Genomic DNA, 114944 nt, shown 5'->3' with positions numbered 1-114944 from the left:
CAGGACATGCCCCACCCCGTGGTCGGCACCACGCCCGTGTTCGCGCCGCCCTACCGCCTGGACGGCCAGCGCCTGCCCATCCGCCATGCACCGCCCACGCTGGGCGAGGGCACGCGCGAGGTGCTGCACCGGCTGCTGAGCATGAGCGACGAGCAGCTGCAGCAGCTGCAGTCCAAGGGCGTGCTGACCCTGCCCGAGACGCCTGCGCAACAGGGATAAGAGGACCGATCACGCGACTGATTCCACGGGGGCCATTGATGCCCGGCTCCCGACCCGCCAGGTTTGCATGCCGCACCAAGACGGCACCCATAGACAGCAATACCCAGGAGACAAAACCATGAGCAACCAAGTCACACGCCGCGACATTCTTCAAGGGCTGGCCGCCATCGGCGGCACCAGCCTGCTGGCCACGGGTGCCACCAGCGCCCTCGCACAGGCCGGCAAGCCGGCAGCGTGGCCCACCAAGCCCATCCGCGTGGTCGTGCCCTTCAACGCGGGCGGCGCCACCGACATCATTGCGCGCACCATCGGCGAGGCCCTGGCCAAGCGCGTGGGCCAGCCCGTGGTCATCGACAACCGCGCGGGTGCGGCCGGCATCCTGGGCACGGACGCCGTGGTCAAGGCGCCCGCCGATGGCCACACCCTGCTGGTCTCGCTCAGCACCTCCATGCTGATCAACCAGTTCCTCTACACCAAGCTGCCCTACAACCCGCAAAAGGACATCGCCCTGGTCACCCAGATCGCGGCGGCACCCGTCACCCTGGTGGTCCATCCCTCGGTGCCGGCCAACAACATGAAGGAGCTGCTGGCCTACGTGAAGGCCAACAAGGGCAAGCTCTCGTACGGCTCCTGGGGCGTGGGCTCGTATGCCCACCTGGCCGGTGCCTACATGAGCAAGACCATGGACGCCGACATGACCCACGCCGCCTACAAGGGCGAGGCGCCCATGATCCAGGAGCTGATCGGCGGCCAGCTGCAGATGTGCTTTTCCAGCGCGCTCAACACCAAGCCCTTCATCGACTCGGGCAAGCTCAAGGCCATCGGCGTCACCGGCAAGGAGCGCATGGAAATCCTGCCTAAGCTGCCCACCATCCATGAACAGGGCGTCACCGACGACGCCTACGCCATCTACGGCTGGGTGGCCATGGGCGCGCCGGCCGGCGTGCCCAAGGAGATCGTGGACCAGCTCTACGGCCACCTGCGCGAAATCGCCAAGGACCCCAAGGTGCTGGAGCGCACCGTGGGAGCAGGCTTCATGCCGCTGATGAACAGCCCGCAGGCCTTCCGCGAGAACTACCAGCGCGACATGCCGATCTGGAAGGCGCTGGTGGAAGAAGCCGGCGCGAAGCTTGATTGATTTTTCCGGCCCGCGGTAGCGGGCCGCCACCGACGACTGCTGAGACAGCTTTGAGAGGAGACTTCATGTACACGCGCAATCCCGCATCCCCGGCACGCCCCACGCGGCGCAGCGTTCTGGCCCTGGCCGCAGCCCCGCTGCTGGCCGGCATGGCCGGCGGCGCCCTGGCCGAGACCGGCTGGCCCAGCAAGATGCTGCGGCTGGTCGTGCCCTTCCCGGCGGGCGGCCCCACCGACACGGCATCGCGCATCGTGGGCCAGAAGCTGGGCGAGCGTCTCAAGCAGACCGTGGTGGTGGAAAACCGCCCTGGTGCCTCCGGCTCCATCGCGGCCGTGCAGGTCGCCAAGAGCCCGGCCGACGGCTACACGCTGATGATGCTGGCCACGCCCACGCTGCTGGCGCCGCACCTGTACAAGAAGGCCGGCTACGACACCGTCAAGGACTTCACGCCCGTGGCCACGGTCTATGACCTGCCCATCGTCATCGTGGTCAATCCCACGCTGCTGCCCGATGTCACCGACCTCAAGAGCCTGATCGCCCACGCCAAGGCGCAGAAGGTCGCGCTCAACTACACCAGCTCGGGCGCCGGCAGCTTCGGCCACCTGAGCATGGAGCTGCTCAAGCAGATGGCCGGCTTCGACATGCAGCACGTGCCCTACAAGGGCGGCGTGCCCGCCATCACCGACACCATCGGCGGCCAGGTGCCCATCATGTATGCCGACCTCGTGGCCGCGCTGCCCCACATCCAGGCCGGCAAGCTGCGCGCCATCGCCGTGGGATCGCCCCAGCGCGTGGCCATGCTGCCCGACACCAAGACCATTGCCGAGCAGGGCATCAAGGGCTACGACGCCGTCTCCTGGGGCGGCCTGCTGGCGCCCAAGGGTAGCCCCAAGGCCGTGGTCGACCGCATCGCCAGCGAAGTGCAGCAGATCCTGGCCGACAAGGACATCCAGGAAAAGCTGCTCAACGCAGGCGCCATCGCCGCCTACCAGAATCCCGCCCAGCTGGGCCAGCGCATCCAGCAGGACTACACGCGCTGGGGCCAGCTGATCCGCGACAAGGGCATTGCAGTGGAGTGACATCGACATGAAGACACGCATCACCGAACTCTTTGGCATCGAGCATCCCATCATCCAGGGCGGCATGCACCATGTGGGCCTGGCCGAGCTGGCCGCCGCCGTCTCCAACGCGGGCGGCCTGGGGCTGATCACGGGCCTGACCCAGCGCACGCCCGAGCTGCTGGCGCGCGAGATCGCGCGCTGCCGCGAGATGACGGACAAGCCCTTCGGCGTCAACCTGACCTTCCTGCCCTCGGTCAATCCGCCCGACTACCCGGGCTACGTCAAGGCCATCATCGAAGGCGGCGTCAAGGTCGTGGAGACGGCGGGCAACAACCCGCAGAAATGGCTGCCCGCGCTCAAGGAAGCCGGCATCAAGGTCATCCACAAGTGCACCTCGGTGCGCCATGCGCTCAAGGCCGAGGCCATCGGCTGCGATGCCATCAGCGTGGACGGCTTCGAATGCGGCGGCCATCCGGGCGAGGACGACATCCCCAACTTCATCCTGCTGCCGCGCGCGGCCGAAGAACTGAAGATTCCCTTCGTCGCCTCGGGCGGCATGGCCGACGGCCGCTCGCTGGTGGCTGCGCTGGCGCTGGGCGCCGAGGGCATCAACATGGGCACGCGCTTCATTGTCACGCAGGAAGCGCCCGTGCACGACAACGTCAAGCAGGCCATCGTCGCGGCCAGCGAGCTGGACACGCGTCTGGTCATGCGCCCGCTGCGCAACACCGAGCGCGTGCTGACCAACCCGGCCACCGAGCGCCTGCTGCAAAAGGAGCGCGAGCTGGGCGCGGCCATCACCTTTGCCGACATCGCGCCCGAGGTGGCCGGCGTCTATCCGCGCATCATGCATGACGGCGACATGGACGCAGGCGTCTGGTCCTGTGGCATGGTGGCCGGCCTGATCCACGACGTGCCCACGGTGCAGCAGCTGATCTCCGGCATCATGGACCAGGCCCATGCACTGATCAACGAGCGGTTGGCCGGCCTGGCCCGCTGACCGCCCATCTTCACAGGGCTTACGCAAACAGGATGCGACAACGTGCTGCGCCCCATGGCAAGCCGCTTGCCTTGTTCCTTCTCGCGTAGGTCGTACTTCAAAAACCAGGAAAGAGCTTTCTCATGAAAATCCTTGTACCCGTCAAACGTGTCGTGGACTACAACGTGAAGGTCCGCGTGAAGTCGGACGGCACGGGCGTGGACATCGCCAACGTCAAGATGAGCATGAACCCCTTTGACGAAATCGCCGTCGAAGAAGCCGTTCGCCTCAAGGAAAAGGGCGTGGCCACCGAAGTCATCGCCGTCTCCTGCGGCGTGGCCCAGTGCCAGGAAACCCTGCGCACGGCCATGGCGATCGGTGCCGACCGCGGCATCCTGGTGGAGACCACCGAGGAGCTGCAGCCCCTGGCCGTCGCCAAGCTGCTCAAGGCGCTGGTCGACAAGGAGCAGCCCGGCCTGATCATCCTGGGCAAGCAGGCCATCGACGACGATGCCAACCAGACCGGCCAGATGCTGGCAGCCCTGGCCGACCTGCCGCAAGCCACCTTCGCCTCCAAGGTCGAAGTCGCTGGCGACAAGGTCAACGTGACCCGCGAAGTGGACGGCGGCCTGGAAACCCTGGCCCTGAGCCTGCCGGCCGTCATCACCACCGACCTGCGCCTGAACGAGCCGCGCTACGTCACGCTGCCCAACATCATGAAGGCCAAGAAAAAGCAGCTGGACACGGTCAAGCCTGAAGAGCTGGGCGTGGATGTGGCCCCGCGCCTGAAGACGCTCAAGGTGGCCGAGCCCGCCAAGCGCGGTGCTGGCGTGAAGGTGCCCGATGTGGCGACCCTGGTCAGCAAGCTCAAGAACGAAGCCAAGGTCATCTAAAGGAATTCGCAGACATGACATCCCTCGTTATTGCAGAACACGACAACGCTTCCATCAAGAGCGCCACGCTCAACACCGTCACTGCGGCCCTGGCCTGCGGCGGCGACGTGCATGTGCTGGTGGCGGGCGAGAATGCCGGCGCCGCCGCGCAGGCCGCGGCCCAGATCGCTGGCGTGTCCAAGGTCATCCACGCCGATGGCGCCAGCCTGAAGGATGGCCTGGCCGAGAACATTGCGGCGCAAGTGCTGGCGATTGCCTCGAACTACAGCCACATCCTGTTCCCCGCCACCGCCAGCGGCAAGAACGCCGCGCCGCGCGTGGCCGCCAAGCTGGACGTGGCCCAGATCAGCGACATCACCAAGGTGGACAGCGCCGACACCTTCGAGCGCCCCATCTACGCCGGCAACGCCATTGCCACGGTGCAAAGCAGCGACAAGATCAAGGTCATCACCGTGCGCGGCACGGGCTTTGACGCAGCGGCCACCACGGGCGGCAGCGCCCAGGTGGAGCAGCTGGCCGCCGCTGGCGACAACGGCAAGAGCAGCTTCGTGGGCCGTGAGGTCACCAAGAACGACCGCCCGGAACTGACGGCCGCCAAGATCATCGTCTCCGGCGGCCGCGCGCTGGGCAGCAGCGAGAAGTTCAACGAAGTCATGACCCCGCTGGCCGACAAGCTGGGCGCCGCCATCGGCGCCAGCCGCGCAGCGGTGGACGCAGGCTATGCGCCCAATGACCTGCAGGTCGGCCAGACTGGCAAGATCGTGGCGCCCCAGCTGTACATTGCGGCCGGTATTTCCGGCGCCATCCAGCACTTGGCCGGCATGAAGGACTCCAAGGTGATCGTGGCGATCAACAAGGACCCCGAGGCACCGATCTTCTCGGTGGCCGACTACGGCCTGGAGGCCGACCTGTTCCAGGCCGTGCCCGAGCTGGTGCAGTCGCTGTAAGAACGCAAGGCACCGCACCGGGAGGCGGTGCCAACGGGCCCGGGTGAAGTATCCGGGCCCTGGCCAGAGCGGCACACAAGGCATGTGCCCCGGCCCCACCTGGTTCAGAGATGCAGGAGACAGATATGCAGATTTCCATTGGCCGCCGCAGCCTTGCGCTTGCGGCTGTTGTCTTTGTGGCCACCACGGGCGCCAGCGCACCGGCATGGGCCCAGGCCAGCGACTTTCCCACGCGCCCGATCACGCTGATCGTGCCCTTCCCCGCAGGCGGCTCCACCGACCGCCACATGCGCACCCTGGCCGACATCGCGGGCAAGCAGCTGGGCCAGACCATCATCGTGGAGAACAAGCCCGGCGCGGGCGGCACGCTGGGCCCGGGCAACATGTCCCGCACGGCCAAGCCCGATGGCTACACCATCACCCAGTTCCCCATGTCCATGCTGCGCATGGCGCACATGCAGAAGACGGCCTGGAACCCGGTCACGGACTTCACCTACATCATCGGCGTCTCGGGCTACACCTTCGGCTTCACGGTGCGCTCGGACTCGCCCTACAAGAGCTTCAACGAATACATTGCCGCCGCGCGCAAGAGCCCCGGCAAGATCGAGTACGGCTCCACCGGCATAGGCTCCTCGCCCCACCTGCTGATGGAGGAGCTGGCCGAGAACGCCAAGGTCACGCTCAACCACGTGCCCTTCAAGGGCAACGCCGACCTGCAGCAGGCCCTGCTGGGCGGCCACGTGGCCGCGCAAAGCGATGCCTCGGGCTGGGACACCTATGTGGATGGCGGCCAGATGCGCCTGCTCATGACCTTCGGCGAAAAGCGCACCCAGCGCTGGCCCGACGTGCCCACGGCCAAGGAGCTGGGCTATGGCGTGGTCTCCACCTCGCCCTACGGACTGGCCGGCCCCAAGGGCATGGACCCGGCCGTGGTGCGCAAGCTGCACGACGCCTTCAAGAAAGCCATGGATGACCCGCGCCACATCGAGGTGCTCAAGCAGCTGAACCAGGACGCCTGGTACCGCTCCGGCGCCGACTATGCGCAGTGGGTGCGCGAGGCCTATGCCAAGGACAAGGTCCTGATCGACCGCCTGGGCCTGGCCGCCAAGTAGGCCTGTCCTCCAATGCGCCCGCAGGGCCAGGAGGCTGGCGGGCGCAGTCCGCTTGAGATTCGTGAATTCGTGAAACGGAGTCCCTCATGACTGTCTCCCTGCCTTCGCCCGATGCGCCCTTCACCACGCTGGCCGAGCTGATCCGCAGCCACGCGCGCCAGCAGCCCGCCCATGCCGCGCTGCGCGACGACCAGCAGACGCTGAGCTACGCGCAGCTTGACTCCCTCATGGACCGCGTGGCCACCGCGCTGCAGCGCGACGGCGTGCAGCCCGGCCAGGCGATTGCCATCTGCGCGTTGAACTCGGTGCGCTATGCCGCGCTGTTCCTGGGCGCCTTGCGCGCGGGCGTGGTGGTTGCGCCGCTGGCGCCGTCCTCCACGGCCGACAGCCTGGCCTCCATGCTGCGCGATGCCCAGGCGCGCCACCTGTTCCTCGACAAGACGGCCCAGGACCTGGTGCCTGCCGACGGCGCCCTGCAATGCATCTCGCTGGACGGTGCCGCGCCCGGCCGGGCCTTTGACGACTGGCTGGCGCCCGAAGGCGCGCAGCCCGCGCCCGTGAGCGTGGAGCCGGCCGCGCCATTCAACATCATCTATTCCTCGGGCACCACGGGCACTCCCAAGGGCATCGTGCAGTCGCACGGCATGCGCTGGGCCCACATCAACCGGGGCAGCGTCTACGGCTACGGCCCCGAGGGCACGACGCTGCTGGCCACGCCGCTGTATTCCAACACCACGCTGGTGGTGTTCTTCCCCACGCTGGGCAGCGGCGGCTGCGTGGTGCTGATGCCCAAATTTGACGCGGCCCGCTACCTGCAGCTGGCCCAGCAGCACCGCGTCACCCACACCATGCTGGTGCCCGTGCAGTACCAGCGCATCATGGCGCTGCCGCAGTTCGGCGAGCATGACCTGTCCAGCTTCCGCGCCAAGTTCTGCACCAGCGCGCCGTTCCGGGCCGAGCTCAAGGCCGACGTGGTGGCGCGCTGGCCCGGCAGCCTGACCGAGTTCTACGGCATGACCGAAGGCGGCGGCACCTGCATCCTCGAAGCCCATCTGCACCAGGACAAGCTGCACACCGTGGGCAAGCCCGCCGAGGGCCATGACATCCGCCTCATCGACGAGGACGGCCGCGAGGTCGCCCCCGGCGAGGATGGCGAGGTCGTGGGCCATTCGGCCAGCATGATGACCGGCTACCACGGCCAGCCCGCCAAGACGCGCGAGGCCGAATGGTTCGACCCCACGGGCAAGCGCTTCATCCGCACGGGCGACGTGGGCCGCTTCGATGCCGATGGATTCCTCACCCTGTTCGACCGCCGCAAGGACATGATCATCAGCGGCGGCTTCAACATCTACCCCAGCGACCTGGAGACCCAGCTGCGCGCCCACCCGGCCGTGGACGACGTGGCCGTGGTCGGCGTGCCCTCCGAGCAATGGGGCGAGACGCCCGTGGCCTACGTGGTGTCGCGCGCGGGGCAGCCGGCCCTGCCCGAGGACATCATGGGCTGGTACAACCAGCGGGCCGGCAAGACCCAGCGCCTGGCGGACCTGCGCTTCATTGCCGAGCTGCCGCGCAGCGCCATCGGGAAGGTGCTCAAGCGCGAGCTGCGCGACCAGTACGCGACGGGGCGCTGAACCGGCGGATGCTTTCTCCAAACGATGTCCACCACGATGTCCACCAAGAGGTACACCCCATGAGCAACGACACCATGATGTCCGAGGTCCGCCGCCAGGTGACGGCCGAGGAATGGCAGACCCGCATCGAGCTGGCCGCCGCCTACCGGCTGGTCGCCCACTTCGGCTGGGACGACCTGATCTTCACCCACATCTCGGCGCGCGTGCCGGGCCAGCCCGACCAGTTCCTGATCAACCCCTACGGCATGCTGTTCGACGAGATCACCGCGTCCAGCCTGGTCAAGGTGGACCACGAGGGCCGGCCGCTGATGGAGACCGAGTACGACGTCAACCCGGCCGGCTTCGTCATCCACAGCGCCATCCACGACGGCCGCCCCGAGGTGCAGTGCGTGCTGCACACGCACACGCGCTATGGCGTGGCCGTCTCGGCGCAGAAGGAGGGGCTGCTGCCCATCTCGCAGCAGTCCATTTTCCCGCTGGCGCGCCTGGCCTACCACGACTACGAAGGCGTGGCCCTGCGTGACGACGAGAAGCCGCGCCTGGTCGATGACCTGGGCGCCAGCAACTTCCTCATCCTGCGCAACCACGGCCTGCTGACCTGCGGCCGCAACGTGGCCGAGGCCGTGCTGGCCATGTACACGCTGGAGTCGGCCTGCCGCATCCAGATCCTGGCGCAGTCGGGCGGCGGCGAGCTCACGCGCATCCCGCAGGACATCATTGCCGATGCGGTCAACCAGTCGCGCCAGGTCACCAAGGGCAAGGGCGCAGGCCTGGCCTGGCCCGGCCTGCTGCGCCGCCTGGACCGCATAGACCCTTCTTACAAGGACTGAAGGAAACCATGGGAATTCTGGTCAATATCCACCCGAGCATGGGCGCGCCCATCGTCGACTCGCTGCGCGCGCTGGCGCCCGGCGTGCAGGTCTGGGGCCACCGCGAGGAGGCGCCGGCCGACGCGGTCGAGGCCATGCTCGCCTGGAGCCTCAAGCCGGGCGTGCTGCCGGCCTATCCGGGCCTGAAGCTGCTGTGCGCACCCAGCGCGGGCGTGGACAAGCTGCTGGCCGTGCCCGACCTGCCGGCCGGCCTGCCCGTGGCGCGCACCGTCGATCCGCAGCAGCATGTGGAGATCGCCCAGTACGTGGTCGGCAACGCGCTGCGCCACACGCGGGAGCTGGACCTGTTCGCGCGCCAGCAGCAGGCCGGCGACTGGCTGCGCCGCCCCGTGCGCGCCAGCGCAGACTGCCGCGTGGGCATCCTGGGCCTGGGCGAGGTCGGCCGCTTCGTGGCCGGCGCCATGCAGGCCGTCGGCTACCCCGTCGCAGGCTGGAGCCGCAGCGCCAAGAGCATTGCAGGCCTGGCCACGCACAGCGGTGCCGAAGGTCTGAAGCAGCTGCTGTCCACCAGCGATATCCTGGTCTGCGCCTTGCCGCTCACGCCCGAGACGCGCGACCTGCTGGACCGCCGAACCCTGTCCCTGCTGCCGCGTGGCGCCTACTTCATCAACGTGGGGCGCGGCGAACAGGTGGTGGAAGACGACCTGCTGGCCCTGCTCGACGAAGACCACCTGGCAGGCGCCGCGCTGGACGTGCTGCGCGACGAGCCGCCCCAGCCCGGCAACAAGGTCTGGGGCCATCCCAAGGCCTTTGTCACGCCGCACATCGCGGCCCAGGCCTCGGCCGACACCGTGGCCCGCCAGTGCCTGGAGAATCTGCGCCGCCTGCGCGCGGGCGAGCCGCTGCTCAACCTTGTGGATGTGGCGCGGGGGTATTGAGCCTTGTTTTCCATCCGACGCTGCGCTGTTGCGTGGCGTTTTTTCATCGCCGGGCCGGCCCAAGATGAAAAGCGGCCCCCTTGGGGGCAGCGGACCTTGCGCAGCAAGGGTAGCGTGGGGGCCATTTTTCAACTGAGAAGAATCTAGAGACACCATGCCTTCGACTTCCCGCCGCGGCTTTTTGCAATCGACCGCTGCCGCCGCTGCAGCAGCCACCACCGTGCTGGCCCCCTCGGCCTGGGCCCAGAGCCCCTGGCCCTCCAAGCCCATCCGCATCATCGTTCCGTACACGGCAGGCGGCTTCACCGACCAGATGGCGCGCCTGCTGCAGGTCGGCCTGCAGAAGGCCCTGGGCCAGCCCGTCATCGTGGAGAACAAGCCCGGCGCCAACAGCATCATCGGAGTGGACCAGATCGCCAAGGCCGCGCCGGACGGGCACACCTTCGGCGTGGTCATCGCGGCCTATGCGGCCAACACCACGCTCTATCCCAAGCTGCCCTACAACCCGAAGAAGGACCTGGTCGGCGTCTCGCTCATGGGCGTCTCGCCCCTGGTCGCTGCCGTGGCCATGAACGCGCCCTTCAAGACCACGCCCGAGCTGATCGCCTATGCCAAGGCCAATCCCGGCAAGGTGGGCTTCGGCTCCTCGGGCAGCGGCTCCAGCGCCCACCTGACCACCGAGCTGATGAAGCTGCTCACCAGGACGGACATGGTCCACGTGCCCTACAAGGGCGCCGCGCCTGCGCTGGCCGACCTCATGGGCGGCCAGATCCCGCTGTTCCTGGACCCGCCGCCCAACCTCATCCAGCCCGCCAAGGCCGGCCGCATCCGCCTCATCGGCGTGGCCAGCGACAAGCGCCTGGCCGCGCTGCCCGACGTGCCCACCTTCGTGGAGCAGGGCTACGACGGCCTGCTGGGCAGCACCTGGGCGGCCATGATCGCGCCGGCCGGCGTGCCGCGCGAGATCGTGCAGCGCATGTCCGCCGAGGTGTCGCGCATCATCCGCAGTGCCGAGGTGTCGCAGCGGCTGGAGCAGGTGATGGGGACGTTTGCGGAGGGGTCCACGCCTGAGGAGTGCGATCGGTTCATTGCTGCCGAGACGGAGAAGTGGGGGAGGGTGATTCGGGAGGCGAAGGTGACGGTGGACTGAGTCTTTCTTGTTCTCGGGTCTGTTTTTTGACCCTGCCGGGTGGTTGTTTTTCGAGGCCGGGTTTCGGCCCGGCAGCCGACCCGCTTTCTTGTCGCGCGACAAGAAAGCGGGGCAAAGAAGCGCGCCCCGAACTGCCCACGACCCTTCGCTTCGCTGCGGGCGACCTGCGTTGGGCGGGATGCGGGGTGCGCCGTGAAACTCGTTGCGCGCTGCGCGCTTCACTCAAACATCACGGCGAGCTAGACAACGAAGCAAGCCTGTCCTTCGGCAGGCTTGCCACCCCGCATCCCGCCCAACGCAGGCGTGGGCAGAAGGGGGGAGGCTGGGGAACAGCCAACAGCCGGCGCCATCGCTCCGCTCGGCTTCAAACCAGGGGCCGAGCGAAGCGAAGGCCCGTACCAACTCCCCGGATGTCAGCGCCTGCGGCGTGGTGGTTGCGGGGTTGCAGTCCTGCCGAAGGACAGGACTGCTTCGTGATCTGACTCGCTGCGGTTGTCTGAGCGGCGCGCGAAGCGCAAAGCGAGTTCCGCAGCGAACCCCGCAACCGCCACGACGCAGGTTGCCCCGCAGCGAAGCGAAGGGGTCGCGGACATCCGGGTCGCCTTCTTTGATCTGACCTTTCTTGGCGAATCAAGAAAGGGCAGTCGGCCGCCGGGCCGAGACCCGGCCTCGAAAAACAACCCCCCGGCAGGGGCAAAAACAATCAAGCAGCCCCCACCCTCCACCGCCTCCTGGGCGCCCTCAACGCATGCCTTTCCCGATAGGCCGCAGGCGCCATTCCCACATACCGCAAGAACACCCGCCGAAACGCCGAGGCATCCCCATACCCGCAGGCCAGCGCCACGGACGGTACGCTCTCCAGCGTGATCTCCAGCAGCACCCGGGCCCGCGCGCAGCGCAGGCGGTGCAGGTGGTCCAGCGGGCTGTGGCCCAGTTCCTGCTGGAAGTGGCGCAGCAGGGTGCGCGGGCTGGTGGATGCCGCGTCCGCGAGGGCCTGCAGGTCATAGGGCTGCTCCACGCGCGCCTCCAGCCAGGCGATGGCATGGGCCAGCACGCTGTTGCGCGTGGCGGGAATGCGGCGGTCCTGCAGGGCGGCGCGGGTGGCGCGTTCGCGCTGGGCATCGGGCTGCAGCACGGCGGCCAGCGCTGCGGCCAGGTCGTCGCCGAAGGCATGGCGGGTGAGTGCGACGGCCATGGGCGCCAAGGCCTCGGGATGGGAGGCGCTGAGCCAGGGCCTGTCGTCCACGAAGGGCTGGCCCTCGGCCAGTTCGATGCCCGGGAAGTCCAGGCCGAAGCCGCCCATGAAATACCAGGGCAGGGCCACAAGCCGGCCCTGGCAGCGGCCGCCCGCTGCCGCAAACCAGGCGGCGCTGCCCAGCGTGCAGACGGCCAGGCCCTGGTCGAAGGCCGTGGTGATGCGCCGGGTGAGGGCAGGGTGTGCGGCGACGATGTCGCGGATGGAGGGGATGTCGGGGCAATGCAGCGCGCTCACGAAGACGGCCTGCACCGGCCCTTCGGCTGTTGCGCCTTCGGCCGCATGCGGCATGGCGGGCAGGGGCCGGCCCTGGCCGTCGACCCAGCGCCAGCCAAAGCGTGGTGCGCGCCGGCCCAGGCGCAGGCTGGCGACCAGGTTGGCGCTGCGCAGCATCTCCACCAGGTGCGCGGCATGGCCGATGGCGCTGTGCTCCAGGCAGGGCAGCTCGATGATGAAGGCTCGGGGCATGGCGGTTCTGGCTCCTCGAATGGCGATTTTGACGTGCCCGTCATACGTGCTTCACTTTTAGCATGGCTGCTTGTGCCACTTTCCAGGACCACGAAGATGCTCCACACCAGCGCCGAGACAAAGCCTTCCTCCTTCCCGCGCACAGGCCTGCGCTCCATCGCCCTGGCCGGGCTGCTGGCCTGCGGCCTGCCACTGGCGGCCAGCGCCCAGGGGCTCGATGCACAGGGCCTGGCGGCCCTGGATACCGCCATCCAGCCGCTGGCGCCCAAGATGGTGGAGTGGCGCCGAGACATCCACCAGCACCCTGAACTGTCGGGCCAGGAAGAACGCACGGCCAAACTGGTGGCCGATCACCTGCGCCGCCTGGGCATGGAGGTGCAGACCGGCGTGGGCGGTACGGGCGTGGTGGGCGTGCTGCGTGGCGGCCAGCCCGGCAAGACCGTGGCGCTGCGTGCCGACATGGATGCGCTGCCCGTGGCCGAGAAGACCGGCCTGCCCTTTGCCTCCAAGGCCAAGGCCCAGTACATGGGCAAGGAGGTTTCGGTCATGCATGCCTGCGGGCACGATGCCCACGTGGCCATGCTCATGGGCGCGGCCGAGGCGCTGGCCGGCATGCGCGCGAAGCTGCCCGGCACGGTGAAGTTCATTTTCCAGCCCGCCGAGGAAGGCGCCCCGGTGGAGGCCGATGCCCACGGCCATGTGCCCAGCTTTGGTGCCAAAGCCATGGTGGAGGCCGGCGTGCTCAAGGACGTGCAGGCCATCTACGGCCTGCACATCACGGCCAACCTGCCCTCGGGCATGGTGGGCTATCGCAGCGGGCCGCTGATGGCGGGCTCGGACAGCCTCAGCATCCAGGTCGAGGGCCGGGGCGGCCATGGCTCGTCGCCGTGGAATGCGGTCGATCCCATCGTCGCGGCCAGCCAGGTGGTGCTGGGCCTGCAGACCGTGGTCAGCCGCCAGCTCAACATCAGCCTGGAGCCGGCCGTGCTGACGATCGGCTCCATCCAGGGCGGCACGCGCTACAACATCATCCCGGACAACGTGGAGATGCAGGGCACGCTGCGCACCTTCGACGAGGACATGCGCCAGGAGGCGCACAAGCGCATCACCGCCACGGCCGAGCAGATCGCGGCCTCCAGCGGCGCCAAGGCCAAGGTGCGCTTCGGCCCGGTGGCCTATCCGGTGACCACCAACCCGGTCGCACTGACCGAGGCCTCGCTGCCCGCGCTCAAGCTGGCCATGGGCGGCAAGGCCATGGTGATTCCCAAGGTCAGCGGCTCCGAGGATTTCTCGGAATTCCAGAAGGTGGTCCCGGGCTTCTTCTACTTCCTGGGGGCGCCGCCGGCCGGCCAGGACTTTGCCAAGGCGCCGTCCAACCACTCGCCGCTGTTCGACATCGACGAGAAGCAACTGCCCACGGGCGCGCGCTCACTGGCCGCGCTGGCCGTGGACTACCTGCAGCGCAACCCATAGTTGTTGGACTCCCCCTGAGCGGCGGACGCCGCTTCCCGTTGCACGGCACTCCCTCTCTCGCTACGCGGGAGGGGGACGGCACCCTCGCTGCGGGGCGGCGCGGCCGGCGTAGGCCCTTGCTCGGTGCCCCTGGCTTGAGATCGAGTCCGTGCGAGCCGCGTCGGCTTTATTTGGCGCTAGCGATTGCCGATGGGCCTTTCCACCACCGGGCGATGGCGAGCCGGAAGGGCAGCAGCAGCGCCACGCCCAGCACCAGCTTGACGCCCAGGTCGCCCAGGGCCCAGGTCACCCAGGGCTCGGCCGCGCCTGCGAAAGCGATGCTCCAGAACAGGAAAGTGTCCAGGCAGGCGGCCAGCAGCGTGGCCACCAGGGGGGCACGCCACCAGCGGCCTGCACGCAGGCGGTGGAACACGCCGATGTCCAGCCACTGCGAGGCAATGAAGGCCGCGCCCGAGGCCAGCGCGATGCGCGGCGGCGCCAGCACCAGCGAGGCGGCAACGGCCACGGCAAAGCCCACCCAGGCCACGCGCCGGGCCTGCTGCGGGCCGAAGCTGCGGTTGACCAGCTCGCTCACCAGGAAGGCGAACGGATAGGTGATGGCACCCCAGGTCAGCCAGTCGTTGATGGCGTACTGCACCAGGATGTTGGACGACAGCACCACCACGCCCATGGCCGCGATGGCGGCCAGCAGCTGGGTGCGCGAGGGGGCGGCGAAACGGGGCGGGCGCGGTGTCATGCTGCGCCACCGGAGCCGCGTGCGCCCGACGAGGGCAGGGGCAGCCCGAGGATGGCGCAGGCCACGGCCTCGCCCACCTTGACGCCATCCACGCCGGCCGACAGGATGCCGCCCGCGTAGCTGGCGCCTTCGCCGGCCGGGTACAGGCCGCGCGTGTTCAGGCTGTGGAAGTCCGCGCCGCGCTCGATCTTCACGGGCGAGGAGGTGCGCGTTTCCACGCCGGTGAGCACGGCGTCGTGCATGTCGTAGCCGCGGATCTTCTTGCCGAAGGCGGGCAGCGCCTCGCGCATGGCCTCGATGGCGTAGGCCGGCAGCACGTGGTGCAGGTTGGTCAGCGTGATGCCGGGCTGGTAGGAGGGCTCGACCTCGCCCAGCGCGGCCGATTCCTTGCCCGCGATGAAGTCGCCCACCAGCTGGCCCGGCGCGTTGTAGTTGCGCCCGCCCAGCAGGTAGGCCTTGGTCTCCAGCTGGCGCTGCAGCACGATGCCCGACAGCGGGTGCAGCTCGCCGTCCTTGAGGTCTTCCACGCCATGGGTCTTGCCGTCGAAGGCCCAGGCAAAGCTCTTGGCATCGCGCGGATAGTCGGAGGGGTCGATGGCGCAGACCATGCCGGCGTTGGCATTGCGCTCGGCGCGCGAGTACTGGCTCATGCCGTTGGTGACCACGCGCTCGGGCTCGCTGGTGGCCGCCACCACGGTGCCGCCCGGGCACATGCAAAAGCTGTAGACCGCACGCCCGTTGCTGGCGTGGTGCACCAGCTTGTAGTCGGCCGCGCCCAGCAGCGGGTGGCCGGCATGCCTGCCCCAGCGCGCCCGGTCGATCAGGCCCTGCGGATGCTCGATGCGAAAGCCCACCGAGAACGGCTTGGCCTCCATGTGCACGCCGCGTTCGTAGAACATGGCGAAGGTGTCGCGCGAGCTGTGGCCCAGGGCCATCACGGCATGGTCGGTCTCCAGCCACTGGCGCTCGCCGCTGTCCTGGTCCAGCACTTCCAGGGCGGTGAGATGGCGGTCCTCGCCCTCGCCCTCGATGCGCATGTCACACACGCGCTGGCCGAAGCGGATCTCGCCGCCCAGGCGGATGATTTCCTCGCGGATGCCCTCGACCACCTTCACCAGCTTGAAGGTGCCGATGTGCGGGTGCGCGGCATAGAGGATCTCGGGCGGTGCGCCGTGGGTGACGAACTCCTGCATCACCTTGCGGCCCAGGTGGCGCGGGTCCTTGATCTGGCTGTAGAGCTTGCCGTCGGAGAAGGTGCCTGCGCCGCCTTCGCCGAACTGCACATTGGACTCGGGCACCAGCTCGCGCTTGCGCCACAGGCCCCAGGTGTCCTGGGTGCGCTCGCGCACCGAGCGGCCGCGCTCGATCACGATGGGCCTGAAGCCCATCTGTGCCAGCACCAGGGCCGCAAAGATGCCGCAGGGCCCGAAGCCCACCACCACGGGCCGGCGCTGCAGGTCGGCAGGCGCCTGGCCCACGGCATGCCAGCGCATGTCGGGCGTGGGGTTCACATGGGCATGGCTGGCGAACTGCTCCAGCAGTGCGGCTTCCTGGCTCTCGTCGGCCAGCGTCAGGTCCACGATGTAGACCGCCAGCAGCTCGGCCTTGCGCGCATCGAAGCTGCGCTTGTGCACGTGCACGGAGGCAATGGCCTCCTCGGCAATGCCCAGCTGGCGCGCAGCCAGGGTGCGCAGCGGCTCCAGGGGCAGATATTCGGTGTGGCTGTCGGGGTGGTATTGCACCGCCGACAGGGGCAGTTTCAGTTCAGAGACGCGGATCATGGCTTGTACCTATCAAGCAGAGGGCCGGCGATGGTAAGCCAAAGTGGGCGACCGCACAGGCTGCGGGCCGCACAGCCTTGGGGTGTGCTCGGGTTCGGATTTTCCGCCAGATATTCCTGGTCCTGGTGTCGTCCCGATCCGGGCACGGACCTTGCATGCAGGGCCGGCCATCCGCGAGCGGGGTCCTTCAGTCCCGCTCTGATGGGGTGGCTGCATCTGCGCGAAGTGGTGGTGGAACGGATGTAAGCTCGCGGCAAGCCTGCGGGCGGGTGCTGCCCCAGGTGAACAAGATCAACGCATTCCACGCACCACAAGGAGACATTTCATGAAGCAACCCCCTTCCAGGCAACGCCTGCCTGCATGGCAGTGGATCGGCCTTGCGGCCGCCACGCCGCTGTTCCTCGCATCGTGCGGAGGCGGTGGCAATGGCGGATCGGGCCAGGACGACCTGGCCGCCTGTGCCATCACCTCGGGCGATGGCAGCGTGGTCGTGGGCTCGGGCCTGCCCGGTGATCCGGCCGCACCCGAACCCTCGTCGGGCTACCGCCTCGGCAAGAAGGCCCTGCACACCTCCAAGTACATGGTGGTCACGGCCAACCCGCTGGCGTCCAAGGCCGGTTGCGAGGTGCTCAAGTCCGGCGGCTCGGCCGTGGATGCGGCCGTGGCCGTGCAGATGGTGCTGGGCCTGGTGGAGCCGCAGTCCAGCGGAATCGGCGGTGGCGCCTTCATGCTCTACCGCGATGCAGCCACGGGCAAGGTCGTGGCCTATGACGGCCGCGAGACCGCGCCGGCCGCCGCCACCGAAAACTACCTGCGCTACGTGGACGACACCGCCGACCAGACCGCGCCCAAGCCCTCGGCGCGCGCCAGCGGCCGCTCCATCGGCACGCCGGGCGTGGTGCGCATGCTGGAACTCGCGCACAAGGACTACGGCAAGACCGCGTGGCCCCAGCTGTTCAATTCGGGCATCGACCTGGCCAGCAAGGGCTTTCCCATCAGCGGCCGCATGGCTGCGGCGCTGGACGGCTCCAAGGTGGAACTGGCGCGCGATGCCGATGCCGCCAAGCTCTACTTCGATGCCCAGGGCAAGCCGCTGGCGCTGGGCGCCAAGTTCGTCAACCAGCCCTATGCCGACACGCTGCGCAGCATCGCCAATGGCGGCGCCGATGCCTTCTACCGTGGCGACCTGGCCCAGGCCATCGTCAGCAAGGTGGGCGTGACGCAGACCGTCTCGGACGGCGCACCCATCACCCCCGGCAAGACCACGCTGCAGGATCTGGCCAGCTACGAGGCCAAGCGCCGAGAGGCCGTCTGCACCACCTACCGCGCGCGCTACATGGTCTGCAGCATGCCGCCGCCGTCGTCGGGCGGCATCGCCGTGGCACAGGCCATGGGCATTCTGGAAAACTTCGACCTCAAGGCCTATGCGCCCACGGCCATCGATGGCGAGGGCGGCAAGCCTTCGGTGATGGGCGTGCACCTGGTCAGCGAAGCCCTGCGCCTGGCCTATGCCGACCGTGACAAGTACGTGGCCGACACCGACTTCGTGCCCCTGCCCGGCGGCTCGCCGGCGCTGATGCTGGACAAGAGCTACCTGCGCCAGCGCGCCGCCCTCATCTCCACCACCAAGAGCATGGGCACGGCCCAGGCAGGCAACTTCGGCACGCCTTCGCAGGGCGTGGTCGATGTCAAGGAGGCCGGCACCACGCACATGAGCATCGTCGATGCCAAGGGCAACGCACTGAGCATGACGACCACGGTGGAGTCCAGCATGGGCTCCTTCCACGTCACGCGCGGCTTCGTGCTCAACAACCAGCTGACCGACTTCGCTGCCATCCCCAGCACCACCGAAGGCCCGGTCGCCAACCGCGTGCAGCCGGGCAAGCGCCCGCGCAGCTCCATGGCGCCCACGCTGGTGTTCGACCTGAAGACCGACGGCACCGCCGGCGACTTCAAGATGGCCACGGGCTCGCCAGGCGGCAGCACCATCATCCAGTACGTGACCAAGACCCTGGTCGGTGCGCTGGACTGGGGTCTGGATGCTCAGCAGGCCACATCGATGGCGGACTTCGGCGCGGCCAACAGCCCGACCACCAACGTGGGTGGTGAGCACCCCAATATCAACACGGCCAATGGCGGCAACGACGATCCGCTGGTCAGCGGCCTGCGTGCCCTGGGCCATGTGGTGTCCATCAGTGCGCAGTCCAGCGGTATTGGCACCATCTTGCGGGTGCAGCGCAATGGGCAGGCGCAGCTGGAAGGTGGGGCTGATCCGCGCCGTGAAGGGCTTGTTCTGGGCGATACCGTTCGCTGATTTCGGTCTGATGATTGGCTGAGGAAGGCGCTGCTGGCAGGGATGCTGGCGGCGCTTTTCTTTTATGGGGTCCATAGCCTGCCCCCCGGCAGGGACAAAAAAGCATCCCGGAATGGCAGCCACTCTGAGGGCACACGCCCCATGACTGTCGCCTCAAAGACATGCCCCACCCCCCACAATGCGCAAAAAAACACCCCACCACCCCCCGCAAACCAAGCAACCACGCCACCCCCTGCTATAGAGCCATCAGTCCCGCACCCACGCTGCGCGTTTTCCCCACAAGCCCCAACGCTACGGGCTTGCCCGAATCCATGGTTGGCATGCATCCATCTAAATTGAACAGCAGCAAGTTCGATGGTCGTGAGCCTCTGAGGAAGATGGAAATGCAAAGACGAGTGTTTGGCGCATGGATGTGCGCATCGGTCCTGATGACGGGCGCAGCATGGGCGCAGGACAGCTATCCCAGCCGCCCCATCAGCCTGGTCGTGCCCTACGGCGCGGGCGGCGTGACCGACGTGGTGGCGCGTGCGCTGGCCCAGGGCATGGGCAAGCAGCTGGGGCAGACCGTGGTGATCGAGAACAAGCCCGGCGCAGGCGCGTCCATGGGCGTGATGGAGATGCGCACGGCCAAGCCCGATGGCTACCGCCTGACGCTGGCGCCCGTGAGCATCTTCCGCCAGCCCCACATCCAGAAGGTGCAGTATGACCCGGTGCGCGATCTCAGCTACATCGCCACCTACATGACCTATGACTTCGTGCTGGCCGTGCCCCAGGACTCGCCGTTCAAGACGGTGCAGGATCTGGTCGAGTTCGCCAAGAAGAATCCGGGCGCCGTGGATTACGGCACACCGGGCAAGTTCACGGCCAACCACGTGGTGATGGCGCTGCTGGAGCAGGCCACGGGCGCACGCTTCACGCATGCGCCCTTCAAGGGCGATGCCGAGGCGCTGAACTCGCTGATGGCCGGCCACATCAAGTCCGGCGTGTACGCCAACACGGTGCTGCCGTACCTGAGCTCGGGCAAGCTGCGCGCCCTGGCCTCGGCCTCCGAGGTGCGGCCCGAGGCCTTTGCCAACGTGCCCACGTTCCGCGAAGCCGGTTATGCCTTCGATGTGCCCTCGCCCCTGGGCATTGCCGGGCCGCGCGGCCTGCCGCCCGAGATCGTGCGCAAGCTCGAAGCCGCCATCAAGGCCGCCATGGACGACCCGGCCTTCCGCCAGGTCGTCGGCAACTACGGCGTGCGCACGCAGTTCCGCGGCAGCCAGGAGTACACGGCGTTCGCCAGGAAGGCGTTCGAGGACGAGAAGAAGATCGTGCAGAACATAGGCCTGGAGGATTGAGGCCGCTACGCGGGCGGCAGCCCGGCCATGGCCCGCAGGTCCACCAGCCGGTCGTACTCGGCCGCCGTGATCAGCCCCAGCGCCACGGCCGCCTCGCGCGGCGCAATGCCGCGCGCCATGGCCTCGCGCGTGATGCGTGCCACGGCGTCATAGCCCAGCACCGGGTTGAGCGCGGTGGCCTGAAGCAGCGAGTGGCTGACCTGCTGCTCCAGCCGCTCGGTGTGTGCCTGCAGGCCGGCCACCAGCTTCTCGGCAAACACGCGGCTGGCGTCGCCCAGCGCGCGCATGGCGCGCAGCAGGTGGTGGATCAGCACGGGCTTGGCCACGTTGAGCTCGAAGTGCCCGGCCGAGCCCGCCAGCGTGACGGTGAGGTGGTGGCCCATGGCCTGGTAGGCGGCCTGGACCACGACCTCGGCCACGGTCGGGTTGCGCTTGCCCGGCATGATGGAGGAGCTCAGCCCATCGTCGGGAAACACCAGCTCCCCCAGGCCGCAGCGCGGGCCTGAGCCCAGCAGGCGGATGTCATTGGCCATCTTGGCCAGCGAACCGGCCACCACGTTGAGCGCGCCCGAGACCTCGATGAGCGCATCGTGCGCGGCCATGCCTTCGAACTTGCAGGGGTTGGGCGTGACCGCCAGGCCCGTGAGCGCCTGTATCTCCTCGCAGAAGACCCGGTCGAATCCGGCCGGCGCGTTGAGCCCCGTGCCGGCCGCCGTGCCGCCCTGGGCCAGGCTCCACAGCCGGGGCTGGGTGGCCTGCAGCCGGTGGATGCCATGGCCCACCTGGTGGGCGAAGGTCTCGAAGCTCTGGCCCAGCGTCATGGGCACGGCGTCCATCAGGTGCGTGCGCGCCACCTTGAGCACGCCGGCAAAGGCCTGGGCGCGTTCCTGCAGGCGCTGCTGCAGCTGTTCCAGGGCGGGCAGCAGGTGGTCGCGCAGCTCCAGCGCCGTGGCCAGGTGCATCACCGTGGGAAAACTGTCGTTGGACGACTGCGAGGCATTGGCATGGTCGTTGGGATGGACCGGGCTGCGCGTGCCCGGGGGCTGGCCCAGCATCTGGTTGGCGCGGTTGGCGATGACCTCGTTGGCATTCATGTTGGTCTGCGTGCCCGAGCCCGTCTGCCAGATGGTCAGCGGGAAATGCGCGTCCAGCAGGCCGTCGCGCAGTTCGGTCGCCGCGGCCTCGATGGCCGCGCCGCGCTCGTCGTCCAGCACGCCCAGGCGCCGGTTGGCACGCGCTGCCGCCAGCTTCTGCAGCCCGAAGGCGCGGTACAGGCCCTGCGGAAAACGCTCCTCGCCAATGGTGAACAGCTCCAGCGCGCGCTGGGTCTGCGCGCCCCAGAGGCGGCCGGCAGGGATGTGGACGGGGCCGAAGGCATCGTGCTCGATGCGGGTATGAGCTTGGGTCTGTGCCTGGGCCTGGGTGCGTGTCTGGTCCATGGGCTCAGTCCAGCGAGATCTTCGCGTCGGCCGCCACCTTGCGCCAGCGCTCCACCTCGGCTGCCGTGTGGCGTGCCAGGGCTTCGGGGGCGTATTGATCTGCGGGCAGCAGGCGTATGCCCTGGGCGGCCATCCTGTCGGTCCAGGACTTGTCGGCCAGGGCCTTGGTATAGGCCTGGTAGACCTTTTGCACCACGTCGCGCGGCGTGCCCTTGGGCGCGTAGATGCCGTACCAGGTGGCGGTCTCGAAGCCCGGCAGCAGCTTCTGGCCCAGCGCTGCCGCGCCCGGGAACTGGGGCATGGGCTTGTCCGAGGTGAGGGCGATGGCGCGGATGCGCTCGCCCGCCAGCTGGGGCAGGGCGGTGTTGGTCTGGTCGAACATGGCATCGACCTGGCCCGAGATCACATCGGTCATGGCCGGCGCCGCGCCCTTGTAGGCCACCTGGGTGATCTCCATCTGCGCGCGGCTGGCGAACAGCGCCGCCACCAGGTGCGAGGTCGATCCCACGCCCGCGTTGCCGAAGTTCAGCCGGCCCGGGTTCTGCTTGCCGAAGGCCACCAGCTCCTCGGCCGTCTTGTACGGGGAGTTCTTGCCCACCAGCAGCACCAGCGGCGTGTCGGGGAAGCGGAACACCGCCTCGAAGTCCTTGACCGGGTCATAGGCCAGCTTCTTGTACAGCGACGGCGCCGCGCCCATGTAGCCCATGTGGCCGACCAGGAAGCTGTAGCCGTCGGGCGCCGAGCGCGCCGCCTTGGCCGCGCCGATGGTGCCGCCCGCGCCCGGAACGTTCTCGATGATGATCTGCTGGCCCAGTTGCGTGCTGGTGCGCTGGGCGATGTCGCGCGCCATGGCGTCCGTGGGGCCGCCGGCCGCGAAGGGCACGATCCAGGTCAGCGGCTTGGCGGGGTAGCCGCCCTGGGCGTGCGCGGCCAGGGCGAAGGTGGCGGCGGCCAGGGCAAGGGCCAGGCGTGGCAGGCGGGGAAGATGGAAAGGCATGGTGTTGTCTCCTGTAGTGCTGTGTTCTGTCCTGGGCCGGGGTGTCAGCGGCCGCTGGCTGTATGGGCGCGCGACAGCGCAAGGGCGCGGTCCACCATCTGCGGGGCCTCGCCCAGGTAGTTGCGCGGGTCGGTGAGGCGCTGCAGCGCCGCGCGGTCGAAATGGGCCGTGACTTCGGGCAGGCGGGCCAGCGCATCGGCCAGCGTGCCGCCCTCGGCGTTGACGCTGCGGCAGGCGGCATAGACGATGTCGTGCGCCTGCTGGCGGCCCGTGTGCGGGGCCAGGCCCATCATCACGGCCTCGGCCACGATCAGGCCGTCGGTCATGTCCAGGTTGCGGGCCATGCGTTCGGGATCGACGATGAGGCCGCCCAGCATGAAGCGCGCCTGGTGCAGGGCGCCAGCCGAGAGCACGAAGCTCTCGGGCAGGGCCACCCATTCGGCGTGCCAGGGGCCGGTGGCGCGCTCCAGGTCCTGGACCATGGCGTCCAGCATCAGGCCCGCATGCTGGCGCACGGCCTTGGAGGCGGCCAGCATCAGCTCGCTGGAGATGGCGTTGCGCTTTTGCGGCATGGTGCTGCTGGCGCCGCGCCCCGTGACGAAGGGCTCGAACACCTCGCCGAACTCGGTGGAGGACAGCAGCATCACGTCGTAGGCGATCTTGCCCAGCGAGCCGGTGACCAGGGCCAGGAAATTCACCGCTTCGGCCAGGCCGTCGCGCGCCACATGCCAGGTGGTGGCGGGCACGCCCAGGCCCAGTTCTTCCATCAGCAATTGCTGCACTTCCAGGCCCCGGCCGCTCAGTGAGGCCAGCGTGCCTGCCGCCCCCGCGAACTGGCCCACCAGCACGCGCGGGCGCAGTTCCTTCAGGCGCTGGGCATGGCGGTCGAACATGGCCAGCCAGATGGCTGCCTTGTAGCCGAAGGTGATGGGCAGGGCGTGCTGCAGGTGCGTGCGGCCGGCCATGGGCGTGTCGCGGTGGCGTTCTGCCAGGTCGGCCAGGATGGTGCGCAGCGCGGCGATGTCGGCATCGACCAGGTCCAGCGCATCGCGCACCTGCAGCACGGTGGCCGTGTCCATGATGTCCTGGGTGGTGGCGCCCCAGTGGATGTAGCGGCCTGCGTCGCCGCACTGTTTCACCAGCTGGTGCACCAGCGGCAGGATGGGGTAGCCGACAATGTCGGTTTCCTTGCGCAGCAGCTCGAAGTCCAGCGCTTCGAGGCTGCAGCGCTGCGCGATCTCGTGTGCGGCCTCGGCCGGAATCACGCCGCAGCGGCCCTGGGCGCGCGCCAGCGCGACCTCGACCTCGATGTAGCGCGACACCAGCGCGCTGTCGGCGAAGATGGCGCGCATGGCCGGGGTGCCGAAGGCGTCGCGGAACAGCAGCGAATCGATGGCGGTGCTGGAGGTGAAGGACGGAAGGGTCATGGTGCGCAATTGCGATTAAGTTCGGACATATCGATATTTTTATTTATGTACGTACATTACGAACATTCGGGTTTGCCTGGGGTTAGGGCCTGCGCCCATGGCTGAGACACGCTATGCCCAGGTGGCGCGCGACCTGTCCGAGCGCATTGCCTCGGGTGAATACGCCGTGGGCGCCCTGCTGCCCACCGAGCTGGAGCTGTGCGACCGCTATGGCGTGAGCCGCCACACCGTGCGCGCGGCGATTGCCGAGCTGCAGCAGTCGGGGCTGGTATCGCGGCGCAAGAAGGTGGGCACGCGCGTGGAGGCGGCGCAGCCCCATGCGCACTACCGCCAGGCGCTGACCTCGCTGGAGGACCTGGTGCAGTTCGGCGCCACCCATGTGCGCGAAGTGCGGCGCATCGAGGAGGTGGTGCTGGACCAGGACCTGGCCGCCGAGCTGGACTGCCCGGCTGGCAGCCGCTGGCTGACCATCTGCAGCCTGCGCCGCGACGGCGCCGCGCCGCACCTGCCCATTGCCTGGACCGTGGTCTATGTGGATGCGCAGCGCTTTGACACGCAGGAACTGGCCCAGCGCGTGCGCGCCGCGCCCGAGTTGCTGGTCAGCAGCCTGCTGGAGCAGCAATACGGCCTGCGCATCGCGCGGGTGCGGCAGGCCGTGGTGGGGGCGCTCATTCCCGAGGCGCTGTCGGAGGAATTGCAGTCCCCGGCAGGGTCAGCGGCGCTGAAGATCGTGCGCCGCTACCTGGATACCGATGGAGAGTTGATGGACCTCAGCGTGACCTTGCACCCGGCCAGCCGCTACACCTTGCATACGCAGCTGGACCGGGATCTGGCGAGCGTCTAGCCGTTGGCGTTGGCAGCTTCCGAGCCCTGCTCTGCGAGGAAGCCGCCGCTCTGGTGCGACCACAGCTTGGCGTAGATGCCGCCCAGCTCCAGCAGTTGCTGGTGCGTGCCCTGCTCGACGATGTGGCCCTGGTCCATGACGATGAGCCGGTCCATGGCCGCGATGGTCGACAGGCGGTGGGCGATGGCGATCACGGTCTTGCCGTACATGAGGCTGTCCAGGCTTTGCTGGATGGCCGCCTCGACCTCGCTGTCCAGCGCGCTGGTGGCCTCGTCCAGCAGCAGGATGGGCGCGTCCTTGAGCATGACGCGCGCAATCGCCACGCGCTGGCGCTGGCCGCCCGACAGCTTGACGCCGCGCTCGCCCACCTGGGCGTCGTAGCCGCCACGGCCCTTGAGGTCGGTCAGCGTGGCGATGAAGTCCGAGGCCTCGGCCTTCTGCGCGGCGGCCAGCATCTCCTGCTCGGTCGCGTCGGGGCGGCCGTAGAGGATGTTGTCGCGCATGGAGCGGTGCAGCAGCGAGGTGTCCTGCGTGACCATGCCCACGGCGCCGCGCAGGCTGTCCTGCGTGACGGTGCGGATGTCCTGGCCGTCGATGGTGATGCGCCCGCCCTGGGCTTCATGGAAGCGCAGCAGCAGGTTCACCAGCGTGGACTTGCCCGCGCCCGAGCGGCCGATCAGGCCGATGCGCTCGCCGGCGCGGATGTGCAGGTTCAGGTGGTCGATCACCTGCTTGCCGCCGTCCTTGTAGGCAAAGCTCAGGTCCTCGAAGGCGATGGCGCCGTGCGTGACCTGCAGCGGCCTGGCGTCGGGCGCGTCCACGATGGTGCGCGGCTTGGTCAGCGTGAGGATGCCGTCCTGGATGGTGCCCACGTTCTCGAACAGGCCCGTCATCTGCCACATCACCCAGTGCGAATAGCCCATCAGGCGCAGCGCCATGGCGATGATGGCCGCCACCACGCCTGCGCTGGCCTGTCCGGCCGACCACAGGTACAGCGCCGTGCCCGCCGAGCCCACCAGTAGCATCGTGATCATCAGATGGTTGACGATCTCGAACTGGCTGACCAGCCGCATCTGCGCATAGCCCGTGGACTTGAAGGCCTCCATGGCGTTGCGCGCGTACTCGGCCTCGCGGCGCGTGTGGGCGAACAGCTTGACGGTGGCGATGTTGGTGTAGGCATCGGTCACGCGGCCCGTCATCATGGAGCGTGCATCGGCCTGCTCCTTGCCGATCTTGCCCAGGCGCGGAACGAAGTAGCAGCAGGCACCGATATAGGCGGCCAGCCACAGCGCAAACGGAATCATCAGCCGCCACTCGAAGCTGGCCGCCAGGATCAGGATGCCGATCATGTAGACGCTCACGCCCACCAGCACATCGACCACCATGAACACCACTTCGCGCACCGACAGCGCGGTCTGCATGATCTTGGTGGTGATGCGGCCCGCGAACTCGTCGGCATAGAACGACATGCTCTGGCCCAGCATCAGCCGGTGGAACACCCAGCGCAGCCGCATCGGGAAGTTGATGGCCAGCACCTGGTGCATCACCGCCGTGTGAAAGGCCAGCAGCAGCACGCTGGACAGCAGGACGGCGGCAATACCCCACACCGTGCCGCGCTGCTCTGCCCAGAAACCGGCCGGCGACACCGTGGACAACCAGTCCACCACATGGCCCATGAGGGCGAACAGCGCCGCCTCGTAGACGGCCAGCAGCGCCGAGGTGCAGGTCAGCAGCGCGATCCAGCCGCGCATGCCTTGCGTGCAGGCCCAGATGAAGGCGAAAAAGCCCTTGGGAGGGACCGTGGGCTCGACGCTGGGATAGGGCGGAACGCGTTTTTCAAAGAAACCGAACAAGATTTTTTTACTCCTTGGTCAGACCATCGTAGGCCAGAGTCGGGTTTGCCCGATGCGCGTTCAGCATGACCTTGGGCCGCAACATGTTTTGTAAGAAATCTCCACACAACTGTCCTACGCGTGGGTTCGCGCCCGGATTTCAGTGCAGGGGAACACGGCGCCGTGGGGAAGATTGTCCGCGTCCGGGGCCGCTTCGTTGTGCGCGAATGGGGAATGCAGCATGCCGCTGGCGGCAACAAAAAAGGCCTCTTGCGAGGCCTTGTGTTTCATGCCGCAGTGCAGTGCACTGCAGCGGACGGGGCTTGCCGCCGTCAGGCCGGCAGAAAGCCTTCCACCGACAGGTAGCGCTCGCCCGTGTCGTAGTTGAAGCCCAGCACCTTGGCGCCTGCGGGCAGCTCGGGCAGCTTTTGCGCGATGGCGGCCAGGGTGGCGCCCGAGGAGATGCCGACCAGGATGCCTTCCTCGCGGGCCGAGCGGCGTGCGTACTCGCGCGCGGGTTCGGCCTCGACCTGGATCACGCCGTCCAGCAGGCTGGTGTCCAGGTTCTTGGGCACGAAGCCTGCGCCAATGCCCTGGATGGGGTGGGGCGAGGGCTGGCCGCCCGAGATCACGGGCGAGGCGGCAGGCTCCACGGCAAAGACCTTGAGCTGGGGGAACCTGGCCTTGAGCACCTTGGCCACGCCGGTCAGGTGGCCGCCCGTGCCCACGCCAGTGATCAGCACATCCAGGCCTTCGGGGAAGTCGGCCAGGATTTCCTGGGCCGTGGTGCGCACATGCACGTCGATGTTGGCGGGGTTCTCGAACTGCTGGGGAATCCAGGCGCCGGGCGTCTGGCTGGCCAGTTCCTGGGCGCGGGCGATGGCGCCCTTCATGCCCTTTTCCTTGGGCGTGAGGTCGAAGCTGGCGCCGTAGGCCAGCATCAGGCGGCGGCGCTCGATGCTCATGCTCTCGGGCATGACCAGCACCAGCTTGTAGCCCTTGACGGCGGCCACCAGGGCCAGGCCCACGCCGGTGTTGCCGCTGGTGGGCTCGATGATGGTGCCGCCGGGCTGCAGGGCGCCGGACTTCTCGGCGTCCTCGACCATGGCCAGGGCGATGCGGTCCTTGATGGAGCCGCCGGGGTTGCCGCGCTCGGACTTGATCCACACATTGGCACCGGCGCCGAACAGGCGGTTGATGCGCACATGGGGCGTGTTGCCAATCGTTTGCAGGATGTTGTCAGCTCTCATCGGACCTCCGCGATTTTGGGGTGGTGGTTGGACAGTCGGGGGTGGCGCGCAGACGCTGCGCGAAAACCAGGCATTCATTGTGCACGCAGCTGTTCTATGCATGGGCTATATCGATATGGCCTGGACGGCTAACATCGCCGCATGAATCTACGGTTCCTGGAAACCTTTGTCTTGCTGGCCGAGCTGCGCAATTTCCGCATGACGGCCGAGCGGCTGTACACCACGCAGGCCGCCGTCTCCAGCCGCATCGCCACGCTGGAGCAGGAGTTCGGCGTGCGCCTGTTCGACCGTGGCGTGCGCGAAGTCACGCTGACGGCCGACGGCGCCAAGGCCCTGGTCCATGCCGAGCGCATGCTGCGCCTCATGCGCGAGATGCGCGAGGACATGCTGGACAAGCAGGCCTATGCGGGCGTGATCCGCATCGGCGCCATCGAGTCCATCGTGCACAGCTGGTTTCCCGATTTCCTGGCGCTGCTGCAGCAGCGCTATCCGCGCCTGCAGGTGGAGATCGCCTGCGACACCACGCTGCACATGTCCGATCAATTGGTGAAAGGGCAGCTGGACCTGTCGCTGCAGGCCAAGCCCGTGACGGCGGCCGGCGTGGGCCATCTGTCGCTGGGTGAATTTCCCATGGCCTGGGTGGGCAGCCCCAAGCTGGGCATCGGCGATGAGACCCTGAGCCTGGCCGAGCTGGCGGCCTTTCCCATCATGTGCTTTGCGCGCGGCTCCGAGCCGTATGCGGTGATCGAGCAGTTGTTCTCCACCGAAAGCAGCGCCTCGGTGCACCTGAACTGCATCGCCTCGGTGGCGACCATGATCCGCGTGGTCTGCGACGGCCTGGGCGTGGCCGCCGTGCCGCCGGCCATCATCCAGCGCGAGCTGGCCGAACAGCGCCTGCGCCTGCTGCGCGTGGACCGTGAGTTCCCCTCGCTGCCGCTGGTGGCCTGCTTTCGCAACGATCACCAGAACCCGCTGACCGAAGTGGTGGCGCGCGCGGCCGAGGAGACCGCCGCCGCCTTTGCGCTGAACCACGGCCAGGCCGTGGCGCGGCTGCCGGGTAGCGGCCTGGGCGGCTAGGCCCGAGGCCGCCTGGTCGATCAGCCCTGCGCCGAAGCCAGCAGCTGTTCCACGGCCAGGGCCACGGACAGCAGTCGCCGGTCCTGCCCGCCGAGGCCGGCCAGGCTCAGGCCCACGGGCGCCTCGCCTGCGCGGTGGCAGGGCAGGGAGATGGCGCAGCCGTCGAGGAAGTTGATCAGCGTGGGGTTGCGCAGGATCAGGCCGTTGGCGCCGAAGTAGGCCTCGTCGCTCTGCGTGAGGTCGGCGATCTTCGGGGCGACCACGGGCACGGTGGGCATGACGATCAGGTCATGGTCGGCCATCTGGGCGCTCACGGCGGCAATCCACTGCCTGCGGCGTGCCAGCAGGTCGATGTAGTCGGCCGCGCTGATGTCCTTGCCGCGCAGGATGCGCGTGCCCACGCGCGGGTCGTACTCGGACAGGCGCGTGGCGATGTGGTGGCGGTGCCAGGCCCAGGCCTCGGCGGCCGTGAAGCCGCCCTTGGAATTGATGTCGGCCAGCTCGCCGAAGGGCGCGACCACGGCATGGGTGATATGGGCGCCCGCCTGCGACAGCAGGGACAGGGCGCGCTCCCAGGCGGCGGCCACGGTGGCGTCCATGCCGTCCAGCACCACGTTGGTGGGTGCCAGCAGGCGCAGGCCCTGCAGCGGCGCGGCATGCAGCTCGCCCAGCGGCTCGCCGCTGAGGATGGCGTCCAGCGTGGCGCAGCAGCGCACGCTGAGGGCCAGCGGGCCGATGGAGTCCAGGTTGGCCGACAGCGGCAGCACGCCTTCCATGCTCACGCGGCGCGCCGTGGGCTTGAAGCCCGTGAGCCCGCACAGCGCCGAAGGAATGCGCACCGAGCCGCCCGTGTCCGAGCCGATGGCCGCCATGGCCATGCCGTCGGTGACCGAGATGGCCGCGCCCGAGGACGAGCCGCCCGGGATGCGGCCGCCGTCCTCGTCACGCTGCCAGGGATTGCGCGGCGTGCCGTAGTGCGGGTTGATGCCCAGTCCCGAGTAGGCGAACTCGGTCATGTTGGTCGTGCCCACGATGACGGCGCCGGCCTGGCGCAGGCGCTGCACCACTTCGGCCGTGCGCTGCGCGGGCGGTGCGTCGGCCAGCAGGCGCGAGCCGCCCAGCGTGGGAAAGCCGGCGATGTCGAACAGGTCCTTGACCGAGACCGGCAGGCCCTCGATGGGCGAGCGCGCCAGGCCGGCCGCACGCAGCACATCGCTGGCGCGGGCCTCGGCCAGGGCCGCGCCCTGGAACACGCGCGTGAACACCTTGGGGCCTTCCCCCGACATGGTGCGGGCCAGGGCCTGCTCGGTCAGCTGCACCGAGGTGGTTTCGCCGCCATGCAGGCGCTGTGATGCCAGTTCCAGGCTGGGCAGGGGGAGGGCTTGGGTCATGTGGGAAGTCCTGTGGGTGAAGGCGGGCGTGGGCGGATCGGAGTCGGGGCTCAGGCCACGACGTCCAGCAGTTCGCTGCGGTAGCTGTGGCGGATGGAACGCTGGCTGCGGGGATCGTACAGCTCCATGGAGAACTGCGTCGAGGGGCGGATGCCGCCGATGGCGCCCACCGTGCCGCAGGTCATGCCGCAGCCTGCGGGCAGCAGATCCTTGCCGCCCGTGAAGCCTGCGATCAGGTCCTGGGGCGTGCGCAGGCTGGCCAGCGTGCCTTCCTGGTAGAGCACCTCGCGGCCGTCTTCCACGATCCACGAGCGCACGACCAGCTCATCCCAGTGGCCGGCCACGTCGGCAAAGCGCCAGGCCTGGGTGGCCACGGGCTTGACGCAGGCCTGCTTGGAAAAGGCCACGCTGTAGGCCTCGAGCTTGCGGTCCGTGTGGTCGGAGGCCAGGCTCACGAACATCTCGCCTTCGTGCGTGAACACGAAGACCTCGACCTCGCCCGAGGAGTCCGCGCCCAGCACCTGCAGCGCGCTGCGCTGGCTCAGCTGGTTGCTGGAGATGCGGTAGTACAGCGGCACGGCGCTGGGGCGCGGGATGCCGATGGCGGCCAGCTCCTCGATGTGGTGCTCGATGGCCTCGCGGTCGCGGCCGGCCCAGCCGGCGACGATCAGGGTGTCGAATTCAGGGGCGAAGGTCTGGCCCTCGGGGGTGGTGAACTGCAGTTGCATGGCAGGCGATCCAGGAAAAAGGCGGGGCCGCAGGCCCCGGTGGGAAAGAGGAGGGGGCAGTGGCGCGCGCGGTGCGGCGCGCAGGCATCACTGCTTCTTGACGAAGAGCACGACCAGGAAGGCGGCCATGAATTCCAGCGCGGCCACGAAGTACAGGCCCGAGGACAGCGACCCCGTGCTGGTCTTGAGCGCGCCGATCATGTAGGGCGCCACGAAGCCGGCCAGGTTGCCGATGGAGTTGATCAGCGCAATGCCGCCGGCCGCCGCCGTGCCGGCCAGGAAGGCGGCAGGAATCGACCAGAACACGGGAAAGGCCGCGAGGATGCCGATGGAGGCCAGCGTCAGCGCGCACAGGGCGAGCACGGCGTTGTGCAGGAACAGGCCCGTGAGGATCAGGCCCGCCGCCGCGATCAGCGCGGACAGGGCGCAGTGCATGCGGCGCTCGCCGGTCTTGTCCGAATGCATGCCGTTCCAGACCATGGCCAGGGTGCCGGCCAGGAAGGGAATGGCCGAGATCAGGCCGATCTGCAGCGTGTTCTGGATGCCGATCTCCTTGATGATGGACGGCGACCAGAAGGCAATGGTGGCGTTGCCGCTGACGATGCAGAAATACACGGCAGCGCACAGCCACACGCGGTAGTTGCGGCAGGCGTCCAGGAAGGACACATGCTTGTGGCCGCCCTGGTTCTCTGCCTCCACGGCAGCGGTCACGGCGCGCTGCTCGGACGCGCTCAGCCACTTGGCGTTGGCGGGCTTCTCGGGCAGGTACAGCAGCACGAAGAAGCCGGCGATCACCGAGGGAATGCCTTCCAGGATGAACAGCCACTGCCAGTTGGACAGATGGCCCACGCCCTGCATGCCATTCATGATGGCGCCCGCAATGGGACCGCCCACGGCGCCTGCAATGGCGAACGAGGTCATGAACAGGCCGTTGACGCGCGCCCGGTGGCGGGCCGGGAACCAGTAGGTCAGGTACAGCACCACGCCGGGGAAGAAGCCGGCCTCCACCACGCCCAAGATGAAGCGCAGCACGTAGAACATGGTGGGCGTGGTCACATAGGCCATGGCCATGGAGGCCGCGCCCCACAGGATGGTGATGCGCGCCAGCGTCTTGCGTGCGCCGATCTTCTCCAGCAGCAGGTTGCTGGGCACTTCGAACAGAAAGTAGCCGATGAAGAAGATGCCGGCACCCAGGCCGTAGATGGCCTCGCTGAACTGCAGGTCGTCCAGCATCTGCAGCTTGGCGAAGCCGACGTTGACGCGGTCTATCCACGCCAGGATGAAGAGCAGCACCAGAAAGGGAATCAGGCGCCAGGCGATCTTGCGGTAGGTGGCGTCCATGTCGGGCGGCGATGCCTGGCCGGCGCCGTGGGCGGGGGAATGTGCGGCGGATGCCGGACTGCTCATGGGGTGTCTCCTGTCTTCGACGGTGCAGCGGGCACACGGACCGGGGCGGGGCCCGTGTGTCTCAGGGGCTTCAGGCGCTGGCGGGTCTGCAGTGAGACCGGCCGGGCGTCTGGAGCTGTTCCTGTGGCGGCAGTATCGAAAGGCGGGACAGGGCTGTCCAACAAGAAATTATGAGCAGGCCTGAATGCAAATTCTTATGGGCAGAGCTGGTGCGGGCGCCGCACCGGCATGCAGCATGCGTGCACCATTTGCGCTCGGGAAAACCCTGATTTTCAGGCGGTGGCGGCGGCACGCGGTGCGCGCAAAGGCTGCTTCCACAGCTCGGCCAGCAGCAGGCCGCCAATGGTCAGCACGCCGCCCACAGCGTGGTAGGCCGCCAGGGGCTCACCCAATGCCATGAAGGCGATCACGGCCGTGAAGATGGGCACCAGGTTGAAGAACATGCTGGAGCGGCCCGGGCCGATGCGCGCCACCGACATCATCCACAGCAGCGGCGCGGCGATGGAGGCCATGATGCCCGCAAAGCCCACCAGCGGCAGGTTGGTCGCGTTCAGCCCCGTGCGCGGCGCCATCAGGAACAGCGGCAGCTGCGCGATCACGGCCACCAGGATCTGCAGGTACAGCAGTTGCACCGTGGCCAGGCGCGGCATGGGCCAGCGCTTGAGCAGGATGTTGTAGACCGCATAGGCCAGCATGGCCACGAACATCAGCGCATCGCCGCCATTGAGGCCCTGGGTGAGCAAGGTGGAAGGCTGCCCCGAAGACACCACCAGGGCCACGCCCGCAATCGCCAGCACGCAGCCCAGCACGGCGCCCCGGCTCAACGCCTGGCCCAGCATGGCGGTGGACAGGCCCAGCACCATCATGGGCGTGAGCGAACCGATCAGGCCCATGTGCGTGGCCGATGTCATATGGGCCGCGTAATAGGCCAGGCTCTGGTAGATCACCATGCCCAGCATCCCCAGCACGATGAGGCGCGGCAGCAGCGGCCGGATGTCGGCGCGCTGGCGCCAGATGGAGGGCAAAAGGAACGGCGTGAATAGCACGGCTGCCACCAGCCAGCGGTAGAAACCGATCTCGGCCGCGCCGATGCTGTCGGCCGCCATCTTGCTGACCACGGTATTGACCGACCAGATGAGCACGGCGATCAAAGGGAAAAGGTAAGACCCCATTGGAAGACTCCTAAGACTGGTCCTATGATCGTTCTGTCCGACTTGGAGTGCATCCCTGGTTTCGGACAATCGATAGCGCAACCCGGACCATCCGCCATGCCCCCTCCCAGCAAACCCATGCACATCCAGAACGTCGAGGATGTGCCGGGCGAGTACTACTTCCGCTACGACGAATTCGGCGCCGACACCGAGGTGCCGCCGCACAGCCACAGCTGGGGCCACCTGAACTACACGCCCCACGGCAGCATGTGCATGGACACGGCAGGCCAGCACTGGGTCTCGCCGCCGCAGTACGGCGTCTGGGTGCCGCCCGGCGTGGTGCACAGCTGCCATGTGGCGCACGCCGTGGTCTACCGCTCGGTCTACCTGGCGCCTGCGCTGTGCAGGGAGCTGCCGGCGCAGCCGTGCTCCATGCGCATCGGCGCCATCGTCAAGGCCATCCTGGCCGACTTTGCCGTGCGCGACGTGCACATTCCCGCCACCGACGCCGACCTGCGCCTGGCCCGTGTGCTCTACGACCAGTTGCGGGCCGTTCCCGTGGAGCCCGGCTATCTGCCGGCCGCCGAACACCCGGCCCTGGTCGAAGTGCTGACCTGCATGCGCGCTGCGCCCGAGGACCACCGCAGCCTGGCCCAATGGGCCGCCAGCGTGCACATGACCGAGCGCACCCTGGCGCGCCACTGCCAGCGCGAGCTGGGCATGGGCCTGGGCGAATGGCGCCAGCGCATGCGCTACCTGCTGGCCATCGACGCGCTGGAGGCCGGCCTGAGCGTGCAGCAGATCGCCTATGACCTGGGCTACAGCACGCCCTCGGCCTTCATCGCCATGTTCCAGCGCGAGGCCGGCACCTCACCCGAACAATTCCGCCGCGAGTTCTGCATGCCGCCGTGAGGCTGTTGCGCCATCTGCCTGCAGCCCGGCCCAAGCCGCGAGATAATGCCGCCCGTGAAGCACGCCAGACCGCCGCTGGTGCAATCGTGGAAACACGGCACTGGAGGAACGTCCGGACTGCACAGGGCAGCGTAGCAGCTAACGGCTGTCCACCGTGAGGTGAGGATCAGAGCAACAGAGACGAGTCGGGGACATGTGCCGCCAACTTGGTGTTCTATGGGGTGCCAGCGCAAGCTGGCGACGGCTGGCGCAAGCCAGACGCCCAGGCGAAAGCCTGGGCCCCATAGCCACCCGGGGACGCGGAACGCGTCCCCGGGTGAAACGGGCAATCTCTACGCGCAGCAATACCAAGTAGGCACACGTTGACGGGGCCCCCGGAGTGTGCGGGTAGGTAGCACCGAGCCGGGCGGCGACGCCCGGCCCAGATTAATGGCGGTCACATGCGGGCAACCGCGTGCACAGAATCCGGCTTATCGGCGCGCTTCACACTTTTTTCCATGCCCCGCCACCGGCGGGGCATTTTCATGGGCGGTTCAGAACTGGTATTTGGCCGTCAGCAGCAGCCTGCGCGGCACGCCGAAATAGTTGCCGCCGTTGTTCGTGCCCAGGGTCTCGAAGTAGCGGCGGTCGAACAGGTTGCTGACGTTCATCTGCAGGTCCAGCTGCCGGTTCACCCGATAGCCGATGACCAGGTCGGCCACGGCATAGGCGCGCTGGCGAATGACATAGCCCTCGGCACTGGTCAGCGACTCGGACGTGGTGCGGCTCTGGTAGCGCAGGCCGCCGCCCACGCGCCATGCGCCCAGCTCGCCGCCCAGGTGGTACATGGCCGACAGCTTGAGCTGGTGACGCGGCGTGTAGCTGGCATAGGGCGCGCCCTTGGCGCCTTCGGTGCTGTCGCTGGCGATCTCGGCCTGGGTGAAGGTATAGCCAAGGCCGGCGTTCAGGCGCGGCAGGATCTCGCCGCTGATGTCCACGTCCAGCCCCTTGCTCTTGACCTTGCCCACCGAGCGGTAGCAATTGGTCTTCACCGTGCAGGAGTTGATGTCCGCGATGGCCTGGGGCAGGTTGTCCTGCGTGGTGTTGAACACGGCAACGGCCAGGTTCACGCGCTCGTCCAGGTAGCTGCCCTTGAGGCCCAGCTCGAAATTGCGGCCCTCCACCGGCGCCAGCATGCTGCCCGAGACATCCAGAAAATCCTGCGGCCGGAAGATGCTGGTGTAGCTGGCATAGGCCGAGTAGGTCTTGTTGATGTCATAGGTCAGCGCGGCATAGGGCGTGGCATGGGCTTTCTCGCTGAATTCGCGCTCCCGGCTCCAGCTGCCCTGGCGCTGGACGTTGGTGAAGTCGTACCAGTCCAGGCGCGCGCCGGCGATCAGGTTCAGTGGCTCGGCCAGCAGGAAGCGGCCCGTGGCGTAGGCCGAGGTCAGCGTGGTCTTCTGGCGGCGCGTCCACAGGTCTTCGGCCAGCAGGCCGGAGCGGTCCAGCGAGTCGGGGTTCCAGGTATAGGGATCGACGCCATTGGCGATCAGCCATTCCCCCGTGGGTGACAGGTAGCTGTAGCCCTGGTCGCTCCAGCGGATGGTGCGGCGGCTGACGCCGAAGGCCAGGTCATGCTCGCGGCCGAACAGGCGCACGGGGCCCTGGGCCGAGGCATCGAGGCTGAGCTGGCGCTTGTCGTAGTCGTACAGGCCGCCGGCCACGTCGTAGCGCGTGCGGCCCTGTTCGTCCTGGCCGCCCGAGACCAGGTAGGCGCCGTCCAGCGCGGACTTGGCCTGCAGGGCGCGCGCGGCCAGCCTGGCCTTCCAGCCGTTGTCGAAGCGGTGCTCCAGGTCGGCGAACAGGCTGACCTCCTTCTTGTCCCATTTGCTCCAGGAGGGCGAGAAACGCCTGGATCGCGCAATGTCGAGGAAGGAGCCATCGAAGCCCATGGGCACGCCCATCCATTGCGAGCCGGGGTTGTCTTCGTTCACATAGGAGCCGCCCACGCTCAGCGTGGTGTCGCGCCCCAGGTCGAACTCGGCGGTGCCGTACAGCAGCTGGCGGCGGCTGCTGTAGCCATCGATGAAGTGGTCGCGCGACTGGGCCGAGGCCACCACACGCCCGCGCGCCGAGCCGTCCTCGTTGAGGGCGCCGCCCACATCGACCTCGCCCACGGCCTGGTTCCAGCTGCCGCCGCGCAGGGTGACCGAGCGCTGGGTGGTGCGCGGCGCGCGCTTGCGCACGAAGTTGATGGTGCCCGAAGGGTCGCCCACGCCCGTCATCAGGCCCGTGGGGCCGCGCACCACTTCCACGTGGTCGTACATGGCCATGGTGTCATAGGTGGAGGTGTCGGTTTCATACGAGACGGGCACGCCGTCCTGCAGGAAGGAGCCGATCACGAACCCGCGCGAGAAATAGCGCGCCCGGTCGTCGCTCCAGCGGTTGATGGTGATGCCGGTGGCGCTGTTGGCCACGTCGTCGATGGACAGCATGCCCTGGTCGTCCATCTTCTGGCGCGTGACCACGGTGAGGGACTGGGGCGTCTCGCGGATGGACAGCGGCAGCTTGGTCGAGGTGCTCATCAGCCCCGTGGTGTAGGAGCCCGAGCCCTCGGTGGTCGTGGTCTCGCCCACGGCGGAGACCGTGACTTCGGGCAGGGCCACGGTGCCGGCGGGCTTTTCCACCACCAGCGTGCCCTGGCTCACATGGCCTTCCAGCCCGCTGCCGCGCAGCAGCCGGGCCACGGCGGCGGCGGTGCTCAGGCGCCCTTCCACGGCGGGCGCACGGCGGCCCTGCACCAGTTCAGGCGCGGCCAGCAGCTGCAGGCCAGCCTGGCGGGCCAGTTGGGCCAGCGCCTGGTCCAGCGGCTGGGCGGGAATGTGGAAGTCGGTGCTGGCGGCCGTGGCCGTGGCCGTGCTCGGTGCCGCCTGGGCCAGCGCGGCTGGAGACAGCTGCACGGCCAGCAGCGCGATGGCCGCCGCAACGGCATGGTGGCGGGCAAGGCGGGAAGGCTTGGAGGGGAATGAAGACATGGAAGGTCCCGTGGCGGATCTGGGCAATGGCGATTCCCGGGCTGCGAATGCGTCGCGTTCCCGGGTCCTCATGCCTATACGAACGGGCGCAGACATTCCCTCACGCCTGGTGCGCATGCGCCGTGCATTCCGGGGCCATGGGCGCATCAGCGCATCAGCTGCGGCGGCGGATGACCAGGGTGCGCCCGGTTCCCGGGCCCTGTTCCTCTTCCTGTACGCTGACCGGCAGGGTGCGCGGCAGCATGCGCAGCCAGCCCTGGGCCGCCGCAATGCGCACGCGCCCCAGCACGGGCAGGGCGGCGGCGTCGGGCTCCACGCGCAGGGGCTGCAGGCTGTAGCGCTCCAGGCGGCGGGCGACCTCGGCCAGCGGCGTGTTCTGGAAGTCCAGCCAGCCCTCGCGCCAGGCGGCCACTGCCGCAACGGTTTGCACGGCGGCCGTCTGGCCTGGCGCCAGGCGCAGCATCTGGCCTGCGCCCAGTTCATGCCGGGCGCCGCTGCCGTCGCGCACCTGCACGCGGCCCGCATCGACGGCGACCAGCACCGCATCGTCCTCCAGCGCCACCTCGAAGCGCGTGCCCAGCACGGTGACCTGTACGTCCGCCGCCTGGACCACGAAGGGCCGTTCCGTGTCGCGCGCCACGGCGAAGAAGGCGCTGCCGGCCAGCAGCCGCACCTGGCGGCGCGTGGCGTAGAAGTCCACCTCGGCACGGCTGGCGGCGTCCAGCGTCAGGGTGCTGCCGTCGGGCAGGGGCTGGTTCAGCAGGCGGCCGGTGGCCGTGGCCAGTCGCACCTGGTACTGCGGCATCCACTGGCGCCAGGCCAGCCACATCGCCGGGCTGCCGACACCCAGGCCCGCCATCCCCAGCAGGGTGGACAGGGCGCGGCGGCGGCCCGTGCGTGGTGCGGGTGCGGCGGTGTCTCCGCGCCAGCGGCGCAGCGAGGCTTCCACGCTGTCCATGGCGCGCATGACTTCGCGTTCCACGGTTTTGACCGAGACGCCGTGGCGCTTGGCCAGCTCGGCATGCGAGGCGCCCTCGATGCGGTCGGCCAGGAAGATGTCGCGGCAGCGCGCCGGCAGCTGCGCCAGGGCGCCTTCGACCCCGGCCAGGGCCTGGCGGTAGGAATGGGTGTCGGCCACATCGGGGCTGAGGGGGGAGGGCGGTTCGCCTTCCCTCGCGCTGGTGTCAAAGCGCTCGGCCGTGCGCTGGCCATGGCGCAGGTGGTCGATGGCGATGTTCTCCATCACCGCGTAGAGATAGGCGCGGCTGGCGCCTGGCGGACTGTCCGGCGCGGCGGGCGCATCGCTTTCGCCGCGCTGGCGTTCGGCCAGGCGTATCCAGGCGTCATGCACCAGGTCACGCGCGGCCTGCGGGCCGGCGCGGCGCGCCACGAAGCGCACCAGCTCGTGGTAGCTGTCCTGGAAGGTGCTCAGCAGGGAAGAAGAGGAAGAGGCGGGCGCAGGCATGCGGGAGGCCCGAAGGCAGCACGGGAATCCTGCATTCTATGAAATGATTCTCATTTGCCGAATGTGCTGCCCGCCGCGCACCCGGCAATGCCGGCCTAGAACCGCTCCCAGGGCATCAGGTAGCGCCACTGGCCCTCGGGCACCTTGGCCAGAGAGAGGCGGCCAATGCGCAGGCGGCGCAGGCTGACCACGCGAAGGCCCACTTCGGTGCACATGGCGTCGATCTCGTCGGGCGCGATGCCCTTGAGCGCAAAGCGCAGGTGGTTCTCGTTCTGCCAGCTCACGCGGCAGGGCGGCAGCTGGCGCTTGCCGATCGGCAGGCCGGCCTTCATCAGCTCCAGGCCGTCCTCGTGGATCTGGCCCTCGACGCCGACGATGCATTCCTGCTCCAGCCACATGCCTTCCTCGCCCAGCTTGCGCGCCACGCGCTTGTCCTGGGTGTAGACGATGAGGCCGCTGGCCGGCAGCGGCAGGGGCAAAAAGGACTCGAGGTTCTTGAAGTGCTGGGCCAGCACCAGCAGCGGCATGGGCGTGTCCACCTGGGCCATGCTGGCTTCGCCCAGCAGGGAGTGGGCGCTGCGCACCCGGCCATAGGGCCGGCCCTGGGTGTAGCCCGCAGGCTTGTTCATCAGCAGGGTGACGGGCGGCACGGCCTCGGGCTGGGCGCCGCTGCGCAGCGTGACCTGCTGCTCGGGGCGCACGCGCGTCTCGGGCAGTTGCACGACCTTGCCGTCCACCTGGACGTTGCCGGCGGTGATATGCAGTTCGGCCTCGCGGCGCGAGCATTGTTCCTGTTCGGCCAGGCGCTTGGCCAGGCGAACGCTTTCAGATTCAGACATGCGCGCAGCTTAACCAGATACCAGGCCCCGCGCGCGTCGTCGGTCATTGCCGGTCATTGCCGCCCGCACAGCGCACGGATGCGCTCCACATGCGCCAGCAGCGAGCGCTCGGCAATCGGCCACAGCTGCGGCGGGGCGTCGTCATAGGCCAGCCGCACCCAGTCCTGCACGCTGCCGTCGGGCTGTTTTTGCATGGCGGCCAGCACCTTGGCCTCGCGCGCCAGCCGGTGGGCCTTGAGCTTGGCGATCGCCTGGCGCGCAAAGCCCAGCACATAGCCATGGGCCGGCAGGATGAAGCGCGCATCGTGCGCGGCGCACAGCGCGTCGAGCCTGTCCAGCGAATCGATGTAGTCGCGCATGTTGCCGTCAGGCGGATCAATGATGGTGGTGCTGCCATTGAGGATGTGGTCGCCGCTGAACAGCAGGGCGTCTTCCTCCAGCACAAAGCACACATGGTTGGCCGCATGGCCGGGCGTGAACACGGCCTGCAGGGTGTGGGTGGTGCCGCCTTGCGCATCCTGCAGCACGATGTGCTGGCCGTCGGTCAGTGCGTAGTCGGGCGTGAAGCGGCTGGCCTGCCGGGCCGTGGGCGCCGAGGGCAGGCCGCCAATGGCGGGCCTGGGCCTGCCGGCCTGCACCGCCAGCGCCTGCAGCAGCGCGGCGCCCGGCGAGTGGTCGGCATGGGAATGCGTGCACAGGATGTGGCGTATGTCGCCGCCCGCCGCATCGAACAGGCGCTGCACATGGGCGGCGTCGGCCGGGCCGGGGTCGATGGCGGCGTAGCCCGTGGCGGCATCGCCCACCAGATAGCTGTTGGTGCCGGGGCCGGTCATCACGCCGGGGTTGGGTGCCGTCAGGCGCAGCAGGTTCTTGCGCAGTGGCACGGCGCGCTCGCTCTGCCAGTCCAGCGTGTGCAGGATCTGGCCGTCCGGGCAGACCATTTCCAGCTCGCCGAAGGGGGCCTCGTCCTCCATGTGGCGGGCTTCCTTGCCATTGAGAAAGCCGGTGCGCGGGCAGCACTGCCACAGCGGCTGCTCGCCTTGCAGGGCGGCGAACACGGCATCGGTGCCCGCGAAGCGGCTGAGCCGGTCCAGCGTGCGGATGGTAGGGAAGATCATGGGGAAGCTGCCCGCGCGGTGGCGCTCCAGCGCTTCCTGCGGGCGCACCCAGATGGGCTCGAACTGTTCCGACCCGTCGGCGTCGGGTTCCTGGTCCTCGGGCATGCGCGCCACGAAGAAGGGCACATCGAAGCGCCGGGGCTGGTCGCGGTCGGCCGTCCAGTGGGCCAGGTACCACAGCGCATCCACGGCCAGGTGCAGGCCGCGTGCCTGGCACTGGGGCACCAGCGGCGCCTTGCGGTCCAGCGTGGCCAGTTCGGCGGCGGATACCGGCCGACCCAGGGCATCGTGGGCCAGCAGGATGCCGAGTTCCTCGAAAGTCTCGCGCAGGCCGGCGATGGCCTGGGTGATGCGCAAGGCATCAGCGGCCTGGGCGGGGCGGGTGTCGGCGCAGGCATGGGCAGCCTCGGCCGCGTCCTGGGCCTCGATGCCGCCGCCCGGGAAGACATAGGCGCTGGGCACGAAGCTGGCCTTGGGCGAGCGCCGCGTCATCAGCACCTCCAGCCCCTGGCCATCGGCGCGGTCGCGCAGCAGCAGGACGGTGGAGGCCTTGAGCGTGTCTACGGGCTGGCGCTGGGGGTGCAGGAGCTGGCTGGGGCGGGTCATGGGGGCATTATGCGGATTGGCCCGCCCGCCGCTGTTGCGCAAGAGACGCAAGTACTGCTGCGGGGCATGGCTCCGGATTGCGCCATGAGGCTGCCGTGCAGGGGATAATCGCCGGATGCAGATCCGCTTTACCAAGATGCAGGGCGCTGGCAACGATTTCGTGGTTCTCGACGAAACCGCCGGCCCGCTGGGCCTGAGCGCAGCCCAGTACCGCTTCCTCGCCCATCGCCAATTCGGCGTGGGCGCCGACCAGATCCTCACGGTGCGGCCCTCGCCCGCCGAAGGCATCGATTTCGAATATGTGATCCACAACGCCGACGGCGGAGAGGTCGAGCAGTGCGGCAACGGCGCGCGCTGCTTTGCGCGCTATGTGCACGACAAGGGCCTGACCGGCAAGTCCGTCATCCGCGTGCAGACGCTGGCCGGCCTCATCGCTCCCGAGCTGCATGCCGATGGCCGCGTCACCGTGGACATGGGCCAGCCCGTGCTGGAGCCCTCCCTGGTGCCCTTCAATGGTGCAGACCTTGTGCCCCGCCCGCTGGGTGCGGCGCAGCAATGGCCCCTGCAGCTGGGCGACGAGGCCACGGTCTGGATCGCCCCCGTTTCCATGGGCAACCCGCATGCGGTGCAACTGGTGGACGATGTGGACCACGCCCCCGTGGCCACCTGGGGCCCGCTGATCGAGCGCCATGTGCGCTTTCCCCAGCGCGTCAATGCGGGATTCATGCAGATCGTCGATCGCGGCCAGATCCGGCTGCGTGTTTACGAGCGCGGTGCCGGCGAGACGCTGGCCTGCGGCACGGGTGCCTGCGCGGCCGTGGTGGCCGGCATTCGCTGGGGGCTGCTCGACGCGCGCGTCGATGTGCACACCCGCGGCGGCCGGCTGACCATCGAGTGGGACGGCGGCGCAGTGCGCATGACCGGCCCCGCAGAGTTTGTTTTTGAAGGACAGATCGAGGTTCCCGACCAGCCATGAACAGCACTACCGATATCGCCGTCACCGAAGAGACGATTGCCGACTACCTGCTGAACCATCCGGAATTCTTCGAGCGCCACGCCGAGATGCTCGCGCGTGTGCAGCTGGTCAGCAGCCACAGCCCGCGCACCGTCAGCCTGCAGGAACGCCAGGCCGAGATGCTGCGCGAGAAGATAAAGGGCCTGGAGCACCGCATCATGGACATGATGCGCCACAGCAGCGAGAACGCCTCCATCGGCGACAAGCTGCATGCCTGGAGCTGCGCACTGGCCAAGGTCCAGGACCTGCGCGAGCTGCCCCACGCGCTCACGGCCAGCCTGCAGCATGTCTTCGAGGTGCCCCAGGTGGCCCTGCGCCTGTGGAACGTCTCCGGCGCCCAGACCAGCAGCATCTACACCATGGGCGTCAGCGAGGACGCCAAATCCTTTGCGGCGTCGCTGACCATGCCGTTTTGCGGCCCCAACATGGGCTTCGAGCCCGGCGGCTGGCTGGTCGATCCCGATGCGGCCCAGTCCCTGGCCCTGCTCACGCTGCATGACGGCGACAGCATCAACCCGGCCAATGCCTTCGGCATGCTGGTGCTGGGGTCTCCCGATCCGCTGCGCTTCGAGGCCACCATGGGCACGGAATTCCTCTCGCGCATCTCGGCCCTGGCCAGCGCGGCCCTGTCGCGCATGCGGCCCGTGCCGCTGACCCTGGCGCGCGGCTGACCGGCTGAAAGCCCATGCCGGGAGCATCGGACAGGGACGGGCTCCCGGAAGGCGATCTTCCGGCAGAGGATCTGGCGGCAGAAAACCTGGCGATGCTCCCCGCCGCCGTCCATGCCTATCTGGAGCATGTGCGCGTGCAAAAGCGCCTGGCCGACCGCACCTGCGCACTCTATGCGCTGGACATGGCCCGGCTTTGCACCATGGCCCGCGACGCCGGCCAGGAGCTGCTGGCGCTGCAGCCCGCCCATATCCGCCGCTTCGTGGCCCAGATGCATTCCCGGGGCCGCAGTCCGCGCGGCATTGCGCTCATCCTGTCGGGCTGGCGCAGCTTCTTCCGCTGGGCAGCCCAGCAATCGCTGGTGCCCTTCAATCCCGTCGAGGGCGTGCGCGGTCCCAAGGCCCCCAAACCCCTGCCCAAGGCATTGGGCGTGGATGACGCCGTGCAGCTGGCCGCCTTCAGCAACGCCGACGCCGACCCCTGGATCGAGGCACGTGACGCCGCCATCACCGAACTGCTCTACAGCTGCGGCCTGCGCGTGGGCGAGCTGGTGGGCCTGGACGTGGCGCCCGGCCCGGACACGCAGCGCCAGGGCCGTGGCTGGATAGATTTGCAGGCCGCCGACGCCCATGTGCAGGGCAAGGGCGGCAAGCGGCGCACCGTGCCCGTGGGCGCCGCCGCGCTGCAGGCGCTGCAGCGCTGGCTGGCCTTGCGGGCGACGGGCCTGGCTGGCGCGGCCGCGCAGGCTGCGCATCACGAACCCGCACTTTTCATCGGCCGGCGCGGCGAACGCCTGGGCGCGCAGTCGGTCTGGGCGCGGCTGCGCCAGCGCGGCCAGCAGGCCGGGCTGTCGGCCGGTGTCCATCCCCATGTGCTGCGGCATTCGTTTGCCAGCCACATGCTGCAGTCCAGCGGCGACCTGCGCGCCGTGCAGGAATTGCTGGGCCACGCCAGCATCTCGACCACGCAGATCTACACGCGCCTGGATTTCCAGCATCTGGCCCAGGCCTACGAGAGCGCCCATCCGCGCGCGCGGCGCCAGAGCGGGGACGGCAGCGACAGTGGCGATGGCAATGGAGATAGCGATGAAAAGGGCGGCCTCCGATAAAAAAGGCCAAGCCCTCTGGCAAAACGGCACTTGACAGGCTCGCTAAACTTATTCGGAACGTCTTTTCGACAAGGCCCGTCCGTGGTGGACGGGCCTTGCCGCTTCCCCTTGCTGAATTTTCTGAAAGCAATTCCATGGCACTGATTCCCGTCACCATCCTCACCGGCTTCCTGGGCTCGGGCAAGACCACGCTGCTCAAGCGCGTGCTCAGCGAGTCCCACGGCATGAAGATCGCCGTGATCGAGAACGAGTTCGGCGAAGAGAACATCGACACCGACATCCTCAGGACGGAGTCCAAGGAGCAGATCCTGCAGATGAGCAACGGCTGCATCTGCTGCACCATCCGCGAAGACCTGCGCGAAACCCTGCAGCTGCTGGCCGCCAAGCGCCGCAAGGGCCTGGTGGAGTTCGACCGCATCGTGATCGAGACCACGGGCCTGGCCGATCCCGGCCCCGTCGCCCAGACCTTCTTCATGGACGACGAGATCGCCGAGACCTATCTGATCGATTCCATCCTCACCCTGGTCGATGCCAAGCACGCCAACCAGCAGCTGGATGATCGCCAGGAGGCGCGCCGCCAGGTCGGCTTTGCCGACCAGCTGTTCCTGTCCAAGACCGACCTGGTCAGCGAGGACGAGAAGAACGCGCTCATCCACCGCCTCAAGCACATGAACCCGCGCGCGCCCATCCGCGCCGTGCATTTCGGCGAAGTGCCCCTGAACGAAGTCTTCGACCTGCGCGGCTTCAACCTCAATGCCAAGCTGGACATCGATCCCGACTTCCTCAAGGAAGACGATCATGACCACGGACATGACCATGGCCACAAGCATGAGCATGACGAGCACTGCGGCCACGACCATGGCCATGAGCACGACGAGAACTGCGGGCACGACCACGCCCATGACCACGAGCACGGCGAGCACTGCAAGCATCCGCACCACCATCACCACGATGACGACGTCAAGAGCTTCGTCTACCGTGCCGACCGTGCCTTTGACCCTGCCCGCCTGGAGGACTTCCTGGGCGCCATCGTCAACATCTACGGCCCGCGCATGCTGCGCTACAAGGGCGTGCTGAACATGCAGGGCACGGAGCGCAAGGTCATTTTCCAGGGCGTGCACCAGCTCATGGGCAGCGACCTGGGACCGCAGTGGGCCGAGGGCGAAAAGCGCCAGAGCAAGATGGTCTTCATTGGCATCGACCTGCCCCAGGACATCTTCCTGCAGGGCCTGGAGCAGTGCCTGGTCTGAGTTTTTTGTGAACCTTTGTGGGCAATCGGATGGCTTTTTGCTGACATCTGAATGACACAGGGGCCGCCCGCATGCGTGGGCGGCCCCTTTGCATTCCTGTGGGGTATGTGCAACGGCTTGCGCTCCTGTAGAGCATCGATACAATCGCGCCCCTGAAGAGAGCCCCCAAGCCCAATGGACTGCCCCGCAGGGGTCGCCCATACCGTGAGGAGACAGCAAGTGAGCGCCGAATCCAGCAAGAAGCCGTCAGTGGCCGCACCGGCCCCGGCTGCAAGCCAGAAGGCCGCGGTCCGCACTGCGGTCGGCGTTGCCGACCTGGTGTCCCTTGCTGACCGCAAAAGGGCTCTTTGCACGCACGGCCGCCGCACGGCCTGGATTGCCGCACCCCGCCGCACGGGGAAGCCGGCAGGTTCCGCAACTGCGGCGATCGGCTGTCCTACACGGCATTCGACCCGGGCGCCCCGATTGACAGTACCATCCATGGCCCCGTCCGAAGCCCTCGGCGCGGACTAAGTTAGCGAAACCAACACTATGCCTACCACTACGCAAACGCCTTCGTCGGGATCGACGAAACGAGACCCCAAGCTGGCCAATGCCTGGAAGACCAAGTCGGTGGAAGAACTGACGGATGCCGAAGTGCTGGCCATGTCGGATGACGAATACATGAATGAGAAGCAGATGGCGTTCTTCCGCCTCAAGCTGCTCACTCTCAAGCACGACATGCACACCAACGCGGGTGAGACGGCAGAAAACCTGCGCGAGGACACCGTGGTGGTTCCCGATCCGGCCGACCGCGCCACCATCGAGGAAGAGCATGCGCTGGAACTGCGCACGCGCGACCGCGAACGCAAGCTGCTCAAGAAGATCGAGCAATCCATTGCACGCATCGACGCAGGCGACTACGGCTACTGCGACGAGACCGGCGAGCCCATCGGCGTGGGCCGCCTGCTGGCCCGCCCCACGGCCACGCTGTCGCTGGAAGCCCAGCAGCGCCGCGAGCTCAAGCAGAAGATGTATGGGGATTGAGTTGCAGCAACGGCCTGCAGGCCGTCGGTGCTAATCTGACTCGCCATGGCAAAAGAAGAGAGCAGCAAATCGGGGGGGTTGTTGTCCAAGGTGGTGCGCTTTGTGCGCCACCCTACGGTCAATTGGTCCGACCTCGACGGCCTGGACGGGGAGCAGGAAAGCCAGTACAGCAAGCAGGCGCTCAAGGAAATGATCGAGCGCAAGCGCCGCAACGATTTCGTGCGCAAGCGCGAGTTCGACCAGCTGCGCCGCCTGCGCCAGGCCGAGCTGCAACAGGCCTCCAGGCCGGGCAGCGCACCGGTCGGTGTGCCCGGCCCCGCCGCGCAGGGCTCGCAATTTCTCAGCAGCCTGCTGAGCTCCAAATCCTCCGGTGAACGCGCCGTCACGCTCAAGAAGATCGACGAGATCGAAGCCCAGATGTCCCAGCAATGGTGGCGGGGCAAGCAGGCGGCCGATGCAACCACCATTCCCATGGCGCTGCCTGCGGGCGGCAACCCCGCCCCGGCCTCGTTTCGCAAGCAGCCGCCGCCGTCTGGGCAGATTCCCATGCTCAGCGACGTGGTGCCGCCGGCCATTGCCTCGGCCGGCGACGTGGCAGCCTTTGCCACCACCCTACCCATGAGCCTGGCACCTGCGCCGCAGGTGCCCTCCGTCTCGACGGCTCCCATCATTGACCCCATGCCCATGGCCCGTCCCCTGCGGCCATTGGAGGGGGCGACCGATTTCCTGCCGGCCTTCGCGGCCACCGAGGTCTCTCCGCCGCAGCCCATGGACATGGTGCCGCCCTGCTTCGTGGTGTTCGAGCACGATCCCGACCTGGAAGAGCCGGCCATCCTCTTTGCCAATGGCGATGTGGATGGTGCCGAGCAGGGCATGCTGGAGCTGATCGATCGGCGCGATGTCCCCGCGCAGCTGCCGGTCTGGCTGGCCTTGCTGGACCTGTACCGTGCGGCCGACCGCCCGCTGCAGTTCGACAAGGCGGGCATCGAATTCGCGGCGCGCTTCGGCCGCTCCGCTCCCCAATGGTTTGCGATGCCGCAGCAGCGCACCGCCCCCGTGGTGTCCATGCCGGGCGCAGCGGCAGGGCGTGGCTGGCGCTGGAGCGCACCTGCACAGATCACGCCGAGTGCCGTGACGGCGCTGAAGGCCTCCCAGGCCAAGGCTTCCAGCCCCTGGAGCCTGGACTGGGCTGCCGTGGCCGGCATCGACGATGCGGCGGCCACGCCCCTGGAGGCGCTGCTGCAGCAATGGGCGGGCTCACAGGGCGTGTTCGTGCTGCTCAATGCGGACCGGCTGCTGGCGCTGCTGGGCACGCTGGCTCCCTCGGGCGATTCCAGCGTGGATACGCTGTGGTGGCGGTTGCGCATGGCGGTGCTGCGTTTGATGAACCGGCAGGATGATTTCGAGCTGGTGGCGCTGGACTACTGCGTCACCTATGAGGTCTCGCCTCCCTCGTGGGTGGACCCGGTCTGCCAGTGCCTGACGCAAGCCATCGAAACCGAGGGCGCGGATGCGCCCCTTTCGGCAGGCGTTGCTGCCACGGCGGACGCCGTGCGATTTGCGCTGGCCGGCACCATTGAAGGCGATGCCTCCACCTGGCTGGACCCGGTGCAGGAGGGGGCCAGCCTGGGCGAGCCCGTGTTCATCGACTGCACCCAACTGGTGCGCATGGACTTTGCGGCAGCCGGCTCCGTGCTCAACTGGGCTGCCCACATGCAGTCGCTGGGCCATGTGCTGCAGTTCGGCCAGCTGCACCAGCTGGTGGCGGTGTTCTTCAATGTGATCGGCATCCAGGAGCACGCGCAGGTCACTCCACGGCGGGACTGATACTGCCGCGCGGGCGGCTGCGCCACACCCCTTGCGGCAGGGCGGCGCGCCCGCCGCGAAGAGCGCGTGGGCATTCTTTGAGCAGACCCTTGAGAAGGCCGCCTTCGCCCTCATCTGGCACCGCTATGGAACAGTATCACGGCACCACCATCATCAGCGTGCGCCGGCAGACCCCCGAAGGCGTGCAGGTCGCCATCGGTGGCGATGGCCAGGTCACATTGGGCAACATCGTCGTCAAGGGCACGGCGCGCAAGGTGCGCAAGCTCTACCACGGCAAGGTGCTTGCCGGCTTTGCCGGCGCCACGGCAGACGCCTTCACGCTGTTCGAGCGTTTCGAGGCCAAGCTGGAAAAGCACCAGGGCCACCTGACGCGCGCAGCCATCGAGCTGACCAAGGACTGGCGCACCGACCGCGTGCTGCGCCGTCTGGAGGCCATGCTGGCCGTGGCCGACGCATCGGCCTCGCTGATCATCACCGGCAACGGCGACGTGCTGGAGCCCGAGCAGGGCATCGTGTCCATCGGCTCGGGCGGCGCCTATGCGCACTCGGCGGCCAAGGCGCTGCTGACCAATACCGAGCTGTCGGCCGAGGAGATCGTGCGCAAGTCGCTGGCCATCGCCGGCGAGCTGTGCATCTACACCAACATGCACCACACGGTCGAGACGCTCTGACACCCGCGCGGCGCCGGCTCGCCCAGCAGGCCGGCGATCGAAACGCACGGCATTGAAACTCACAGTCGCCAGCGGCCAGGCAACGGGGCTGGCGGCGCAATGCATCGAATACACACCATGTCCTCTGCCATGACCCCCCAGGAGATCGTCTCCGAACTGGACCGCCACATCGTCGGCCAGGCTGGCGCCAAGCGCGCCGTGGCCATCGCGCTGCGCAACCGCTGGCGCCGCCAGAACGTGGCCGACGGCCTGCGCCAGGAGATCACGCCCAAGAACATCCTCATGATCGGCCCCACAGGCGTGGGCAAGACCGAGATCGCGCGCCGCCTGGCGCGGCTGGCCGACGCCCCTTTCATCAAGGTCGAGGCCACCAAGTTCACCGAAGTGGGCTACGTGGGCAAGGACGTGGATGCCATCATCCGCGACCTGGCCGAGGTGGCCGTCAAGCAGACGCGCGAGGCCGACATGAAGAAGCTGCGCCTGCGCGCCGAAGACGCGGCCGAGGACCGCATCCTCGACGTGCTCGTGCCCCAGGCCCGCAGCGGCGAGGTGGCCGCCGACAACACGGCACGCCAGGTTTTCCGCAAGAAGCTGCGCGAGGGCCAGCTCGACGACAAGGAAATCGAGATCGATGTCGCCGACGCGCCGCCCCAGGTGCAGATCATGGGTCCCCAGGGCATGGAAGAGATGGCCGAGCAGCTGCGCGGCATGTTCAGCCACATGGGCCAGGAAAAGCGCAAGACGCGCAAGCTGCGCATTGCCGAGGCCATGAAGCTGCTGACCGACGAGGAAGCGGCAAAACTGGTCAACGAGGAAGACGTGCGCACCCGCGCCATCGCCAATGCCGAGCAGAACGGCATCGTCTTCATCGACGAGATCGACAAGGTGGCCACGCGCCAGGAAACCAGCGGCTCCGACATCTCGCGCCAGGGCGTGCAGCGCGACCTGCTGCCCCTGGTCGAAGGCACCAGCGTCTCCACCAAGTACGGCGTGGTCAAGACCGACCACATCCTGTTCATCGCCTCGGGCGCCTTTCACCTGTCCAAGCCCAGCGACCTCATCCCCGAGCTGCAGGGGCGCTTCCCGATCCGCGTGGAGCTGGACTCGCTGTCGGTCCAGGACTTCGAGGCCATCCTCACCCAGACCCATGCCTCCCTGGTCAAGCAGTACCAGGCGCTGCTGGCCACCGAAGGCGTCACGCTGGAATTCACGCCCGAAGGCATCACCCGGCTCGCCGGCATCGCCTTCGATGTCAACGAGCGCACCGAGAACATCGGCGCGCGCCGCCTGTCCACCGTGCTCGAGCGCCTGCTGGACGAGGTCAGCTTCGACGCGGCCAACCTGTCCGGCCAGACCATCTCCATCGACGCGGCCTACGTGGACCAGCGTCTGCAGTCCCTGAGCCAGGACGAAGACCTCTCGCGCTTCATCCTCTGAAATGGGCCGGCTGCCGCGCAGCCGCCACCGAAGTGACTGCCCGCATTGCCGGGCAGTCACTTTTTGTAGGAGGGTTGCCCGAGTTGCAACCGGTCGCCAGCGAATTGAATCGTTGCAATTGCGTGCAGGCTTTGAGAGATCACTTGCAGTCAGTCCTCTAAGTACTTGTAAAGCCAGGGATTTTTGTCACCACTCACATTGCATTCGGCTTCTAAGTTGTTGATTTCATTGCAAATAATTGTCCATTCCCGGGTTGTGAAACACCAAATTGCTGCTACAGTGCAAAAAAGTGCAATTAAGTGGTGAAAGTTGCCTTTGTGCCCCGATTTCCGGGACGCGATGGCTCCAACCGACCGGGGTGACTGACCGTGTTTCAAGGGGCGTCCTCGCTGAATCTCGATGGAAAGGGGCGGCTGTCTGTGCCGACCCGGCATCGTGACGCCCTTGTGGCCATGGCCCAGGGCCAGGTCACCCTCACCAAACATCCCCACGGTTGCCTGATGCTGTTCCCGCGCACGGAGTGGCTGCAGTTTCGCGAGCGGATCGCGCAGCTGCCCATGTCGGCGCAGTGGTGGAAGCGCATCTTCCTGGGTAACGCCATGGACGTGGACATGGATGCCACCGGCCGCGTGCTGGTGTCGCCCGAGCTGCGTGAAGCCGTGGGTCTGACCAAGGAGGTCGTGCTGCTGGGCATGGGTAACCATTTCGAGCTGTGGGACAAGGCCACTTATGAGGCACATGAAGCGAAGGCCATGCAGGAAGAAATGCCTGCGGCCTTCCAGGATTTTGCTTTCTAGGAAAGAGGCGTTTTCTTGAATCAGCCGTTGCAACACATCACCGTTTTGCTCGACGAGGCCGTCGATGCGCTGCTGGACGGCGCCGCACAGCCCGTTGCCGGGCAATGGGTGGACGCGACCTTCGGGCGAGGCGGGCATTCCCGGCGCATCCTGCAGCGGCTGGGGCCGGATGGGGCCTTGCTGGCGTTCGACAAGGACCCGGACGCGATCGAAGAGGCAGCGCGCATCACCGATGCGCGTTTTTCGATTCGGCACGAAGGGTTTCGCCACCTCAGCGAGCTGCCGGCCGGCAGCGTGCAGGGCGTGCTGATGGACCTGGGCGTGAGCTCTCCCCAGATCGACAACCCCGAGCGTGGCTTCAGCTTCCGCTTCGAGGGTCCGCTGGACATGCGCATGGACACCACGCGCGGCCAGAGCGTGGCGGACTGGCTGGCGGAAGCCGATGCCCAGCAGATTGCGGAGGTGATACGTGACTACGGCGAAGAACGGTTTGCTGGCCCCATTGCAAAGGCGATTGTTGCTCGGCGCGAAAGCCAGGGGCCCCTTCGCAACACCGCAGAGCTTGCCGAGCTCGTGGCTGGCGCGGTCAGGACCCGCGAGGCTGGGCAGAACCCAGCGACACGCACATTCCAGGCTCTTCGGATTTTCATCAATGCCGAGCTTGAAGAGCTCGAACAGGCGCTAGAGGCCAGCCTGCGCGTGCTGGCGCCGGGCGGACGCCTGGTGGTGATCAGCTTCCACTCGCTGGAGGACCGCATCGTCAAGCAGTTCATCGCCAAGCACTCCAAGGAAGTCTATGACCGGCGCGCACCCTTTGCCGTGCCCACGCCCATGCGCCTTGAAGCGCTGGGTCGCATCAAGCCCAGCGAGGCCGAGGTCGCCGCCAATGCGCGCTCGCGCTCGGCCGTGATGCGCGTGGCCCGCCGCACCGGGGTGCCTGCATGAAGCGCATGCACCGTCTGGCGCAAGAGGAGGGCGTGGCATGCTGCGCCTGAACCTCGTGCTGCTGCTGGCGGTGATGGCCAGCGCCATCTTCCTGGTGCACAACCAGTACGAATCGCGCCGCCTGTTCACCGAACTGGACCGCGCCGTGGCCGAGTCGCGCCGCCTGGCCACCGAGCAGCAGCGCCTGCAGGTGGAAAAGCGCGCCCAGGCCACGCCACAGCGCATCGAGGTCATGGCGCGCGAGCGCCTGCAGATGAAGCCGGCCACGCCGGCCATCGCCCAGTACGTCAATGACGATGCGCGCACCGGAGTGGCTCCATGACGCGCAGCGTGCTCTACACCTCCAGCCCCCTGCTGGCGTCCAAGACACCCCTGTGGCGCAGCAAGATGATCGTGGCCATGCTGGGCCTGGGCTTTGTCGGCCTGGGCGCGCGCGCGGCCTACGTGCAGGTGTTCGGCAACGACTTCTTCCAGCGCCAGGGCCAGGTGCGCTTTGCGCGCACGCTGGAGCTGCCGGCCAACCGTGGCCGCCTGCTGGACCGCAATGGACTGATCCTGGCCTCCAGCGTGCCGGCCGCCAGCATCTGGGCCATTCCCGAAGATGTCGAGCAGGATGACCCCGAGGTCAAGGCCAAGCTCAAGCAGCTGGCCGCGCTCATGGAGATGCCGCTGCCCGCGCTGATGGAAAAGCTGGCCGACGAGGACAAGACCTTCGTCTGGATCAAGCGCCAGCTGGACTGGGACGTTGGCCAGCAGATCCATGCGCTCAACATCAAGGGCATCTACCAGCGCAAGGAATACAAGCGCCAGTACCCGGAAGGCGAATCGGCCGCCCACATCGTGGGCTTCACCAATGTGGAAGACCATGGTCAGGAAGGCATGGAGCTGGCCTTCGACAAGGAGCTCGGCGGCAAGCCCGGCTCGCGCCGCGTGATCAAGGACCGCCTGGGCCGCGTGGTCGAGGGCGTGGGCGAGGAAGTGCCGCCTCAGGACGGCCGCGACATCCAGCTGTCCGTGGACAGCAAGGTCCAGTACTTCGCCTACCAGAAGCTCAAGGAGCAGGTCATCGCGCACAAGGCCAAGGCGGGCAGCGTGGTGGTCATGGATGCGCACACCGGCGAATTGCTGGCCCTGGCCAACTACCCCAGCTACGTGCCCGACAAGCGCAAGAACCTGACGGGCGAGCAGCTGCGCAACCGCGCCATCACCGACACCTTCGAGCCCGGCTCGACCATGAAGCCCATCACCATCGGCCTGGCGCTGGAGTCGGGCCGCTTCAAGCCGGAAACGCCCATCGACACCACGCCGGGCCGCGTCAACGTCACGGGCTCGACGATTTCCGACACCCACAACTACGGCCTGCTCACCGTGGCCGGCGTGATCCAGAAGTCCAGCAACGTGGGCACGACCAAGATCGCGCTGCAGATGCCGGCCAAGGAAATGTGGGAAACCTTCTCGGCCGTGGGCTTCGGCCAGAAGCCGCAGATCTCCTTCCCCGGCGCCGCCAGCGGTCGCCTGCGTCCCTACAAGACCTGGAGGCCGGTGGAGCAGGCCACCATGGGCTATGGCTACGGCCTGTCCGCCAGCCTGCTGCAGATGACGCGCAGCTACACCGTCTTCGCCAATGGCGGGCGCGTGATCCCGGCCACCATGGTCAAGACCGACGAGCCGCCCGTGGGCGTGCCCGTGTTCTCGCCGCGCACGGCCAACGAGGTGCGCAAGATGCTGGCCCTGGCGGCCGGCCCCGGCGGCACGGGCCAGCGCGCCCAGACCATCGGCTACTCGGTGGGCGGCAAGTCGGGCACGGCCCGCAAGCAGCAGGGCAAGGGCTATGCCGCCGGCAAGTACCGCGCCTGGTTCACAGGCATGGCGCCCATCGAGAACCCGCGCATCATCGTCGCCGTGATGGTGGACGAGCCCAGTGCCGGCACCATCTACGGCGGCACCGTGGCGGCACCCGTGTTCAGCGAAGTGGTGCAGCAGACGCTGCGCCTGATGGGCGTGCAGCCCGATATGGAAGTCAAGCCCTTGATCGTCGCCAACCCCGTGGAGGAGCCCTCGCTATGAGTTCCTCCCAAGCCCTGCGGGTGCTGTCCACGGCCACCGAGGCTGTCCAATGGCTGGCCGCCCGCCTGCAAGGCAGCGGCACGCTGCAGACCGACAGCCGCAAGGTCCGGCCCGGCGACGCCTTCATCGCCTGGCCCGGCGCGGCCACCGATGGCCGCGCCCATGTGGCCTCGGCCCTGGAGCGCGGTGCCATGGCCTGCCTGGTCGAAGCGCAGGGTGTCGAAGCCTTCGGTTTTTCCGGCGAGCACATCGCGGCGCTGCCCGGCCTCAAGGCCGCCACGGGCCTGATCGCCGACCAGTGGTTCCAGCATCCCAGCGCCCAGATCGATGTGCTGGCCGTGACCGGCACCAATGGCAAGACCACCACCGCCTGGTGGCTGGCGCACGCGCTGGCCCAGGTGAAGCTGCAGGAACGCAGCGGCTGCGCCCTGGTGGGCACGCTGGGCGTGGGCATTCCGCCCGCCATGGAATCCACGGGCATGACCACGCCCGACCCGGTGCGGCTGCAGCGCGCGTTCCGCGAGTACGCCGATGCGGGCCTGGCAGCCTGCGCCATCGAGGCGTCGTCCATCGGCATCGTCGAGCACCGGCTGGACGGCACGCGCATCCGCGTGGCGCTGTTCACCAATTTCACGCAGGACCACCTCGACTACCACGGCAGCATGCAGGCCTACTGGGATGCCAAGGCCGCGCTGTTCGACTGGCCCGGCCTGCAGGCCGCCGTCGTCAATGTGGACGACGCGCATGGCGCACGCCTGTGGGCCACGCTGCAGTCGCGCAAGCAGCCTGCCGCGCTCGACGTCTGGAGCATTTCCATCGAAGGCGCGGCGCGCCTGCAGGCCAAGGACATTGCGCTGGGTGCCGAGGGCCTGAGCTTCACCGTGATCGAGGCTGGCCACAGCCTGCGCATGCACACGCGCATGGTGGGCCAGTACAACGTATCCAACCTGCTGGGCGTGCTGGCCGCGCTGCGCTGCCTGGGCCTGACCCTGGACCAGGCCGTTGCGGCCTGCGCCCACCTGGAGCCCGTGCCCGGCCGCATGCAGCAGATCGTCCAGCCCGGCCAGCCGCTGGTGGCCGTGGACTACGCCCACACGCCCGATGCGCTGGACAAGGCCCTGCGCGCCCTGCGCCCGGCCGCCGAGCAGCGCCGTGGCCGGCTGTGGTGCGTGTTCGGCTGCGGCGGCGACCGCGATGCCACCAAGCGGCCGCTCATGGGGCAGGCCGCCCAGAAGAATGCCGACTGTGTGCTGGTCACCAGCGACAACCCGCGCAGCGAAGTGCCCGAACGCATCATCGACCAGATCCTGGCCGGCATGCAGCCGGGCGAAAACCTGCAGTCCCAGGCCGATCGCGCAGCGGCCATCGCCCAGGCGATTGCACACGCCAGCGAACGCGACGTGGTGCTGATCGCCGGCAAGGGACATGAGGACTACCAGGAGACGGCGGGCCAGCGCCATCCGTTCTCCGACATGGCCGAGGCGCACAAGGCGCTGGCGGCCCGCGAAGGAAAGAAGCGGTCATGATGACCTTGCAACAAGCGCTGGAGCTGATCCAGTCGCATATCCCCCAGGCACGGCTGGTCGGCAACGGCCAGGCCGTGCTCACGCGCGTGCACACCGACACCCGCACGCTGCAGGCCGGGGATCTGTTCGTCGCCTTGAAGGGCGAGCGTTTCGATGCCAACCAGTTCCTGGCCCAGGCCCGCGAGGCCGGCGCTGCCGCAGCCCTGGCCCATGGCGGCCTGGAGGCCGCAGGCCTGTCCGGCATCGAGGTGCCCGACTCGCTGGCCGCCCTGGGCGCACTGGCCACGGCCTGGCGCGCGCGCTTTGCGCTGCCGCTGATTGCCGTCACCGGCAGCAACGGCAAGACCACGGTCACGCAGATGGTGGCCTCCATCCTGCGCGCCCATGCGGGCGAGGCGGCCCTGGCCACGCGCGGCAACTTCAACAACTCCATCGGCCTGCCGCTGAGTCTGATGCGCATGACCGCCCAGCACCGCGTGGCCGTGCTGGAGATGGGCATGAACCATCCCGGCGAGATTGCCGAGCTGGCCGCCATCGGCCAGCCCACGGTGGCCCTGGTCAACAACGCGCAGCGCGAGCACCAAGAATTCATGCACACGGTCGAGGCCGTGGCGCGCGAGAACGGCAGCGTGCTGCTGTCCCTGCCCGCCGACGGCGTGGCCGTGTTCCCGGCCGGCGACACCTACACGCCGCTGTGGCGCGAGCTGGCCGCTGCGCGCCAGTGCCTGCTGTTCGGCGAATCTGCCGATGGCGCCCACGTGCATGCGCGCGATGCGCTGTGGCTGGGCGATGCCTGGCAGTTCACCCTGGTCACGCCCGAGGGCGAGGCCCCGGTGCGCCTGCACATTGCCGGCCGCCACAACGTGCGCAATGCGCTGGCCGCTGCGGCCTGCGCCCAGGCAGCCGGTGTGCCGCTGGCCGACATTGCACGCGGCCTGAGCGTGTTCGAGCCCGTGCAGGGCCGCTCGCGCGCACTGGGCGTTTCGGTGCAGGGCCGCACGGTCACCGTGATCGACGACAGCTACAACGCCAATCCCGACTCGGTGGCCGCGGCCATCGAGGTGCTGCGCGAACTGCCCGCTCCCCAGCTGCTGGTGCTGGGCGACATGGGCGAGGTCGGCGACCAGGGGCCGCAATTCCATGCCGAGGCGGGCGCGCTGGCGCGCAGCCTGGGCATTGCCCGGCTGTTCACGCTGGGCGCGCAAAGCACATCCGCCGCCACCGCATTCGGTGCAGGTGCGCGGCATTTCGAAGACATGGCCTCGCTGCAGCAGGCAGCCTGTGCCGCGCTGCCCGAGGTGGGCAGCATTCTGGTCAAGGGTTCGAGGTTCATGAAGATGGAGCAGGTGGTTCAGGCGGTCGAGGCGGCCGGCAAGGATGACGGTTGCAAGAAGGAGGCCGCATGCTGCTGATGCTGTCCCAATGGCTGCAGGGCCTGTCCCCCGAGTTCGGCTTTCTGCGCGTCTTCCAGTACCTCACGATGCGCGCCGTGATGGCCGCGCTCACGGCCCTGGTCATCGGGCTGCTGGCCGGGCCGCGCCTGATCCGCATGCTGACCTCGCTCAAGATCGGCCAGCCCGTGCGCGGCTACGGCATGGAGACCCATCTGGCCAAGAGCGGCACGCCCACCATGGGCGGGGCGCTGATCCTGCTGTCCATTGCCGTTTCCACGCTGCTGTGGTTCGACCTGTCCAACCGCTTCGTCTGGATCGTGCTGCTGGTCACGCTGGGCTTTGGCACCATCGGCTGGGTGGACGACTGGCGCAAGGTGGTCAACAAGGACCCCGAAGGCATGCGCTCGGGCGAGAAGTATTTCTGGCAGTCCGTCATCGGCCTGCTGGCCGCGCTGTACCTGGTGTTCTGCATTTCCGAGAACTCCAATGCCCAGGTCTTCGAGCTGTTCGTCACCTGGGTGCAGTCCGGCTTTGCGCTGGACCTGCCGCCCAAGGCGGGCCTGCTCGTGCCTTTCTTCAAGGAAGTCAGCTACCCGCTGGGCGTGCTGGGCTTCGTGATCATGACCTACCTGGTCATCGTGGGCGCCAGCAATGCCGTGAACCTGACCGACGGGCTGGACGGCCTGGCGATCATGCCCGTGATCATGGTGGGCTCGGCCCTGGGCATCTTCGCCTACGTCACCGGCAATGCCGGCTACGCCAAGTACCTGCTGTTCCCGCACATCCCGGGTTCGGGCGAGCTGCTGGTGTACTGCGCGGCCATGGCCGGCGCGGGCCTGGCCTTCCTCTGGTTCAACGCCCACCCGGCCCAGGTGTTCATGGGCGACGTGGGTGCGCTGGCGCTGGGCGCCTCGCTGGGCACCATTGCCGTCATCGTGCGCCAGGAAATCGTGCTGGCCATCATGGGCGGCATCTTCGTGGTGGAGGCGCTGTCGGTGATGCTGCAGGTCACCTGGTTCAAGTTCACCAAGAAGCGCTACGGCCAGGGCCGCCGCCTGCTCAAGATGGCGCCGCTGCACCACCACTTCGAAAAGAGTGGCTGGAAGGAGACCCAGGTCGTGATCCGCTTCTGGATCATCACCATGCTGCTGTGCCTGCTGGGCCTGTCCACGCTGAAGCTGAGGTGAGTGCATGAACACCGAAGACTTCAAGACCGACCTCCACGCACTGCCGGCCACCGAGCCCGCCGTGCCGGCGTCCCCTGCCGAGCTTGTCGAGCTGGCGGACCCGGCCGGAATGCCGGGCCTCGCTCCCGAGGGGCAGGTGGTTGCGGACCCGGTCCTGGACGATTCACCGGCTCCCGTGCCAGTTGGCGACGGCGAGGCGGAGCCTCCGGCCGCCGAGGTGCCGCAGGTGCCGCCGGTGCCTGTGGCCCTTACCGAGCCCGTGCCCGACATCGCCACGCTGACGGCGGCCAAGGATGCTGCCGCCTTCGTGGCCCAGATCTTTGCGGACCCCAGCATCTCCGACTCGTCGGACGCCGAGGTCACGCCCCTTGCCGCCGAAGAGGCGGTTGAATCCGAACAGGTGCTGCCGCCCGTGGCTGCCGGCTGGCCCGGCGAGCAGGTCCAGCACCTGCAGGGCCAGCGCGTGCTCGTGCTGGGTCTGGGCGCCTCGGGCCTGGCCATGGCACGCTGGTGCGTGCGCTGCGGCGCCGAAGTCATCGTGGCCGATACGCGCCAGGCACCGCCCCAGCTGCAGCAGCTGTCCACCGAATTGCCCCAGGTGCGCTTCGTGCCCGGCGAGTTCACGGCGCAGCTGGTGGACGGCCAGAGCCTGGGCCTGGTCTACCGCTCGCCCGGCCTGAGCCCGGCCGCCGTGGCGCCCGTGGTCGATACCGCGCGCGCCCAGGGCCTGCCCGTGGGCGGCGAGCTCGATCTCTTCGCCATGGCGCTCAAGGCCCTGGCCGCAGCCCATGGCTACCGTCCCACGGTGCTGGGCATCACCGGGACCAATGGCAAGACCACGGTCACCTCGCTGACCGGCCAACTGCTGGAGCATGCGGGCCTGCGCGTGGCCGTGGCCGGCAATATCGGCCCCACGCTGCTGGACACGCTGACCCAGGCCATCGATGCCGAAACGCTGCCCCAGGCCTGGGTGCTGGAGCTGTCCAGCTTCCAGCTCGATGGCGTGCAGATGTTCGAGCCCACGGCCGCCGCCGTGCTCAACATCACCCAGGACCATCTGGACTGGCACGGCAGCCTGCGCGCCTATGCCGATGCCAAGGCCTGCATCTTCGGCAGCAGCGGAACCATGGTGCTCAACCGCGAAGACCCCGAGGTCATGCGCATGCTGCCGGCGCCCGTGGTGCCGCCGGGCAAGCGCCAAAAGCCCCAGCAGCGCGCCCACATCACCTTCGGCGGCGACATGCCGCGCCGCCCCGGCGACTTCGGCCTGGAAGTGGTCAGCGGCATGACGTGGCTGGTGCGCGCCCATGAGGCCGACGAAACCGCCAAGGGCAAGAACGCCGAAGACCTGTACATCCAGCGCCTCATGCCTGCCGACGCACTGCGCATCCGCGGCCGGCACAACGCCATCAACGCCCTGTCTGCCCTGGCCCTGGCCAGCGCGGGCGGCTGCACGCTGGCGCCGCTGCTCTATGGACTGCGTGAGTACCGGGGCGAGCCGCACCGCGTCCAGCCCATCGGCCGCGTCAACGGCGTGGAGTACTACGACGACAGCAAGGGCACGAACGTGGGCGCCACCGTGGCCGCGCTGTCCGGCCTGGGGCCTGACCACCGCATCGTGGTCATCCTGGGTGGCGACGGCAAGGGCCAGGATTTCTCTCCGCTGGTCGCGCCCGTGTCGCGCCATGTGCGCACGGCCGTGCTGATCGGCCGCGACGCCGGCCGCATCCGCGCCGCCCTGCAGGACTGCGGCGTGCCCCTGGTCGACGCCACCACCATGGCCGACGCCGTGGAGCTGGCCGCCTCGCGCGCCCATGAGGGCGATGCCGTGCTGCTGTCGCCCGCCTGTGCCAGCCTGGACATGTTCCGCAACTACGAGGACCGGGCCCATCAGTTCGTCGATGCCGTGCGCGCGCTGGCGCTGGATGCCGGGCATGAACTCGGAGGTGCTGCATGACCGCCGTATCGCAGGTCCTGGGCCGCATGCGCTCCTGGTTCGGAGGTGCGCAGGAGAAGGCCATCGACGTGCTGCCCGTGCGCCTGGGCGGTCCCCAGTACCACCGGCCCACGCAGACGCCGGCCAGCGTGCTCGGTCTGGACCAGGCCCTGATCTGGGTGGTCATAGGCCTGCTGGCCTGGAGCCTGATCATGGTGTATTCGGCGTCGATCGCCATGCCGGACAACCCGCGCTTCGGCAAGATCGCGCCCACCCATTTCCTGATGCGCCATGCCATGTCCATCGGCATGGCCTTCGTCGGCGCGCTGCTGGCCTTCCAGGTGTCCATGGCCACCTGGGAGCGCATGGCGCGCAAGCTCTTCCTGGTGTCCCTGGTCCTGCTGGTGGCCGTGCTGATCCCGCACGTGGGCACCGTGGTCAACGGTGCGCGGCGCTGGCTGTCGCTGGGCATCATGAATTTCCAGCCGTCCGAACTGGCCAAGTTCGCCGTGCTCATCTATGCGGCCGACTACATGGTGCGCAAGATGGAGGTCAAGGAGCGCTTCTTCCGCGCCGTGCTGCCCATGGGGCTGGCCGTGGTGCTGGTCGGCGTGCTGCTGCTGGCCGAGCCCGACATGGGCGCCTTCATGGTGATCGTGGTGATCGCCATGGGCATCCTGTTCCTGGGCGGTGTCAACGCGCGCATGTTCTTCCTGATCGCGGCCCTGGTGGTGCTGGCCTTCGTGCTGATCATCGCCACCTCCGAATGGCGGCGCGAGCGCATCTTTGCCTACCTCAATCCCTGGGACGAAAAGCATGCCCTGGGCAAGGGCTACCAGCTGTCGCATGCGCTGATCGCCATCGGGCGCGGCGAGATCTTCGGCGTGGGCCTGGGCCGCAGCGTCGAGAAGCTGCACTGGCTGCCCGAGGCGCACACCGACTTCCTGCTGGCCGTGATCGGCGAGGAATTCGGCCTGGTCGGCGTGCTCTTGATCGCCGTCACCTTCCTGTGGCTGACGCGCCGCATCATGCTCATAGGGCGGCAGGCCATTGCGCTGGACCGGGTGTTCTCCGGCCTGGTGGCCGAGGGCATTGCGATCTGGATGGGTTTCCAGGCCTTCATCAACATGGGCGTGAACCTGGGCGCGCTGCCGACCAAGGGGCTGACGCTGCCCCTGATGAGTTTCGGGGGCTCGGCCATTTTGATGAATCTGATAGCGATAGCGGTGGTGTTAAGGGTGGACTACGAGAACAAGTTGCTGATGAAGGGAGGGCATGCATGACACAGCAGCCCATCTCCCAAGGCACGCAACGCCAGCGCACGGCCCTGATCATGGCCGGCGGCACGGGCGGACATATCTTCCCGGGCCTGGCCGTGGCCCAGGCCCTGCGCGAGCGCGGCTGGAACGTGCGCTGGCTGGGCGCGCCCGGCTCCATGGAGTCGCGCATCGTGCCGGCCCAGGGCTTCCCGCTGGAGACCATCGAGTTCTCGGGCGTGCGCGGCAAGGGCATCATGACCCTGGCCTTTTTGCCCATGCGCCTGCTGCGTGCCTTCTGGCAGGCGCTGGCCGTGGTGCGCCGTGTCAAGCCCGACGTGGTGGTCGGTCTGGGTGGCTACATCAGTTTCCCCGGTGGAATGATGGCCGTGCTGGCCGGCAAGCCCCTGGTGCTGCATGAGCAGAACTCCGTGGCCGGCATGGCCAACAAGGTGCTGGCCAGCGTCTCCCACCGCATCTTCACCGCCTTCCCCAACGTATTCCCCAAGGGCCGCTGGGTCGGCAACCCCTTGCGCCAGGCCTTCACCGAGCAGCCCGCGCCCGAGCAGCGCTTTGCGGGCCGCAGCGGTCCGCTGCGCCTGCTGGTGGTGGGCGGAAGCCTGGGCGCCAAGGCGCTCAACGAGATCGTGCCCCAGGCGCTGGCCCTGATTCCTGCCGATGTGCGGCCCGTCGTGCTGCACCAAAGCGGCGCCGCGCAGATCGATGCCCTTCGCGCCAACTATGCCGCCGCAGGCGTGCAGGCCGAGCTGACGCCCTTCATCGACGACACGGCGTGCGCCTTTGCCGAGGCCGATGTCATCGTCTGCCGCGCCGGTGCCAGCACGGTCACCGAGATCGCGGCCGTGGGCGCCGCAGCCATCTATGTGCCCTTCCCGTCCGCCGTGGACGACCACCAGACCACGAACGCGCGTTTCCTGGTCGATGCCGGTGGTGGATGGTTGATGCAACAAAGCGCACTGACTGCCCAAAGCCTGGCCGAAATGCTACAAAATATGCAGCGTGCGACGCTGCTGGAGCGCGCTGGAAAAGCCAAGAAAATGCAAAAGACCGATGCCACCGCCGAGGTGGTCGCCGCCTGTGAGGAACTGGCCGCATGAAGCACGCCATTCATCACATCCATTTCGTCGGCATCGGCGGCGCCGGAATGAGCGGCATCGCCGAGGTGCTGCACAACCTGGGTTACGCCATCTCGGGCTCGGACCTGTCCGACAGCGCCACGCTGCGCCGGCTCGCCGGCCTGGGCATCGCCACCCACGTCGGCCATGCGGCCGCGCACATCGAAGGGGCTGACGCCGTCGTCACCTCCACCGCCGTGCAGTCCGACAATCCCGAGGTGCTGGCCGCGCGCGAGCGCAAGATTCCCGTCGTGCCGCGTGCGCTCATGCTGGCCGAGCTCATGCGCTTCAAGCAGGGCATCGCCATCGCGGGCGCCCATGGCAAGACCACGACCACCAGCCTGGTGACCAGCGTGCTGGCCGAGGCCGGGCTGGACCCGACCTTCGTCATCGGCGGCAAGCTCAACAGCGCGGGCGCCAACGCCAAGCTGGGCCAGGGCGACTACATCGTGGTCGAGGCCGACGAGTCCGATGCCTCCTTCCTGAACCTGCTGCCCGTGATGGCCGTCGTCACCAACATCGACGCCGACCACATGGAAACCTACGGTCATGACTTCGGCCGGCTCAAGGGCGCCTTCGTCGATTTCCTGCACCGCATGCCGTTCTACGGCCGCGCCATCGTCTGCGTGGACAGTCCGGCCGTGCGCGAGATCCTGCCCCAGGTGGCCCGCCCCGTGACCACCTACGGCTTTGCCGAGGACGCACAGGTGCGCGCCCTCAACGTGCGCGCCGAAGCTGGCAGCATGCATTTCACGGTGCGCCGCAGCAACGGCCAGAGCTATCCCGACCTGGACGTGGTGCTGAGCCTGCCGGGCGAGCACAACGTGCTCAACGCGCTGTCTGCCGTGGCCGTGGCCATGGAGCTGGAGATCTCCGACGACGCGCTGCTGCGTGCCTTCGAAAGCTTCAAGGGCGTGGGCCGGCGCTTTCAGCGCTATGGCGAACTGGCGACTGCCGACGGCGGCAGCTTCACCGTCATCGACGACTATGGCCACCACCCCGTCGAGATGGCGGCCACGCTGGCCGCCGCGCGCGGCGCCTTCCCGGGCCGCCGCCTGGTGCTGGCATTCCAGCCGCACCGTTACAGCCGCACGCGCGACTGCTTCGAGGATTTCGTCAAGGTCATCGGCCTGGCCGACGCCGTGCTGCTGACCGAGGTCTATGCGGCCGGCGAGGCGCCCGTGGTGGCGGCCGACGGCCGCTCGCTGACACGCGCCCTGCGCGTGGCCGGCCGTGTCGAGCCGGTGTTTGTGGAAAACGTTGCCGAGCTGCCGGCGGCCATTGCCGTCAATGCCCGCGATGGCGACGTGTTGTTGTGCATGGGGGCAGGCTCGATTGGCGCCGTGCCCGGAAAGTTGGTTGAAATGCTTCAGAAACAAGAGCTGCAGGCGCAGCAGGGAGCTGTGCAATGAGCAGCTTCGGCACCCAGATCGATGTCAAGGCCCTGGGCAAGGTGGCCGTGCTGTTGGGCGGCCGCTCGGCCGAGCGCGAGGTCTCGCTGATGTCGGGCACGGGCGTGCTCAAGGCCCTGCTGTCGCATGGCGTGGACGCCCATGCCTTCGACCCCGCCGAGCGCGACCTGGGCGAGTTGAAGAAGGAAGGGTTCGACCGCTGCTTCATCGCGCTGCACGGCCGCTACGGCGAAGACGGCACGGTGCAGGGCGCGCTGGAGCTGCTGGGCATCCCGTACACGGGCCCCGGCGTGATGGCCTCCAGCATCGCCATGGACAAGATCATGACCAAGCGCATCTGGCGCTTCGAGGGCCTGCCCACACCGGACTGGCGTCTGGTCGCCAGCGCAGGCGAGACGCGCGCCGCGCTGCAGGCGCTGGGCGCGCCCATGATCGTCAAGCCCTCGCGCGAGGGCTCGACCATCGGCCTGACCAAGGTCTGGACGGCCGAGGAATGCGAGCAGGCCTATGTGCTGGCCTCCCGCTACGACCCCGAAGTGCTCTGCGAAGAGTTCATCGAGGGCGACGAGACCACCTGCCCCGTGCTCGGCACCGGCGAGGGCGCCCATGCGCTGCCCGTGATCCGCATCGTCGCCCCCGAAGGCAACTACGACTACCAGAACAAGTACTTCACCGACGACACCAAGTACCACTGCCCCAGCGGACTGCCTGCCGAGGAAGAGGCCGAGATCCGGCGCATCGTCGTGCTGGCCTTCCGCACGCTGGGCTGCCGCGGCTGGTCGCGCGCCGACATCATGATCCGCGCCAGCGATCGCAAGCCCTTCCTGCTGGAGATCAACACCTCGCCGGGCATGACGGGTCACTCGCTGGTGCCCATGTCGGCCCGCGCCATCGGTGTCAGCTACGAGAACCTCTGCCTGGGCATCCTGGCCAGCGCCGCGCTGGACGCCGCGCAACCGGAGCAGGAGCACGCATGAGCTACTCCCTGCCGGCCCCCTTCGACGTCAAGCTCATGAACGTGACCGCCACGGTCCTGTTCGTGGGCGTGGCTGCGCTGGGGCTGGCAGCGGTGAGCTGGTGGGCGCTGCGCCACCCGGCCTTCAACATCGGCCGCATCGTGGTCGAGGGCGAGCTGGTGCACAACAACACGGTGACGCTGCGCGCCAACGTGGCGCCGGTGCTCACGGGCAACTTCTTCACCGTGGACCTCAAGGGGGCCAAGGCGGCATTCGAGCAGGTGCCCTGGGTGCGCGAGGCGCAGGTGCGCCGCGACTATCCCAACAGCCTGCGCGTCATCCTGCACGAGCATGTGGCCGAGGCCTTCTGGGGCCCCGATTCGGGCACCGGCCTGATCAACAGCTTTGGCGAGGTCTTCGAGGCCAACCTGGGCGAGCTCGACCGCGACGGCCTGCCGCGCCTGCAGGGCCCCGAGGACAGCGCCCCGCAGATGCTGCAGATGTACCGGCTGCTGGTGCCGGCGCTGGGGCCGCTGGATGTGGAGATCGACGGGCTCACGCTCAATGCGCGCGGAAGCTGGCAGCTCAGGCTGGCCAATGATGCACAGATCGAACTGGGTGGCGGCAGCGTGGAAGCCGTGCTGCAGCGCGTGCAGCGCTTCGTGCGCACGCTGCCCCAGATCACGACCCAATACAAGCGCAAGGCCGACGCCATCGAGTCGGCCGACCTGCGCTACGAAGACGGATATGCGCTGAGGCTGCGCGGTGTGACCACCGGCACGGCCAAGGCGCCGGCTGCAGTGCGTCCCCGACGCTGAAGACGAGGGAGGAAAGACCTATGTACACGCACACCATGCAGCGACACAGCGACAGGACAGAACCAACCGGGGGCGGATGCTGATATGGCAAGAGAATACAAAGATGTGATCGTCGGACTGGACATCGGCACGGCCAAGGTCATGGTCGTGGTCGCCGAGGTCCTGTACAACGGCGAACTCAAGCTCGCCGGCCTCGGCGTGGCCCCGAGCAACGGACTCAAGCGGGGCGTGGTGGTGAACATCGACGCCACCGTGCAGAGCATCCAGCAGGCCTTGAAAGAGGCCGAGCTGATGGCCGACTGCAAGATCCAGCGCGTGTGCACCGGCATCACCGGCAGCCACATCCGCGGCCTGAACTCCAGCGGCATGGTGGCCATCAAGGACAAGGAAGTCACGGCCACCGACGTGGCGCGGGTGATGGAGACGGCCAAGGCCATCAACATCTCCTCGGACCAGCGACTGCTGCTGGTCGAGCCGCAGGAATTCGTGATCGACGGCCAGGAAGTGCGCGAGCCCATCGGCATGAGCGGCATCCGCCTGGAGGCCAAGATCCACATCGTCACGGGCGCGCAGAGCGCGGCCGAGAACATCATCAAGTGCGTGCGCCGCTGCGGCCTGGAGGTCGAGCAGCTGCTGCTCAACCCGCTGGCATCGAGCCAGGCCGTGCTCACCGACGACGAGCGCGAGCTGGGCGTGGCCGTGGTCGATATCGGCGCGGGCGCCACCGACGTGGCCATCTTCACGGGCGGCGCCATCCGGCACACGGCCGTCATCCCGATCGCGGGCGACCTGATCACCAGCGACATCGCCATGGCGCTGCGCACGCCGACCAAGGACGCCGAGGACATCAAGGTCGAAAGCGGCTATGCCAAGCAGCTGCTGGCCGACCCCGATGCCCAGGTCGAAGTGCCGGGCCTGGGCGACCGCAGCCCGCGCATGATCAGCAAGCAGGCGCTGGCCGGCGTGATCGAGCCGCGCGTGGAAGAGATCTTTTCTTTGGTGCAGCAGGTGGTGCGCGATTCCGGCTACGAGGAAGTTCTGTCCTCGGGCATCGTGCTGACCGGCGGCAGCGCCGTCATGCCGGGCATGGTGGAACTGGGCGAGGACATCTTCCTCAAGCCCGTGCGCCGCGGCATCCCCAAGTATTCGAGCGCTCTGGCAGACATGGTGGCCCAACCCCGCGCCGCCACCGTGATGGGATTGCTCGAAGAGGCCCGCCTGGCTCGCCTGCGCGGTTTCAAGGTGGCACAAAAGAGTGGGTCGATGAAGACCGCTTTTGGCCGTTTCAAAGACTTCATCGTGGGGAACTTTTGATATGTGCTTTCATCGACTGCGCATTACCGGCCCGCCCACCGGCTTCCGAATACCGGACAGAAGACAGAATTTTCCCCAGACGGTGGTGACCACTTACAGAGAGCTACAGGAGAACCAACATGCCCATCGACATGATTGAAGTTGAAGAATTCAACCAGGGTACGCAGATCAAGGTGATCGGCGTTGGCGGCGGCGGCGGCAACGCCGTCGAGCACATGATTGCGCGCAACGTGCAGGGTGTGGAATTCGTCTGCGCCAACACCGACGCGCAGGCGCTGCTGCGCAGCAGCGCCCACCGCACCATCCAGCTCGGTGGCAGCGGCCTGGGCGCGGGCAGCAAGCCCGACAAGGGCCGCGAGGCTGCCGAAATGGCCGAGGACGACATTCGCACCGCCATCGAAGGCGCGCACATGCTGTTCATCACGGCCGGCATGGGCGGCGGCACGGGCACGGGCGCTGCGCCCGTGATCGCGCGCGTGGCCAAGGAAATGGGCATTCTCACCGTGGGCGTGGTCACCAAGCCCTTCGAGTGGGAAGGCGGCCGACGCATGGCCAACGCCGACAGCGGCCTCAACGAGCTCGAAGCCAATGTCGATTCGCTGATCGTCGTGCTCAACGAGAAGCTGCTGGACGTGCTGGGTGACGACATCTCGCAGGACGAGGCCTTTGCCCATGCCAACGACGTTCTCAAGAACGCCGTGGGCGGCATTGCCGAAATCATCAACGAGTACGGCCATGTGAACGTCGACTTCGAAGACGTGCGCACCGTCATGGGCGAGCCCGGCAAGGCCATGATGGGCACGGCCAAGGCCGCCGGCCCCGACCGCGCGCGCATCGCCGCCGAGCAGGCCGTGGCCTGCCCGCTGCTGGAAGGCATCGACCTGTCGGGCGCCAAGGGCGTGCTGGTGCTGGTCACGGCCGCCAAGGGCAGCCTCAAGCTGTCCGAGTCGCGCCTGGCCATGAGCACCATCAATGCCTATGCCTCGCCCGATGCGCACGTGATCTACGGCGCCGCCTACGACGACACCCTGGGCGACGAGATCCGCGTCACCGTGGTCGCCACCGGCCTGTCGCGCCCCAGCGCACGCCGCCAGAACATGCAGGTGGTGCAGGGCGGTCTGCGCACCGGTACCGACAACATGAGCTACCAGCTGCCCTCGGCCTCCATGGGTGCCGCCACGGCAGCCGGCGGCCTGGTCGGCGGTGCCGCTGGCGGTGCCGACTATGCCAACAACATGTCGGTCCCCAGCGTCTGGCGTACCAACCGCACGCAGGCCGCTGCCCGCGTCGATGCCCTGGCCTCCGGCGGCATGGACGATCTGGAAATCCCGGCCTTCCTGCGCAAGCAGGCTGACTGAGCAGCGGCCCATACGGTCGCTGCATAGTCGTGATAGCGAAAGCCGTGCCAGGGCCATGCCCTGCGCACGGCTGCCGCGTTCTAAAATAGCCGGATGCTCCAACAACGCACCATCAAGACGATCACCCGTGCCGTTGGCGTGGGCCTGCACAGCGGCCAGCGCGTCGAGTTGACGCTGCGACCCGCGCAGCCCGACACCGGCATCGTGTTCCGTCGCGTGGACCTGCCGGAGCCTGTGGACATCCCGATCTCGGCCGAAGCCGTCACCGACACGCGCATGGCCTCCACCATCGGCACCGGCGGCGCCAAGGTGCATACCGTGGAGCACCTGATGTCGGCCATTGCCGGCCTCGGGCTCGACAACATCTACATAGACATCACCGCCGAGGAAGTGCCCATCCTCGACGGCTCCTCCGCCTCCTTCGTGTTCCTGCTGCAAAGCGCGGGCATCGAGCTGCAAAAGGCTCCCAAGCGCTTCATCCGCGTCATCCGCCCCGTCGAGGTGCGCGAGGGCGAGGGCCAGAACCTCAAGTGGGCGCGCTTTGACCCCTACCACGGCTTCAAGCTGCGCTTCGAGATCGACTTCGCCCATCCGGCCGTGGACTCCACGGGCCAGTGCGTGGAGTTCGACATGGGCGAGGACAACTACACGCGCGACATCGCACGCGCGCGCACCTTCGGCTTCACCAAGGACGTGGAAATGCTGCGCAGCCATGGCCTGGCGCTGGGCGGCGGCATGGACAACGCCATCGTCATGGACGACTACAAGGTGCTCAACAGCGACGGCCTGCGCTACGACGACGAGTTCGCCAAGCACAAGATCCTCGACGCCATCGGCGACCTGTACCTGATCGGCAGGCCGCTGCTGGCCGCCTACAGCGCCTTCCGCTCGGGCCACGGCATGAACAACCAGTTGCTGCGTGCCCTGCTGGCCCAGCCCGACGCCTGGGAACTGGTCAGCTTCGACAGCGAGCGCCAGGCACCCAAGGGCTTCGCCCAGCCCGCGCGGGCCTGGTGAGGCGAGCGCCGCCATGCTGATCTTCCGCTGGCTGGCCACCCTGCTGCTGCTGGCCTCGGCCGTCTCCTTCGCGTTCTACCTGGGCACGGGCCGACCGCACTACAAGCGCTGGGGCTTCATCATCCTCAAGTGGACCGTGATTGCCGGCGTGACGTTTTTCGCCGTGCTGTTTTTTGGGCGCATCGTCTGAGGTCCTGAATGGGCTGCGCTGCCGCCATTGCGGAGACTGCCGGGCCGCCATGAAGGAAATTCGGATCCGGGCCGGCGACGGCCACACCCTTGTGCTGGTGCGCAGCGGCTGCGCCCAGGGGCCTGTCGTGGCCATCACGCACGGCACCTTCTCCGGCCCCGCATCCTGCGACCGGCTCGGTGCGTATCTGGCGGCGCAGGGATTCGGCACTTGGCTCTTCGGCTGGCGCAGCCATGGACGGAACCCGGCCTGCGGCCATGGCCATGATCTGGAAGCCGTGGCCAGGCATGACATCGCCAGTGCCGTCGAGGCCATCCGCAGCGAGGAGCGGGGCCGGCCTTTGACCCTGATAGGCCACAGCGGGGGCGGCATTGCGGCAGCCATCTGGGCCGCTCGCAATCCCGATGTGGCCCGGGACCATCTGGCGGGTGTCGTGCTGTTGGCCGCCCAGGCCACCCATGCTGCCGCCACACCGCTGGCCTGGGCCAGGATCCGGGGTTACCTGGCGTGGATAGGCCGCCGGAACTGGCTGGCAGCCAACCGCATGGTGGGGCCCGAGGCGGAAAGCGGCCAACTGATGCGCCAGTGGTGTCAGTGGAATCTCCAGCGCCGATTTGTGGGACATGACGGCATGAACTACCTGCAGGCACTCTCCCAGGTGCGTATCCCCGTTCTGGCGCTGGCGGGTGCTGGAGACCGTCTGATTGCACCCTGGCAGGGGTGCGAAGCGCTGGCAAGCGCCTTCGGCGGGACGGATGTGGAGTTCGTGCTGTGTGGCAAGGCCACCGGTTTTGTCGAAGACTACAGCCACAGCAGGTTGCTGATGGCCGGCAATGCGCAATCCGATGTGTTCCCCCGGATCGCGCAATGGATCAGGCTCAGGGCCGAGCAGGGTGGCCAAGCACTGGTGTCCTAGTAGACGCGCCCGCCCTTGTAGACGGCATGCTGGCGGCGCTGCAGCTGCGTGACCTCGGCCATCTTCGACATGGCGGCGCCCGCATGGGCGTGGGTGATGGCCAGGCCCAGGGCGTCGGCTGCGTCGGTGCCGGGCAGGCCGGGCAGTTGCAGCAGGCGGCGCACCATTTCCTGGATCTGGCTCTTGGCCGCGCGGCCGTGGCCGGTCATGGCCTTTTTCATCTGCAGCGCCGTGTATTCGGCGACCGGCAGGCCCGCATTGACCAGGGCCGTGAGCGCGGCGCCGCGCGCCTGGCCCAGCAGCAGCGTGGACTGGGGGTTGACGTTGACGAAGACGATTTCCACGGCCGAGGTGTCGGGCTGGTAGCGGCTGGCGACTTCCGAGATGCCGTCGAACAGCAGCTTGAGCCGGCCCGGCAGGTCGCCGAGCGCGATGCCGGTGGTGCGGATGGTGCCGCTGGCCACATAGGCCAGGCGGTGGCCGTCGACGTCGATCACGCCGAATCCCGTGGTCTGCAGCCCGGGGTCTATTCCAAGAATGCGCATGGCGTGACTGTAGCCGTTCAGGGGATGACGGCGCTGGGCATTCTTTGCATGACCGTGCGCGTGCGCTGCAGCAGATAGCCGGAGTTGGGCAGCTTCTCGAAGCGCTTGGGCTGGGGCAGCATCACGGCCAGGCGTGCGGCCTCGGCCGCGCTGAGCTGTGAGGCGCTCTTGCGAAAGTAGTGGCGGGCTGCAGCCTCCGCGCCAAACACGCCCTGGCCCCATTCCACGCTGTTGAGGTAGATCTCCAGGATGCGCTGCTTGCTCAGCATCAGTTCCAGCAGCTGGGTCAGCACCAGTTCCTGGCCCTTGCGCAGCAGGCTGCGTTCGCCCGACAGCAGCAGGTTCTTGGCCAGCTGCTGGGTGATGGTGGAGCCGCCGTAGATCTTGGGCGCCTTGCCGTTGTCTGCCTTCTGGGCACGGGCTTCGGCGCGCTGGTTGCGCTGCCAGGCCTTCTCGATGGCCTCCCATTGCACCCCGTGGTGTTCGGTGAAGCTGTCATCTTCGGAGGCGATGACGGCGCGCTTGAGCGTGGGCGCGATGCGGTCGTAGGGCAGCCATTGCTGGCTCCAGTGCAGGCCTTCGGAGCTGCGCAGCATCTGCCAGGCCTCGGAGCGCTGAAAGGCCGTGGATTCAGGATCGACCACCACCATCAGCGCAATGCGCAGCACAAAGAACAGCTGCAGCAGCAGGCCGGCGCACAGCACCAGCAGCAGGGCGCGTGCCAGGGATTTCATAAAGCGCTCAGCCGCCTTGAGCAATATGGGCGCGCAGCTCGTTCAGCACCTGGGCCGAGGGCGGGCGCACGCCGCGCCACAGTGCGAACGATTCGGCGGCCTGCTCCACCAGCATGCCCAGCCCGTCGCGGGCCTGGGCGCCATGCTGCTCGGCCCATTGCAGGAAGCCCTGGGCTGCGGCGCCGTACATCATGTCGTAGGCCAGGCTGCCAGGCCGCAGCACGCGGGCCGGCACGGGCACCTCGGCACCGGCCAGGCTGCTGGCGGTGGCGTTGATGACCACGTCGAAATCCTCATCCACGGCCTGCTGCTCCAGCGCCACCAGTTCCACGCCATGGTGCGCGGCGATGGCGGCATGGCGCTGCACCAGGGCCTGGGCGCGCTCGAAGGTGCGGTTGACCACGGCGATGCGGCGCGGGCGCTCGGCAAGCAGCGAGCCCAGTGCGCCGGCTGCGGCGCCACCCGCGCCCAGCAGTAGCAGGTCGCGCCCGGCCAGCGGCACGCCCGCATTGCGCACGATGTCGGCCACCAGGCCCAGGCCGTCGGTGTTGTCGGCATGGATGCCGTCCGCCGCCAGCACCAGGGTGTTGGCGGCGCCGGCCAGTTGCACGCGCTCGCTGGAGGTGGTGGCCAGCTGTGCGGCTTCCAGCTTGAAGGGCACGGTGACATTGCAGCCGCGCCCGCCTGCCGCGACGAAGCCGCGCACGGCCTCGGCAAAGCCTTGCAGCTCCACATGCTGGCGCTCGTAGTGCAGGTCCTGCCCGCACAGTTCGGCAAAGCGGGCATGGATCCAGGGCGAGCGGCTGTGCGCGACGGGGTTGCCCATGACGCAGTAGCGGTCGGAGGAGGTGGCGGCGGAAGTCATGTCGGAAAAGGAGGGTGCGCGAAGAGAGGAGGAGGGCGCTACTGCACGGTCGTCTGCAGCGTCTGCTCGCGGGTGAACTTGAAGCGCGAGACCACGGCGATCTGGTCGGCCTTGGCGCGCATGGCGGGGCCGAAATGGCCGAAGGGGCCGGCTGCACGCGCAATGGCCTCGGCCCGGGTGTCCAGCAGGCGGTTGCCCGAGCCCTGCACGATCTCGGTGGACAGCACGCGGCCGTCGTGGTTGACGGTGAGGATCATGACCAGCTCGCCATAGAGCTTCTTGCCGGCCTGCTCGGGGAAGTTTTCCGTGCCCTTGTCCTCGACCTTGCGGCGCAGGCCGTCGTAGTAGATGGCGTAGACGGCCTCGCGCGTGGACGGGCTGATATAGCGCTTCTTGGGGCGGGCGTTTTCCTCGTTGATGCGCTTTTCGATCTCGGCCAGCAGCTTGACCAACTGCTGGCGCTTTTCCTGCTGGGCCTGCTGCTCCTTGGTCTGCTTGGCCGCCTCGCGCGGGTCCAGCGGCGGCAGGGCCGCGACCTGCTTGCGCAACTGTGTCAGCAAGACGGTCTGCTGCTCCTGCATGGAGTCGATCTGGCGCTGGCGTTCCTCGAAGTCGTCGCCCACGGCCGTGAGTGCCGAGTAGGGCATGGGGCTGGAGGCCCGGCCCTTGTCGGCCTCGCCGCCTCCGGCCAGCGAGGTCTGCGCGATGGCCTGTGCCTTGTCGGGCTGCTCGTTGGCGCGGGCATTGACCAGGATGACTTCCAGCGGCGTGTCCTGGAACACGCGGTCGAAGCGCTCCGGGTCGATGAACCGGAACGAGAACAACCCGGCATGCAGGGCGATGGAAACGCCCAGTGCCAACTGCAGCGTGCTCAGGGAACGGAGGGCGGTAGGCAGTTTCACGTCAGATCTGGGGCAGTTGCTCGGATGTGAGGCAGGTCAGGGCTGGGCGGGGTCGGCCGCCGGTGTGCCATCGGTCTCGTTCATGTCCACGGCGATGGCGATGGGGCCGGCCACGGCTTCCTCGTCATCCTCGGCGCTGTCTTCGGCGCCATCGGCAGCGGCCGCCGCATCGCCATCCAGGCGCTCGATCAGCGTGCCCGAGACATCGAGCGCGATCTCGTCGATCTCGCCCAGGCGCACGCGCACATGGGCGCCGCGCGGCAGGCCGGTGACGCCCAGCACGGGGAAGACCAGGGGCAGGTCATCGGCGCGCACCAGCAGGCCGCCGCCCATGCCTTCCTTGATGACGGTGGCCGTCAGCTCGGTGATGGCGTGCTGCTGCAGGTACTTGAGCGTCCAGAACCGTTCCATGCCGGCCTGGTAGCCGTTGTAGGCGCTGTAGGCACCGTCGAAGCTGCTGATGATGCCGAACAGCTCGGCATCCTTGGGCTTGAACGGCGCGGCCAGGGCGGCGGTCTTGCCGTGGCGCGCGCAGGCAATGATCTGCCACTGGTTGACCAGGTCCACGTAGCGGCGCAGCGGCGAGGTGGCCCAGGCGTAGCTCTTGACGCCGATGCCTGCATGGGGCTGCGCCTTGGTGGACATGCGCACCTTGATGCCGGGCGCCAGGCTGGCCTGGCTGCGGTAGATGCCGGGCACGCCGAGCTCGGCCATCCAGCCGCCCCAGGTGCTGTTGGCCACGATGGCGGCCTCGGCCACGATCAGGTCCAGCGGCGCGCCGCGCTTGCGCACGCTGATCTCCACCTGCTCGTTGCCGCGGGGCTCGGCGCCGCCGTTGCCCACGAGGCGGAAGTTGTAGTCGGGGCGGTTGAAGTTCTCGGGCTTGCCGCGCACCACTTCACGACCTGCCTTCAGGTGCTTGGCCCAGCGCTGCAGGAACGTCAGTTCGGCGCGCTTGCCTTGCAGCACTTCGGGCGTGCCCTCGACCTCGAAGGAGGGGTCGGCCAGCCACTGCTCGGTGACGATGTGGTCCAGCTTGTCATGGCGGAAGTTGACCTGCACGGGCACGCGCTCCAGGCGCGTCTCGCTGGTCGTGGTCTCCAGCGTGGCCTCGTCCACGGTGACGTACAGCGACACGGCGGGGTTGGCGCGGCCTTCGTCCAGCGTGTAGATCTGCACCACCTCGTCGGGCAGCATGGTGATCTTGTAGCCGGGCATGTAGACGGTGGACAGGCGCGAGCGGCCGAGCTGGTCCAGCGGCGTGCCCGGCACGATGGCCAGACCGGGCGCGGCAATGTGGATACCCACGGTGACCGTGCCCGTGCCCAGGCCGCGCACCGACAGCGCATCGTCGATTTCGGTGGTGGCCGAGTCGTCGATGGAAAACGCCTGGACTTCGGCCAGCGGCAGGTCGGCCGGTGGCTGGGGTGCCTGCAGGGCCGGGAACTGCGTACCCTTGGGGAAGTGGTCGAACAGGAAGCGCTTCCAGTGGAACTCGTAGGCCGATTCAATGGCGCCGGCCCTGTGCAGCAGGTCCAGCGGGGCCAGGCGCGTGGCGCGGCTGGCCTCGACCACGGCCTTGTATTCGGCGGCGTTCTTGTCGGGGCGGAACAGGATCTTGTAGAGCTGCTCGCGGATGGGGCCGGGGCATTCGCCGGCGCCCAGTTGCTCGGCCCAGGCCGTGATCTGGGCCTGGATCTGCTTTTTCTTCTCTATGCCGGCCAGCGCCTGCTGCAGGATCTCGGCCGGCGCCTTCTTGAAGCGGCCCTTGCCGGAGCGGCGGAAGTAGTGCGGTGCGTCGTAGAGGCGGAACAGCGCGCCGGCCTGCTCGGCCAGCGTGGCCTTGTCCGAGAAATAGTCGCGTGCAAGGTCGGCGAAGCCGAATTCCTCCTCGGGGGCGAATTCCCAGGCCAGGTCCAGATCGATCTGGGCGGCCTGCGCCTGCGCCTGGGCGATCAGTTCGGCAGGCGCCGGCTTGTCGAACTTGAGCAGGATGTTGGCCGACTTGACCTTGACCCGTTTGCCCGAGTCCAGCTCCACCTGGGCGGAGGTGTCGGCTTCGGAGAGGATGCGGCCGGCCAGGAACTTGCCGGATTCTTCAAACAATGCGTGCATAGCCCGACATTCTCCCATGCTGCGGCTGGCAGCTGCCGCGCAGTCTTGCGCGGCATCAGGCCAGATTCAGGAACTCGTCCAGCTGAGGCAAGTACTCCTCGAAGTTGCTCAGCGCGTGATCGCCGCCCTCCTGGATGATCTGCAGCGCATGCGGATAGCGTGCGCTCATCTCGCGCCAGTCCAGCACCTCGTCGCCCTCGGCCGCCAGCAGCATTTCTGGGGCGGCCGGTGTCATATGGCGCGTGTCCAGTGCGCGCAGCTCCTCGATGTATTCGCGGCGGAAGAAGAAACGCTCCTCCGGGTTGTGCCAGGAAGTCTGCTCGCCGATGTACTTTTCAAGATCGCGCGCCGGGTTGACGGCCGGGTTGATCATCACGCTGCGGCAGCGCGCCAGCTGGGCCACCCAGCTGGCGTAGTAGCCGCCCAGCGAGGAGCCGATCACGGCCATGGTCTCGCGCGGCCAGCTGCCGATGCCATCGGCAATCAGGGCAGCCGCCTCGCGCGGGGAAGGGGGCAGTTGCGGGCTCCACCAGCGCACATGGGGATGGCGCGTGGCCACATGCTCGGCAAGGCGACGGGCCTTGTTGGATTGGGGAGAGGAGCGAAAGCCGTGCAGGTACAGCAAATGGGTGGTGGTCATGGCGGGCGCTCTCCTTTGCGTTGCTGGGGCCGGGTGCGGGATGCGGCCCGGACGGCTCATGGCCCATTGTGGCCGCTGCGGCAGGCGGCGCCCAGCAGGGAAGGCCCGGGCCGACAGCTGGATGACAACCGCCTCCGTGGGCAACCCTGCGCCGGGCTGGGCCGCATGCGCCACGGGATAATGGCGGCCCGTGCCCGCGACCGACCATCCCCGTGACCGAATTCGACAAGCCCTCCCTCTGGCAACGTGTTGCCCCGCTGCTGCGGGGCTTTGACTTCTGGTTGCTGCTGTTCGTGGGCATGCTGGCGTCGGCGGGGCTGATCGCCATGTACTCCTCGGGCTTCGACCACGGCACGCGCTTCACCGACCATGGGCGCAACATGCTGATCGCGGCGGCCATCCTCTTTGTCGTGGCCCAGATTCCCCCGCAGCAGCTCATGAAGGTGGCCGTGCCGCTGTACATGCTGGGCGTGGCGTTGCTGGTGGCGGTGGCGCTGTTCGGCATCACCAAGAAGGGGGCGCAGCGCTGGGTCAACGTGGGTGTGGTGATCCAGCCCAGCGAACTGCTGAAGATCGCCACGCCGCTGATGCTGGCCTGGTGGTTCCAGCGCCGCGAGGGCCAGCTGCGCGGCACGGACTTCGTGATCGCCATGGTCCTGCTCCTGGTGCCCGTGGGGCTGATCATGAAGCAGCCCGACCTGGGCACCTCGCTGCTGGTGATGGCTGCAGGCCTGTCCGTGATCTTTTTCGCGGGCCTGCCCTGGAAACTCATCGTGCCGCCCGTGCTGGCCGGCGCCATCGGCATCACGCTCATCGTGCTGTACGAGCCCCAGCTATGCGCCGACGGCGTGCGCTGGCCCGTGCTGCATGAATACCAGCAAACCCGTGTCTGTACCCTGCTGGACCCCACGCGCGACCCGCTGGGCAAGGGATTCCACATCATCCAGGGGATGATCGCCATCGGTTCGGGCGGTGTCTGGGGCAAGGGTTTCATGGCGGGCACCCAGACTCACCTGGAGTTCATTCCCGAGCGCACGACCGACTTCATCTTCGCGGCCTATTCCGAGGAGTTCGGACTGGTCGGCAACCTGTTCATCATCGTCTCCTTCCTGCTGCTGGTCTGGCGCGGGCTGGCCATCGCCATCCAGGCCAACTCGCTGTTCGCGCGGCTCATGGCGGCAGCCGTGGCCATGATCTTCTTCACCTATGCCTTCGTGAACATGGGCATGGTCAGCGGCATCCTGCCCGTGGTCGGCGTGCCGCTGCCTTTCATCAGCTATGGCGGCACGGCCATGGTCACGCTGGGGCTGGCGCTGGGCGTGCTGATGTCGGTGGCGCGCTCGCAGCGGCAGCTGCCGGGCGAGGGCGGCGGGCCGCTCTGAATCGCACTTTGCGGCGCCAAAGGCGTCCGCAAATGTCAAAGAGTCTGGATGCCTGCGGTATCGGGCGTCGCATTCCTTCCTGCGATTTGGCCTGGAAAATGAGACTCCAAAAGCGCTGGTTGCTCCTTTTTCGATAGCTTCTGCGGGAGTCTGCTCACTTGCCAGCGCCGCCAGGGCAGGCTACAAAGCAAGTGCGGACATGGGCCAGCATGTTCGCCATCCACGCGGATGCATGCCTACGGAATGCCGCTCAGCCTGGTGGAGCGGCATTCCGTTCTTTTTTGTGGGTTGGCAAGCCGCTGGCCGCAGCCGTTGCACGGCGAGGGCATGGCCGGCTCTCTACAATGCGTGAATGATCTCCCGCGAACCCACCATTGAACGCCTGGCCACAGCGCGCCAGTTGCTGCTTGAGCCCTTCGGGCTCGATGAAACCCATCTCGCGCGCGCACTGGCCGAGATCCGCAGCCACCAAGTCGACGACGCCGACCTCTACTTCCAGTACACCCGTGCCGAAGGCTGGAGCCTGGAAGAGGGCATCGTCAAGACCGGCAGCTTCAGCATCGACCAGGGCGTGGGCGTGCGTGCGGTCAGTGGCGAGAAGACGGCATTTGCCTATTCCGACGATATTTCCGAAGCCTCGCTGCTGGATGCCGCGCGCACCGTGCGTTCCATCTCGGGCGCGGCCCAGAGCAAGCGCGTGCGCGCCAATGCTCCCAAGATTGCGCAAAGCCGCTCGCTGTATCCCGGTCTGGACCCCATCGCCACGCTGGACAGCACGGCCAAGGTCGAGCTGCTGGGCAAGGTCGAGAAACTGGCCCGCGCCAAGGACCCGCGCGTGGTCCAGGTCATGGCCGGCCTGGCCAGCGAGTACGACGTGGTGCTGGTGGCCCGTGCCGATGGCACGCTGGCGGCCGACGTGCGGCCGCTGGTGCGCCTGTCGGTTACCGTGATCGCCGAGCAAAAGGGCCGGCGTGAGGTGGGCTCTGCCGGCGGCGGTGGCCGTTTCGGCCTGGCCTATTTCAGCGACGAGCAGATCACCCAGTACGTGGATGAGGCCGTGAGCGCGGCCCTCACCAACCTGGAATCCCGTCCCGCGCCGGCTGGCGAGATGACCGTGGTGCTTGGCCCAGGCTGGCCCGGCGTGCTGCTGCACGAAGCCGTGGGCCACGGTCTGGAAGGCGACTTCAACCGCAAGGGCGCCAGCGCCTTCAGCGGCCGCATCGGCCAGCGCGTGGCTGCCAAGGGCGTCACCGTGCTGGATGACGGCACGCTGGCCGATCGCCGCGGCTCGCTCAACGTCGATGACGAAGGCTGCACCAGCCAGAGCAATGTGCTGATCGAGGACGGCATCCTCAAGGGCTACATCCAGGACGCGATGAATGCCCGCCTGATGGGTGTCAAGCCCACGGGCAACGGCCGCCGCGAAAGCTATGCCCACATTCCCATGCCGCGCATGACCAACACCTACATGCTCGGTGGCGACCGGGAGCCGCAGGAAATCGTGGCCTCGATCAAGAAGGGCCTGTACGCCACCAACTTCGGCGGCGGCCAGGTCGATATCACCAGCGGCAAGTTCGTGTTCTCCGCCAGCGAGGCCTATTGGGTCGAGAACGGCAAGATCCAGTACCCCGTCAAGGGCGCGACCATCGTGGGCAGCGGCCCGGAATCGCTCAAGCACATCACCATGATCGGCAACGACATGCGCCTGGACAGCGGCGTGGGCACCTGCGGCAAGGAAGGCCAGAGCGTGCCTGTGGGCGTGGGCCAGCCCACGCTGCGCATCGACGGCCTGACGGTGGGCGGCACGGCCTGACGGTCCCATGCCCGCGCCCTGCATGGCAGGCCGGGCCCTGTCCTGCCTGACGCGGCCCGCCGCGTTCGGTGGGCGCCGCCCGGCGCCGATTCCATGACCCAGCTTTCCTTTTCCTCCCGGCCAGGCCCGCGGACCTCCGTCCATCCCCTGCGCAGCCTGCCGAAGCAATGGCGTGCCTGGGCCGGCGAGTCGCGGCTGAGCCGCTTCTGGCAGCATGAGCTGATCGTGGGCGACCTGCAGCCCATGCACCAGCAACTGGCCTTGCTGGCCGTCGCGCTGGACGAGTCCGTGCGCGTGCGCTATGCGGGCAGCCCGCGCCCCGCAGTGGAAGACGCCATACAGCAGCTTGACCTGGCGGTGCTGGACCACCAGCACTTTCTCACCACGCTGGCCACGGGCTGGCATGCCCTCTACGAATTTCCTGCCTACCAGCGTCTGCTCAAAGGCTTCAGGGAGGCCGTCCACGCCTGGCAGCAGTCCGTGCTGGTGGGCGATGCCCAGGAGCCCGAGCACTTCCGCCGCTGCGAGCGCCTGGGCTGGCGTCTGCTGGGCGATGCCTGCCTGATGACGGACATGTTTGCCGAATCCGCTGCCGTGGCCGGCGAAGCCGATGTGACTTCCATCCTGTCTGGTTACAAGGCGCGCCGATGGCAACCCTTGAGTGCCGTGCGCCGGGCCCTGCGCAGGCTGCGTGACGCGTTGCTGCGGCGTTGATCGCGCCCCTGCGTGACGCGCAGATGCATCATTTCCCGGGGTTTGCACGTTTTCATGGCTGATGGCAATAAAACTGCATGGCATCGTGATTTTCTGCATATGCCTGAAGAATTTTTGCGTGAAACTGAGAAAAAAGCAGTTTTTTTGCGTCAATGATTTTGTGCTTTCTCTCTGTGGCACGGTGAAGGGCAGCTTCCCCGCCTTCATGTCCATGTTGCACTGCGAAAAATGACTGTGCTACATTCGATCCCCATGCAAGCCCGTGCCTCCTTCTACTTTTACTTTTGGTTCTCCTCCCCGGCGGAAGAGAGGTAAGCGCGCGCACCCGAACAAACCTCCCTCAAAACCGCCGAAGCTGTAAAGCCCGGCGGTTTTTTGTTTTTCCCTCCCGATTCTTCGCTCCGTTTTCCACGATCCATCTTTCCTCACGAAAGCAAGCAATGACTGCTCATCAAGCTTCCCTCGCCGATTCCTGGTATCGCGGCGGTTCCCAAAAGACTGGCCAAACCGACGACGCACGTATCAAGGACATCACCGTGTTGCCCCCTCCCGAGCACCTCATTCGCTTCTTCCCCATCCGCGGTACGGCCGTCGAAACCCTGATCGGCGACACCCGCCGCACCATCCACAACATCATGGCTGGCGAGGATGACCGCCTGCTGGTCATCGTCGGCCCCTGCTCCATCCACGATCCGGCGGCCGCCATCGAGTACGCGCGCCGCCTGGCGCCCATACGCGAGCAGTACAAGGACACGCTGGAGATCGTGATGCGCGTGTACTTCGAAAAGCCGCGCACCACCGTGGGCTGGAAGGGTTTGATCAACGATCCCTACCTGGACCAGAGCTACCGCATCGACGAAGGCCTGCGCATTGCGCGGCAACTGCTGATCGACATCAACCGCCTGGGCGTGCCGGCCGCCAGCGAGTTCCTGGACGTGATCTCGCCCCAGTACATCGCCGATCTGATCAGCTGGGGCGCCATCGGTGCGCGCACCACGGAAAGCCAGGTCCACCGTGAACTGGCCTCGGGCATCTCGGCGCCCATCGGCTTCAAGAACGGCACGGACGGCAACATCCGCATCGCCACCGACGCCATCCAGTCGGCCAGCCGCGGCCACCACTTCCTGTCCGTGCACAAGAATGGCCAGGTTGCCATCGTGAACACGGCGGGCAACCAGGATTGCCACGTCATCCTGCGCGGCGGCAAGACCCCCAACTACGACGCGGCCAACGTGGCCGCTGCCTGCGAGGATCTGGAAAAGGCCGGCCTGCCTCCCACGCTGATGGTGGACTGCAGCCACGCCAACAGCTCCAAGCAGCATGAGCGCCAAAAGGATGTGGCACGCGACATCGCCGGGCAGATCAGCGGCGGCTCGCGCAGCGTCTTCGGCGTGATGATCGAGGGCCATCTCGTGGGCGGTGCCCAGAAGTTCACGCCCGGCAAGGATGAGGTGGCTGCGCTGACCTATGGCCAGAGCATCACCGATGCCTGCCTGGGCTGGGATGATTCCCTGGCAACGCTGGTCGAGCTGTCCGACGCCGTGCAGCAGCGCCGCGTCAAGCATCCCGAGCCGGCTGCGGCCCTGGTTGCCGCCTGAGCCGGAAAAGAAAACGGGGCATGCATGCCCCGTTTTTTCCATGTCCCGGTTTTCTTGTTCAGTGCGGCGGCGTGGCGTCCGGCGGGGTCAGCCCGCCCTGGTTCAGCGTGTCGTCTATGCCCAGCAGCAGGACCAGCAACTGGCGCTTGTCGAATGCCACGGGCTGGCTCCATTCATGCTCGGCCAGTGGATGCACGTGGCTTTGGCAGGGCAGCTGGCCGCGGGCATCGACCACGGCACGCAGCCGGGGCAGGAAAACCCACTGCAGCCATTCGTGCAGCTTGAGCGTGTCGTACATGAACGGCATGGTCGATGCCATGGCCTCAGGGCTGGGCGCCACGGCCGACCAGAGGCTCTGGCTGCGCAACTCGTCTTCGAGTTGCTGCAACTGGTCGAGCAGTTTCTGGTGCGTGGTGTCGGTTGTCATGCGGTGAGGTCCATGAAAAAACGGGGCCAAATCTGTCGGCCATTGTACGTTTGCACCTTTGGGCAGGCGCGGGCAGGCCTTGAAACACCTGCTGGCGGCAGTGCCGACTCCAGCGCCGGTGCCAGTCTCTGGCACTTGAGGCATGTCAGCTTGCCCGGGGTGTGGAAAAGGCGCTTGCGGTTAAGCTCAGGGCATGAGTGACAGCCCTGTCTGCATGAGCAGGCACAGGGCCGTATCCCGTAATGAAGAGAGGAGTTCCATGCGCAGCGAAGTGATTGTGGTGTTGGATGCCGGACAAGAGTACCGCACGGACACCAGCGGGCTCACCCCCATGAGTTCCGATGAAGGACGGCATTGGCTGGACCAGCAGTTCATCTCCATGGACTGCGAACCCCTGCGCGCCAGCGGCAAGGTTCTGCTTGCCGACAAGCTGGTGGTGGTGGCGCGTGCGGCGCGTTCGCGCTCCGGGCTGTTCGACGACGAGCAATGGCGCAACAGCTATGCCGTGGCCGCCCAGGCCGTGCTGTCCAAGCCGCTGATCCGTGTCGATGTGCCGGCCATGTCCATCAGTTACTGACGACGGACAGATCGAGAGACAGCAAAGAAGCCTGGGCATGACCCGGGCTTCTTTCATTGGGGGCCTTGCCCGGTTCAGCCTGCGGCTTGCAGCGCCGCCAGCAGCTTGGGGTGAATGCCGCCGAAGCCGCCATTGCTCATGCACACCACGTGGTCACCGGGGCGGGCGGCTGAGCGGATCTGCCCGATCAGCGTATCGATGTCTGCAGCCACCTGCGCCTTGTGACCGGCTCCCACGCCCAGGGGGCGCAGCGCCTCGGCAGCATCCCAGTCCAGGCCGGCCGTGTGGCAGAACACCAGATCGGCGCTTTCCAGGGCCCAGGGCAGTTGCGACTTCATGGTGCCCAGCTTCATGGTGTTGCTGCGCGGCTCGAACACCGCCAGGATGCGTGCCTGGCTGCCGAGCTTGCGGCGCAGGCCGTCCAGCGTGGTGCGGATGGCCGTGGGATGGTGGGCGAAGTCGTCGTAGACGGACACGCCACCCGCCATGCCGCGCAGCTCCATGCGTCGCTTGACGTTCTGAAAGCGCGCCAGCGCTTCGCAGGCCTGCGCCGGCGTCACGCCCACATGCTCGGCCGCTGCAATGGCGGCCAGCGCATTGAGCTGGTTGTGCTCTCCGGTCAGTGCCCATTCCAGGCGCGCGACCTTGTGGCCACGGTGCAGCACGTCGAAGGCGCCGGGATCGCCCTGGGCACTGAAATCGCTGACCACCGCACCGAAGCTGGAGACCTCGCTCCAGCAGCCCTGGTGCAGCACGCGGGTGATGCTTTCCTCTATGCCGTTGACCACCAGCCGCCCGGAGGCGGGAACGGTGCGCACGAGATGGTGGAACTGGCGTTCGATGGCGCCGAGGTCCTCGAAGATGTCGGCGTGGTCGAACTCCAGGTTGTTGAGCACGGCCGTGCGCGGGCGGTAGTGCACGAACTTGCTGCGTTTGTCGAAGAAGGCCGTGTCGTATTCATCGGCCTCGATGACGAAGACGGGCTCCGCGCCGGCCGGCCCCTGACCTGGCGTCGGGCGGCTGGATGCGCCCAGGCGGGCCGAAACGCCGAAGTCCAGCGGCACGCCGCCGACCAGAAAGCCCGGAGCCAGGCCTGCGCATTCGAGAATCCAGGCCAGCATCGACGTCGTGGTCGTCTTGCCGTGGGTGCCGGCCACGGCCAGCACATGGCGCGGGCAGGACGGATGGTGCAGCACCTGTTCGCAAAGCCATTGCGGACCGCTGGTGTAGGGGGCGCCGCTTTCAAGAATCGCCTCCATCAGCGGGAACTTGGGGCTGCCGTCGGGCAGCCGCGCGCGGCTGACCACGTTGCCCACGACATACATGTCGGGTTGCAGGGCCATCTGGTCGGCGCCGTAGCCCTCGATCAGGTCGATGCCCAGTGCACGCAACTGATCGCTCATCGGCGGATAGACGCCGGCGTCGCAGCCTGTGACGCGGTGCCCAGCCTCGCGCGCCAGTGCGGCCAGTCCGCCCATGAAGGTGCCGCAGATGCCCAGAATATGTATGTGCATGGCCGGGCATTCTACGGTTGCCGTCATGTCCGGGAGGGCTGTCCTGCAAAAACAGGAGCTTGCGGCCCAGCAGGCACCGGGTCCCGGAAACACAAGGTTGCGAAATCGCCGTTGCAAGGCGCTGGCTGGAACGTGCAAAGCCCGTCTGCGGCCGGCGGTGCCGTGGCTTGGGTCACAATGGCCCGGGGCCCTCCGCAGGGAAGGCCTCTTATATATATGTAGGGATACAGCGGATCGGAAAGCCATGGACCAAGCCACTGCCGAAATTGCCCAGACCGCGGCCCGCCTCGTGGTCGAGGAAGGGCTGGAATGGGGGGCTGCCAAGCACCGCGCACTTCGCCAACTGGGGCTGCCCGCGCGCACCGCGCTGCCGGGCAACGACCTGGTGGAAGAGGCCGTGCGCGAATACATTGCCCTGTTCTGCGCCGACACCCAGCCCCAGGAACTGCAGGCCCTGCGCGAACTGGCCCTGCAATGGATGGACCGCCTGGCCGAGTTCCGGCCCCATCTGGCCGGCGCCGTCTGGCGCGGCACAGCCACCCGCCTGTCCGATATTTACCTGCAGCTGTTCTGCGACGACCCCAAGTCGGCCGAGATCGCGCTGATCAACCAGCATGTGGAGTACGAGCCCAGCACCGTCACCGGCTTTACGGGGCAGGCCGTGGAGGCCTTGAGCATCCACGCCTTCTGCCGCCCTTTGAACGAGTCCGTGGGCGTGCATCTGCTGGTGTATGACCATGATGATCTGCGTGGCGCACTCAAGCCCGACGGCCAGGGGCGCAGCCCGCGCGGCAGCGCCGAGGCGCTGCGCAGGCTGTTGGATCAGGATGAAGAGGAGGCCGACCGTGGCTGATTCAGTGGATGCAGGGCAAAACACATCTTCCCGCCGCCGTTGGCTGATGGGCGGCGTTGCCGCCGCCGCGGGCCTGGGTGGGGCAGGGTTTGCGTGGTGGCGTTTTCAGCCGCACGCCATGGATGCCAGTGCCGAAGAGCAGCTGTGGCAGCAGCGCTTCATCACGCCCGATGGCTCGGCCATGACGCTGTCGCGCTGGCGCGGCAAGCCGGTGCTGGTCAATTTCTGGGCCACCTGGTGCCCGCCCTGCGTGCGCGAGCTGCCCATGCTCGATGCCTTCTCGGCGCGCCAAAACCAACATGGTATTCAGGTCATTGGCCTGGCCGTGGACAAGCCGGAGGCCGTGCAGCGCTTCCTGGGTCGCACACCCCTGCGTTTCCCTGTGGCGCTGGCGGTGGAAGGCGGTCTGGGCCTGACCCGCTCGCTGGGCAATCTGCAGGGCGGACTGCCCTTCACCGTGCTGCTCGGCGAAGATGGCATGGTGCAGCAACGTAAAATAGGTGAGCTTACTACCGAAGATCTGGCTTCCTGGAGCGCAAAAGGCTGATTTTTCGCATCGTCGAAGCTGTGAAAGCTCAGGAAATGCCCTGAATTCCATGGCGACGTTGATGAAAAATATGCCTCAAAGCACGCAGAAGGGCGAAATTGGAGTAAATTCGCGCCCTATTTAGTTGTTAGCCGCTGGAGCTCCCATGGATTTGCGAAAACTCAAGACCCTCATTGATCTGGTGTCCGAATCGAACGTGTCGGAACTGGAGATCACCGAAGCAGAGGGCAAGGTCCGGATCGTCAAGAGCGAAGGCGCCGTGGTGCAGCACTATGTGGCAGCGCCCATGCAGGCTCCCATGGCCGCGCCGATGGCGGCACCCGTCGCCGCTGCCCCCGCAGCGCCCGTGGCGGCACCGGCCGAGGCAGCCGTCTCCGGCCACGTGGTGAAGTCGCCCATGGTCGGCACCTTCTACCGCGCCTCCAGCCCTGGCGGCAAGCCCTTCGTGGAAGTGGGCAACCAGGTCAAGGAAGGCGAGACCATCTGCATCATCGAGGCGATGAAGATTCTCAACGAGATCGAAGCCGACAAGAGCGGCACGATCACGCGCATCCTGGGCGAAAACGGCCAGGCGGTAGAGTACGGCCAGCCCCTGTTCGTGATCGAGTAACCTGCAGGCGAGCGATGCCGCAAGCGGCACGACGCCCTGGCGCGAACGCATGCCGCGGCGCGACAGAGCAATTGGCTCAACTGACGGCTTCGGCCTGCGTACCGGCGCAGGCACCAAGTCGCGAGGACCTTCATGTTTAAGAAAATTTTGGTTGCCAACCGGGGCGAGATTGCCCTGCGCATCCAGCGCGCCTGCCGTGAACTGGGCATCAAGGCGGTGATGGTGTATTCCGAGGCCGACCGTGACGCAAAGTACGTCAAGCTGGCCGATGAGGCCGTGTGCATCGGCCCCGCGCCTTCGCCGCTGAGCTACCTCAACATGCCGGCCATCATCTCGGCCGCCGAGGTGACCGACGCCGAGGCCATCCACCCCGGCTACGGCTTTCTCAGCGAGAACGCCGACTTTGCCGAGCGCGTGGAAAAGAGCGGTTTCACCTTCATCGGCCCCACGCCCGAGAACATCCGCACCATGGGTGACAAGGTCTCGGCCAAGCAGGCCATGATCAAGGCAGGCGTCCCCTGCGTGCCCGGCTCGGATGGAGAGCTGCCTGACGATCCCGTGCAGATCCGCCGCATCGCCAAGGCCGTGGGCTATCCGGTGATCATCAAGGCCGCAGGCGGCGGCGGTGGCCGTGGCATGCGCGTGGTGCATACCGAGGCGGCGCTGATCAATGCCGTGCAGATGACCAAGGCCGAGGCCGGTGCGGCCTTCGGTAATCCGGCCGTCTACATGGAAAAGTTCCTGCAGAACCCGCGCCATGTGGAAATCCAGATCCTGGCGGACAACCACCGCAACGCGGTCTACCTGGGCGAGCGCGACTGCTCCATGCAGCGCCGCCACCAGAAGGTCATCGAGGAAGCACCGGCTCCGGGCATTCCGCGCCGCCTGGTCGAGAAGATCGGCGAGCGCTGCGCCGCTGCCTGCAAGAAGCTGGGCTACCGTGGCGCCGGCACCTTCGAGTTCCTCTTTGAAAACGGCGAGTTCTACTTCATCGAGATGAACACCCGCGTGCAGGTGGAGCATCCGGTGACCGAACTGATCACGGGCGTGGACATCGTGCGCACCCAGATCATGGTGGCCGCAGGCGAGAAGCTGCCCTTCACCCAGCGCCAGATCAATGCCCAGCTCAAGGGCCATGCGATCGAGTGCCGCGTGAATGCCGAGGATCCCTACAACTTCATGCCGTCGCCGGGCCGCATCACCATGTGGCATGCCCCCGGTGGCCCCGGCGTGCGCGTGGACTCGCACGTCTACAACAACTACTTCGTGCCGCCGAACTACGACTCCATGATCGGCAAGATCATCGTCCATGGCGACACGCGCGAGCAGGCGCTGGCGCGCATGCGCACGGCGCTGCTGGAGACCGTGGTCGAAGGCATCAAGACCAATATCCCGCTGCATCAGGATCTGATGGTGGACGCCAAGTTCATGGAAGGCGGCACCAACATCCATTACCTGGAAGAGTGGCTGGCGCACCGCAACGCCAACAAGCGTTGAGCAGGTCGCCCGATTGACCCTGCATGCTGGCCCCCGGCGACGGCGGCCAGCATTTTCATTTATTGCATAGAAAAGGATGGGCCCATGTTCGAGTTGAGCCTGCTGTGCCCGGAAGACCGGGTTGAGACCGTCAGCGATGCGCTGGATGCGCTGGACGCCCTGAGCGTATCGGTGGAGGATGCCGACGCGCAGACCGAGGCCGAGCAAGCCCTGTTCGGCGAGCCCGGCATGCCGCCGCCCAAGGACGGCTGGCAGCGCAGCCGCCTGGTGGCGCTGTTCCCCTCGCAGCAAGCGGCCGAAGAGGCGCGTGATCTGCTGCTGCCCCAGGACTTCTTCGAGGGCTGCAGCATCATCGCCGTCAAGCAGGTGCCGGAGCAGGACTGGGTGCGCCTGACGCAGTCGCAGTTCGCCCCGGTGGACATCACGCCCGAATTCTGGATTGTTCCCACCTGGCACGAGCTGCCGCCCGAGGCGCGCGTGAGCATCCGCCTGGACCCGGGCCTGGCCTTTGGCACGGGCACGCACCCGACCACGCGCATGTGCCTGCGCTGGATCGCCCGCCAGCCCCAAGGCAGTCTTGGCCGCACGCTGGACTACGGCTGCGGCTCGGGCATCCTGGCCATTGGCGCTGCCAAGTTCGGTGCCACCGACATCGACGCGGTGGACATCGACCCGGCAGCCGTGGAGTCCACGCGCTACAACGCCGATGCCAACGCCGTGCAACTGAAGGCGGGCCTGCCCGATGCCGGCAACGGCGAATACCGCACCGTGCTGGCCAACATCCTGGCCACACCGCTCAAGGTGCTGGCGCCGCTGCTGTGCGGCCGTGTGGCAGCGGGTGGAAGCCTGGTGCTGGCCGGTATCCTGGAGCGCCAGGCCGACGAGCTCAAGGAGGCCTATGCGCCGTACCTGGCGCTGGAAGTGGCCGACAGCGAAGATGGCTGGATCCTGATGACCGCGCGCCGCGCGGCCTGATTTCCGGCCCGAGTCCCCGCGCGGCCGCCGCCTTCGTGGCGCGGGCCGCGAGCAGCTGCCTACAATCGATCGCTGATGAGCCAAGTCACCCGCTGTCCTGCCTGTGGAACCCGCTTCAAAGTGGTGGCCGACCAGCTGCGAATTTCGCAGGGGTGGGTGCGCTGCGGCGTCTGCCATGAAGTGTTCGATGCCTCCGAGGATCTGCAGCCCCTGCCCACGGCACCTGTGAACGCGGCCGGCACCTCGGTGGCCGGCACTCCGGTGGCTGGCGGGGCATCGCACAACCCGGCCGAATTCGAGGACGATGACATCCGCGAATTCAGGGAATCCATGTGGCTGCCGACGGCGCCGAGCGGATTGCCGGGGCGGGGCGCATCGGGGCCTGCTGCACCTGTTGCACCCGTTGCGCCCTCTGTACCTGCCGCACCTGCCGCACCTGCGGTATCCACCGCAACCACGGCTGCCGCTGCCAGTGCCGAGCCTTCGCCGTCCATGCCGCCGGCCGAGGTACCGGCTCCTGAGGCTCCGCCTTCGCCCCCTGTGACCGCGAAGGACCCCTCCGCCAGCGCCGCCGAAGAGTCGGGCAGCGCGCTGCCTGGAGCGTCGCTGGTGGACGAGATCCTGGCTGCGTCCCGGGCAGCGCTGAAGTCTCCGCCCGCCGCCCAGGCCGGGCAAGCCGTTGACGGCCTGCTCGGACCCGAGCCTGACACTGCGGCTCCTGTGCCCGCACCGGCAAAGGATGAGGAAGGCGTGCCGTTCACACGGCCCCATAAGCCATCCGACAAGTCATCTGACAAGTCGTCCGATGCGCCTGCGCCGTCCGTGCCAACCGGCCTGCTGCGGGAATCGGAGCCGCAGGCGCAGGCCTCCGTGCCTTCGCCGGAGTTCTCCCGCTGGCCGGACAGCGATGGCGAGGGCAGCGGTGAGGCTGCGCCCGCGCTGCCCGAGGCCGAGCCCGGCTTTGTGCGCCAGGCGCGGCGCAAGGCCTTCTGGCGCCGGCCTGCCGTGCGCGTGGCGCTTGTGCTGGGCAGCCTGCTGGGCGTGGGCGCCTTGGCAGGCCAGGTCATGTGGGGCCAGCGCGATGCGCTGGCCGTGCAGCATCCTTCGCTGGCGCCCGCGCTGCAGGCCCTGTGCGCCATGGCGGGCTGCGAGCTGCAGCCGCGCCGCCAGATCGGCGACGTGGTGATCGGCAGTTCGGGCTTTCGGCAGTTGCCGCGCAGCGGCCAGTACCAGTGGAGCCTGAGCCTGGAGAACCGTTCCGACTTCCCCGTGGCCATGCCCGCTGTCGAACTCACGCTCACCGATGCCCAGGACAAGCTGCTGCTGCGGCGCGTGATCCGGCTTGACCAGTTCGGCGCGCCCGCGCAGATCGAGGGCCATGGCGAGTGGAGCGTGACGGCCCCGGTCGAAGTGCAAGGCCTGGAGGCGGCCGTGGCCGGCTATCGCGCCCTGGTTTTTTATCCCTGAATCCCCCTGACTTTTCAAGAAAGCCGAGACACACCATGGCCGCTCTCATCTGCGGATCGCTTGCGTTCGACAACATCATGACCTTCGAGGGAAGGTTTGCCGACCAGATCCTGCCTGACCAGTTGCACATCCTCAATGTGTCCTTCCTGGTGCCCACGCTGCGCCGCGATTTCGGCGGCTGCGCCGGCAACATCGCCTACGCCCTGCGTTTGCTGGGCGGCGATGCCTGGCCCATGGCCATGGTGGGCAGCGACGGCGCCGACTATGTGCAGCGCCTCGACGAACTGGGCGTGCAGACCGCGCACATCGGCCAGCTGCAGGACACGCACACGGCCCAGTGCATGATCATGACGGACCGTGACAATAACCAGATCACGGCCTTCCACCCGGGCGCCATGATGCAGGCCCACGGCAACCGCATCACGCCAGAGCTCAAGGAGCAGGTGCGCGTGGGCATCATTGCGCCCGATGGCCGCCAGGCCATGCTCGAGCATGCCCAGCAGTTCAAGGCGGCCGGCATTCCCTTTGTGTTCGATCCAGGCCAGGGCCTGCCCATGTTCGATGGACAGGAGCTGCGCAGCTTCATCGAGCAGGCTGACTGGGTGGCCGTGAACGACTACGAGGCCCGCATGCTCAGCGAGCGCACGGGCTGGAGCCTGGAGCAGATTTCCGGGCAGGTGCAAGGCCTGGTGGTGACGCTGGGGGCAGAGGGCTGCGAGGTCTGGGTGCAAGGCGCCAAGACCCTGGTGGCGCCGGTGCAGCCCGCCGCCGTGGTCGATCCCACGGGATGTGGCGACGCATGGCGTGGCGCCATGCTGTTCGGCCTGGAGCGTGGCTGGGACCTGGTGCGTTGCGCCGAACTGGGCAACCGCCTGGGCGCGCTCAAGATTGCCAGCCGTGGCCCGCAGAACTACGTGCTGGACTTCGCCCAGCCCTGAAGCCGGGATCACCGGCCGGCGGCGCAGCCGCCGTCTTCACAATGAAAAAAGCCCGACTCCAAAGAGCCGGGCTTTTTGCTTTGAGACCGGAAAAGTCTCAGGGCTTGTTGCCTGTGGGGAAGGGCCATGCGGCTTGGGGAGCCAGGCGGGTTTGCGCGATGGGCGCGGGTGCGGCAGCGGGAGCTGCAGGCGCGGCAGCGGCGGGAGCTGCTGCGGCCTTCTTGGGGGCAGCGGCCTTCTTCGGGGCTGCAGCCTTCTTGGCGGGAGCGGCAGGAGCTGCTGCGGCCTTGGCGGGCGCTGCGGCAGGCTTGGCAGCTGCAGCGGGCTTCTTGGCAGCAGCAGGAGCGGCAGCCTTCTTGGCGGGAGCAGCGGCCTTCTTCGCGGCAGGTGCAGCAGCCTTTGTGGCAGCGGGAGCAGCGGCCTTCTTGGCAGCAGGAGCAGCAGCCTTCTTGGCAGGAGCAGCGGCCTTCTTTGCGGCAGGTGCAGCAGCCTTCTTGGCGGGAGCGGCGGCCTTCTTTGCAGCAGGAGCAGCAGCCTTCTTGGCGGGAGCGGCAGCCTTCTTTGCAGCAGGAGCAGCAGCCTTCTTGGCAGGAGCGGCGGCCTTCTTTGCAGCAGGAGCAGCAGCCTTCTTGGCGGGAGCGGCGGCCTTCTTCGCAGCAGGAGCAGCAGCCTTCTTGGCGGGAGCGGCAGCCTTCTTCGCAGCAGGAGCAGCAGCCTTCTTGGCAGGAGCGGCAGCCTTCTTCGCAGCAGGAGCAGCAGCCTTCTTGGCGGGAGCGGCAGCCTTCTTCGCAGCAGGAGCAGCAGCCTTCTTGGCAGGAGCGGCAGCCTTCTTCGCAGCAGGAGCAGCAGCCTTCTTGGCAGGAGCGGCAGCCTTCTTTGCAGCAGGTGCAGCGGCCTTCTTGGCAGCAGGAGCTGCAGCCTTCTTCACAGCAGGTGCAGCAGCCTTCTTGACGGGTGCTGCCTTGGCAGTGGCCGTGGTTTTCTTCACGGTTTCAGCCTTGGGAGCAGCCGCCTTTTTGGCAGTGGTCTTCTTGTCGGTGGGGGCCTTGGTGGAGGCCGTCTTCTTCGCAGTTGCCATCATCTTCTCCTTCGTTGATTTGCACAAAACACTTCGGGGTACGGGGCTCCGAAGCGATCCAAAGCGATGTGGAGTGACGCATCGCAATGAACACGGAGACGCCCCACGCCGCAACACCATCGGTATTGCAAAAGCGTGAAGCGCGTCATGGTTCGCATTGTGCCTGCAGAGAAGCGATTAATCCCAGGAAAGTGCGCCGCCGGTTTGATACTCGATGACGCGTGTCTCAAAGAAGTTACGTTCCTTCTTCAAATCGATCATCTCGCTCATCCAGGGGAACGGGTTTTCCTCGTTGGGGAACAGGGCCTCAAGGCCGATCTGCGTGGCGCGGCGGTTGGCAATGTAGCGCAGGTAGCCCTTGAACATCGATGCGTTCATTCCGAGCACGCCGCGCGGCATGGTGTCCTCTGCGTAGCGGTATTCCAGCTCGACGGCCTTGACGAAAAGCGCCGTGATTTCTTCCTTGAATTCGGCTGTCCACAGCTGTGGATTTTCGAGCTTGAGCTGGTTGATCAGGTCGATGCCGAAGTTGCAGTGCATGGACTCGTCGCGCAGGATGTATTGGTACTGCTCGGCGGCGCCGGTCATCTTGTTCTGGCGGCCCAGCGCAAGGATCTGCGTGAAGCCCACGTAGAAGAACAGGCCCTCCATCAGGCAGGCGAAAACGATCAGCGACTTGAGCAGGGTCTGGTCGGTTTCGAAGGTGCCGGTCTTGAAGGCGGGGTCCATGATCGCTTCGATGAAGGGGATCAGGAATTCGTCCTTGTCGCGGATGGAGGGGACTTCGAGATAGGCGTTGAAGATCTCGCCCTCATCCAGGCCCAGCGACTCCACGATGTACTGGTAGGCGTGGGTGTGGATGGCTTCCTCGAAGGCCTGGCGCAGCAGGAACTGGCGGCACTCGGGAGCCGTGATGTGGCGGTAGGTGCCCAGCACGATGTTGTTGGCGGCCAGCGAATCGGCCGTCACGAAGAAGCCCAGGTTGCGCTTGATGATGCGGCGCTCGTCCTCGGTCAGGCCGTTGGGGTCCTTCCACAGGGCGATGTCGCGGTTCATGTTCACTTCCTGCGGCATCCAGTGGTTGGCGCAGGTGGCCAGGTACTTTTCCCAGGCCCACTTGTACTTGAACGGCACCAGCTGATTGACGTCGGTCTTGGCATTGATGATGCGCTTGTCTGCGGCATTCACGCGCTTGTGTGTGGTGCTCGGCGCAGCCTCCGCGCCGCTGGGCGTGTTCGAGAGGGTGGCGTCGTCGTCAAAGGTCAGCATTGCAAATTTCTCCGGCATGCCCTGGGGCATATGTTCAGTTCATTCGGTGCGAAAGAGTCCTCTCTTTCTGCTCCGGTCAATGTAGGACCATGGGTGGCCTGGCGTGTTGAGCAGGCCCAAGGTCCATGGCGAAGATCCTGCGCATGGCGCTGGCTGGCGGGCAGGGCGCGGGGCCTGCGCCGTGGCGAGGCCCCGCGCTGCGCGGCTTACTGGCAGGCTTCGCAGCCGGGATCGTCGATGGCGCAGAACTTGATGTCCGTCGCCGGTGCCTGGGCGCGTGCGGCGGCTGCCGCGGCTTCCAGGGCGCTGGAGGTGTTCACGGCGGCAGGCTGTGCGGCGGCGGCCGAGGGCACGGCGTTGAGCACGCGGCTTTGCACCGTGGACTTCTCGATGTTGGTGGCGCTGGTGGTGCGCAGGTAGTAGGTGGTCTTCAGACCGCGCAGCCAGGCCAGCTTGTAGGTGTCGTCCAGCTTCTTGCCCGATGCACCGGCCATGTAGATGTTCAGGCTCTGGGCCTGGTCGATCCACTTCTGGCGGCGCGCAGCGGCCTCGACCAGCCAGGTGGGCTCGACCTCGAAGGCGGTGGCGTACAGGCTCTTGACGCCCTGGGGCACGCGGTCGATGGGGCGCAGCGAGCCGTCGAAGTGCTTGAGGTCCATGACCATCACGTCGTCCCACAGGCCCAGGCGCTTCAGGTCACGCACCAGGTACTGGTTGATGACGGTGAACTCGCCGGACAGGTTGGACTTGACCGACAGGTTGCCGAACGAGGGCTCGATGGAGGCATCGACGCCGACGATGTTGGAGATGGTCGCCGTGGGCGCGATGGCCACGCAGTTGGAGTTGCGCATGCCGTGCTGGCCGATCTTGGCGCGCAGGGCATCCCAGTCCAGGCGCGAGGAGCGGTCCACTTCCACATAGCCGCCGCGTGCCTTCTCCAGCAGGTTCAGCGTGTCCAGCGGCAGGATGCCCTGGTCCCACAGCGAGCCCTTGTAGCTGGAGTACTGGCCGCGTTCCTTGGCCAGCTCGGTGGAGGCCCAGTAGGCGTAGTAGCAGATGGCTTCCATCGACTGGTCGGCGAACTCCACGGCCGCGTCGCTGGCGTAGGCGATGCGCATTTCATAGAGCGCATCCTGGAAGCCCATCAGGCCCAGGCCCACGGGGCGGTGGCGCAGGTTGGAGTCCTTGGCCTTCTGCACGGCGTAGTAGTTGATGTCGATCACGTTGTCCAGCATGCGCATGGCCGTGGTGATGGTCTTGCGCAGCTTGCCGTGGTCGATGGCGCCATCGACGATGTGGCGCGCCAGGTTGACCGAGCCCAGGTTGCAGACGGCGGTCTCGGTGTCGCTGGTGTTCAGCGTGATCTCGGTGCACAGGTTGGACGAGTGCACCACGCCGGCGTGCTGCTGAGGCGAGCGCACGTTGCAGGGGTCCTTGAAGGTGACCCAGGGGTGGCCGGTCTCGAACAGCATGGACAGCATCTTGCGCCACAGGTCCATGGCCGGGATGCGCTTGAACAGCTTGAGTTCGCCGTTGTCGGCCTTGGTTTCGTAGGCCTTGTAGGCGTGCTCGAAGGCGGCACCGAAGAGGTCGTGCAGGTCGCCGACATCGGAGGGCGAGAACAGGGTCCAGTGGCCCTTTTCCATGACGCGCTTCATGAACAGGTCGGGAATCCAGTTCGCCGTGTTCATGTCGTGCGTGCGGCGGCGGTCGTCGCCGGTGTTCTTGCGCAGTTCGAGGAATTCCTCGATGTCCAGGTGCCAGGTCTCCAGGTAGGTGCAGACGGCGCCCTTGCGCTTGCCGCCCTGGTTCACGGCCACGGCCGTGTCGTTGACCACCTTGAGGAAGGGCACCACGCCCTGCGACTCGCCGTTCGTGCCCTTGATGCGCGAACCCAGGGCGCGCACGCGCGTCCAGTCGTTGCCCAGGCCGCCGGCGAACTTGGACAGCAGGGCGTTTTCCTTGATGGACTCATAGATGCCGTCCAGATCGTCGGGCACCGTGGTCAGGTAGCAGGAAGACAGCTGCGAGCGCAGCGTGCCGCTGTTGAACAGCGTGGGCGTGCTGCTCATGAAGTCGAAGGACGACAGCAGCTCGTAGAACTCGATGGCGCGTGCATTGCGGTCCTCTTCCTGCAGCGCCAGGCCCATGGCCACGCGCATGAAGAAGGACTGGGGCAGCTCGATGCGCGTCTTGCGCACGTGCAGGAAGTAGCGGTCGTACAGGGTCTGCAGGCCCAGGTAGTCGAACTGCTCGTCGCGCTCGGCCTTGATGGCGGCAGCCAGGCGGGGCAGGTCGTAGTTCAGCAGCTCGGGGTTGAGCAGCTCGTTGTCCACGCCCTTGCGGATGAAGCCGGGGAAGTACTCTGCGTAGGCCGCCTGGATGTCGGCCGGGTGCACGTCACGGCCCATGACCTCGCGCACGATCGTGTGCAGCAGCAGGCGGGCGGTGACGTAGGTGTAGTCGGGGTCTTTCTCGATCAGCGTGCGGGCGGCCAGGATGGAGGCCTTGAAGACTTCTTCGATCGGCACGCCGTCGTACAGGTTGCGCAGCGTCTCGGCGACGATGGGGGCGGCCTGGATATCGGCGTTGAGGTTGCGGCAGGACGCCTCGATCAGCGCCAGCAGGCGGGCCTGGTCCAGCGGCACGCGCTGGCCGTTGTCGGTCACATGCAGCACGGGCGCCGGTGCGGCGGCGGCAACCGCTGCGGCCTCGGCGGCCTTCTTTTGCTCGGCACGTTCCTGGTTGCGGCGGTCGCGGTACAGCACGTAGGCGCGCGCCACGTCGTGGTGGCCGCCGCGCATCAGGCCCAGTTCGACCTGGTCCTGCACATCTTCAATATGGAAGGTGCCGCCGCCCGGACGCGAGCGCAGCAGTGCGCGAACCACGGCCTGGGTCAGCTCGTCCACGGTCTCGCGCACGCTGGCGGAGGCCGCGCCCTGGGCTCCGCGCACGGCCAGGAAGGCCTTGGTCAGCGCGACGGCGATCTTTTGTGGCGTGAAGGGCACCACATCGCCGCTGCGGCGGATGATCTGGTAGCCGTCCTGCACGGACAGGTGATGGGCGGAGGAAGGATTGGCAGCATCACCGTGCGCAGCGGGAGCCAAAGAATTCAGTGCTTCTTGCATGAGTTTCCTCAACGGGTGTTTGTGGATAGAACGGACGCGGACCTGCACTTGGGGCAGGCTTGCTGGGAGATGGAATCGGGGTCGGATGTACACACCGTTTTCACAGGGTGTGCACAGCTTGTGAACACTAGATATGGTGTCCAGCGTGCTTCTGGGCACTACCTGTAGTGTATCGCCGTCTCATGTACACGGGGTACTCACGGCCGGAAAACCGCTGTTTGCGCTGCGCCAAACGGGTGCACAACCTACAAGCCAATAGCAGCAAAGGCCCGCTGCGCCGTGGCTTGCGGGCGATGGTCCGCCGCAAGCCGCGGCAGCCTTGGCCCTGCGCCGGTCGGACCGCTGAAAGCCCCATGGACAGTGGGGCTGCGACACATGCGTGAATTTGTAAAAAATGATCAGGCAGCCGCTGCGTGCGCCGGGCGCGCCACATCGGTTGCTTTCTGGATTGACAGACCCTTTGTCCTCTGCCTGTGGACAAGCGGGATTTTGCGCAAGACCTGGCGGTGCCTGCGATGAGGGTGTGCGCTTACGTGGAGGGCTGGCCCGCGCCCGGCGGCAGCTGCCAGTTCGCCGTGGCAGGGTGATGGGCCAGCAGCCCGCGCAGCCGGTGCCAGTCGAAGCCTACGCCCGGATCGCATTTGCGGCCCGGCGCGATGTGCTCATGGCCTGCGAGATGGGCCACGGGGTAGCGCGCCGCGATGGCGTTGCACAGGGCATCGAGCGCCGCGTACTGGGCCGGCTCGAACCGCAGGCCCTCCAGGCCTTCGAGCTCTATGCCGATGGAGTCGTCGTTGCAGCGGTCGCGGCCCCGCCAGCAGGAAGCGCCTGCATGCCAGGCGCGCGCATCGCAGTCCACAAACTGCCAGACCTCGCCCTGGCGCGTGATGAAGAAATGCGCCGACACCTCCAGGCCGCGTATCCCCTGGTAGTAAGGATGGGCGTCCCAGTCGAGCTGGTTGGTGAACAGTTGCTGGACCGCACCCGTGCCGTACTCGCCCGGGGGCAGGCTGATGGAGTGCACGACGACCAGATCGACCAGCGCCTGGGCCGGGCGCTCGCCAAAGTTGGGCGAGGGCAGGTGGCGGGCCTGCTGCAGCCAGCCGCCTTGCCAGGTCCAGGCCGGGGCCTGGGTGGCTTGCGCCTGTGGATCAGGACTCGCCATGGCCGCCTCCGTCCGCCTCGGCGCTGGCGTCGCCGGGCAGGGCGATGTTCAGCCGGTCGATGCGGTAGCGGATCTGGCGCAGGCTCAGGCCCAGGCGCGCGGCGGTGGCCGTGCGGTTGAAGCCGTTTTCCTGCAGCGCCTGCACCAGGATGCCGCGCTCGCGCTCGTCCAGCCAGGCCTGCAGGTCACGGGGCAGGTCGGCATCGGCTGGCTCTGGCGATAGCGGGCCGCCTTGCGGCAGGGGGCGCGAAGGCGAGAGCGAAGGAGATGGCGAGGCGGATGCGGGCGGTGCAGGCGGTGCGGGCGGCGTGCCGCAGGGCAGCTGCATCTCGGGATCTATGCGCAGCGGCCCGTCCTCGCCCAGCGTGATGGCGCGGTGCAGCAGGTTCTCCAGTTCACGCACATTGCCGGGCAGGGGCAGGCGGGCGATCTGCTGCACAGAGCGCTCGTCGATCTCGGGCATGGGCAGGCCGGATTCCTGCGACAGCCGTGCCAGCAGGGCGCGGCACAGGGCAGGCAGGTCTTCGCGGCGCTCGCGCAGCGGGGGCAGCAGTACCTCGATGACATTGAGGCGGTAGTACAGGTCCTGCCGGAAGCGCCCCTGCTGCACATCGGCAGCCAGGTCGCGGTGGGTGGCGCTGACGATGCGTACATCGGCCGCTTCCTCCTGTGCGGAGCCCAGGGGGCGCACGCGGCGCTCCTGGATGGCGCGCAGCAGCTTGGCCTGCATGGCCAGGGGCAGGTCGCCGATCTCGTCCAGAAACAAGGTGCCGCCGCGCGCAGCCTGGAAGTAGCCGTCGCGGTCCTGGGTGGCGCCGGTATAGGAGCCCTTGCGCGCGCCGAAGAACTCGGCTTCCAGCAGGTTTTCGGGAATTGCGCCGCAGTTCACGGCCACCATGGGGCCATGGGCGCGCTGGCTGCAGGCATGCAGCGCGCGGGCCACCAGCTCCTTGCCTGTGCCCGACTCGCCATGCACCAGCACCGGCGCCATGCCGCGCGCCACCTTGGCAATGCGCTGCTTGACGGCCTGCATGGCGGGCGACTCGCCGACCATGGCGTCCAGTGCGCCGCTGCCGTTGAGGACCGGGCTGGCGGCGGGAGCGGCCGAAGGGCTGCGCGCCGGCATCACGCCCGGGGCCGGCACACCGCCCACGCCCTGGGCGGCCGAGGCCACGACCAGGCGGAACTGCTTGAGGTCCACGGGCTTGGTCAGGTAGTCGAAGGCGCCTGAGCGCAGGGCCTCGACGGCGTTCTCGGCGGAGCCGTAGGCCGTCATGACCACGCAGCGCTCGCGCCGCTGCTGGCTGCGCAGGTCCTGCAGCAGCTCCATGCCCATGCCGTCGGGCAGGCGCATGTCGGTGATGACCACGTCGAAGCGCTGGGTCTGCAGTTGCTCGCGCGCCTCGCCCACGCTGGCGGCGGTTTCCACGCGGTAGCCTTCGCGCAGAAGGGTCAGTTCATAGAGGGTGCGCAGATCCGGCTCGTCGTCCACGACAAGGATCGATGCGGCAGCGGGCAGGGAGTTCAAAGGCATCACACCACAATCTGATCAAACAGGGAGGCCGGCAGGGCCGAGGCCGGGCCGGCACGGAACACGATGCTGAAGGCATTGCCCTCGACAGGGCCGTGCGGCGTGGGCCGCGACAGCCGCTGGTAGCTGATGCTGGCATCGTAGCGCTGGCACAGCTCGCGGCAGATATACAGGCCCAGGCCGCTGGAGCGGCTTTCCGAAGAGAAGAAGGGCTCGAACAGATGGCGTTGCACCGTGGGCTCCAGCGCGGCGCCGTCGCTCCAGACCTGTAGCCAGATCTGGCCGCCGGCCGGCGCGCCGGTCAGCACCTGCAGCGTGTGTGGCTCGTGGGCGTTGCTGCGGTAGCGCCGGGCGTTGTCCAGGAGGTTCACCAGGATGCGGCGCAGATGCTCGCCATCGAACACCACGGTCTTGTCCCTGGCGTCGAGCAGGAGCTGGATGCTGTGCGCGGGCTGGCCCTGGGCCTGCCATTCCTGGCAAACCTGGGCCACATGCTGGTCCAGGGCCAGCAGGCCGGCATGCGCCTCGCCAATGTGCTGCTGGGCCCGGGCGATGTTGAGTACGTCCTCGACGATGCGTGCCAGGCGCTCGGCATTCTGGCCCACGATGCGGCACAGCTGCTGCTGGGCCGGGTCCTGCGCCAGATCCTCGGCCAGCAGGGCATTGGCCTGGGTGATGGCGGCCAGCGGATTGCGGATCTCGTGGGCCACGGCGGCGGACATGCGGCCCATGGACGCCAGCTTCTCCGTGCGCAGCCGCGCCTCCATTTCGCGCAGGTCGTGCAGAAAGACCACGCACAGCTGCTGCAGCAGCGCGGGCTCGGCCGCGTCGGCGGCGTCGGATGGGGTGGCGACTTCGGTCAGCCAGGTGCGCAGGTGCAGGCCCGTCATGCCTTCCTGGCCGATGGACTGCAGATGGATGGCGGCCGAGATGGGCAGGTTCTGGGCAAAGCTCTGGGCCACGGCGTCCTGCAGCCGCTGCCAGCCGGAATGCTCCTTGAGGGCGAAGGGCAGGGCATGCGCGTCGGCCAGCCCCAGCAGGTGCAGCGCGGCCGGGTTGGCCTGCTGCACGCGGAACTGGGGATCGACCACCAGCACGCCTTCGCCCAGGTGGCGGATCACCAGGGCATTGACCTGTTCCTGCGTCTGGGCCTTGCGGCTGCTGTGCTGGGCCAGGTGGCGCTCGCGCCGCACGCGGCGTGCCAGCTCGTGCGTCAGATAGGCCACCGCGAAATAGCCTGCGCAGGCAAAGCTGGCCTGGTAGTAGGCCTGGGTGCTTTCTATGCGGCCAGCCACGTCCTGCCATGCCACCCAGCCCAGGGTCAGCAGCGTGACGCTGGCCGTGGTGGCCAGGGCCAGCGTCAGATTGCCCAGCACGGCCGAGATCAGGATGGGAATGGCCAGCAGGGCCGAGTAGTTCAGCGGCCCGGTCTGCAGCATCTGCAGCAGGCAGATGACCGCGATGTCCACGCCGATCACGGGCAGCCAGTGCACGCCGGCGCGGGGCGAGGGCGGCTGCGCGCGTGCCGTCAGCCGCAGCAGCAGCGTCAGCCCCAGGTAGCCCAGGCAAACCAGCCAGACCAGGGAATTGCCGCCGGGCTGCACGCTGAGCAGCGCCAGCTGCAGCAGCAAAAGCGCAGTGGCGATGAGCACGCGGCCGGTCAGGAAGCCCTGCCATAGCCGGACAAAGGGGGCGTTGGCGTCGTGCGGCGACTGCGCCGCGGCCTCGTCGATGGTGGGTGGCTGGGGGGGGACCGCGTCCTGCATGCTCAGCGCCGTTGCGCCAGGGTGCGGTGCTCTGCGCTGCAGTAGCTGCGGCCGGCCGCCTCGATGGCCTCGCTGCGCGGCAGGTGCAGGCCGCAGTGCGCGCACTCGACCATGTCCTGTGGAGCCGCCAGCGGCGCATTGGCCGGGTTGGCCGGGTTGCGCGGCGCAGCGGTCTGGCGCCGCTCGCGGGCCTCGGCACGGCGCTGGCTGCGCCAGATGCCGACAGCCACGATGATGACGATCAGGACCAGCAGGTACTTCATGTGGTGCGCTCCAGCAGCACTTCCATGACGAAGCGCGATCCCGCATAGGCCAGCAGCAGCAGCAGGGCGCCTGCATAGAGCATGCGCACGGCGCTGCGGCCACGCCAGCCAAAGCGCGCACGGCCGATCAGCAGCACGGCAAAGGTCAGCCACGACAGCAGCGAGAACACAGACTTGTGGTTCCAGACCCAGGCCTTGCCATAGAGCTGTTCGCCGAACAGCCAGCCTGCGGCCAGCGTGGCCGTGAGCAGCACAAAGCCTGCGGACACGAAGCGGAAGGTCAGGCGCTCCAGCGTGAGAAGCGGCAGGCCGCTGTCATGGCCACCGCCGCCCAGCCGCATGTGCTGCTCGGCGCGTGTCATCAGCGAGGCGTGGACCACGGCGGCCGCGAACAGTCCGTAGGAGGCAATGCCCAGTGCCAGGTGCAGCGGCAGCCAGGGCGAGGCGTTGACATGCAGGGGCGTTCCCGGAAACAGCGCGGCCATGAGCACGGCGGCCGTGCCCAGCGCGGACAGCGCCAGCTGCGCGCGCATCTTGGGGAACAGTTGCTGCTCGACGCCATAGACGGTGAGCACCAGCCAGGCCGTCATGGACAGGGCCGGTGCGAAGCCGAAGTGAGGCTGCTCCCCGAGCAGGCCCCAGGCCAGGGCCAGGGCGTGGAGCACCCAGGCCAGGCGCAGGGCAACGCGGGCGCCGGCCTGGCTGATGCGTCGGGCGCCGGCGGCTGGCACGGCATAGGCCACGGCTGCGGCAAGCGCCAGCATCCAGCCCAGGGGCGATACGTTGGCGGAAATCAGGGGGACGGAGAGCATCTTTCAATGATAGCTGTGGCTTTCCCGCCGCCGGTTGTGCAGGCTCAGAATCCGGGTGCCATGCCGTGGTTCGGCGCGCATTTTCAGGGCTCCACGGCTGCCTCGATGCGATTGCGCCCCTGGGCCTTGGCCTGGTAGAGCAGGCCGTCCGCCTTCTGCAGCCAGGTTTCCAAAGGCGCGGCAGACGGCTGCCGCACGGTGAGTACGCCGCAGCTGACGGTGAGCTGCGGCGCCGTGGGAGAGGCTGCGTGGGCGATGGACAGGCGCAGCACTTCCTGGCGGAAATGCTCGGCCATGGCCGGGGCGTCGCTTTCGCCGGGGAGGATGAGCGCGAATTCCTCGCCGCCAAAGCGCGCTGCCAGGTCGTAGGGCCGGCGCGCATGGCGCTGCAACTCGGCGGCCACGGCCTTGAGCGCCTCGTCCCCCTGCACATGACCATAGCAGTCGTTGTATTGCTTGAAGTGGTCTATATCAATGAGAGCCAGGCCCACGGGCTCGCCGGTGCGCAGGCTGCGGCGGTAGGCGCGCTCCAGCACGTCATCGAAGTGGCGCCGGTTGGCCAGGCCGGTCAGCCCGTCCACCATGGCCAGGCGCTCCAGGGCCTGGCGCTGCAGGGCCAGCCGTATCTGGTTGCGCACGCGCACCTCGACCACGGCGGGGCGTATGGGCTTGGAGACATAGTCGGCCGCGCCCAGGCGCAGGCCGTATTCCTCGGCCTCGGCATTGCTCTGTCCGGTGATGAAGATGACGGCGATATGGGCAGTGCGCTCCTGCGCGCGCAGCGCACCCAGCACCTCGTAGCCGTTCATGCCGGGCATGGCCAGGTCCAGAAGGATCAGCTGCAGGCGGTGGGCTTCGCGGTGGGCGATCACCAGGGCGCCAGGGCCGTCCTTGGCCAGCAGCACTCGGTAGTGGGGGCTCAGCAGCTCGGCCAGCATGCTGCGGTTCAGCCGCTCGTCGTCCACGATGAGGACCGTGGGCAGCTCCGACCCGGTCAGGGCGTCAAGCATCTGCGGCTCCCTGTAGGGCCATCCGGTTCGCGGCCATGCTCCGCGCCAGCTGATCGAGCGCCTGCAGCGCCGCCTCGGTTTCCAGGGACTCGGTGCAGCGCTGGATGCGCTGCAGCACGGACGCATGGCGCCCGCTGACCAGGGGCCGCAGCCGTTCCAGTTCGGCCACGGCGGCATAGTCGCTGTCGGCAATCTGCAGCCGCAGCCGAGCCAGCGTGGATGAGACTTCTTCTGCGGTCACCGGCTGCCGCTGCTGCGGGGGCGCAGCGCTGGACACCGTGGCCAGGGCTGGCAAGGCCGCCTGCCCGGACCGCACGGCGATTTCCGCCAGCAGGCCCTGCAGCCCATCGGCCAGCGCCTGGACCAGGGATGGAAGATCACCGCTGGGCCGGGCATTCCCGCCATTGCCGTCGCCTGACAGGCAGGCATGCGCGCCGGTCTCGGCCATGGCCGACCATTGCTCCAGCAGGTTCGCGCCCAGGTAGCCCAGGCTGCCCTTGAAGGTATGCGCCAACGACGCCACGGTTGCCCAGTTGCCGCTGCGCGCGGCGCGGCGCAGCTGTTGCGGCGCATCGGCAAAGTCCTGGGCAAAGCCTTCGATCGCATGCAGCATGCGCGGCGATTGGCTGGCAAGGCGTTGCCGCAGCTGCACAGGATCCCAGGCCGGGGCAGGGGTTGGCGGCGTGGGCCGGGAGGGCGGGGCCGGCGCAGGCGCTGCCGTTGGCGGGGGGGCTGCGCGCAGGCAGCGCTGCAGCGTCTCGTACAGCAGCACATCGTCAACGGGTTTGGTCAGATGGGCATTCATGCCTGCGGCCTCGATCCGGGCGCGCTCCTCGACATAGGCCTGTGCAGTCAGCGCGATCACCGGAAGATGCCGCAGCGCGCTGCGCGTGCGCAGGGCGCGCGTGACACTGAGGCCGTCCATGCCGGGCATGTGCACGTCCATGAGCACGGCATCGAAAGGCTGGCTGTCGAGCAGCCGCAGCGCCTGCAGACCGTCTTGCGCAGTCTGTACCGATATGCCGGCCTGCTCCAGCAGCTCGGTGGCCACCTCGCGGTTGAGCACGTTGTCATCCACCACCAGCACCCTGCGCCCAGGCAGGCCCGGGTAGCGCTGCTGTGGCGACGGGCCGGCCGCCGGGTCTTCAGGCTGGGTCGATTCGGGGTCCTGCAGCGCCTCCCGGATGGAGGACCGCAATGCCGATGCGGTCAGGGGCTTGATCAGCAGGCCCCGCAGGCCCAACTGCGCGGCACGCAGCTGCACTTCGTCGCGCCCGAAGGCCGTGACCATGAGCGCGGCCGGGGTCTTGACCAGGTCCTGTCGCTCGCGCATGCCGCGTGCCAGCTCCAGTCCGTCCATGCCGGGCATGCGCCAGTCCAGCAGGGCTAGGCCATAGGGGGATTCCTGGCGTGCGGCTTCTTGCAGCATGCGCAGCGCCTGCATGCCGTCCGCCGCCGTATCGCAGCGCATGCCCAGTCTGCGCACCATGGCAGCCAGCGCCTCGCGCGCGCTGGCGTTGTCATCGACGATGAGAACGCCGGTGCTGCCCAGGTTGTCGTGGCCGTCCGGCAACGCATCCGTGGCAAGCCGGACCTTGGCCGTGAAGCGGAAGTCGCTGCCCTGGCCGGGCTGGCTGCACACGCCGATCTCGCCGCCCATGAGCTGCACCAGCCTGTGGCAGATGGCCAGGCCCAGGCCGGTGCCGCCGTGGCGGCGCGTGGTCTGGATGTCGGCCTGGGTGAAGGGCTGGAACAGCCGCTCGGCCCGCGATGCATCCAGGCCTATGCCGGTGTCGCGCACGCTCACGCACAGGTGGTGCAGGGGCGCTGCCGTGGTGCCCGCATCGGCATCCGCAGGCGCGTCCACCGGCGGCGGCTCCAGATGCAGGGAGATCACCACCTCGCCATGCTCGGTGAACTTGATGGCGTTGCCGACCAGGTTGGTCAGCACCTGGCCCAGGCGCATTGGGTCGCCACGCAAACGGGGCGGCAGTTGCGGGTCCAGCGCATAGACCACTTCCAACCCCTTTTCCTCTGCGCGCAGCGCCGTGGAGGCCGTCACGGTCTCCAGCACATCGTCAAGGGCGAAGTCCACTTCCTCCAGCGCCAGCATGCCCGCCTCTATCTTGGAGAAATCGAGGATGTCGTTGATCACTGCCAGCAGGGCGCTGGCCGAGCGCTCCACCTTCTCCAGGTAGCCGCGCTGGCGCGATGTCAGCGCGGTCTGCTGCACCAGGCGCGTCATGCCGATGACGGTATTCATGGGTGTGCGGATTTCGTGGCTCATGATGGCCAGGAAATCCGATTTGGCGCGTTCGGCCGCTTCGGCGGTTTCCTTGGCCTGATGCAGCGCCTGCTCGGCCTCGCGTTCGCGGGTGATGTCCAGCATGATGCCGTCCCAGACCATGCCCTCCTGACAGCGCCGGGGGGCCGAGCGGCAGCGCAGCCAGCGGATCTCTCCGTCGGGCTTGAGCACGCGAAAGCGGCAATCGAAGACCCGCAGCGTATCGATCGAGCGTTGCATCATCCCCTGGTAGAGCGGCAGGTCCTCGGGATGGATGGCATTCAGGTAGACCTGCCGATCGGCCATGATGGCGTGGGCCGGCACGCCGATCAGGTTCTCTATGCCGGCGCTGATGTAGCTGAGCCGCAGTTGCTTCAAGCCGCCTTCCAGGCGGTAGATGGCGCCGCTGGGCAGGTTGTCGGCCAGGGCTTCGAGGCGCATGCGTGCGTCCTCGCGTTCGGACAGGTCCTGCAGCGTGCCGCTGAGCGCGACGATGCGGCCTTGCTCGTCGCGCAGGGCCCGGCCCATGAGGCGGGCGGCGAACTGCCGGCCGTCCGGGCAGCGCTGGACCACATCGAGGCTGTAGGACTGGCCGGTGCTTATGCACAGATCCACGGCAGCGGTGAGCCGGGCAAGATCCTGCGGCCCGAGCATGGCGCGCAGGGCATGGCGCTTCAGTGGCGGACCCTGGGGGTCCAGGCCGTTCATCACATACATCATCTCCGAGGCCTGGAAGTGCCCGGTGTCCAGCTCCCATGTCCAGCTGCCCAGGCGCGCCAGCTGTTCGGCCTGGCGCAGCACGTCGTAGCTTTTTTGCAGCTGGGACTCGGTCTGGCGCATGAGCGTGATGTCGCGCGCAATGCCCAGCACGCCCACGGTCCGGCCCTCGGCATCGCGATAGGGAATCTTGGTGGACTGGAAGATGCGGCGCTGCCCGTCGACCAGCAGATGATCGTCCATCACCACGGGCGCATCGCTGTCCAGCACCCGGCGGTCGCTGTCGGTGAAGCTGCTGTCGGAGAAAAGCTCCTGGTCGGTCTTGCCCACAATGTCTTCGGGCGCGCGCCCGGCAAAGCGGGCTGTGGCGGGGTTGGCGAAGGTGTAGCGGCCCTGCCGGTCCTTGGCGAAGACCAGGTCGGGCGTCTCGCGCATCACGGTCTCCAGCAGGCGCGTCGAGTCCTGCCACGGCCAGGTGCGGTTTTGCAGGTGCGGCTCAAGCTGCGCATTGGGCTGGCCGATCGGCTCGTCCTGGCCGGTGCGCTCGCTGAGGTCGTGCCAGGTAGTGAAGAAAAGCCGCCTGCCCGACAGTGACAGGCAATGGACATGGATCTCGGCGGGCAAGCTGGTGCCATCGCGGCGGATCAGCCGGCCTCGCAGACGGGCCTGGCTGTCCACGACCATGTCCCGCCAGAAATCACGCGGCCGTCCATCCAGGTCCAGCCATAGGTCCATGATGCCCAGCCCCAGCATGGCGGCCTTGTGATGGCCCAGGCTGGCGCAGGCCTGGGCATTGGCATCGAGCAGGCCGCCCTGCTCGTCAAACAGAAGAAAACCGTCGGGCACACGGTCCAGGAACTGGCGATACGGCGTATCAGGCATGAAGACTCCCAGGCGGTAGCAAGCCAGCATTGCGGAATGTGATAGCCATAAACTATGGAAACATTGCGCATGTTACTGCTGGCCGGTGCCTGCCGTGGGGCACGGAAGGCCGGTACTTACCCCGGCAGGGGCAGCGGGTAGAATCATTGGGATCTGCAGGGTCCGTGCCGCGACCCGGCCCCACTTGGCCACCTGGCCCCGGCTGGCTCGCTGCAGCACACCTTTTCCTTTCCGACGACTCCAGTTCCTCCCCGCTTATGGCCTCCGCTCTGACCGACAAACTTTCGCGACTCGTCAAGGAGATGCGCGGCCAGGCCCGCATCACCGAATCCAACGTGCAGGACATGCTGCGCGAAGTGCGCATGGCCCTGCTCGAGGCCGACGTGGCCCTGCCCGTGGTGCGTGACTTCGTTGCGCGCGTCAAGGAAAAGGCGCTGGGCCAGGAGGTGCTGGGCTCGCTGCAGCCGGGCCAGCTGCTGGTGTCCATCGTCAACAAGGAACTCGCCGCCACCATGGGCGAGGGCGTGGCCGACATCAATCTCAATGCTCAGCCGCCGGCCGTCATCCTGATGGCCGGCCTGCAGGGCGCAGGCAAGACCACGACCACGGCCAAGCTGGCCAAGCACCTGATCGAGCGGCGCAAGAAGAAGGTGCTCACCGTGTCGGGCGACGTGTACCGCCCCGCCGCCATCGAGCAGCTCAAGACCGTGACCGCCCAGGCCGGTGCCGAGTGGTTCCCCTCCACGCCCGACCAGAAACCGCACGACATCGCCGTGGCCGCGCTGGACTACGCCAAGCGCCACTTCTTTGACGTTCTGCTGGTCGATACGGCCGGCCGCCTGGCCATCGACGAGCTGCTGATGGCCGAGATCAAGGATCTGCACGCCACGCTCAAGCCGGTCGAGACCCTGTTCGTCGTCGATGCCATGCAGGGCCAGGATGCGATCAACACGGCCAAGGCCTTCAAGGAAGCGCTGCCCCTGACCGGCATCGTGCTGACCAAGCTCGACGGCGACTCGCGCGGTGGCGCGGCGCTGTCGGTGCGGCAGATCACGGGCGCCCCCATCAAGTTCGCCGGCGTGTCCGAGAAGATCGACGGGCTGGAGGTGTTCGACGCCGACCGCCACGCGCAGCGCGTGCTGGGCATGGGCGACATCGTGGCCCTGGTCGAACAGGTCACCAAGGGCGTGGACATGGAGGCCGCGCAGAAGCTGGCCGAGAAGGTCAAGAGCGGTGACGGCTTCGACCTCAACGACTTCCTGGCCCAGATCCAGCAGATGAAGCAGATGGGCGGCCTGTCCAACCTCATGGACAAGCTGCCGGCCCAGCTCACGGCCAAGGCCGGCCAGGTGGACATGGACAAGGCCGAGCGCGAGATCCGCCGCAAGGAAGGCATCATCTGCTCCATGACCGCCAAGGAGCGCAAGAAGCCCGAGATCATCAAGGCCACGCGCAAGAAGCGCATTGCCGACGGCGCGGGCGTGCAGGTCCAGGAAGTCAACCGCCTGCTCAAGGAGTTCGAGCAGATGCAGGAGATGATGAAGAAGATGAAGGGCGGCGGCCTCATGAAGATGATGAAGCGCATGGGCGGCATGAAGGCCATGAAGGGGATGATGGGCGGTGGCGGCGGAATGCCCAAGCTCCCGTTCTGATGGGCACCGCCTGAGCCGCCGAGCCGCGCGCTCTTTCCCGCCAAGCCGCAGCGCAGCCTGCGGCTTTTCTTTTGGCCGCGAGGGCTTTGTGAGAACATGCAGCGCCATGAAGGCTGGTGTTTCGACTTCCCTTGCGGTGTCTCCGGTGACCGGGGCGCGGCTCTCGCGCCGTGACTGGGGTCTGCTGGCGGCCGCCGTGCTGCTGGCTGGCTGCTCTTCCGCTCCGCGCAAAGGCTCGGGCCCGGCGCCGGTGCCTTCGCCGCAGGCGCTCAATCTGGACGGCGAATTGCGCGAGGCGCTGCTGGCGCGCACCATGCTTGTGGTCAACACGCCCTATACCTATGGCGGCAATTCGCCCGAAGGCGGTTTCGACTGCAGCGGCCTGATCCAGTGGGCCGTGGGCGGCATCACCGAAAACCGCCTGCCGCGCACCACGGCGCAGTGGGCGCAGTTCAGCAATCCCGTGGGCAGCCGCAGCCTGCAGCGCGGCGACTTCGTGTTCTTCAACACCCTGGGCGCGCGCTATTCGCACATGGGCATCTTCGTGGGCAACGGCCAGTTCGTGCATGCACCGTCCAGCGGCGGCACGGTGCAGCGCGTGCGCATGGACAACACCTATTTCGCCAAGCGCTTCACCGAGGCGCGCAGCATCTTCGCCTGAACGCTGGCCGGGCGACGGGTTTGAGCCGGGTCTTCAATCGATGAGTCAATCAAGATTCCAGGGAAATCCAGGGTGTCGGAATGCGTAACAAGCTCGAATTCGCACTGCGCCTGCGCCAGGCCATCGAGGCTGCGGGACTGGAGCCCCGGCCCAGCGTGCTTCTGAAGCTGTTCAATTCCAGTTACTGGGGGCCGCCGATCTCCTTCCAGGCGGTCTCGCGCTGGCTGAACGGCGAGGCCGTTCCCGAGCAGGACAAGCTGGTGCTGCTGGCGGGTTTGCTCGAGGTCGAGCCCGATGTGTTGCGCTATGGCGAGTCGGCCCACCGGTCCCCGCCGTCCCTGCCGTCGCCGCTCGAATGCCAGGAGCCGGGCGTGGGCTATCTCGAACGAGAAACCTTCGATGCCTTTCTGAAGCTGCCCGCGCCTCAGCGCCAGGTGGTGCGGGAGGTGATCCTCACCTTCGCCAAGGTGCATGGCGAAGGCTGAGCACCGGGCAGGGCAGGCAGGGCAGGCAGGGCAGGCAGGGCAGGCAGGGCAGGCAGGGCAGGCAGGGCAGGCGGCGCACCCGGCTGGCGGCAGTCACCGGACGGCCTGCTGCTGCCAGGGCATGGCATGCCAGGGGTGGCGCGGATCGGCCACCCACTGCTGCACTTGCTCGGGCGTCACGCTGCGCCCCAGCACGTCGGCGCGGCCACGGGCCAGCCATTGGCTGCGGCCCCGCGCATAGGCCAGGCCGAAGGCCTGCCAGCTGTCAAAGCAGTCCCGCGCGCGGCATGCGTTCAGGTGCAGGATCTGCTGGTGCAGGGCCTCGTCCACCCAGCCCAGCAGCCAGGCGCAGCGCACATGGAAGGCCACGCGCGCGCAGGCAAAGGCCATGGCGGCATGGGGATCGTCACCGGCCTGCAGGCGCTGCAGGTCCAGCGTGAACCAGCGCTGGCGCAGGCCGTCGGGCAACTGGCGTGCGATCTGGGCATCGTCCAGGTCGGTGCGCAGGCCCAGGTGGTGCAGCACCATGGGGCGCAGCTGGGTGGTCAGTGCGGAGTCGGCGCCGTTGAGCTGCCGGTCCGCAAAGCCGCCCTGAATGGCGTGAAAGGCCATGGGATGGGCCAGGGCCAGGGCCCAGTCCAGTGCCGCGTCACCGCTGCGGTAGCTGCTGAAGTCGCCGCGTTGGCGCGACGCACGCATGCGCCGCAGGCCGGCGCGCACTGCCCACCAGACCAATGCAGACAGCACAACAAGGGTGAAGGCATTCATCGCGGATTTCCTGTCCTGCCCGGCGTTCCCGGTGTTGCCGGCGATCCCGCCCGGCGGCGCGCCAGCTCCAGTGACTGCTGCAGGGCTGCGCTGCGCGGCATGCGCTCGAAGGCGGGCACGGGCACGGTGTCGCGGCGTGCCGCGACCAGCCATTGCATCAGGGGCGACCGGATGTCCAACTGCTCCAGCAGCGCCGGGTGGGACTGCAGCAGCCACAGCTGCTCGGCCTCGGTGTGCAGCTCGCTGGCCGCACACCAGGCAGCCGCGCTGCCCGTGGCCAGCAGCTGTGCCGGTCGGCGCACGATGCCCATGGCCAGGGCGTCCGCCGGCGCCTCACCATCGGTATCGAGGTGATTGAGCAGGGCCAGCACATCGGCCAGATAGCGCGCAATCGGCGGGCGGTTCTGCTTGCCCTTGATCTGGTCGATGCGCAGCCGCCCGTCGTCCCGCACCTGGGCGCTGACGGTGATGCGCGGCTGGGCCGTGCCCGTGCGGTAGCTGAACAGCCGCAGCCGGCCCTGCTCGCAGGCTTCGGCGTAGTGCTCGCCATAGCCGCCGCGCAGTGTGCCGCGCTCGCTGAACTGGCCCAGGCAGTGGCGCATCATCTGGCTTTCATAGGCCATTTCGGCGCGCAGGTCCGGGCTTTGGGCATCGAATTCGACGAAGACACCCAGCTGGCCACGCAGCAGCGGGCGCACGGCGCCGGGCCGGTGCTCGGCCCAGCCGCTGTCGCTTCTCCGGGCGAAGGCCAGGTGCTCCAGCGTCCAGCGCGCCAGCGCCTGCGGGCAGTTGATGCGCTGCAGCTTGCCCTCCAGCGCGGTGCCGCGCCGGGTGGACAGGAACTCCAGCAGCCGGCTCTCCAGCGCCAGCAGGGGTGCGCTGTCGGGCTCCACCCACCACAGCGGCGCGTTGCCGTCGGCCGCAGGCCTGTCCGGTGACAGCGGCTGGCGGGCCGCATGTTCGCGCAGGCGCTCCAGTGCCCAGGCGGCGGGCTCGGCACGCCGGTGCAGGCGCAGCAGCTCGGCCTGCGTGGACACGGGCTGCACGGCAGGCGGATCGGCGTCGAGGTTGCCGATCACATGGCGGTAGAAGTGGTTGGCCAGCCAGGCGGCGATCTCCTCGCTGTCGCCGCGTGCGGCGCTGCGCTCTCGGATGCGCTGCTTGATGGCCGGCGCATTGACCACGTCGCGCGGCCGATAGGCACTGGCGGCGTTGGCACCGGCGCCCGGGTTCACCACAGCTTCCACCAGGGCTTGCTGTCCGAGCGCAGCTTGAGGCAGCGCTTGAGGCCGTCCTTTGCCATCCTGTGCTCGGCCTCGCCGTCATCGGGCGTGAGCTTGTCGATGGCCTCGCGGTGCAGGGCCACGGCCTGGTCGATGGGGCCGCAGCTTTCCATGGCGCAGGCCAGGCGGCGCAGCGTGTAGCACTCGCCCAGGGCGCGCACTTCGGGCAGCAGGGCGTCCAGGCGCGGGCGCACCAGTTCGCCATGGTTTTCCGAGAAGAAGTCGAGCAGGGACATCAGCGAGGCCAGGTAGTCGCGCCGCTGTTCGCGCTGGTCGTCCTCGTCCAGTTCCTCGAACCACTGGTCCAGGCGCTCCAGCCAGATGCCGATTTCGCCTGCGCGGCCCAGCTGGTAGAGCGCCAGCGCCGCGCTGGGGAAGTAGTCCGTGGGGCAGTGGCGGCTGTAGCCGTAGTCCTGGGTGAAGTGCCACAGCTGCTCGGCCGCCGTGACGATGCCGGGGCGGTCGTCACGGCGGATGGCGCACCACAGCAGGCCGTCGTGGTGTTCGGCAAAGGGGCTGCTGGACAGGCCCTTGTGGTGCAGGGCCGCCGCCTCGTCATAGCGCTGCTGCGAGCGGTACTTGATGGCCAGGTTGTTGCAGAGCATGGAGTAGACGTGCAGGTGCGCGTCCTTGTACCGGCCCTGGCCGGTGGCCCAGAAGGCTTCGAAGCGGGCCAGGCCCTCTTCGTAGTAACGCTGCACCAGCGGCTCGCGCAACTCGTCGTTCGGCACCTGCCGGCCTTCGCCCATGATGGCGGCCAGGTCGTCCTCGTCGTCCAGGGTCACGCCCGCTGCATAGCACCAGTGGGCGCCATGGCCCTGCGCAAAGGGGCGCTGCAGCGCCTGCGCGGCGGGCAGCACGGCGAAGCGCGCGGCCCAGAGCATGGGCAGCAGCTCGGAGTTGGCGTGCCGGGGCTGGTCGGTCACGCCGCGCTCCAGCAGAGGCAGGGCCTGCTCCCATTGGCGGTCCTTGGCCAGGCGCCAGCCGTCGATCAGGTCCAGCAGTGGGTGGCCGGGCGCCTGGGTGCGAGCCAGGGCCAGGTAGTCGTCGGCGCTGCGCGGAGCAGCCGGGCTGTCTTCCAGGATCTCCTGCATGTCGGAATCCAGTCCCGCCCAGGCCAGGATCAGCGCCCAGGCCGGTGCATGGGCGGTGTCGCTGTCCACTCTGCGCAAGGCCAGTTCATAGCCCTGACGGGCCGATCCGGGGCGGCTGTGCAGCACGCTTTCCAGCGCCAGGTCCGCCGCATCGGCCAGGCGGCCCGCCTCTTCCAGCCACTGCAGCACCAGGCCGCTGAAGGCATCGTCGGAGTCATCCACCAGGCCGAAGCGGCCCAGCGCGGCCAGCTGCAGCGCGGCCTCGGGCTGGCCCATGGCATGGCAGGCCATGGCCTGCAGCCGGGCCGCATGGACCTTACGGTGCGTGCGCACCGCCTGCGATGCGGCGGGGCTTTCGGTGCGGGCCAGATGCTGCTCCGCCGCCATGAGCACGGCCGGAACGCTTTGCGGGGCCAGCGGCAGGACCTCGCGCGCAAGGTGCAGCCAGTCGTCGAAGTCCACGTTCTGCTCTGCATCGGCCTGGGTCAGCAGCGCCGTGGCGGCCTGCACCTGGCGCACGGTGGCGGGCACATCGCCGCGCAGACGGGCCAGCTCGGCCTTGCGCAGGCAGGCACGCGCGTCGCGGCGCGCGGGGGAGGCCTCGCCATCCGGGTCGCTGCGTTCGTGGCTGCGCTGCAGGTCCACGCCTTGCTCGGCCAGCTCCCAGGCCTGGGCTTCGCGGGCCAGGTAGTGCCAGCCGTTCCAGTAGCGGTAGGGCTCGCTGGTATGCGGCAGCCGGCCCATGAGATCGGCGGCGGGCGCGAGCAGGGCCACGCCGCCTTCACGGTCAAAGCGCAGCCGGCTCTGGATGTCGCTGAGCGCCAGGCTGGCCGTGGCCAGCAGGTGGTTGTCGCCCTGCAAGGGCTGCAGCGTGGCAGCGCGGTGTTCGCGCAGCAGTGCGTTGGCGGTTTCGGGCCGTTCCAGGTCCAGCCAGAGATCGTGCAGGCGCTCCAGCTCGCCCACCGTGGCCGGGGCGAAACGCTGCTGGGAGAGCAGCTCCATGACGGCCGCCTGGCGTTCGGCCGGGGCGATGGGGCTGGCATCCTCCTCCTGCTGCAGCAGGTCGTGCGCCTGGTCCATGAAGGCATGCAGGGCTTCGCCCTCAAGGACGGCCTGGGCGGTGGCGGGCTGGGAGGTGTTCATGGAATCGATAGCAAGCAAGCGAAGCTGGAAAAGCCATGCAGGCCGACGGACCTCAGGGCGGCGACCCCGCGATGCTAGCGGGCCAGCCGGCACACTGCCAGAGTGGCCGGGCTGTTTTCACGTCCTGTTACATGCAAAAAAGCCCGGCATTGCCGGGCTTTGGTTACGCAGGAGGTCGCTGGGCCGCCGGGGCCGGGTTGCGGTCAGTGGCGCACCACGACTTCGCCGCGCAGCGTGAAGGTGCGGGCCT

General features: G+C 67.7%; 96 protein-coding genes and 1 other RNA gene (2 of these 97 running past the window's edge). 59 read left to right on the top strand and 38 right to left on the bottom strand.

Annotated elements, in window-relative coordinates; translation table 11 throughout:
• From A4F85_RS17080 to A4F85_RS17030, 11 genes are all read left to right on the top strand, one after another.
• On the top strand, window positions 1-219 hold the 3' end of the coding sequence (locus tag A4F85_RS17080; RefSeq protein ID WP_034390422.1) for a CaiB/BaiF CoA transferase family protein. 1038 nt of this gene lie to the left of the window's left edge; 219 of the gene's 1257 nt are visible here — the last part of the coding sequence; the start codon falls outside the window, past its left edge; the stop codon is at window positions 217-219.
• 118 nt (window positions 220-337) lie between these two features.
• A complete protein-coding gene (locus A4F85_RS17075; RefSeq protein WP_013804145.1) occupies window positions 338-1357 on the top strand; it encodes a Bug family tripartite tricarboxylate transporter substrate binding protein in 1020 nt (339 codons plus the stop codon).
• A 65-nt stretch (window positions 1358-1422) separates the two neighbouring features.
• A complete protein-coding gene (locus A4F85_RS17070) occupies window positions 1423-2436 on the top strand; it encodes a Bug family tripartite tricarboxylate transporter substrate binding protein (protein ID WP_043819980.1) in 1014 nt (337 codons plus the stop codon).
• Window positions 2437-2443: 7 nt separating this feature from the next.
• On the top strand, window positions 2444-3418 hold the full coding sequence (locus A4F85_RS17065) for an NAD(P)H-dependent flavin oxidoreductase (RefSeq protein WP_063327244.1): 975 nt from the start codon (window positions 2444-2446) through the stop codon (window positions 3416-3418).
• A gap of 122 nt (window positions 3419-3540) precedes the next feature.
• Window positions 3541-4290 (top strand): electron transfer flavoprotein subunit beta/FixA family protein, encoded by a 750-nt coding sequence (locus A4F85_RS17060; protein ID WP_012203332.1) that lies wholly within the window; start codon window positions 3541-3543, stop codon window positions 4288-4290.
• Window positions 4291-4304: 14 nt separating this feature from the next.
• Window positions 4305-5237: an electron transfer flavoprotein subunit alpha/FixB family protein gene (locus A4F85_RS17055; protein ID WP_034390428.1), complete on the top strand. Its 933-nt coding sequence runs from the start codon at window positions 4305-4307 to the stop codon at window positions 5235-5237.
• 125 nt (window positions 5238-5362) lie between these two features.
• A complete protein-coding gene (locus A4F85_RS17050; RefSeq protein ID WP_012203334.1) occupies window positions 5363-6349 on the top strand; it encodes a tripartite tricarboxylate transporter substrate binding protein in 987 nt (328 codons plus the stop codon).
• 86 nt (window positions 6350-6435) lie between these two features.
• On the top strand, window positions 6436-7980 hold the full coding sequence (locus tag A4F85_RS17045) for a class I adenylate-forming enzyme family protein (RefSeq protein ID WP_063327243.1): 1545 nt from the start codon (window positions 6436-6438) through the stop codon (window positions 7978-7980).
• Between the two features lie 59 nt (window positions 7981-8039).
• Entirely contained in the window at window positions 8040-8810 is a 771-nt protein-coding gene (locus A4F85_RS17040) for a class II aldolase/adducin family protein (protein WP_063327242.1), read from the top strand.
• Between the two features lie 8 nt (window positions 8811-8818).
• Window positions 8819-9748: a 2-hydroxyacid dehydrogenase gene (locus tag A4F85_RS17035; RefSeq protein ID WP_063327241.1), complete on the top strand. Its 930-nt coding sequence runs from the start codon at window positions 8819-8821 to the stop codon at window positions 9746-9748.
• Between the two features lie 154 nt (window positions 9749-9902).
• Window positions 9903-10898, top strand: a complete 996-nt coding sequence (locus A4F85_RS17030) for a tripartite tricarboxylate transporter substrate binding protein (RefSeq protein WP_012203338.1) — start codon at window positions 9903-9905, stop codon at window positions 10896-10898.
• A 703-nt stretch (window positions 10899-11601) separates the two neighbouring features.
• Here A4F85_RS17030 and A4F85_RS17025 read toward each other — a convergent pair.
• A complete protein-coding gene (locus A4F85_RS17025; protein ID WP_063327240.1) occupies window positions 11602-12621 on the bottom strand; it encodes a GlxA family transcriptional regulator in 1020 nt (339 codons plus the stop codon).
• 96 nt (window positions 12622-12717) lie between these two features.
• Here A4F85_RS17025 and A4F85_RS17020 point away from each other — a divergent pair, with 96 nt between their 5' ends.
• Window positions 12718-14094 (top strand): amidohydrolase, encoded by a 1377-nt coding sequence (locus tag A4F85_RS17020; RefSeq protein ID WP_063327239.1) that lies wholly within the window; start codon window positions 12718-12720, stop codon window positions 14092-14094.
• 166 nt (window positions 14095-14260) lie between these two features.
• On the opposite strand, the gene A4F85_RS17015 is transcribed toward A4F85_RS17020, so the two are convergent.
• The gene (locus A4F85_RS17015) at window positions 14261-14830 is read right to left on the bottom strand and encodes a VUT family protein (protein ID WP_016454772.1); all 570 of its coding nucleotides are present in this window, start codon (window positions 14828-14830) and stop codon (window positions 14261-14263) included.
• On the bottom strand, window positions 14827-16611 hold the full coding sequence (locus A4F85_RS17010) for an NAD(P)/FAD-dependent oxidoreductase (RefSeq protein ID WP_063327238.1): 1785 nt from the start codon (window positions 16609-16611) through the stop codon (window positions 14827-14829). Before A4F85_RS17010 ends, A4F85_RS17015 begins: the two co-directional genes overlap by 4 nt.
• Before the next feature lie 325 nt (window positions 16612-16936).
• Here A4F85_RS17010 and ggt point away from each other — a divergent pair, with 325 nt between their 5' ends.
• Together ggt and A4F85_RS17000 are read left to right on the top strand one after the other, a co-directional pair.
• Window positions 16937-18925, top strand: a complete 1989-nt coding sequence (gene ggt, locus A4F85_RS17005; RefSeq protein ID WP_063327237.1) for a gamma-glutamyltransferase — start codon at window positions 16937-16939, stop codon at window positions 18923-18925.
• A gap of 383 nt (window positions 18926-19308) precedes the next feature.
• Window positions 19309-20265, top strand: coding sequence for a tripartite tricarboxylate transporter substrate binding protein (locus A4F85_RS17000; protein WP_012203366.1), 957 nt, complete (start codon window positions 19309-19311; stop codon window positions 20263-20265).
• Window positions 20266-20270: 5 nt separating this feature from the next.
• On the opposite strand, the gene A4F85_RS16995 is transcribed toward A4F85_RS17000, so the two are convergent.
• The 3 genes from A4F85_RS16995 to pcaB are packed head-to-tail and all read right to left on the bottom strand — an operon-like array spanning window position 20271 to window position 24128.
• Window positions 20271-21704 (bottom strand): class II fumarate hydratase, encoded by a 1434-nt coding sequence (locus A4F85_RS16995; protein ID WP_063327236.1) that lies wholly within the window; start codon window positions 21702-21704, stop codon window positions 20271-20273.
• A gap of 4 nt (window positions 21705-21708) precedes the next feature.
• A complete protein-coding gene (locus A4F85_RS16990; RefSeq protein ID WP_063327235.1) occupies window positions 21709-22701 on the bottom strand; it encodes a tripartite tricarboxylate transporter substrate-binding protein in 993 nt (330 codons plus the stop codon).
• Between the two features lie 44 nt (window positions 22702-22745).
• A complete protein-coding gene (gene pcaB, locus A4F85_RS16985; protein WP_034390459.1) occupies window positions 22746-24128 on the bottom strand; it encodes a 3-carboxy-cis,cis-muconate cycloisomerase in 1383 nt (460 codons plus the stop codon).
• A gap of 97 nt (window positions 24129-24225) precedes the next feature.
• On the opposite strand from pcaB, the gene A4F85_RS16980 reads away from it, so the two are divergent.
• Window positions 24226-24972, top strand: a complete 747-nt coding sequence (locus A4F85_RS16980; protein ID WP_063327234.1) for a GntR family transcriptional regulator — start codon at window positions 24226-24228, stop codon at window positions 24970-24972.
• Here the strand turns inward: A4F85_RS16980 and A4F85_RS16975 are convergent.
• Window positions 24969-26825: an ABC transporter ATP-binding protein gene (locus A4F85_RS16975; RefSeq protein ID WP_063327233.1), complete on the bottom strand. Its 1857-nt coding sequence runs from the start codon at window positions 26823-26825 to the stop codon at window positions 24969-24971. The genes A4F85_RS16980 and A4F85_RS16975 overlap by 4 nt on opposite strands.
• 311 nt (window positions 26826-27136) lie before the next feature.
• Window positions 27137-28054 (bottom strand): cysteine synthase A, encoded by a 918-nt coding sequence (gene cysK / locus A4F85_RS16970; protein WP_013804126.1) that lies wholly within the window; start codon window positions 28052-28054, stop codon window positions 27137-27139.
• A 141-nt stretch (window positions 28055-28195) separates the two neighbouring features.
• Between cysK and A4F85_RS16965 the strand changes: the two genes are divergently transcribed.
• On the top strand, window positions 28196-29131 hold the full coding sequence (locus A4F85_RS16965; protein ID WP_034390463.1) for a LysR family transcriptional regulator: 936 nt from the start codon (window positions 28196-28198) through the stop codon (window positions 29129-29131).
• A 20-nt stretch (window positions 29132-29151) separates the two neighbouring features.
• On the opposite strand, the gene A4F85_RS16960 is transcribed toward A4F85_RS16965, so the two are convergent.
• The 4 genes from A4F85_RS16960 to A4F85_RS16945 form a co-directional block, all read right to left on the bottom strand.
• Window positions 29152-30522: an amidase gene (locus tag A4F85_RS16960; RefSeq protein WP_063327232.1), complete on the bottom strand. Its 1371-nt coding sequence runs from the start codon at window positions 30520-30522 to the stop codon at window positions 29152-29154.
• A gap of 50 nt (window positions 30523-30572) precedes the next feature.
• Window positions 30573-31250, bottom strand: a complete 678-nt coding sequence (locus A4F85_RS16955; RefSeq protein WP_063327231.1) for a DUF2848 domain-containing protein — start codon at window positions 31248-31250, stop codon at window positions 30573-30575.
• Window positions 31251-31337: 87 nt separating this feature from the next.
• Window positions 31338-32657, bottom strand: coding sequence for an MFS transporter (locus A4F85_RS16950; protein ID WP_034390465.1), 1320 nt, complete (start codon window positions 32655-32657; stop codon window positions 31338-31340).
• Window positions 32658-32929: 272 nt separating this feature from the next.
• Window positions 32930-33829, bottom strand: a complete 900-nt coding sequence (locus tag A4F85_RS16945; protein ID WP_063327230.1) for a DMT family transporter — start codon at window positions 33827-33829, stop codon at window positions 32930-32932.
• Between the two features lie 96 nt (window positions 33830-33925).
• On the opposite strand from A4F85_RS16945, the gene A4F85_RS16940 reads away from it, so the two are divergent.
• A complete protein-coding gene (locus A4F85_RS16940) occupies window positions 33926-34720 on the top strand; it encodes an AraC family transcriptional regulator (RefSeq protein ID WP_063327229.1) in 795 nt (264 codons plus the stop codon).
• Between the two features lie 56 nt (window positions 34721-34776).
• Window positions 34777-35209, top strand: an RNA gene (gene rnpB, locus A4F85_RS16935) — RNase P RNA component class A.
• 44 nt (window positions 35210-35253) lie between these two features.
• Here rnpB and A4F85_RS16930 read toward each other — a convergent pair.
• The 4 genes from A4F85_RS16930 to A4F85_RS16915 form a co-directional block, all read right to left on the bottom strand.
• Window positions 35254-37734: a TonB-dependent siderophore receptor gene (locus A4F85_RS16930; RefSeq protein WP_063327228.1), complete on the bottom strand. Its 2481-nt coding sequence runs from the start codon at window positions 37732-37734 to the stop codon at window positions 35254-35256.
• A gap of 154 nt (window positions 37735-37888) precedes the next feature.
• Complete coding sequence (locus A4F85_RS16925; RefSeq protein WP_063327227.1) at window positions 37889-39199, bottom strand: sigma-70 family RNA polymerase sigma factor; 1311 nt, start codon at window positions 39197-39199, stop codon at window positions 37889-37891.
• Between the two features lie 95 nt (window positions 39200-39294).
• Entirely contained in the window at window positions 39295-40038 is a 744-nt protein-coding gene (locus tag A4F85_RS16920; protein ID WP_012203381.1) for a pseudouridine synthase, read from the bottom strand.
• A 53-nt stretch (window positions 40039-40091) separates the two neighbouring features.
• Entirely contained in the window at window positions 40092-41762 is a 1671-nt protein-coding gene (locus A4F85_RS16915) for an MBL fold metallo-hydrolase (protein ID WP_063327226.1), read from the bottom strand.
• Between the two features lie 115 nt (window positions 41763-41877).
• On the opposite strand from A4F85_RS16915, the gene dapF reads away from it, so the two are divergent.
• From dapF to A4F85_RS16790, 26 genes are all read left to right on the top strand, one after another.
• Window positions 41878-42738: a diaminopimelate epimerase gene (gene dapF / locus A4F85_RS16910; protein WP_012203383.1), complete on the top strand. Its 861-nt coding sequence runs from the start codon at window positions 41878-41880 to the stop codon at window positions 42736-42738.
• On the top strand, window positions 42735-43448 hold the full coding sequence (locus A4F85_RS16905) for a DUF484 family protein (protein ID WP_012203384.1): 714 nt from the start codon (window positions 42735-42737) through the stop codon (window positions 43446-43448). The genes dapF and A4F85_RS16905 overlap by 4 nt, the downstream gene beginning before the upstream one ends.
• Window positions 43449-43462: 14 nt before the next feature.
• Window positions 43463-44554 carry a tyrosine recombinase XerC gene (locus A4F85_RS16900; protein WP_082848226.1) on the top strand — a complete coding sequence of 364 codons (1092 nt, stop codon included), beginning with the start codon at window positions 43463-43465 and terminating at the stop codon, window positions 44552-44554.
• Between the two features lie 134 nt (window positions 44555-44688).
• Window positions 44689-45804 carry a CobW family GTP-binding protein gene (locus A4F85_RS16895; protein WP_013804115.1) on the top strand — a complete coding sequence of 372 codons (1116 nt, stop codon included), beginning with the start codon at window positions 44689-44691 and terminating at the stop codon, window positions 45802-45804.
• Between the two features lie 531 nt (window positions 45805-46335).
• On the top strand, window positions 46336-46830 hold the full coding sequence (dksA, locus tag A4F85_RS16890; RefSeq protein WP_012203387.1) for an RNA polymerase-binding protein DksA: 495 nt from the start codon (window positions 46336-46338) through the stop codon (window positions 46828-46830).
• 45 nt (window positions 46831-46875) lie between these two features.
• Window positions 46876-48657 carry an STAS domain-containing protein gene (locus tag A4F85_RS16885; RefSeq protein ID WP_063327224.1) on the top strand — a complete coding sequence of 594 codons (1782 nt, stop codon included), beginning with the start codon at window positions 46876-46878 and terminating at the stop codon, window positions 48655-48657.
• Between the two features lie 125 nt (window positions 48658-48782).
• Complete coding sequence (hslV, locus tag A4F85_RS16880; protein WP_012203389.1) at window positions 48783-49328, top strand: ATP-dependent protease subunit HslV; 546 nt, start codon at window positions 48783-48785, stop codon at window positions 49326-49328.
• Window positions 49329-49445: 117 nt separating this feature from the next.
• Window positions 49446-50765: an ATP-dependent protease ATPase subunit HslU gene (gene hslU / locus A4F85_RS16875; RefSeq protein WP_170962086.1), complete on the top strand. Its 1320-nt coding sequence runs from the start codon at window positions 49446-49448 to the stop codon at window positions 50763-50765.
• Window positions 50766-51133: 368 nt separating this feature from the next.
• Window positions 51134-51562 carry a division/cell wall cluster transcriptional repressor MraZ gene (gene mraZ / locus A4F85_RS16870; RefSeq protein ID WP_012203391.1) on the top strand — a complete coding sequence of 143 codons (429 nt, stop codon included), beginning with the start codon at window positions 51134-51136 and terminating at the stop codon, window positions 51560-51562.
• A gap of 15 nt (window positions 51563-51577) precedes the next feature.
• On the top strand, window positions 51578-52507 hold the full coding sequence (gene rsmH / locus A4F85_RS16865) for a 16S rRNA (cytosine(1402)-N(4))-methyltransferase RsmH (protein ID WP_012203392.1): 930 nt from the start codon (window positions 51578-51580) through the stop codon (window positions 52505-52507).
• A 37-nt stretch (window positions 52508-52544) separates the two neighbouring features.
• Window positions 52545-52829 carry a cell division protein FtsL gene (gene ftsL, locus A4F85_RS16860; protein WP_012203393.1) on the top strand — a complete coding sequence of 95 codons (285 nt, stop codon included), beginning with the start codon at window positions 52545-52547 and terminating at the stop codon, window positions 52827-52829.
• On the top strand, window positions 52826-54574 hold the full coding sequence (locus tag A4F85_RS16855) for a peptidoglycan D,D-transpeptidase FtsI family protein (RefSeq protein ID WP_013804112.1): 1749 nt from the start codon (window positions 52826-52828) through the stop codon (window positions 54572-54574). The genes ftsL and A4F85_RS16855 overlap by 4 nt, the downstream gene beginning before the upstream one ends.
• Window positions 54571-56100 (top strand): UDP-N-acetylmuramoyl-L-alanyl-D-glutamate--2,6-diaminopimelate ligase, encoded by a 1530-nt coding sequence (locus tag A4F85_RS16850; RefSeq protein ID WP_063327223.1) that lies wholly within the window; start codon window positions 54571-54573, stop codon window positions 56098-56100. Before A4F85_RS16855 ends, A4F85_RS16850 begins: the two co-directional genes overlap by 4 nt.
• The gene (locus tag A4F85_RS16845) at window positions 56097-57512 is read left to right on the top strand and encodes a UDP-N-acetylmuramoyl-tripeptide--D-alanyl-D-alanine ligase (RefSeq protein WP_063327222.1); all 1416 of its coding nucleotides are present in this window, start codon (window positions 56097-56099) and stop codon (window positions 57510-57512) included. Before A4F85_RS16850 ends, A4F85_RS16845 begins: the two co-directional genes overlap by 4 nt.
• Window positions 57503-58681, top strand: coding sequence for a phospho-N-acetylmuramoyl-pentapeptide-transferase (mraY, locus tag A4F85_RS16840; RefSeq protein ID WP_012203397.1), 1179 nt, complete (start codon window positions 57503-57505; stop codon window positions 58679-58681). The genes A4F85_RS16845 and mraY overlap by 10 nt, the downstream gene beginning before the upstream one ends.
• Window positions 58682-58685: 4 nt before the next feature.
• Complete coding sequence (gene murD / locus A4F85_RS16835; RefSeq protein ID WP_063327221.1) at window positions 58686-60638, top strand: UDP-N-acetylmuramoyl-L-alanine--D-glutamate ligase; 1953 nt, start codon at window positions 58686-58688, stop codon at window positions 60636-60638.
• Window positions 60635-61900 (top strand): putative lipid II flippase FtsW, encoded by a 1266-nt coding sequence (ftsW, locus tag A4F85_RS16830; protein ID WP_012203399.1) that lies wholly within the window; start codon window positions 60635-60637, stop codon window positions 61898-61900. Before murD ends, ftsW begins: the two co-directional genes overlap by 4 nt.
• A complete protein-coding gene (murG, locus tag A4F85_RS16825; protein ID WP_063327220.1) occupies window positions 61897-62991 on the top strand; it encodes an undecaprenyldiphospho-muramoylpentapeptide beta-N-acetylglucosaminyltransferase in 1095 nt (364 codons plus the stop codon). Before ftsW ends, murG begins: the two co-directional genes overlap by 4 nt.
• Entirely contained in the window at window positions 62988-64421 is a 1434-nt protein-coding gene (murC, locus tag A4F85_RS16820) for a UDP-N-acetylmuramate--L-alanine ligase (protein ID WP_013804106.1), read from the top strand. Before murG ends, murC begins: the two co-directional genes overlap by 4 nt.
• Window positions 64418-65398: a D-alanine--D-alanine ligase gene (locus A4F85_RS16815; RefSeq protein ID WP_063327219.1), complete on the top strand. Its 981-nt coding sequence runs from the start codon at window positions 64418-64420 to the stop codon at window positions 65396-65398. The genes murC and A4F85_RS16815 overlap by 4 nt, the downstream gene beginning before the upstream one ends.
• Complete coding sequence (locus A4F85_RS16810) at window positions 65395-66195, top strand: cell division protein FtsQ/DivIB (protein WP_013804104.1); 801 nt, start codon at window positions 65395-65397, stop codon at window positions 66193-66195. The genes A4F85_RS16815 and A4F85_RS16810 overlap by 4 nt, the downstream gene beginning before the upstream one ends.
• An 84-nt stretch (window positions 66196-66279) precedes the next feature.
• The gene (gene ftsA / locus A4F85_RS16805) at window positions 66280-67509 is read left to right on the top strand and encodes a cell division protein FtsA (RefSeq protein WP_012203404.1); all 1230 of its coding nucleotides are present in this window, start codon (window positions 66280-66282) and stop codon (window positions 67507-67509) included.
• A gap of 119 nt (window positions 67510-67628) precedes the next feature.
• Complete coding sequence (gene ftsZ, locus A4F85_RS16800; protein WP_012203405.1) at window positions 67629-68867, top strand: cell division protein FtsZ; 1239 nt, start codon at window positions 67629-67631, stop codon at window positions 68865-68867.
• A gap of 93 nt (window positions 68868-68960) precedes the next feature.
• Window positions 68961-69884 (top strand): UDP-3-O-acyl-N-acetylglucosamine deacetylase, encoded by a 924-nt coding sequence (lpxC, locus tag A4F85_RS16795; RefSeq protein ID WP_012203406.1) that lies wholly within the window; start codon window positions 68961-68963, stop codon window positions 69882-69884.
• A 13-nt stretch (window positions 69885-69897) separates the two neighbouring features.
• Window positions 69898-70074, top strand: a complete 177-nt coding sequence (locus A4F85_RS30910) for a hypothetical protein (protein WP_012203407.1) — start codon at window positions 69898-69900, stop codon at window positions 70072-70074.
• A 127-nt stretch (window positions 70075-70201) separates the two neighbouring features.
• Complete coding sequence (locus A4F85_RS16790; RefSeq protein WP_231890569.1) at window positions 70202-70990, top strand: alpha/beta fold hydrolase; 789 nt, start codon at window positions 70202-70204, stop codon at window positions 70988-70990.
• Here A4F85_RS16790 and ruvC read toward each other — a convergent pair.
• From ruvC to A4F85_RS16760, 6 genes are read right to left on the bottom strand one after another with little or no spacing between them, the layout of a single operon-like run.
• Entirely contained in the window at window positions 70987-71535 is a 549-nt protein-coding gene (gene ruvC, locus A4F85_RS16785) for a crossover junction endodeoxyribonuclease RuvC (protein ID WP_012203410.1), read from the bottom strand. The two genes, A4F85_RS16790 and ruvC, sit on opposite strands and share 4 nt — an antisense overlap.
• Window positions 71536-71552: 17 nt before the next feature.
• Window positions 71553-72269: a monofunctional biosynthetic peptidoglycan transglycosylase gene (gene mtgA, locus A4F85_RS16780; protein WP_012203411.1), complete on the bottom strand. Its 717-nt coding sequence runs from the start codon at window positions 72267-72269 to the stop codon at window positions 71553-71555.
• Window positions 72270-72276: 7 nt separating this feature from the next.
• Window positions 72277-73134 carry a shikimate dehydrogenase gene (gene aroE / locus A4F85_RS16775; RefSeq protein ID WP_063327217.1) on the bottom strand — a complete coding sequence of 286 codons (858 nt, stop codon included), beginning with the start codon at window positions 73132-73134 and terminating at the stop codon, window positions 72277-72279.
• A 38-nt stretch (window positions 73135-73172) separates the two neighbouring features.
• Window positions 73173-74036 carry an energy transducer TonB gene (locus A4F85_RS16770; RefSeq protein WP_012203413.1) on the bottom strand — a complete coding sequence of 288 codons (864 nt, stop codon included), beginning with the start codon at window positions 74034-74036 and terminating at the stop codon, window positions 73173-73175.
• Between the two features lie 36 nt (window positions 74037-74072).
• On the bottom strand, window positions 74073-76151 hold the full coding sequence (locus tag A4F85_RS16765) for a ribonuclease catalytic domain-containing protein (RefSeq protein ID WP_063327216.1): 2079 nt from the start codon (window positions 76149-76151) through the stop codon (window positions 74073-74075).
• Window positions 76152-76206: 55 nt separating this feature from the next.
• Entirely contained in the window at window positions 76207-76791 is a 585-nt protein-coding gene (locus A4F85_RS16760) for a YqiA/YcfP family alpha/beta fold hydrolase (protein ID WP_012203415.1), read from the bottom strand.
• Window positions 76792-77003: 212 nt separating this feature from the next.
• On the opposite strand from A4F85_RS16760, the gene rodA reads away from it, so the two are divergent.
• The 4 genes from rodA to A4F85_RS16740 all read left to right on the top strand — a co-directional run bounded on the left by rodA (window position 77004) and on the right by A4F85_RS16740 (window position 82298).
• The gene (rodA, locus tag A4F85_RS16755) at window positions 77004-78173 is read left to right on the top strand and encodes a rod shape-determining protein RodA (protein ID WP_013804102.1); all 1170 of its coding nucleotides are present in this window, start codon (window positions 77004-77006) and stop codon (window positions 78171-78173) included.
• Between the two features lie 352 nt (window positions 78174-78525).
• Window positions 78526-79986: a metalloprotease TldD gene (tldD, locus tag A4F85_RS16750; protein WP_012203417.1), complete on the top strand. Its 1461-nt coding sequence runs from the start codon at window positions 78526-78528 to the stop codon at window positions 79984-79986.
• 93 nt (window positions 79987-80079) lie between these two features.
• Window positions 80080-80700 carry a hypothetical protein gene (locus A4F85_RS16745; RefSeq protein WP_063327215.1) on the top strand — a complete coding sequence of 207 codons (621 nt, stop codon included), beginning with the start codon at window positions 80080-80082 and terminating at the stop codon, window positions 80698-80700.
• Window positions 80701-81140: 440 nt separating this feature from the next.
• Window positions 81141-82298: a 3-deoxy-7-phosphoheptulonate synthase gene (locus A4F85_RS16740; RefSeq protein WP_063327214.1), complete on the top strand. Its 1158-nt coding sequence runs from the start codon at window positions 81141-81143 to the stop codon at window positions 82296-82298.
• Window positions 82299-82356: 58 nt separating this feature from the next.
• Here A4F85_RS16740 and A4F85_RS16735 read toward each other — a convergent pair whose 3' ends face one another.
• Window positions 82357-82725: a YqcC family protein gene (locus tag A4F85_RS16735; RefSeq protein WP_013804098.1), complete on the bottom strand. Its 369-nt coding sequence runs from the start codon at window positions 82723-82725 to the stop codon at window positions 82357-82359.
• Between the two features lie 259 nt (window positions 82726-82984).
• Here A4F85_RS16735 and A4F85_RS16730 point away from each other — a divergent pair, with 259 nt between their 5' ends.
• Window positions 82985-83302 carry a hypothetical protein gene (locus A4F85_RS16730; RefSeq protein ID WP_012203420.1) on the top strand — a complete coding sequence of 106 codons (318 nt, stop codon included), beginning with the start codon at window positions 82985-82987 and terminating at the stop codon, window positions 83300-83302.
• Window positions 83303-83376: 74 nt separating this feature from the next.
• Here the strand turns inward: A4F85_RS16730 and mpl are convergent, their stop codons facing one another.
• Window positions 83377-84816 carry a UDP-N-acetylmuramate:L-alanyl-gamma-D-glutamyl-meso-diaminopimelate ligase gene (gene mpl, locus A4F85_RS16725; RefSeq protein ID WP_063327213.1) on the bottom strand — a complete coding sequence of 480 codons (1440 nt, stop codon included), beginning with the start codon at window positions 84814-84816 and terminating at the stop codon, window positions 83377-83379.
• A 244-nt stretch (window positions 84817-85060) separates the two neighbouring features.
• Here mpl and A4F85_RS16720 point away from each other — a divergent pair, with 244 nt between their 5' ends.
• From A4F85_RS16720 to A4F85_RS16690, 7 genes are all read left to right on the top strand, one after another.
• The gene (locus A4F85_RS16720) at window positions 85061-85669 is read left to right on the top strand and encodes a hypothetical protein (RefSeq protein WP_013804096.1); all 609 of its coding nucleotides are present in this window, start codon (window positions 85061-85063) and stop codon (window positions 85667-85669) included.
• Between the two features lie 46 nt (window positions 85670-85715).
• A complete protein-coding gene (locus A4F85_RS16715) occupies window positions 85716-86216 on the top strand; it encodes a TlpA family protein disulfide reductase (protein WP_034390512.1) in 501 nt (166 codons plus the stop codon).
• A 145-nt stretch (window positions 86217-86361) separates the two neighbouring features.
• Window positions 86362-86826 (top strand): acetyl-CoA carboxylase biotin carboxyl carrier protein, encoded by a 465-nt coding sequence (gene accB, locus A4F85_RS16710; protein WP_012203424.1) that lies wholly within the window; start codon window positions 86362-86364, stop codon window positions 86824-86826.
• A 132-nt stretch (window positions 86827-86958) separates the two neighbouring features.
• Complete coding sequence (gene accC / locus A4F85_RS16705; protein WP_012203425.1) at window positions 86959-88323, top strand: acetyl-CoA carboxylase biotin carboxylase subunit; 1365 nt, start codon at window positions 86959-86961, stop codon at window positions 88321-88323.
• Between the two features lie 84 nt (window positions 88324-88407).
• The gene (gene prmA / locus A4F85_RS16700; protein WP_012203426.1) at window positions 88408-89298 is read left to right on the top strand and encodes a 50S ribosomal protein L11 methyltransferase; all 891 of its coding nucleotides are present in this window, start codon (window positions 88408-88410) and stop codon (window positions 89296-89298) included.
• A 75-nt stretch (window positions 89299-89373) separates the two neighbouring features.
• Complete coding sequence (locus tag A4F85_RS16695) at window positions 89374-90765, top strand: zinc-ribbon and DUF3426 domain-containing protein (protein ID WP_063327212.1); 1392 nt, start codon at window positions 89374-89376, stop codon at window positions 90763-90765.
• 35 nt (window positions 90766-90800) lie between these two features.
• Window positions 90801-91703: a carbohydrate kinase family protein gene (locus A4F85_RS16690; protein WP_012203428.1), complete on the top strand. Its 903-nt coding sequence runs from the start codon at window positions 90801-90803 to the stop codon at window positions 91701-91703.
• A gap of 97 nt (window positions 91704-91800) precedes the next feature.
• Here the strand turns inward: A4F85_RS16690 and A4F85_RS16685 are convergent, their stop codons facing one another.
• The 10 genes from A4F85_RS16685 to A4F85_RS16640 form a co-directional block, all read right to left on the bottom strand.
• Window positions 91801-92781, bottom strand: coding sequence for a hypothetical protein (locus A4F85_RS16685; RefSeq protein ID WP_063328011.1), 981 nt, complete (start codon window positions 92779-92781; stop codon window positions 91801-91803).
• A 177-nt stretch (window positions 92782-92958) separates the two neighbouring features.
• Window positions 92959-94050 (bottom strand): ribonucleotide-diphosphate reductase subunit beta, encoded by a 1092-nt coding sequence (locus A4F85_RS16680; RefSeq protein ID WP_063328010.1) that lies wholly within the window; start codon window positions 94048-94050, stop codon window positions 92959-92961.
• Window positions 94051-94256: 206 nt separating this feature from the next.
• Window positions 94257-97178, bottom strand: a complete 2922-nt coding sequence (locus A4F85_RS16675) for a ribonucleoside-diphosphate reductase subunit alpha (RefSeq protein ID WP_063327211.1) — start codon at window positions 97176-97178, stop codon at window positions 94257-94259.
• A 529-nt stretch (window positions 97179-97707) separates the two neighbouring features.
• A complete protein-coding gene (gene ampD, locus A4F85_RS16670; RefSeq protein ID WP_063327210.1) occupies window positions 97708-98343 on the bottom strand; it encodes a 1,6-anhydro-N-acetylmuramyl-L-alanine amidase AmpD in 636 nt (211 codons plus the stop codon).
• Window positions 98330-99877 (bottom strand): sigma-54-dependent transcriptional regulator, encoded by a 1548-nt coding sequence (locus A4F85_RS16665; RefSeq protein ID WP_063327209.1) that lies wholly within the window; start codon window positions 99875-99877, stop codon window positions 98330-98332. The genes ampD and A4F85_RS16665 overlap by 14 nt, the downstream gene beginning before the upstream one ends.
• Entirely contained in the window at window positions 99877-101640 is a 1764-nt protein-coding gene (locus A4F85_RS16660) for a sensor histidine kinase (protein WP_063327208.1), read from the bottom strand. Before A4F85_RS16660 ends, A4F85_RS16665 begins: the two co-directional genes overlap by 1 nt.
• A gap of 2 nt (window positions 101641-101642) precedes the next feature.
• Window positions 101643-101903, bottom strand: coding sequence for a PP0621 family protein (locus A4F85_RS16655; RefSeq protein WP_063327207.1), 261 nt, complete (start codon window positions 101901-101903; stop codon window positions 101643-101645).
• The gene (locus A4F85_RS16650; RefSeq protein ID WP_013804087.1) at window positions 101900-102715 is read right to left on the bottom strand and encodes a cytochrome C assembly family protein; all 816 of its coding nucleotides are present in this window, start codon (window positions 102713-102715) and stop codon (window positions 101900-101902) included. The genes A4F85_RS16655 and A4F85_RS16650 overlap by 4 nt, the downstream gene beginning before the upstream one ends.
• Before the next feature lie 83 nt (window positions 102716-102798).
• The gene (locus A4F85_RS16645; RefSeq protein ID WP_063327206.1) at window positions 102799-103725 is read right to left on the bottom strand and encodes a GGDEF domain-containing response regulator; all 927 of its coding nucleotides are present in this window, start codon (window positions 103723-103725) and stop codon (window positions 102799-102801) included.
• A complete protein-coding gene (locus A4F85_RS16640; protein ID WP_063328009.1) occupies window positions 103718-107608 on the bottom strand; it encodes a response regulator in 3891 nt (1296 codons plus the stop codon). Before A4F85_RS16640 ends, A4F85_RS16645 begins: the two co-directional genes overlap by 8 nt.
• Window positions 107609-107865: 257 nt before the next feature.
• Between A4F85_RS16640 and ffh the strand changes: the two genes are divergently transcribed.
• From ffh to A4F85_RS16625, 3 genes are all read left to right on the top strand, one after another.
• A complete protein-coding gene (gene ffh / locus A4F85_RS16635; RefSeq protein WP_012203439.1) occupies window positions 107866-109260 on the top strand; it encodes a signal recognition particle protein in 1395 nt (464 codons plus the stop codon).
• 106 nt (window positions 109261-109366) lie between these two features.
• Window positions 109367-109921, top strand: a complete 555-nt coding sequence (locus tag A4F85_RS16630) for a C40 family peptidase (protein ID WP_012203440.1) — start codon at window positions 109367-109369, stop codon at window positions 109919-109921.
• An 80-nt stretch (window positions 109922-110001) separates the two neighbouring features.
• Window positions 110002-110406: a helix-turn-helix domain-containing protein gene (locus A4F85_RS16625; RefSeq protein WP_012203441.1), complete on the top strand. Its 405-nt coding sequence runs from the start codon at window positions 110002-110004 to the stop codon at window positions 110404-110406.
• Window positions 110407-110499: 93 nt separating this feature from the next.
• Here A4F85_RS16625 and A4F85_RS16620 read toward each other — a convergent pair whose 3' ends face one another.
• From A4F85_RS16620 to miaB, 4 genes are all read right to left on the bottom strand, one after another.
• Window positions 110500-111174, bottom strand: coding sequence for a DUF1266 domain-containing protein (locus A4F85_RS16620; RefSeq protein ID WP_063327205.1), 675 nt, complete (start codon window positions 111172-111174; stop codon window positions 110500-110502).
• A complete protein-coding gene (locus A4F85_RS16615) occupies window positions 111171-112409 on the bottom strand; it encodes a collagen alpha-1(I) chain (RefSeq protein WP_082848280.1) in 1239 nt (412 codons plus the stop codon). The genes A4F85_RS16620 and A4F85_RS16615 overlap by 4 nt, the downstream gene beginning before the upstream one ends.
• A complete protein-coding gene (locus A4F85_RS16610; RefSeq protein ID WP_063327203.1) occupies window positions 112406-114694 on the bottom strand; it encodes a tetratricopeptide repeat protein in 2289 nt (762 codons plus the stop codon). The genes A4F85_RS16615 and A4F85_RS16610 overlap by 4 nt, the downstream gene beginning before the upstream one ends.
• 203 nt (window positions 114695-114897) lie before the next feature.
• Window positions 114898-114944, bottom strand: the end of a protein-coding gene (miaB, locus tag A4F85_RS16605; protein WP_012203445.1) for a tRNA (N6-isopentenyl adenosine(37)-C2)-methylthiotransferase MiaB. Its footprint extends 1282 nt past the window's final position; the window shows 47 of its 1329 coding nt (coding positions 1283-1329); the start codon falls outside the window, past its right edge — the gene reads right to left on this strand; the stop codon is at window positions 114898-114900.

The sequence above is a fragment of the Delftia sp. GW456-R20 genome, assembly GCF_001622915.1.
Classification (GTDB): Bacteria; Pseudomonadota; Gammaproteobacteria; order Burkholderiales; family Burkholderiaceae_C; genus Comamonas; species Comamonas acidovorans.
Note: the sequence above shows the minus strand (reverse complement) of the source record. Positions and strands in the feature narration are given on the sequence as shown.

Bases quoted from the DNA above. Each gene is read 5' to 3' on its own strand.
- A4F85_RS17075 (WP_013804145.1), top strand. From the start codon at position 338: ATGAGCAACCAAGTCACACGCCGCGACATTCTTCAAGGGCTGGCCGCC.
- A4F85_RS17070 (WP_043819980.1), top strand. From the start codon at position 1,423: ATGTACACGCGCAATCCCGCATCCCCGGCACGCCCCACGCGGCGCAGC.
- A4F85_RS17065 (WP_063327244.1), top strand. From the start codon at position 2,444: ATGAAGACACGCATCACCGAACTCTTTGGCATCGAGCATCCCATCATC.
- A4F85_RS17060 (WP_012203332.1), top strand. From the start codon at position 3,541: ATGAAAATCCTTGTACCCGTCAAACGTGTCGTGGACTACAACGTGAAG.
- A4F85_RS17055 (WP_034390428.1), top strand. From the start codon at position 4,305: ATGACATCCCTCGTTATTGCAGAACACGACAACGCTTCCATCAAGAGC.
- A4F85_RS17050 (WP_012203334.1), top strand. From the start codon at position 5,363: ATGCAGATTTCCATTGGCCGCCGCAGCCTTGCGCTTGCGGCTGTTGTC.
- A4F85_RS17045 (WP_063327243.1), top strand. From the start codon at position 6,436: ATGACTGTCTCCCTGCCTTCGCCCGATGCGCCCTTCACCACGCTGGCC.
- A4F85_RS17040 (WP_063327242.1), top strand. From the start codon at position 8,040: ATGAGCAACGACACCATGATGTCCGAGGTCCGCCGCCAGGTGACGGCC.
- A4F85_RS17035 (WP_063327241.1), top strand. From the start codon at position 8,819: ATGGGAATTCTGGTCAATATCCACCCGAGCATGGGCGCGCCCATCGTC.
- A4F85_RS17030 (WP_012203338.1), top strand. From the start codon at position 9,903: ATGCCTTCGACTTCCCGCCGCGGCTTTTTGCAATCGACCGCTGCCGCC.
- A4F85_RS17025 (WP_063327240.1), bottom strand. From the start codon at position 12,621: ATGCCCCGAGCCTTCATCATCGAGCTGCCCTGCCTGGAGCACAGCGCC.
- A4F85_RS17020 (WP_063327239.1), top strand. From the start codon at position 12,718: ATGCTCCACACCAGCGCCGAGACAAAGCCTTCCTCCTTCCCGCGCACA.
- A4F85_RS17015 (WP_016454772.1), bottom strand. From the start codon at position 14,830: ATGACACCGCGCCCGCCCCGTTTCGCCGCCCCCTCGCGCACCCAGCTG.
- A4F85_RS17010 (WP_063327238.1), bottom strand. From the start codon at position 16,611: ATGATCCGCGTCTCTGAACTGAAACTGCCCCTGTCGGCGGTGCAATAC.
- ggt (WP_063327237.1), top strand. From the start codon at position 16,937: ATGAAGCAACCCCCTTCCAGGCAACGCCTGCCTGCATGGCAGTGGATC.
- A4F85_RS17000 (WP_012203366.1), top strand. From the start codon at position 19,309: ATGCAAAGACGAGTGTTTGGCGCATGGATGTGCGCATCGGTCCTGATG.
- A4F85_RS16995 (WP_063327236.1), bottom strand. From the start codon at position 21,704: ATGGACCAGACACGCACCCAGGCCCAGGCACAGACCCAAGCTCATACC.
- A4F85_RS16990 (WP_063327235.1), bottom strand. From the start codon at position 22,701: ATGCCTTTCCATCTTCCCCGCCTGCCACGCCTGGCCCTTGCCCTGGCC.
- pcaB (WP_034390459.1), bottom strand. From the start codon at position 24,128: ATGACCCTTCCGTCCTTCACCTCCAGCACCGCCATCGATTCGCTGCTG.
- A4F85_RS16980 (WP_063327234.1), top strand. From the start codon at position 24,226: ATGGCTGAGACACGCTATGCCCAGGTGGCGCGCGACCTGTCCGAGCGC.
- cysK (WP_013804126.1), bottom strand. From the start codon at position 28,054: ATGAGAGCTGACAACATCCTGCAAACGATTGGCAACACGCCCCATGTG.
- A4F85_RS16965 (WP_034390463.1), top strand. From the start codon at position 28,196: ATGAATCTACGGTTCCTGGAAACCTTTGTCTTGCTGGCCGAGCTGCGC.
- A4F85_RS16960 (WP_063327232.1), bottom strand. From the start codon at position 30,522: ATGACCCAAGCCCTCCCCCTGCCCAGCCTGGAACTGGCATCACAGCGC.
- A4F85_RS16955 (WP_063327231.1), bottom strand. From the start codon at position 31,250: ATGCAACTGCAGTTCACCACCCCCGAGGGCCAGACCTTCGCCCCTGAA.
- A4F85_RS16950 (WP_034390465.1), bottom strand. From the start codon at position 32,657: ATGAGCAGTCCGGCATCCGCCGCACATTCCCCCGCCCACGGCGCCGGC.
- A4F85_RS16945 (WP_063327230.1), bottom strand. From the start codon at position 33,829: ATGGGGTCTTACCTTTTCCCTTTGATCGCCGTGCTCATCTGGTCGGTC.
- A4F85_RS16940 (WP_063327229.1), top strand. From the start codon at position 33,926: ATGCCCCCTCCCAGCAAACCCATGCACATCCAGAACGTCGAGGATGTG.
- A4F85_RS16930 (WP_063327228.1), bottom strand. From the start codon at position 37,734: ATGTCTTCATTCCCCTCCAAGCCTTCCCGCCTTGCCCGCCACCATGCC.
- A4F85_RS16925 (WP_063327227.1), bottom strand. From the start codon at position 39,199: ATGCCTGCGCCCGCCTCTTCCTCTTCTTCCCTGCTGAGCACCTTCCAG.
- A4F85_RS16920 (WP_012203381.1), bottom strand. From the start codon at position 40,038: ATGTCTGAATCTGAAAGCGTTCGCCTGGCCAAGCGCCTGGCCGAACAG.
- A4F85_RS16915 (WP_063327226.1), bottom strand. From the start codon at position 41,762: ATGACCCGCCCCAGCCAGCTCCTGCACCCCCAGCGCCAGCCCGTAGAC.
- dapF (WP_012203383.1), top strand. From the start codon at position 41,878: ATGCAGATCCGCTTTACCAAGATGCAGGGCGCTGGCAACGATTTCGTG.
- A4F85_RS16905 (WP_012203384.1), top strand. From the start codon at position 42,735: ATGAACAGCACTACCGATATCGCCGTCACCGAAGAGACGATTGCCGAC.
- A4F85_RS16900 (WP_082848226.1), top strand. From the start codon at position 43,463: ATGCCGGGAGCATCGGACAGGGACGGGCTCCCGGAAGGCGATCTTCCG.
- A4F85_RS16895 (WP_013804115.1), top strand. From the start codon at position 44,689: ATGGCACTGATTCCCGTCACCATCCTCACCGGCTTCCTGGGCTCGGGC.
- dksA (WP_012203387.1), top strand. From the start codon at position 46,336: ATGCCTACCACTACGCAAACGCCTTCGTCGGGATCGACGAAACGAGAC.
- A4F85_RS16885 (WP_063327224.1), top strand. From the start codon at position 46,876: ATGGCAAAAGAAGAGAGCAGCAAATCGGGGGGGTTGTTGTCCAAGGTG.
- hslV (WP_012203389.1), top strand. From the start codon at position 48,783: ATGGAACAGTATCACGGCACCACCATCATCAGCGTGCGCCGGCAGACC.
- hslU (WP_170962086.1), top strand. From the start codon at position 49,446: ATGTCCTCTGCCATGACCCCCCAGGAGATCGTCTCCGAACTGGACCGC.
- ftsL (WP_012203393.1), top strand. From the start codon at position 52,545: ATGCTGCGCCTGAACCTCGTGCTGCTGCTGGCGGTGATGGCCAGCGCC.
- A4F85_RS16855 (WP_013804112.1), top strand. From the start codon at position 52,826: ATGACGCGCAGCGTGCTCTACACCTCCAGCCCCCTGCTGGCGTCCAAG.
- A4F85_RS16850 (WP_063327223.1), top strand. From the start codon at position 54,571: ATGAGTTCCTCCCAAGCCCTGCGGGTGCTGTCCACGGCCACCGAGGCT.
- A4F85_RS16845 (WP_063327222.1), top strand. From the start codon at position 56,097: ATGATGACCTTGCAACAAGCGCTGGAGCTGATCCAGTCGCATATCCCC.
- mraY (WP_012203397.1), top strand. From the start codon at position 57,503: ATGCTGCTGATGCTGTCCCAATGGCTGCAGGGCCTGTCCCCCGAGTTC.
- murD (WP_063327221.1), top strand. From the start codon at position 58,686: ATGAACACCGAAGACTTCAAGACCGACCTCCACGCACTGCCGGCCACC.
- ftsW (WP_012203399.1), top strand. From the start codon at position 60,635: ATGACCGCCGTATCGCAGGTCCTGGGCCGCATGCGCTCCTGGTTCGGA.
- murG (WP_063327220.1), top strand. From the start codon at position 61,897: ATGACACAGCAGCCCATCTCCCAAGGCACGCAACGCCAGCGCACGGCC.
- murC (WP_013804106.1), top strand. From the start codon at position 62,988: ATGAAGCACGCCATTCATCACATCCATTTCGTCGGCATCGGCGGCGCC.
- A4F85_RS16815 (WP_063327219.1), top strand. From the start codon at position 64,418: ATGAGCAGCTTCGGCACCCAGATCGATGTCAAGGCCCTGGGCAAGGTG.
- A4F85_RS16810 (WP_013804104.1), top strand. From the start codon at position 65,395: ATGAGCTACTCCCTGCCGGCCCCCTTCGACGTCAAGCTCATGAACGTG.
- ftsA (WP_012203404.1), top strand. From the start codon at position 66,280: ATGGCAAGAGAATACAAAGATGTGATCGTCGGACTGGACATCGGCACG.
- ftsZ (WP_012203405.1), top strand. From the start codon at position 67,629: ATGCCCATCGACATGATTGAAGTTGAAGAATTCAACCAGGGTACGCAG.
- lpxC (WP_012203406.1), top strand. From the start codon at position 68,961: ATGCTCCAACAACGCACCATCAAGACGATCACCCGTGCCGTTGGCGTG.
- A4F85_RS30910 (WP_012203407.1), top strand. From the start codon at position 69,898: ATGCTGATCTTCCGCTGGCTGGCCACCCTGCTGCTGCTGGCCTCGGCC.
- ruvC (WP_012203410.1), bottom strand. From the start codon at position 71,535: ATGCGCATTCTTGGAATAGACCCCGGGCTGCAGACCACGGGATTCGGC.
- mtgA (WP_012203411.1), bottom strand. From the start codon at position 72,269: ATGAAATCCCTGGCACGCGCCCTGCTGCTGGTGCTGTGCGCCGGCCTG.
- aroE (WP_063327217.1), bottom strand. From the start codon at position 73,134: ATGACTTCCGCCGCCACCTCCTCCGACCGCTACTGCGTCATGGGCAAC.
- A4F85_RS16765 (WP_063327216.1), bottom strand. From the start codon at position 76,151: ATGCACGCATTGTTTGAAGAATCCGGCAAGTTCCTGGCCGGCCGCATC.
- A4F85_RS16760 (WP_012203415.1), bottom strand. From the start codon at position 76,791: ATGACCACCACCCATTTGCTGTACCTGCACGGCTTTCGCTCCTCTCCC.
- tldD (WP_012203417.1), top strand. From the start codon at position 78,526: ATGATCTCCCGCGAACCCACCATTGAACGCCTGGCCACAGCGCGCCAG.
- A4F85_RS16745 (WP_063327215.1), top strand. From the start codon at position 80,080: ATGACCCAGCTTTCCTTTTCCTCCCGGCCAGGCCCGCGGACCTCCGTC.
- A4F85_RS16740 (WP_063327214.1), top strand. From the start codon at position 81,141: ATGACTGCTCATCAAGCTTCCCTCGCCGATTCCTGGTATCGCGGCGGT.
- A4F85_RS16735 (WP_013804098.1), bottom strand. From the start codon at position 82,725: ATGACAACCGACACCACGCACCAGAAACTGCTCGACCAGTTGCAGCAA.
- A4F85_RS16730 (WP_012203420.1), top strand. From the start codon at position 82,985: ATGCGCAGCGAAGTGATTGTGGTGTTGGATGCCGGACAAGAGTACCGC.
- mpl (WP_063327213.1), bottom strand. From the start codon at position 84,816: ATGCACATACATATTCTGGGCATCTGCGGCACCTTCATGGGCGGACTG.
- A4F85_RS16720 (WP_013804096.1), top strand. From the start codon at position 85,061: ATGGACCAAGCCACTGCCGAAATTGCCCAGACCGCGGCCCGCCTCGTG.
- A4F85_RS16715 (WP_034390512.1), top strand. From the start codon at position 85,716: ATGGGCGGCGTTGCCGCCGCCGCGGGCCTGGGTGGGGCAGGGTTTGCG.
- accB (WP_012203424.1), top strand. From the start codon at position 86,362: ATGGATTTGCGAAAACTCAAGACCCTCATTGATCTGGTGTCCGAATCG.
- accC (WP_012203425.1), top strand. From the start codon at position 86,959: ATGTTTAAGAAAATTTTGGTTGCCAACCGGGGCGAGATTGCCCTGCGC.
- prmA (WP_012203426.1), top strand. From the start codon at position 88,408: ATGTTCGAGTTGAGCCTGCTGTGCCCGGAAGACCGGGTTGAGACCGTC.
- A4F85_RS16695 (WP_063327212.1), top strand. From the start codon at position 89,374: ATGAGCCAAGTCACCCGCTGTCCTGCCTGTGGAACCCGCTTCAAAGTG.
- A4F85_RS16690 (WP_012203428.1), top strand. From the start codon at position 90,801: ATGGCCGCTCTCATCTGCGGATCGCTTGCGTTCGACAACATCATGACC.
- A4F85_RS16685 (WP_063328011.1), bottom strand. From the start codon at position 92,781: ATGGCAACTGCGAAGAAGACGGCCTCCACCAAGGCCCCCACCGACAAG.
- A4F85_RS16680 (WP_063328010.1), bottom strand. From the start codon at position 94,050: ATGCTGACCTTTGACGACGACGCCACCCTCTCGAACACGCCCAGCGGC.
- A4F85_RS16675 (WP_063327211.1), bottom strand. From the start codon at position 97,178: ATGCAAGAAGCACTGAATTCTTTGGCTCCCGCTGCGCACGGTGATGCT.
- ampD (WP_063327210.1), bottom strand. From the start codon at position 98,343: ATGGCGAGTCCTGATCCACAGGCGCAAGCCACCCAGGCCCCGGCCTGG.
- A4F85_RS16665 (WP_063327209.1), bottom strand. From the start codon at position 99,877: ATGCCTTTGAACTCCCTGCCCGCTGCCGCATCGATCCTTGTCGTGGAC.
- A4F85_RS16660 (WP_063327208.1), bottom strand. From the start codon at position 101,640: ATGCAGGACGCGGTCCCCCCCCAGCCACCCACCATCGACGAGGCCGCG.
- A4F85_RS16655 (WP_063327207.1), bottom strand. From the start codon at position 101,903: ATGAAGTACCTGCTGGTCCTGATCGTCATCATCGTGGCTGTCGGCATC.
- A4F85_RS16650 (WP_013804087.1), bottom strand. From the start codon at position 102,715: ATGCTCTCCGTCCCCCTGATTTCCGCCAACGTATCGCCCCTGGGCTGG.
- A4F85_RS16645 (WP_063327206.1), bottom strand. From the start codon at position 103,725: ATGCTTGACGCCCTGACCGGGTCGGAGCTGCCCACGGTCCTCATCGTG.
- A4F85_RS16640 (WP_063328009.1), bottom strand. From the start codon at position 107,608: ATGCCTGATACGCCGTATCGCCAGTTCCTGGACCGTGTGCCCGACGGT.
- ffh (WP_012203439.1), top strand. From the start codon at position 107,866: ATGGCCTCCGCTCTGACCGACAAACTTTCGCGACTCGTCAAGGAGATG.
- A4F85_RS16630 (WP_012203440.1), top strand. From the start codon at position 109,367: ATGAAGGCTGGTGTTTCGACTTCCCTTGCGGTGTCTCCGGTGACCGGG.
- A4F85_RS16625 (WP_012203441.1), top strand. From the start codon at position 110,002: ATGCGTAACAAGCTCGAATTCGCACTGCGCCTGCGCCAGGCCATCGAG.
- A4F85_RS16620 (WP_063327205.1), bottom strand. From the start codon at position 111,174: ATGAATGCCTTCACCCTTGTTGTGCTGTCTGCATTGGTCTGGTGGGCA.
- A4F85_RS16610 (WP_063327203.1), bottom strand. From the start codon at position 114,694: ATGAACACCTCCCAGCCCGCCACCGCCCAGGCCGTCCTTGAGGGCGAA.